This window comes from Flavonifractor sp. An10 (genome assembly GCF_002161215.1).
Lineage (GTDB): Bacteria > Bacillota > Clostridia > Oscillospirales > Oscillospiraceae > Flavonifractor > Flavonifractor avistercoris.
The window spans coordinates 167,063-278,918 of sequence record NZ_NFMB01000005.1; the positions used below are offsets into that span (position 1 = coordinate 167,063).

Below are 111,856 nucleotides of genomic sequence, written 5' to 3' on the forward strand. Positions count from 1 at the left end.
GATGGAGGCGCAGTTGGGCCGCGGGGTGGTGTTCTGCCCCAGGATGACCTCCATGCGCACAATATGGGGGGCCATCTCCTCCGGCACCGGGAAGGGGCCGGGGTTGGTATAGGTGCCCGAGTAGGGCAGCACCCCCGCCAGCTTGTAGCCCAGGGCCATCACCGGGTTTTTCAGGACAATGGGCACCAGCTGGAGCAGCCGGTTGCGGGTGAAGCGGACATTGCCCGCCAGCTCGGCCTGCATCTGCTGCCGGTTGATGCGCAGGCGCAGGTAGTGGTGCACCTGGGAGAGCACCTCCTCAAAGGTGTAGCTGCCCAGGGACGGGTCGATGGCGGGCCGGGCGGTGAGGATGAAGTTGCGCAGGCTCTCGGTGGGGAACCAGGGCCGCAGGTTGATGGGGATGGCCAGGGCCACCGGCCGCTCCCGCCGGGGGGCCTCCCGGTGCTGTTTGTCCAGCAGCACCTTGAGCAGCACCGCCGTCAGGTACTCGGTGATAGACACGCCGTACCCCTTGGCCTTCTCCCTGAGGGCGGACACGGAGCAGAAGCCCATGGTGACGTTGAGGGTATAGAAGGGCTCCGCCGTGCCGTTGTTCTGGTAGGCCTTCTCCCCCCGCTTTTCCCGCCGGGGGCGGACGGTGGCATAGCGGCCGTAGGCGTCCTCCCGCTCCTCCTTCCGGGGCGGCTCCTCCACGTCCAGGATGCCGTGGGTGTTGGGGATGTCATGCCCCAGCTCCCGCAGGTACACCGCCAGCAGGGTCTTGAAGAACACCAGGGCGCCGCCGCCGTCGCTGACGGCGTGGAATACCTCCAGGGAGATGCGCCGGTCGTAGACGTAGAACCGCACCAGCCAGCCGTTGTCCTCCCGGAAGCGCACCGGCTGGCAGGGGTTGGAGATGTCCTCCTTCACGAAGGGGCCGGGGGCCGGGTTCGGCTCAAAGTAATACCAGAAGGCCCCCTTCCGGATGCGCACGCCGAAGGAGGGGAAGCGGGGCATGGTCTTGTCCACCGCCCGCTGGAGGGCCGCCCGATCCACCTTCTCCGCCATCACCGCCGAAAACCGGTAGATGGCGGAGTACTTCTCCTTCTGCAGGGCGGAATAGAGCACCGCCGCGTTGTCCAGGGGATACCACTCCCCCGCCGCCTTGGCCATCTGCTGCCCCCCTCTCTGCAATCTGGTTTTCATAATTATATCACACTCTCTCGGTCGCCACAAGGGGAAACGCCCCGGAGGGGCGTGGGGACGGAAAAGTATGCTGTGGGCCGTTTGTGTTATAAAATTCTATATAAGTGCCAACTCTTCCATGAACTGGCGCTCGGAGTAATATTAGGCCCGATAAATCTCCTCACGTTCCATGGAAGCAAAAAAGGATTCTTCCACAGCATTGTCGTGAGGACGGGCGGACTTTGAAAAAGATTGGACAACTTTATCAATATTATTGAAGACCCAGATGGGGATAAGAAAGTCCTCTTTTCTCCGGCGTCTTTTTGTAGTTCGAAAACCCCCGGCTATGCCGGGAGGTCTATTATGCCTGCGACAAAAAAGACGGCATTCACCCGCTCCCATGCTCCTCCTTTCCAACCGCGACTCGCTGCGCTGGGCTCGCGATTGGTGAGCCGCCCTGTGGGCGACCTTCTCCGTTATTAAGAGAATATAGATTTTAACCATCCCTTGGATCCGTTGCAAAATGTGGTTTTCCGGGCCCAAGCAGAAAATTGACGCATGAAAAAGTTGCTAAGAACTGTCAAACTAGCGGTTTCTTAGTAACTTTTCCTTTGGCCTGTGTTTTTGCAATTCCATGCTCAGGGCGGCAGAGTCGTCCTTCCGCCAAGGTTTTGGCCTTTGGCCGAAACGCTTGTACTGTGCAAAGGTGCCGCCGGCCAGAAGGCCGGATTCGCCTGCCTGAAAATATCTAGACTGATCTGGCCTTTCACAAGCCGGCGGAAATCGGATGATCTCCGCCGGTTTCGTTACTTTTTATGGAAGTCAAAACCTCCGGCTAAGCCGGAGGCTTGAGTAGGCCCTATAAGGGCCTGATACGGACGAAGCCCCTTAAGGGGCCCCGAAAGGTTTGCCGACTGCATTTCTTTCTCGGGCTACCCCTTAAGGGGTTCCTTTTATGCCTTCCTGTTCTCGCGACCCGTAAACGGGTCAACAAACTCTTTCAGGCCTATCTGGTCTGCTATTTGATCCGATGCCAGTTGGTTTCGGATATACTCTGCTATTTGCTTTTTATTCCGTCCCACTGTATCCACATAATATCCTCTGGCCCAAAAGTGCCGATTTCCATACTTATACTTCAAATTTGCATGCCGATCAAATATCATCAGACTACTTTTCCCTTTCAAATACCCCATAATCTGTGATACGCTGTACTTGGGTGGGATACTTATCAACATATGTATATGGTCTGGGCACGCTCTGGCTTCTATAATCTCTATGCCCTTTTGCTGACACAGTTTTCTTAATATTACTCCTATATCTTGTTTTATCTGACTATATATCTCCATCCTTCGATATTTGGGTGCAAATACGATGTGATATTGACACCTCCAACTTGTATGCTCTAAACTACTTATGTCTTTGTCTTTCACGATGAAGACCTCCCTGTTATCGTAGTTGTGTGGTCGGCAAACCACTTCTACCTTATCAGGGAGTTTTTTCTTTTTCTACTTTTCTCCTCGCTATAAGCTATTTTTTACCCCCGGCATAGCCGGGGGTTGCCTTTGGCGCCACCAACCGGAAAGTGACGGAGAGGATATTCATCCTCTCCGTCACTTTCTGCTGCTCTGTGTTACAGCACCTGCGCCATGAAATTCCCCATCTTTTCGGCGGCCTTCTCCTGCATCCGCCGGTTGGTGTGGGTGTAGGTGCGCAGGGTGAACCCGGCATCGTAGTGTCCCAGCATGGCGGACACCGTTTTTACATCCACACCGCTCTGGAGCGCCACCGTGGCAAAAGTGTGGCGCAGATCGTGAAATCTGACATACTCCAGCCCGGCATCCTTCAAGATCTTCTTGTGGAGGTTCACGATGGAGTCAGGGTGGTACATACCACCGGTCTTGGGAGATGGAAACAGATAGGGGCTCTCCGGGTGCCACTGGTGCTCCTGCACCAGCAGCTCCACCGCCTCCCGTGGGATGGAGATCTCCCGGACGGAGTTGGAGGTCTTGGGCTGGCAGATGGCCAGCTCTCCCTGGGGATTCCGCCCCACCTGCTTGCTCACCGAGATGGTTCCGTGCTCCACGTCCAGGTCGGTCCAGAGGAGAGCGGCCAGCTCGCCCTTCCGGATGCCGCTGACCAGCTCCAGGTAGAACAGGGCCAGCACGCCCCGGCGCTCCGCCGCCTCCAGATAGGCCCTCATATCCTCCGGTTTCAGGATTCTCATCTCCTGCCGCTGGAGCTTGGGTACAATGCAGTCCTCAGCCGGGTTGTGGAGGAGCAGTCTCTCCTTCACCGCCCGGTCCAGGGCACTGTGGAGCATGGTGTGGACGCCCCGGATGGTGGAACTGCTCAGGCCAGGGTGTTTGGTCTTCTGCGCGGCTCTGCGGCGGCCGTTCTGCTGCAGCTCCCGGTAAAGGTTCTGAATCTGCCGGGTGGTCAGCTGGTTGAGCTTGACCTCCCCGATGTAGGGGATCGTGTGCAGCTCAATACCCCGCCGGTAATACTCCGCCGTAGAAAATCGCAGGTTGGGTTTAGCGTAGACCTCAAACCACAGCCTCAGCCACTCCGCCACCGTGTATTTCCCTGCCCTGGTTATGTCCAGACTGCTGGCTTCCTCTATGCCGGAGGAAAGAGGTTTCTCTTTGTTTTGCGGCGCAAATTTTACGTTCTTAGTCCGCAACGTCGGTCAAAAGGCCGAAACCGGCTGGGAACACTGGATTTCCCAAAACCACCGACCACCTGAAACCGCCGACCGAGGTGAAAGGGTGCACCTTCTTTTATCCTAGTACGAAAATCGAACGCCTCCAAAGGGCCCGAAACGGGGCCCCCGGAGGCGTTCTTCCTTGTTGTGGAGAGATGTGAAATTTTATAGCTATCTCCTGGTTCAACGTCCCTTTTTCCGCATGCGGCGCAGCACGCAGAAGATAACAGCCAACAGCAGCAGGCAGCCTATTCCGACGATAATCCAGACAAAGAGACTGCCGGGCTGCTCGGTCACGCAGAAGGTGATCTCCCCGGTCTGACTGGTGAGCAGCAGATATTGCCCGTCAATCTCAAAATCCGCCTGAGACCAGCCGTTCTCGTCCTTTACCCACAGCGCCCAGCGCTTGCCGGAGTCCGGCAGGCGGTAGTGGACTGTGTAGGACACCTGCTCCAGATCCGGGTCGTCCACTGTGACGGTATAGGCGGTGCCGGTGTGGGGCTGGCCCCGGTCATCGCTCCAGGTCACGTCCTCCGTGGTGTGGGCGACCTCCGCCCGGCTGCTGAAGCTGCCGTCCACCAGGATTTCTGGAAGTTCTCCTCCATCGGTCAGGGCCGAGGAATATGGCGTGTACTCCGCCTCCAGGGTCTGGCTGGCGGTCAGATGGGTATAGTCCAGCTCCGGCCAGGACGCGGAATATCCTTTTTTCGCGGGGATCTCCGGCAGGGATTCGATCCCCTCCCCGTACTGGAAGGGAACCACGGCCACGGTGACGCCGTCGGCCACAAAGGTCAGCTCCAGCCGGGAAAACAGCTCGGGCACCCCCTCCGTGCTGCACAGTGCATCGAAATTCACCGGCTCCGCCTTCCCGGCGTAGCTGATGCCGTCCAGCGCGCCCAGGCTCTCGCTGGTAAAGGTATTGCCGGAGATGGCGCCGCCGCTGTCCACGTCTCCCGCCACGGCGCCCAGATAGGCGGAGCCCTCGTCGACGGTCACCAGGGTGTGGCAGTTTACCAGGGTGGCCCCCAGCCCGGCCACGCCGCCCACATAGTCTCCGCCGGACAGGCGGCACTTGCTCCAGCTGTCCCGGATGCTGCCCCAGGAGGCCCCGGCGATGCCGCCTACATAGTCGCCGTCACTGCTGGAGACAGCGCCGTAATTCTCGCAGTTTCCGACCCGTCCCAGATCCATCAGGCCCACAATGCCGCCGGCATAGTCCTGCTTGCCGGTGATCTCTCCCGTATTGATGCAGGAGGCGACCACGGCCTTGGTCTGATACCGGAAGTCCAGAGAGCGGTCGCCCTCCTGGATCAGGTCGTCCTCCGGATCAAAGTCGTACTCGATAGCCATGGAGCCCACGATCCCGGCCACATTGATATCCCCCTCCACAGTCCCGTCGTTCCGGGCGTCGGACAGATACCCCGTATCTGTGGTCTCAGGCGCTTCGTCTGACACATCCTCAAACCGATCCTCAACCTCCTCGCCGGAACCGGCCAGAATATCCCGGAGCAGATCGGTGATCACGCCGAACTGTTCATTGATGGCGTCCAGATCGTCCAGCAGGATGTCCGTGCTGTTGGACACGGAATCCCGCAGGACGTCCCCGTCCTCCAGCAGGCCTGAGAAGATGTCTCCCAGGGCATCCCCCTGCTCCTGGATCTCGCTGCTGATGGGGTGAATGGTGATGGTGGGCATCTCGGACAGCTGGTACAGTACATCACAGAGATCCTCGCTGAGCTCTGAGGCCAGGGCGGCCAGCTCCTCCATGGTATCTCCGGCGTTCCGCAATTCGTCCATGGCGTCTCCGGCCTGCTCCAGCAGCTCCCACAGCAGGCGGACGGCGTCCTCTCCGCTGTCCACACTGCGCGTCAATGCCCGCAGCGCGGAGGCCAGACTATCCCCGGCGGCCCGGGCCTCCCGGTGGGCGGCCTCCAGCTCCTCAGTATCCACAGAGGGCAATACCAGCTTCGCCGCGGCCGCCCCGATCTCCCGGGCGGCCGTCTTTGCCTGTTCCAGGCTGGCATAGATGGCAGTCAGCTCGGCCCGGAGCGCCTCGGCGGCATGCTGAGCCGCCTCTGTTCCGGCCAGTGCCGCGAGGGCGCCCTCCACCTCCGCGGCGGCCTGCTCTGCGGCGGCAATGGCATTATTCAGCTCATCCAGCGCTGTTTGCAGATTCTCCCCGGCTTCAGTGTCTCCCAAATGTTTTAGGATGTCGTCCACTTCCGCCTGCGCGGCCGCAAGCTGCTGGGACGCCGTCCGTAAGCTCTCATAGGCGGTGGTCAAATCCGGCTCCCCGCCAGGGCCGGCATCCGCCAGCGCCTTGGCCAGCTCCGCGCCGGCCTCCCCAAATGCCTGACCGGCGGCCAGAAGGTTCCCGGCGGCGGCTTGCAGGCGCGCCAGTGTGTCCAGATCGGCCGTTCCGGGGCGGATCACCTGGGCAAGCGCGGCGCTGACCTCCTGCAGGTAGCCGGGAAGCGCCCCACAGGCGGCCTGAAATGCCTCCAGCTTTTCCAGGAACGCATCCCACTCCGGCGTCCCCCGAAGCTCGCCATCCGCCTCCTGAACGATTTGCCGCATCCGCCCAAGGCAGCCGGCAATATCTGAGAGGGCTGCGGACACTTCGGTAACTGCCGCCTGAATTTCCGACAGGGCGGTCTCCGTGTCCGGCTTTCCCAGTACATTGCGCAGATGGGCCAGGGCCGTTTTGAGGTGCTCCACGGCGTCCCGGCCGCGCCGGGCGGCGGAGCCCAGCTCTCCCATGGCATCCTCCATCTGCTCTGCCGCATCGGGTGCCAGGTCGCCGGCCTCCCGGGCCTCGTCCAACACATCATTCATCTGGCCGGCCAGCTCCTCCATCAGATCCATCGCGTCTGCGGCGTCGTTCAGGATGGGAGTCAGCTCGTCCATGAGCCAGGAGATCCGGGCGGACGCATCGTTGATCGCGTCGATGTTTTCATTGGCCCAGTCTGTGGCGGAGTCCATCAGATTACTCATGGCCTCCTGGGCCTCCCCAGCTCGGTCGGAAATGGCCTGCATCCGCTCCGAGAGTTCATCGGAGGTGCCGCGTACATCATCGCTGGTCTGGTCGATCAGGCCCCGCAGCACATCCAATTCGTCCAGCAGGTCGCCCACCTGCCCCTCGTTGTAGAGGAGCCGCACCTCCGGCACCAGCTGCCCGGCGATACCGCCCACATCCTTCCGGCCCAGAATCGTCCCGGAATTGGTGCAGCCGTTCAGATAGCCGGACTGCCGCCCCACGATGCCGCCGATGTTATACCCCACATGGGCGTACCCCACCGCCCCGGTGTTGACGCAGCCCTGCAGGATGCCGGAGGAAAACCCGGTGATGCCGCCGATGTCCGTACACACGGGCACATTCTCCGCGGCGTTGAGCTGCTCCTGATTCCAATTGTCCAGGTTCAGCTCCGCGTCCACCTCCGTGGTGTTGATGCTGCCGCTGTTCTCACACTGGATGATGGAGCCATAGTTCTGTCCGGCGATGCCGCCCACATAGTGCTCCCCGGTGACAGAGCCGGAGAAGGTGCAGTTGATAATCTGCCCCTGGGCCTCGTTGATACCCGCGATCCCGCCGATGCTGTCCGCCCCGCTGACCGACCCGGAAAACGAGCAGTTTGTGATGGTGCCCTGGTTCTCTCCTACCAGACCGCCCAGGGTGTTCTTGCGGTCAGTGGGGGCAATGGTGCCCGAGACGTGGAGGTCCCGCACGGCGCCGGTGGGCTGTATGTATCGGAACAGGCCCCGCACATTGCCGCTGCCGGTGAGAGACAGCCCGGAGATGGTGTGGCCCTGCCCCTCAAAGGTCCCGCCGAAGGTGGGGATTGGGGTGAAGTCCGCGCCGGTCAGGTCGATGTCCGCCTCCAGATAAACGGTCTTTCCCCGGGACCAGCTGTCCAGGGTGCAGTTTTGGGAAAGCTCCGCCAGATCCTCCGCCGTGCGCAGATGGATGGCAGCGGGGTCCTCCGCCGCCAGGGCGGCGGGGGCTATGAGGGAAAGGAGCAGAACCGCCGCTAAAAGGAGGCTCAGGAGCTTACTGATTTTCCGTTTCATCTGCGTTTGGAACCTCCTTGGTCTGATAGCTTCCGGTCTCCAGCATGCCGGAGACGTCGCCGTAGATCACGCCCTGGATGTGGGCGTCCACCACGCCGGACACCCGGCCCCGCACCCGGCCGTTCACATAGACGGTGCCGCTGGCGCTGCGGCTGACCTCCGGAACCTTGATATTGAACCGGGTCTTTTCCACGATCCTGTCTCCCAGATACAGGATCTGGGGCAGGATGAACATGACCAGGAACATGGAGATGAGCGTCCCCCGGCACAGGCACTCGCCGATGCCCACGATGGCGGGCTCTGTGGTGATCCGGGCGATGAGGAACCCGGCGGCGGACAGAATGCTCCCCGAGGTAAGCACCGTGGGGAAGGACAGGTTCAGCGCCTGGACGATGGCCTCCCGCCGGGGCATGGTTTCCTTCAGTTCGTTGTACCAGGAGGAGATGACGATGGCATAGTCGATGTTGGCCCCCATCTGGATGGAGGTCACCACCAGATAGCTCATAAAGAAAATGGGCTGCTGGGTCACGCCGGGGAAGGAGAAATTGATCCAGATACTGCCCTGGATCACCAGGATCAGCAGGATGGGCAGGCCCACGGACTGGAAGGTGAAGAGCAGCACGATGATGACAAAGACCACCGACAGTACGCTGATCATCACATTGTCTCTGGCAAAGGAAGTGGACAGATCATAGTCGCTGGTGGAGTCCCCCACCAGATAGACATGGTCGGCGTCATAGTATCGCTCCGCCTCCTGGTGGATGGTCTGGAGGAAGGCGAAGGTCTCCGCTCCCTCCTCCGGCAGGTCCAGGCTGACCAGCATCCGGGTGTAGTGCTCCCCCAGCAGCTGCGCCCGGGCGTCGGACAGCTGCGCATAGAGGTCGTCCAGATCTGCCTGCTGCTCCTCGTCCAGGCTCACATACCCCTCCTCTACCTTGTCGTAGGCAAAGAAGAACATGTCCATCAGCGGCACCGCATAGTCGTCCACGCCGCCCACGATCCGGCCGTATTCCTCATTTTCCGCCCCATAGGCGGCATAAACAAGGCACACCAGCTCGTAGTCCATGTCCGTCATCTCGGCAAACTGCCGGGGCTTGAGCGCATCCGTGAGCATATAGCCGTCCATGACCTCCACGTTGGACAATCCCATGGCGTAGTCCACCTGGTCGTAGGTCTCCAGCCGGTCCAGCAGGGCCTTCTCGCTGGCATAGTCCCCTTTCGGCACGATCAGCGCCATGACGTTCTGGGTGCCGAAGGTCTCGTTGACCTTCTCCTCGGCGATCTGTGTCTCGTTCTGCCGGGCGGTCTCGATCTGGCTGTAGCCGTAGACATAGGGACATTGGCTGGACAGCAGAAAGCCTGCCACAATGGCCACCGCGAACAGGGGCACCCCAACATAGCGCAGTTTCAGGGCAAACCTGCCCCAGCGGTCGATCTTGGGGATAAAGCTGCGGTGCTGGGTCCTGGCCATGGCCTTGGAGAAGAGCATGAGCAGGCCCGGCATCAGGGTAAAGACCGAGAGCATGCTGAGCAGAATGGCCTTGATGAGTATGATACCCATGTCAAAGCCGATGCGGAACTGCATGAACATCATGGCCGCCAGGCCCGAGATGGTGGTGAGGCTGCTGGCGGAGATGGAGGGGATGGCGGCGCTCACCGCCGCGATGCAGGCCTCCCGGTCACCGGCGTGCTCCCGCTCCTCCAGGAAGCGGTGGAGCATGATGATGGCGTAGTCGATGGCCAGGGCCAGCTGCAGCACCACCGTCACCGAGTTGGACACGAAGGAGATCTCCCCGAAGATAAAATTGGTGCCCAGGTTCAGCACCGCCGCCGCGATAAAGGTGAGCAGCAGCACCGGGATCTCCGCGTAGGAACGGGAGGTGAGCAGCAGCACCAGCACGATGATCACCGCCGCCACCGCCAGAATGACGCCCATCTCGCTGGCCAGGGAGTCCGCCTGGGAGCTGCCCACGGTGCTGTCGATGTAGTAGTCATAGGGCTCCAGCAGCTCCCGGATGGCAGACAGAGCATCCAGGCTGATCTCGTCGGTCTCCTCCCCGTCAAAGGTCACGGAGATCAGGGCGTCCGCCCCCTTGAAGTACTCTGCGATGTCCTCCGGCGTCTCCGGCTCGCTGTCCTCCGTGTCCGCTCCAACGGCACTGCTCCCAAAGGCGGCGGAGGTGACGCCCTCGATCTGCTCCATCTGCTCCGCCAGCTCCTCCGCCAGGCCGTAGGTCACATGGGAGACCATGACCCTGGCGGTGCCGAAGGTGGTAAACTCCTCCTCCATGAGGGTCAGCCCCTGGCGGGTCTCCGTGGTATCCGGCAGGTACTCCGTGATGTCGTTGCACACGCTGACCCAGTTCCGGGAGAACAGGCAGAAGACCAAGGCGCAGGCATAGAGGAAAAAGATCAGGTTCCGCTTGTCCACGATGACCGTGGCCAGCTTTTCAAAAAAGGATGGCTTTTCCGCTTCTCTGCTCACAGGCTCGACTCCTCCTGGGGTTCCCGGCGGATCAGCGTGCCATCCCACTGCATCCGGGCGGATTTTGAGGTGGATGTGCCCCGCAGCCTCCCCGCGTACAGGCTCAGCACGGTTTCACAGGGGATGGTGCTTACCACCGTCTGGATGGGATGGAAGAGGTGCAGCGTCCCGTCCGCCGCCTGCACGCCCTGCACCGTGTTGACATAGCCCACCAGATCCAGCGAGCCGGTGATGTAGCTTCCCTGATAGCTGAGGGCCAGAACGCCCTCCCGTGGGCCCATCTGGCTCTGTATGGTGACTCGATACCGCTCCGTCATGGTTCCGCGCTCCTTTCCGTTTGCTTTTTCCAGCATAGAAAATCCACCGGGGGAAAACAAGATGCAGATCGGGGCCGCATGTCAGATTTCTGACACCTGACCCTGATCTGCATCTATGCCGCTTTGCGGAAGCTGTGCTAAAATAGAGGAAACGTCTGAACGGAAGGGCGTGTGAAACTCGGAATGAAGAAACGGACGTACGAGGCCAGTGAGGCGGCCAAGCGGGAGATCTGCGCGGCATTGAAAGCGTTGATGGCGCAAAAGCCTCTGAACAAGATCACCGTCGCGGAGATCATGCAGTCCTGCGGCATGGCCCGGCAGCATTTTTACTATCACTTTGAGGACATCTACGATGCCGTGCGCTGGATGTTCGACCAGGAGGCCGTGGCGCTGCTGCGGGAGCACGAGGGGGTCATGCTGTGGCAGGACGGCCTGCTCCAGCTGTTCCAGTACCTCCAGGAGAACTGGTCGGTCTGCCTGTGCGCCCTGCACTCCCTGAGCCGGGAGCATCTGAAGAGCTTTTTTCAGACGGATATTCACGCCATCATCCAGAGCACAATCCGGAGGATCGTCATGGAACTGGACTGCCAGGCATCCGACCATGAGGTGGAGCTTCTGACGCGGTTTTATGTAGGGGCGCTGGTAAGCATGATCGAGGATTGGCTGCTGGGCGACATCCGGGAAACCCCTGAAGAACTGCTTCAATTTGTCGATCAGCTCCTGAAGGATCATGTCCGCGGCGCGGCCCTGCGGATGGCGGAAACGCGCCCGGCCGCGGAGCAGACTTGTAAGGAGGAGTCGTAACATGAAGATGCCGATTATCGCTCTGGGCCGCCAGTTTGGAAGCGGCGGCCGGGAGATTGGGAAACAGCTGGCAGAGAGACTGAACGTCAGGTGCTATGACCGGGAACTGATTACACTGGCGGCCCAGAAGGCGGAAGTGCGGGAGGAACTGTTCGCGGGCAAGGAAGAAAAGGCCCCGAATCCCTGGCTGTTTACCGGCGTCTATGAGGGCGGACACCAGGTGCGGAAGGGGCAGCCGGCGGAGGACATCCTGTTTGAGATGCAGAGCCAGGTGATTCTGGAACTGGCTCAGATGGGGCCCTGCATTATTGTGGGACGGTGTGCTGATGCCGTCCTCCGCGCCGCCGGCATCCCGGTAATCAGCCTGTTCATCTGCGCACCCTTTGAGGATCGAGTCAGGCGCCGGATGGAGATCGAGAGCATCGGGCAGAAAGAAGCGGAGGATACCGTCCGGAAACTGGATAAGCGGCGCAAGAAATACTATGACACCTATACCGGCCGAAATTGGGGCGCGCCGGAGAACTACGATTTCTGCATCAACAGCTCTGTGAGGGGAATGGAGGGAACGGCGGAACAGATTGTTGCCTGGGCCGGGGGCGCCTGGTGACACGGCTGGTCTCGCCTCTTTTTAATTTTATATGAGGACTCCGGAAGCCGATAAGGTAGAATAAGCTTCGCAAATTGAAATAATCATTGGAAAGCGGTAGTTGTAAATCCTGGTATGACAGGAAACACCTACTATCGCTTTGAGAAGACTGGTTCGACTGCCACAGACGTACGTGTGCAGTATGACAACGGCACGGGTCCCGTCATGGAGGACTACTTTGAGCCCAAACTGGTTGGCGATGTTTACAAAAACTATATCGTTTCCATCTATGGCGGCGAGAACGGTACAGATGGCATCATAGCCGGTGTGGATGAGAAGCATTACCAGATTCTTACCGGTGAGGGTGTGCTGACCGTCCGCGCGGTGGAGAACGACCAGGCCACCGCTGTCAAGCCGGAGCAGGATTCCCCCACTACTGCGGCTGAGGGTTCCGCCGTGGCGGTTGCCCCCGCCGATACCGTGTACACCCTGAATGATACCGGTGTTGTGCTCCCGTCGGGTCACAGCGTATCTCTGCTGTTTGATGAGATCATTACCTCTGATGGCATTGACCGTATGACTCCGTTGGAGGAAAAAGTCGACGAATTCCTGAACGGTGCGGATGAGATCCGCCGGTACGAGATCAAGTATCTGGATCTGGTGGACGCCAACAACGGCAACGCCTGGGTCAAGTCCAGCAAGGGTGTGGATATCTACTGGGGGTATCCGGAGGGCACGGACTCCAGCACCCAGTTCACCCTGCTGCACTTCTCCGGCCTGCACCGGGACGGCGCACAGTCCGGCTTTGACGTGGACGACATTGATGCCGTCACGCCGGAAAAGGTTGACATTATTGTAAAAATAGAGGCCGGGAGCCCCTGGGGCGTGGCATAACGGGCCGCTCAGATCTCCGGCGCGGACGACAGGCGGGCCGCCCGCTTTGCGCGGCTGCGGTCATAGGCTTTGCCGCTGGGCCGCACCCGGGTCACCGGCGAGAGGCCGTGCCAGCCGCCCCGCCGGGCGGCATGGTATGCCCGCTGGGCCCGCTTGCTCTGCTTGTTCAGCGGTACAGGCTGCTTCATGGGTTTTCATCCTCCTGAAATATAACAGTTTCCTTACATCTTCCCGGATGCTCTTGCCTTTTTCCCCGGCATCCGGTATCCTGAGAGTCCCGATCGTCAGCACGGGAGAATGGAGGCGGTTTTCATGCGGCAAAAGACTTTCCCGGTGATCGACCCTGCGGCCACCGGGGCGAACATCGTCCGCCTGCGCAGGGCGCAGGGCCTGTCCGTCCGGGATCTCCAGGCATACTTCGGCTTTGAGGAGCCCCAGGCCATCTACAAGTGGCAGAAGGGGAAGAGCCTTCCCTCCGTCGACAATCTGTACGCGCTGGGCGCCCTACTGGAGGTGCCCATGGAGGAGATCCTGGTCTCCACGGATTCAAAATGGAATGAACTGGTTTGTGAGCAGCAGGCAGATGCCTGCTGCTCCGGACTGTCTATAAGCCCTCCAGCCAAAGGATTCGGAGGGAAGGATAGTGTGAAAGGGAACCGTCAGGGTTCCCTTTCACGTTGGATCAAACAACTTTTTGAAACTTTTTTGAAGTTTCAAAAAGTTCTGCAGCGTGTCGAAAAGACTTTTTCGACACGCTGCAGCAGCAGGCAGATGCCTGCTGCTCTCCGCATTTTTGGGGGGTGATCTGTCCAGCGGCCGCGGATACGGCAGGAGCTTGCGGCTCCCGCAGGCCATTTTCCGCTCCGCGCCCCGGCCATCCCCCGGGGGGAGTGCCGGGGCCGCGTTGCGTCATTTGCCCCGAAGGGCTGCGTTTGTCATCGGCCCATCCTTCCCGGATGGGCCGGGGATGGAGATGTGAGTGCGGCAGGGCGGGGGGTGGAGCAGTGTCACAGCGCAGGGTGCCGCCGCGCGGGGCGCTGAGGAAGCCGGTGAGGGCCTTCTCCGGTGTCAGAGACCGGAACTGCTGTATAAGCGCGGAATCTGCGCAGTCGTCAAATGTGCAGCGCTATGGTTCGTCTGCACCTGAACCGGCCTGGGCGGAGCCGCGCCCCTGCCGCATCCGCGGCCGCTGGAGCCGGGGGCTAAGGGCGGTCAGTCCGCCTCCCCGGTAAAGGCGCCGAAGGCCTCCGCAAAGGTGTCGTTTACGTCGAAGGGGGCGGCGTAGTCCACCTGGGTGGTGACCAGGGCGGCATCCAGCGCGGAGGACACGGCGTCGGCCTTCCGGCTCAGCTCCGCGCACATCTTCCGGATCCGGTTCCGGTCGAAGTTGATGGTGGTGACCCGCTTCACATCGCAGCGGTAGGACACCTGGTTGCCCTCGTTGTTGAAGCAGTAGCCGGTGCCGCCGTTGGGAATCACCACCTCCGAGCTGCGCAGCCCCGCCATCCGGCGCAGCAGGCGGGCGGCATCCTGCCGCCTGGCGTTCAGGCTCACCTCGCCGTCCAGCCCCGCCGGCAGATCCAGCCCCGCCTTGGCCCGGCAGACGGCCGCAGTCAGCCGCTCCCGCTCCCGCAGCAGGTAGAGCAGGAATTCCGCCACAGAGGTGATCTGCCCGCTGTACTCGGTGCTGGGCGCCTCCTCGGTGGTCTCGTCCTCGAACTGCTTCATGACCTTTTTCCGCAGATAGGTGGTCTGCACCCGGGTGATGTTGGCCTCATCGCCCAGGATGGACTGGGCCTCCTCCATCAGGGACTGCAGCTTGTTCTGGAACCGGAACGCCTCTTTCAGATTCATCTCGTGCCCTCCTTGTCTGTCCTGCTGCATGGATTATACGGCAGACAGGGGGGCGGTGTCATTAAACTGCTGGTTGAAAACGGGAGCGTCCCGGGCTGTCCTCACGGCCGGGGGCCGCGGCAGGGCTACCGCCCAGGCGGCGCCTCCTACGGCTCCAGCTCGGGCGGATCATGGGGGAAGGGGTTGCGGGCCAGGAGCTCCAGCAGCCTCCGCTGCAGCTCCCGCTCTCCCAGCCGCCCGCAGGCGTTGAGGAGTTCCTCCTGCGGACGGCCCACATAGGCGCTCTGGAACAGCTGCCGGGCCAGGCGGCCGTTTTCCTTCACCTCCCTGACCAGCAGGGGAAGCATCTCCTCGCTGACCAGCAGGTCGCTCATGTCCCACCCCAGCAGCTGGTATGCGGCCTCCGGCTCCTGGAGGTGCCCCTCCGCGGTGCTGAGGAGCAGCTCCACCATCCGGAGGGCGGTCTCGGGATCCTGCCGGCCGGTCTCCACCAAAAGATCCATGGTGTCCATCTCCGCCAGCTCCTCTGCACTCCAGCGGCCGGCGGCCTGGGGAAAGGCGGCGATGAGCAGATCCCGGCAGGCCCACTCGTTCTGCTCCAGATCCCACCGGCGGATCATATCCTCCAGCTCGGCGCGGGAGAAGCGGGGCGCCTCCGCCGCCTCCGGCTCGGCGCAGGCAGGGGAGGGGGGCGCCTCCTCCTCTGTCACAGTGACCGTGATCCGCACAGAAGGGGCGCAGGCCTGCGCCAGCTTCGCCCTCTCCGACGGCTGGAGGGAGGTAATGCTGCCGAAATCGCCACAATAGCCGCACTCCCACCGGCTGCCCCGGAGCATGACGGGCGCGCCGCAGTGGGGGCATCGGATGCTCGCCATATAGACACCTCTTTCTCTTTGCCTTCTGCTCCCCGCGCTTTCTGCCCGCCGGGGAGGAACTGTGATGCGAGTGATAGATATGCCCCGCTGGATCTATGCGGGAAGACAGATCCCCGCAGTGAGCTCTGTTCCGGTTCCGTCCGGCTCCATGGCCCAGAGAATCCCGTCCCGGTCTGTATAGAGCAGGCAGTCCCAGCCGTACATCCATTCCACGGAGGAGACATTTTCCGCGAGCCTGCGGAGCTCATAGCCGCCCGCCCCGTCCGGGGGCTCCGCCACCTCCCACAGGGTGCCGTCATTCTGCAGCAGGAACCGCCGTTGCATTATTATAATGCCAGGCGGCATGGATGGCAAGGGCGGCAAGCGGCAGAGACCGTAAACCATTTTGTTCATACCGGCTAACCAATCGGAACTTCCGCCGGCGGCGCCCCGGGGCTACAATGATCGTGAAAGAAGGTGCCGCAAATGTTTTCCACGCAGCCGCTGCTCGCGCTTTTTCTGACCCTTGCCATGGAACTGGGCCTCACCGCCTGCGGCGCGGAGGCCGCAGTACAGCCCTCCCCGGAGACGCCCGAGCCGCCGGCCCAGGTGCAGGAGACGCCGGAGCCCGCGCCTGACCCGGCCACGGAATCCCCGGAGCCCGGGCTGGAGGTCACCGAGGGGACGGAGACCTACCGGGGCTTCCGGATGGACAATGTGCTCCACGCCCCGGAGGGGGACATCCACTATCACATCTATATCCCGGACAGCTACGACGGCAGCGAGGCCTACGCCCTGTTCCTCACCCTCCCCGGCTATGAAGGGCTGTACTTCCAGGGCGTGGGGGAGAACCTGTATAGCGAGCGCTTCGCCTTCGAGGCGCTGAATTACAACGACCGCATGATTGTGGCCGCCCCGCAGCTGGGCGACTGGGGGGATACCTCGGCAGAGCAGGCCATCGCCCTGACGGAGTATCTGCTGGGCCGCTACAACATCGACCGGGAGCGGGTGTATGCCGAGGGCTACTCCGGCGGCGGGGAGACCATGTCCCGCGTCATGGGGATGCGGCCCGAGCTGTTTACCGCCTATCTCCAGTGCTCCTCCCAGTGGGACGGGGCCTATGAGCCGGTGACGGAGGCCAGGGTGCCCGTGTACCTCGTCGTCGGGGAGAGCGATGAATATTACGGCTCTGAACCGAGCCGGAGGGCATACAACCGGCTCCGCGAGCTCTATGCGGAGGCGGGCCTGACCGAGGAGGAGATCGGCCGGCTGGTGGTGCTGGACATCAAGGATGCGGACTACTTCCGGGAGGGCGGCGCCCCCAACCAGCACGGCGGCGGCAATCTGTTTGCGCAGGATCCGGAGATCATGGGGTGGCTGTTCGGACAGTGACGCCCCATGCACCGGCAGAACCCGGCGGCGCCCTGGCCCGGGCAGGCGATTGCAAAAGGCGGCCGGATGTGGTAGAGTATCCAAAAAAGACAGGGAGGCGGCACAATGGAGTATCGTCAGCTGGGCCGCACCGGCCTGCTGGTCAGCGAGATCGGCATGGGGTGCGAGGGGTTTGTAGGCAAGAGCGATGAGCAGGTCAGGGAAATGGTGGATGCCATGGAGGCGGGCGGAGTCAACTGCATCGACCTCTACACCCCCAACCCGGAGTTCCGCTCCAGCCTGGGCCGCGCACTGCGGGGCCGGCGGGAGAAATTCATCCTCCAGGCCCACCTGTGCACCATCTGGAAGGACGGGCAGTACAAGCGCACCAGGGATCTGGACGAGGTGAAGGCGGGCTTTGCGGATCAGCTCCGGCGGCTGGAGACGGATCACGCGGAGATCGGCATGATCCACTATGTGGACTCCCTGGCCGACTGGGAGACGGTGCGCACCGGCGGCGTGCTGGACTACGCTGGGGAGTTGAAGGCCCGGGGCGTCATCCGGGCCGTCGGCCTGTCCAGCCACAACCCGGAGGTGGCCCTGGCGGCGGTGAACAGCGGCGCCGTCGAGGTGCTGATGTTCTCCATCAACCCCTGCTATGACCTCCAGCCCGCGGGGGAGGATGTGGAACAGCTCTGGAACGAGAAGAACTACGAGCAGCCCCTGGTGAACATGGATCCCCAGCGGCAGGAGCTGTATGAGACCTGCCAGCGGCTGGGTGTGGGCATCACGGTGATGAAGGCCTTCGGCGGCGGGGATCTGCTCAATGCCGAGCTGTCCCCGGCCGGGAGGGCCCTGACCCTCTGCCAGTGCCTCCACTACGCCCTGACCCGGCCCGGCGTGGCCTCCGTCATGTCCGGCGCCCGGAACCTGGAGGAGCTGAAAACCAGCATCGCCTATGAGGATGCGCCTGAGGCCGAGCGGGACTATGCCGCCGCCCTTGCGGCCCTGCCCAGGATCAGCTGGGTGGGGCACTGCATGTACTGCGGCCACTGCGCCCCCTGCCCGGTGGGCATCGACGTGGCCGGCGTCACCAAGTTCCTGAACCTGGCCCGGGCCCAGGGGGAGGTGCCGGAGACCGTGCGGGAGCACTACGCTGTCCTGCCCCACCACGGCGGGGAGTGTATCTCCTGCGGGACCTGCGAGAGGCGCTGCCCCTTCGGCGTCCCGGTGCTGGAGAATATGCGCCGGGCGGCGGAGCTGTTTGGAATGTGAGACGGGGTGCGCGGACAGGCGGATGGGCCTGTCCGCGCATTTTTTCTTGCTATTTCCGCCGGAAACCAGTAAAATAGTGCTCAAACAGGGCCCAGCGGCACAGGCGGAAAGGCGGCGGCGCATATGATGTACAACCCCCAGCTGGAGACCTTCCTCCGGGTGGCGGACGCGGGGAGCTTCAACAAGGCGGCGGAGGAGCTGTTCATCACGCCGCCGGCAGTGATCAAGCAGATCACCTCCCTGGAGTCCAGCCTGGACTTGAAGCTGTTTATCCGCAGCCCCCGGGGGCTGAAGCTCACCGAGGCGGGAAAGTCCCTCTACCGGGACGCCCAGTATGTGGTGCAGTACTGCAAGGACTCCGTGGTGCGGGCCAAGAACGCCGCCGAGGAGGGGGACAAGGTCATCCGCATCGGGGTCTCCCCCATGACGCCGGGGCAGTTCCTGCTGGATCTCTGGCCGGCCATCAAAACCCACTGCCCCAATATCAAATTCAAGATGGTTCCCTACGAGAACACCCCGGAGAACTCGGTGGAGATCCTGCGCAACCTGGGACAGAACATCGACATCGTGGCCGGCCTCTTCGACCAGAACTTCCTGGAAAACCGGCAGTGCGACGCCCTGGAGCTGTCCCGGGAGCCCATCCGCTGCGCGGTGTCCATCTACCACCCCCTGGCGGCCAGGGATCGTCTGACGGCGGAGGATCTGCACGGGGAGAACTTCCTGCTCATCCGCCGGGGCTGGAACCGCTATCTGGATCAGATGCGGGACGAGCTGTGGCGGGATCACCCCCAAATCCACATTGTGGACTTTGAGATGTTCAACATCAATGTGTTCAACCAGTGCGAGAACTCCGAGGACATCCTCATGACCATCGACAACTGGCGGCAGGTTCACCCCCTGCTCAAGACCATCCCGGTGGACTGGAGCTACACCATCCCCTACGGGCTGCTCCACTCCCCCCGCCCCACGCCGACGGTGCGGCGGTTTCTCAAGGCGGTTCGGACGGTGTATCAGTTATAACGCAAACGTACATACTGCATAACTTTTCGAGACTTCTGCGGAAGTCTCGATTTTTTTATAATGGGAGCACAACAGGAAGCGTCCCCCGCGGGGACGGGATCAGAGGTGTGCCATGAACAACTTTCTCTTTGAAAACGGAACCAGGGTGCTCTTTGGCGGCGGATGCGTGCAGGAATATCTGGGCAGCTTCGTGAAGGGATACGGCCCCAGCGTGCTGCTGCTCACGGAGGAAGGAGATCGCCGCTCCGGCGCGGCGGATGAGGTGCGGGATATCCTGCGCCGGAGCGGGAAAACGATGGCGGAGTGCTCCGCCGGCCCCTTCTGCCCCCGGTATGAACAGGTGCAGCGGGCGGCCCGCCTGTGCCGGGAGCGCCGTGTGGATCTGATTTTGGGGGTGGGGGGCTCCGCCGTGCTGGACGGCTGCAAGGCCGCCTCCCTGGCGGCGGTGTGCCGGGGAGATCTGTGGGAGAACTTCGGAGAATCCCAGGGCGTGGTGGATGTGCCGCCCCTGCCGACAGGCTTTGTGGCGTCCCATCTGGAGACCGGGGCCGTCAGCGGGGCCGCGGGCCTGCTCCACGGACGCCGGTGCGTCTGGCGGGACTATCCCCCCTGTGACCCCAAATTCGCCCTGCTGGATCCGGCCCGCACCCGCGAGCTGTCCCGCCGGGAGCTCATACTCCAGGGCTTTTCCGCCCTGGCCGGGGCGCTGGAGGAATACCTGACCCTGGCGGACGGCATGAGCGTCTCCCGGGAGATGCTGGAGGCCCTGATGGAGGGGATGGCCCGGGAGCTGCGCATCTGCCGGCAGGCCCCGGGGGACGAGAACGCCCGGAGCAACCTGATGTGGCGGTGCGCCCTGTGGGGGAACCGGTTCTTCCAGCTGGGACGGCGGTTCTCCTTCCCGGCGCTGCCGGTGCGGGAGGCGGCCGTACTGGCCGCGTCGGACTGGGAGGAGTACGCCGGCGTGCTGGCCGTCCTCCTGCTGGCCCTCTGCCGCCGGGAGGCGGAGGGGCATCCTGCGGCCCTGGCGGCCCTCTTGGCGGAGCTGTCCCTGCCCGCAGAGCCGGAGCAGCTGGGCGCGGCTGTCCGGAGGCGGCTGGAAAAGGTACCGTCCACCAAAAACCTTTTGGTACACACTGCGTAACGAATCGGAACTTCCGCAGAGGGGGAAACGCCCCTATAATACAGGACGAAGGCAGCCAAGCAGGAGGATTTTCAGCATGAACACACGTACATTGGGCGCAGATCTGACGGTCTCCGCCGTGGGCCTGGGGTGCATGGGCTTCAGCCACGCCTACGGGGCGCCCACGGAGAAAAAGGAGGCGATCCGTTCCATCCGGGCCGCCTATGACCTGGGCTACACTATGTTCGACACCGCCGAGACCTACGGCACCGCCGCCGATCCCCACCACAATGAGAAGCTGGTGGGGGAGGCCCTGAGAGATGTGCGGGACCGGGTGCAGATCGTCACCAAGTTCGGCATCCGCTTCGACGAGACCAGCGCGGCGGTGAACAAGCCGCTGATCCCCGACGCCCGTCCGGAGACCATCCGCGCCTCGGTGGAGGGCTCCCTCCGGCGCCTCCAGACCGACCACATCGACCTGTACTTCCAGCACCGCATGGATCCCAGGGTGGAACCCGAGACGGTGGCCCGGGTGATGGCCGATCTGATCCGGGAGGGCAAAATCACCCACTGGGGCATCTCCGAGACAACCGAGGACTACCTGCGCCGGGCCCACGCGGTGTGCCCGGTGACGGCGGTGCAGAACCGCTACTCCATGATGGCCCGGCAGCACGAGGCCCTGTTCCCGGTGCTGGAGGAGCTGAAGGTGGGCTTTGTGGCCTTCTCCCCCATGGCCAACGGCCTGCTGACCGGGGCCTACGGGAAGGACTCCAAATTCGACCCCAGGCTGGACTACCGCAGCGCCATGCCCCAGTTCACCCCGGAGGCGGCGGAGCAGAACCGGGCGCTGCTGGAGCTGCTGCGGGATCTGGCGGAGCGGAAGCGCGCCACCCCCGCCCAGATCTCCCTGGCCTGGATGCTGTGCAAAAAGCCGTACATCGTCCCCATCCCCGGCAGCCGGAAGGTGGAGCGGATGTGGGAAAACGCCGGGGCGGCGGAGGTTGTGCTCTCCCCCGCCGAGGTGGAGGCCCTGGACAAAGCCCTGGACACCATCCCCATGTCCGCCGTGTTCGGCGGCACCGCCGTCAAAAGCAGATAACGACCGGTTCCCATATGACTCAGAAAGGATGAACGACCATGAAACAGACCCGCAAATGGCTGGCTCTGGCCCTGGCCGGGGCCTTAACCCTCTCACTGCTGGCCGGATGCGCCGGGAATCAAGCGCCCGGCGCATCCAGCGCCAGCCCAGCTCCCGAGGAGACGCCGGAGGCCGCCTCCGACGCCCTGGTCATCGCCGAGCAGGGCATCTTCTCCGCCGGCGGCTCGGTGATTCAGTCCGACGGCACCTTCGATGTGGCCAACTATTACACCTCCCGGGAGGGCTCCACTTCCCACGTGGATCACGCCAACGTGCTCTACCAGATCCCCGAGGACAACACGGAGCTGCCCATGGTGTTTCTCCACGGCTACGGCCAGTCCCGCATGGGCTGGATGACCACCCCCGACGGCCGGGAGGGCTGGAGCGATATGTTCCTGCGCATGGGCCACAGCGTGTGGCTCATCGACCAGCCCCGCCGGGGCGAGGCGGGCCAGACCTCGGTGGCGGGCACCATAACCACCACCCCCTCCGACCAGACCTGGTACACCCAGTTCCGCATCGGCACCTACCTGAACGACGAGTTCACCTACAACGAGGGCTCCCAGTTCCCACAGGGGGAGGACGTGCTGGATCAGTTCTTCCGCCAGATGACCCCGGACACCGGCATGGACAACGCGAATAACGACCAGAACATCGACAACGCCGTGGTGGCCCAGGCGGTGGCGGCCGCCATCGACGAGATCTATGATCGCACCGGCCGGGACTCCATCCTGGTGGCCCACTCCCAGGGCGGCCTGCCCGGCTGGGAGGTGCCCCGGTACACCGACCACGCGGCCGCCATCGTGGCCATCGAGCCCGGCGGGGCACCCCAGGTGGACAGCGACGCCTATAACGCCATGGTGGAGCAGGAGATCCCCGTCACCTTCTACTACGGCGACTACATCGGTGAGGAGTTCACCGACGTGCCCGCCGCCGCCATGTGGGCCATGATGGCCGCCAGCGCGGACACCTTTACCGAGGCATACAACGCCGCCGGCGGCAGCAGCACCGTGGTTCACCTGCCCGACGAGGGCATCACCGGCAACTCCCACTTCATGTTCCAGGAGCTGAACAACGATGTGATCGCCGACCACATCGAGGCCTGGATTCAGGAGAACGCGACCGAGTAACAGAAGTAAGGCGGTGAGGGCAATGAGCGAAACATTCCAGAACCTCTTTCCCCAGGGCGGCCCCAACACCGTGGCGGGCCAGTATTTCAGCGGAGCCAGCTACCTCTATCCTCTGAGCAATGAAGGCGGCGTCTCCGTTTCCAACGTGACCTTCGAGCCGGGCTGCCGGAACAACTGGCACATCCACCATAAGGGCGGGCAGATCCTCCTGTGTACCGCTGGCCGGGGATACTATCAGGAGTGGGGCAAAGAGCCCCGGGAGCCGCGCCCCGGCGATGTGGTGAGCATCCCGCCGGAGGTCAAGCACTGGCACGGGGCGGCCCCGGACAGCTGGTTCGCCCATGTGGCTATCTCCATTCCCGGCTCCAAAGCGGAATGGCTGGAGGCGGTGGATGAGGCGGACTATCAAAAATTGAAGTAACGAGAAGCGGAGGGCATTCTTATGGATTATGTGACCTTAAACAACGGGGTGAAAATGCCTCAGCTGGGCTTCGGAACCTATCAGATCAAGGATCCGGCGGAGTGTGAGCGGGCGGTGCGGGACACCATCGGCGTGGGCTATCGCCTCATCGACACCGCCGCCTCCTACGGAAACGAGGAGGCCGTGGGCAAGGCAGTGCGGGAGTGCGGCGTGGCCCGGGAAGAGCTGTTCATCACCACCAAGCTGTGGATCTCCGATGCAAGCTATGAGGGGGCCAGGGCGGCCTTCCAGAAATCGCTGGATCGCCTTGGCCTGGACTACCTGGACCTGTACCTGATCCACCAGCCCCTGAACGACTACTATGGCGCCTGGCGGGCCATGACCGAGCTGTACAAGGAGGGCCGCGTCCGGGCCATCGGGGTGTGCAGCTTCTACCCCGACCGGCTGGCGGATCTGATCGCCTTCAATGAAATGCCCCCCGCCGTCAACCAGGTGGAGTGCAACGTGTTCTTCCAGCAGCACAAGGCCCAGGACTACATGCAGTCCAAGGGCGTGCAGATGGAGAGCTGGGCCCCCTTTGCCGAGGGACACAACGACCTGTTCCACAACGAGACCCTGACGGCCATCGGGGCCAAGTACCACAAGAGCGTGGCCCAAGTGGTGCTGCGCTGGCAGCTCCAGCGGGGCATCGTGTGCATCCCCAAGAGCACCAAGCGCGAGCGGATGGCCCAAAACTTCGATGTGTTCGACTTTACCCTATCCCAGGAGGACATGGCCGCCATCGCCGCCCTGGACACCGGCGTCAGCTCCTTCTTCGATCACCGGGACCCCGCCGTGGTGGAGATGCTGGCGGGCCTGGTGCGGAAAGTCTGAAGATCAAAATTAGGAGGAAAAAATCATGCGGAATTTGAAACGAATGGGTGCCACCCTTCTGGCCCTGGCCCTGGTACTCGGCATGAACCTGACCGCCTTTGCCGCTGTGGAGGACACCGGCTTTTCCGATGTGTCCGCGGACGCCTGGTATGCGGATGCGGTGGCCTATGTCCGGGACAACGGCCTGATGAGCGGCACCTCCGCCGCCGCCTTTGACCCGGACGGCACCATGACCCGCGCCATGCTGGCGCAGACCCTGTACCGGGCGGCGGGCAGCCCCGCCGTCTCCGGCAGTGACAGCTTTACCGACACGGCGGAGGGCGCCTGGTACGCCGATGCCGTCCTCTGGGCCTCCCGGCAGGGCGTGATCAGCGGCTACGGCAGCGGCCTGTTTGGAACCGACGACCCGGTGACCCGGGAGCAGATCGCCGCCATCCTGTGGCGGTACGCCGGCAGCCCCGCGGCGGAGGCCGGTACGGATTTCGCCGACGAGGCGGATATCTCCGCCTATGCGGCCCAGGCCGTGGACTGGGCCCGGGCCAGCGGCGTTGTGAACGGCGCGGACGGCAACCGCTTCCTGCCCCGGGCCAGCGCCACCCGTGCCCAGGTAGCTGTTATCCTGCGGAACTATCTGACCGCGTCCGCGCCCGCGGAGCCGGAGCAGCCGGGCGAGAGCCCCCGTGTCCTGGTGGCCCACTTCTCCGCCACCGGCAACACAGCGCGCGTGGCCAATGCCATCGCGGAGACCACCGGCGGCGATCTGTTCGAGCTCACGCCGGCAGAGCCCTACACCGACGAGGATCTGAACTGGACGGACGAGAACAGCCGGGTGGTCTACGAGTACGAAAACCCGGATGCCCGGAACACAGAACTGGTTACCTATACCCCGGAGAATTGGGACGAGTATGATGTGGTATTCCTCGGCTACCCTATCTGGTGGTATGACGCCGCCTGGCCGGTGGAGGGCTTTGTGACGGAAAACGACTTCACCGGCAAGACGGTGATCCCCTTCTGCACATCCTCCAGTTCCGGCATCGGGGAGAGCGGGCAGCGCCTGGCCGGCCTGGCCGGCACCGGCGACTGGCTGGAGGGACAGCGGTTCCGCTCCGGCGCATCGGATGCCGACGTGCAGGCGTGGACAGACAGCCTGGGGCTGTAAAGGAAAGCGGCTGGTAGGAAAGCGCGGCTGGTCAGCGGCAGGCCCGGGAGGGGCGCCTGCACCGCCCTGCGTGAGGGGGGCTCGGCCCGCTGGCTGGGCCTTCCCACCCGGGAGCCGTTTCAATATACCAGCTTTATTCGATGAAAGAAGTGATTTATGTGGAAAATTTTGTGTACGAGTATCCAACCAAGGTCTGCTTCGGCAGGGGAGCGGCCCGGCAGCATCTCACCGGGCTCCTGGCTGCCTGCGGCCCCAATGTGCTGCTGGCCTACGGCGGCGGCTCCATCAAGAAAAACGGCGTCTATGAGGAGATTACCGGCATCCTGAAAGAGGCGGGCAAGAGCATCACCGAGTTTACCGGGATCATGTCCAATCCCACCTGGGCCAAGGTGAAGGAGGGGGCCGGGCTGGCCCGGGAGAACAAGGTGGATCTGGTGCTGGCGGTGGGCGGCGGCTCGGTGATCGACTGCTGTAAGATTGTCTGCGCCCAGGCCGTCACGGACGAGGAGCTGTGGGAGCTGGAGATGGTGCAGCACAAGGCGCCCTCCGCGGCGCCCATCCCCCTGGGGGCGGTGGTCACCGCCTCCGGTACGGGCGCGGAGATGAACGGCGGGGCCGTCATCACCAACGAGGAAACCAAAATCAAGGGCGGCATGTTCGCTGCCGCGCCCCGCTTCGCCATCCTGGATCCGGCGTACACCATGAGCCTGCCCCGGATGCAGGTGCTCTCCGGCGCCTTTGACACCCTGAGCCACGCCATGGAGACCTACTTCGGCCGCTCCGACCGGGACAATGTGTCCGACGAGGTGGCCCTGGCCGTCATGCACAGCACGGTGGTCAATATGCGCGCCCTGCTGAAAGACCTCAACGACTACACTGCCCGCAGCAACCTGATGTGGGCATCCGCCATGGCGGAGAACGGCATCCTGAAGGTGGGCCGGGTCACCGACTTTGAGTGCCACCAGATGGAGCACCAGCTGGGGGCCTACACCGACTGCAACCACGGCCAGGGGCTTGCGGTGCTCCACCCGGCCTACTACCGGCACATTGTGAAGGACGCCCCGGAAAAGTTTGCCCGGCTGGGGAAGGCTGTTTTCGGCGTGGAGGGTGCAGAGGCGGCGGTGGACGCTCTGGCCGCCTTTATCCAGGAATGCGGCCTGCCGGTCAGGCTGAGCCAGCTGAAAAGCAGGGTGGAGATCACCCCGGAGCTGCTGCGGCAGGTGGCGGACAGCATCAATCTTCTGCCAAACGGCCCCCGCCAGCTCACCCGCGGCGAGGTCTACATCATCCTGATGGAGTGCATGTAAGCCCCCGTTGGGTCAATCCTTGATGAGCGGCGGGAGAAGAATTAAGCGCCTCATTTTGACAGATCATTGCCTCTGAAACAGGAAACAGCCTGCGGCCGCCTTGAAATCGGCCATACGAGGATCGAGAAAGCCAGATGGACTGTGCCGCAGCCTCCGGCTAAGCCGGAGGCTTGAGTAGGCCCTATAAGGGCCTGATACGGACGAAGCCCCTTAAGGAGCCCGAAAGGTTTGCCGACTGCATTTCTTTCTCGGGCTACCCCTTAAGGGGTTCCTTTTATGCCTTCCTGTTCTTGCGACCCGTAAACGGATCAACAAACTCTTTCAGGCCTATCTGGTCTGCTATTTGATCCGATGCCAGTTGGTTTCGGATATACTCTGCTATTTGCTTTTTATTCCGTCCCACTGTATCCGCATAATATCCTCTGGCCCCAAAGTGCCGATTTCCATACCTACACTTCAAATTTGCATGCCGATCAAATATCATCAGACTACTTTTCCCTTTCAAACACCTCATAATCTGTGATATGCTGTACATGGGCGGGATACTTATCAGCATGTGTATATGGTCTGGGTTTGCTCTGGATGCTATAGCCTCTATACCCTTTTTCCGACACAGTTTTCTCAATATCATTCCTATATCCTGTTTTATCTGGACATATATCTCCATCCTTCGATATTTGGGTGCAAATACGATGTGATATCAACATCTCCAACTCGTATGCTCAAACAATTTACCTCCGATAAAATAAGCAGCAATATTCCAACCGGAAATATTGCTGCTTGCTTTATTTTCTTTAAATCGTCATATCAAGGTTCAAAAATGGTGTAGCAAACGCTTTTCTGCTTCGTGAAGCCATTAATTTTACTGGCTTTTCCGGGACTTTTCAAGATACTGCCGTGGCACGCAAAAAGGATCTTCTTCATGCTCCAGGCACTCCACATATACTGTATTTTTTCAGTATAGCAGGAATCAAGCTGCTCATCGAGGGTGGATTGCAACCATACCCCAGCCTGGGTGTGACACGTTCCTGATTGAAAAGGTCAGGCGCAAGTCCAATGAAGCGGAATTGAAAGGAGTCCCTGAAAACAACAACTTGCAGAACTGATAACCCGACAGGTGGAATGAAGGGGTAACGCCTGGAATCTGCACGATCTGCTCCCACAGGAGAATATGTTTGGTATCAATAGCTTTGTTGTCATGGTAGTGGCCGAACCGCCAGTAGTGGTATTGTGCCCGGTCTTTGACCTCCTGGAGAAAGTCCGTCAGGCGATCCGCCGCGTAGTGCCGAGAGAACTGGAGGGCAATGCTGGTGGGTGCGCAGTGGGTGAGGATATAGTCCACCGCCCAGCCGTGAGGGTCCAGGTTTTTACGCGCCTCCGCATACTCCCCGGCTGAGGGCAGTTCCTCCCTCCACCAGGACAGGCGGTCAATGCGGAACCGGGCCCGTTCCTTTCGCTGCAGCATCCAATATTTCCGTTTAAAGTTGGGGTCGTCCAGGCTGAGGATCCCGTTCTCGATATCATGGGTGCTTGCCCCGCCTATGGTAAAGAAGGTGAGCCCGGCCAGTTCATAGACCTGCCTCCGCATCAGGTGGAGCACGTAGGGGCGGATGGTCTGCACCCTGCCTCCGTGCCAGAGCTCCACCGGGGATCGGGCCAATGCGTCATAGTTTTCATGGTTACCCGATACGAAGGCCACGGTGAAAGGCAGGCTCTCCAGCCAGTTCAGAGCCTCATCATCCTGGCTGTCCCCGAACCACACGCCACCAAAGTCCCCCCCAATAATCACCACGTCTTCCTTGGTGAGCTCCCGGCCCTCCGGGAAGTATTCCGGGCGGAACCGCTTCGTGTAGTCCTCTGAGGGATTAGCAGACGCCTCGGCCAGCAGGCTGTTGAACCGGCCGCTCAGTTCCTCCAGAGCATGGTCGATATCCGTCAGGCTCATGCTCTCCCCCGGCACTGGGGCCAGCTCTCGCTCCATGGCAGTGGTGAGCTGCCGGGCCAGAGTGTCACGATCCAGCATGACGGCGTTGACGGCATCTAGGACGGCCTGCCGGAGAGGTTCCTCATCCAGGTTGGGAGACTGGGTATAGAACTTCTTTCCATTGTCCCGTGCCCAGGTGACGAACTGGGCCCACAGCAGTGTCTCTGTCCCGGCCAGCACCGTGCCGTTGAACTCTGCCAGCACCCGGTAACCGTCCGCCAGGCCTTCCGCCTTCAGCGGCGGGGCCGCCTCCAGAAGCGTCATGTAGTCCATCACCGTCCCCGCCGCCTCCGCGACTTGGGCCAGGGCGGCCTTTGCCCTGTCAGTGTCCACCCAGGTGGGATCATACCGGACGGCGCCGCGCTCCGTGACCCGGCACAGGATGCGGCCGTTCCACTCCACCGGCAGCAGGCCATCCTCCTCCATCGGCCAGGGCAGCAGCTCCCGCCGCAGGGCATAGGACAGTTTCTCAAAATAGGCTTCTTTGGTCATGCTCGTTTCCTCCTCCGGGCTTAACGCCCTTTTTCATGTGCAGGGGACAGGAAAATCACTGCATGGACAGCCCCTGATCCTGCCTTCTGTCCGCTCTGCCGATGCCCATATACTCGTCATAGCGCCGCAGGTATTCCTGATAGTTCTCCCCGCCGATTCCCTTCAGGAACTCCTCCTTGAACCGCCAGAGGGGATACTGGCAGAAGCCGCTGTGCCGGCTGAATCCTGTGTCTTCTGCAATGCCCTGCCGGAGCATCTGGTCGGCAAAATAGCAGTTGTTGGTGTCGATATATGCCCCGTTTTTCAGGCTGAGGAAATCCCCGAAGGACACCGTGAGCACGGCATATTCTTCTGCCTCATCCGGTGTGCTGCCCACCTCATTCAGCACGATGGCCAGGCCGGGCAGCAGACAGCTTGTCCGGTGCCCGGCCTGATCCACAAAGGCATGCACCTGATCCCGGCTCTGGAACAGCTCATTCAGCTTGATCTGCCTGACCAGCTCCCTGCCGGGCAGGGTGCGGCTTCTGGCACAGATGCGTGGGAACAGGGTGGCAGTCAGCCTGCACCGCTGTGTCTCCTGGTCTGGATAAGGCCCTCCCGAATTGACGCTGTCAATGACATTCCAAAACATATTCCTGTTCAATTTCAATCCCTCCCCAAAGTGCTTCTTTAATCACTGTTTTTGTGGCCCTCGCCCGGACTCCCATCCTGCCGCATTTCCGGCAGGATGTATACTCAGCAAAGCGGGCGAAAGACCGTGTGCCCTTTTGGGCAGTACCTGTAATGCCGTTGTACCCTGCCATGCTTCTCAGGGGGCAAACTGAAAACGCCCTATTTGAATTTACCGGGCAGCAAAAAAGCGCCGGCCTGGTGGTTGACGAAACCAACAAACTGACGCGTTGCTTTTTGTGTATCTTTTTTTCAAATTTCTGTGCCCCGGCTGTGTTCAAATAGTGCGCTAATCTCTGCCGGAGCTCGGAAACTGGGGAAATCCAGGTGCAAACCCTTCCAATGCCCCGAAATACCGCGAAAATATCTTTTTCAGAACTCAGATTTCAGGAAAATAAAAAGGATGACCACACCTTCGGTGTGGTCATCCTTTGGAGGCGACACCCAGACTCGAACTGGGGGTGGAGCTTTTGCAGAGCTCTGCCTTACCACTTGGCTATGTCGCCCTATGGATAACAGGAGCAAGGCGCTTGCTCCTGTTATCATTTGTATGGAGCAGGTGACGAGGCTCGAACTCGCTACCTCCACCTTGGCAAGGTGGCGCTCTACCAGATGAGCTACACCTGCATGCCCGGAACCATTCTATGCGGCCCCTCATGCATTTAGAAGATCCCCCCGGTGGATACCCTGCGGTATCCACCGGAGAGTGGTGCCTCCGGCCGGAATCGAACCAGCGACACGGGGATTTTCAGTCCCCTGCTCTACCAACTGAGCTACAGAGGCAAATGGCGACGCGGAAGGGACTTGAACCCTCGACCTCCGGCGTGACAGGCCGGCGTTCTAACCAACTGAACTACCGCGCCAGACGGTAGGGGGTACGGGAGCTCCCAGAGGGAGTGGTGGGAACAACAGGGCTCGAACCTGTGACATCATGCTTGTAAGGCATGCGCTCTCCCAGCTGAGCTATGCTCCCCTGTCCTCGCCGCACGCCCGAATTTTGCTCACTCGGTCACGCGGCGAAGGTTATTATACTAAATCAGCCTACCGTTGTCAACCATTTCACGCAAATTTTTTTGTTTTTTCTGCCGCTGTCCCTACAGGGAGGCCAGCAGGCCCTCCAGCTCCTCTTTGGTATAATGGTAGACCTTGTCGCAGAACTGGCAGGTGAGCTCCGCCCGGCCCTGCTCGCGGATCAGGGCCTCCAGCTCCTCCCGGCCCATGCTGATGAGAGCCCGGGTCACCCGATCCCGGCTGCAGTAGCAGCGGTACTCCACCGGCTCAGCGGAGAGCTCCTCCAGCTCGAACTCAGAGAGCACCTGCTCCACCAGGCCCCGGGCGTCCAGGCCGCCCCGCAGGGCCTCGGTCACCGGGCCCACCCGGGCAATCCCCCGCTCGATGGCGGAGATGGCGGCGTCGTCCGCGCCGGGCAGCAGCTGGATCAGGTAGCCGCCGGCACACAGCACGCTCTGATCCACATCCACCAGCACCCCCAGGGCGCAGGCGGTGGGGATCTGCTCGCTCTCGGCAAAGTAGGAGGTGATGTCCTCGGCGATCTCGCCGGACACCATGGGCACGGTGCCCACATAGGGCTCCTTCAGGTTCAAGTCCTTGATCACGGTGAGGGAGCCGTCCCGGCCCACGGCGGAGCCCACGTCCAGCTTGGCGGGCCCCTTCAGGGGGAGATCCACCGCCGGGTTGACCACATAGCCCCGGGCGTTGCCGGCGCTGTCGGCCACGGCGGTAATGCCGCCCAGGGGGCCGTCCCCCTTGATGCGCAGGGTCACGGAGCCGTCCTCTTCCTTGAGCTGGTTGCCCATCATGGAGGCCGCCATCAGGGTGCGCCCCAGGGCCGCCGTGGCCACGGGCAGCGTCCTGTGGATCTGCCGGGCGCGCTCCACCATGTCCCTGGCGGTGATAACCGACGCCTTCACAGGCGCGTTTTTGGCCAGTACGCGAATGATCTGATCTGCCATGCTTGTCAAAATTCCTTTCGTGCGGCAAAGAAAATCCGCCCTTCCCCCGGCTTGGGGGCGCGGAATTTCAGCTCGCCATATTGTCTGATGTGGGAGAAGCCCGCCTGCCGCAGCAGCTCCTCCAGCTCCGCAGGCTCGTAGGCGTACTCCTCGTGGAGCTCCTCCCCCCGGCTCCACAGCCCGGAGGGCTCCAGCCGGAATACGTCCATGCCGTAGGTGCAGATGCGCCGCCGGGGGGAGAACTCCGCCCGCCACACGCAGTAGGCGTCCTCGCTCTCGTCCAGGAACACCTGCCCGTCCAGGCCCCGCAGCTTCTCCGGGGTGTTGATGTCAAAGAGGAAAAGCCCGCCGGGCATGAGGAAGGTGTGAACCCGCTGAAAGGCCCGCTCCAGGGTCTTGGGCCGGGTGACGTAGTTGACGCTGTCCAGACAGCAGACGCAGGCGTCGATGGTGCCGTAGAGATCCAGCTTCTCCATGGACTGGTGGAGGAAGATGGGCGCAATCTCCCCCGCGCCCCGGCACTTCTCCGCCGCCACGGCCAGCATCTCCTCCGACCGGTCGGCCCCGATCATCTCATAGCCCCGCTCCGCCAGCTCCTTCGTCAGGCTGCCGGTGCCGCAGGCCAGATCCAGCACGGTATGGATGGGCAGAGCGCTGCGGGCGAAGTGCTTCTCCAGATAGTCCGCCCAGCGGCGGTAGGGCACGTCGGCGGTGAACTCGTCGTAGCACCCGGCCAGAAACTCATACGCCATCTTCGCCCAGCTTCTCCTTGATCCGGGGGAGTACCGCCTGATACCCGTCCGCCCCGTACTGGAGGGAGCGGTTCACCCGGCTGATGGTGGCGCTGGAGGCGCCGGTGCGCTCCAGGATGTCGTTGTAGATCATGCCCTCCGACAGGAGCATGGCCACCTCAAACCGCTGCTCCATGGCCCGCAGCTCCCCCACGGTACACAGGTCGGAGAAAAACTTCTTGCACTCATCCAGGTCCTTCAGGGATAGAATCGCCTCGTAGAGCAGCTCCCCATGGACCTGCTTGTCGTGTTTTGCCGTCATAATACAAAAATGACCTCCTCAAGCAACGATGCACGTTCTGCGGAAACCATCCCTATTTTACCAAAGTGAAGTGTGGAAGTAAACTCTTTTTTCACCAATTTTGCCAGCAGGCATAGAATGGGGCGCAAGTTTCTGAAAAAGGAGGCGTCCGCCATGTCCTGTCCGCTCTGCAAGCCCGCCCCCGCCGCCCACCTCTGGCGGGAGCGGGAGAAGGTGCTGGCCTGGGAGGGGGAGCCGGTGCTCGTCTATACCGTCCGGGCCCTGGCGCTGCCGTCTGCCCCGGCGCGGGTGGAGCGCTGCTACCGCCGCGTGGAGGCGGTGTGGGCCGCCCGGTGGGAAAAGGGCCTATACCCCCGGGCCTGCGCCGCCCTCCGGGCGGCCCGGGCGGCGTCCCGCCCCTTCCGCCCCTGGGAGGCCAGCCTGTCCGCCTCGGTCACCCTGGACACCCCGGAGCGGCTCAGCCTGTACTGGGAGGCCGCCGAGCGGCTGGACGGCCCCCACGCCGTCACCCTGCGCCGGGGGGACGCCTGGGCTCTGCCCCGGGGGATGCCCCTCACCCTGGCCGAGCTGTTCCCGGCGGGGTTTCGGTGGAGGCGCTGGGTGCTGGAGGAGGCCGCCCGGCAGCTGCGGGCCCGGCAGGCATCCGGGGAGTCCCGCTTCTGGCCGGACTGGGAGCGCCGCCTGGCCCGCAGCTTCGATCCGGAGTGGTTTTTCCTCACGGAGGAGGGGCCGTCGGTGTTCTTCCCCCTGTACGCCCTGGGGCCCTATGTGGAGGGCATCCCCACCTTTCCGCTCCGCCTCCCCGCGCAAGAGGAAGCGCCGGTTCCCGCCCAATTTTAGGGCTTGTTTGAAACATGTCAACATGCCCAATCGGCGGGCCTTTTGCCCCCTGGACGGCGCAATTTTTCCTTGAAATCCGTCAGGATTCCTGCGAAAAAATTGCTTGCCAGCGGCCCAAAATCCCTCGCCGCTGGACACATCGCCAATTTTCAAACAAGCCCTAGCAATTTTTTTACAGATTTTTTCTTGTCACTCCCGCAGAAAACGCGCTATAATAATGCCTGCTGAATCAACCGCAATGCGGTTGATTCGCGCGGCGCGCTGCCGCGCAATTTCATCAAGACGGCTTTTTGAGCCGTCTTGATGAAATTCAGTCATTGTTACAATACGGATATCCCTTGATGTGGCGCACCACATCAAGGGATGGTGCAAGGTTTCTGCGCGGTTTCGCGCAGAAACCTTGCACCTGGACAAAGCCATTTGGCCTTGAAAATCCTGACTGTCAAGGCTTGCGGTTTTGTCCAGTACGTATTATAATAAAAACCGCCATGGGGATAGGATTCCCATGGGCGTTGCGCGCGGGAAAAGGCCAATGCGCGAATCCCCGCGGCAGGAGGAACGAATTATGGTCAAAGCAATCGTTGGCGCAAACTGGGGCGACGAGGGCAAGGGGAAGATCACCGATCTCCTGGCCGAGGCGTCCGATGTGGTCATCCGCTTTCAGGGCGGGGCCAACGCCGGGCACACCATCATCTGTGACTACGGCAAGTTTGCGCTCCACCAACTGCCCTCCGGGGTCTTCTACCCCCACGTCACCAACGTCATCGGCAACGGCGTGGCCCTGGACGTGAAAAAGTTCCTGGCCGAGCTCAGGCACCTGGCCGACGGCGGCGTGCCCGCCCCCCGCGTGATCGTGGATCAGCGCACCCAGCTGCTCATGAGCTACCACGTGCTGCTGGACACCTATGAGGAGGAGCGGCTGGCCGGCGCGGCCTTCGGCTCCACCCACTCCGGCATCGCCCCCTTCTACTCCGACAAGTACGCCAAGATCGGCATCCAGGTGGCCGATCTGTGGAACGAGGAGCGGCTAAAGGGCCAGCTGGAGCACATCTGCACCCTGAAAAACGTGCTCATGGAGCACCTGTATCACAAGCCCCTGCTGGATCCCAAGGCCCTGTTTGACGAGCTGATGGGCTACCGGGCGGCCCTGGAGCCCTATGTGGGCGACGCGGTCACCTTCGTGCACCAGGCCCTGAAGGACGGCAAACAGGTGCTGCTGGAGGGCCAGCTGGGCTCCATGAAGGATCCCAACCTGGGCATCTGCCCCATGACTACCTCCTCCCACACCCTGGCCGGCTTCGGCACCGTGGGCGGCGGCGTGCCCCCCACGGCCATCCAGGACATCGTCACCGTCACCAAGGCCTACTCCTCCGCCGTGGGGGCCGGGGCCTTTGTCAGTGAGCTCTTCGGCGACGAGGCCGAGGAGCTGCGGAAGCGGGGCGGCGACGCCGGCGAGTACGGCGCCACCACCGGCCGGCCCCGCCGTGTGGGCTGGTTCGACGCGGTTGCCACCAAGTACGGCTGCATGGTGCAGGGCACCACCCAGGTGGCCCTCACCGCCATCGACTGCCTGGGCTATCTGGACGAGATCAAGGTGTGCACCGGCTATGAGATCGACGGCAGGATCACCCGCGACTTCCCCGTGCCCGCCCAGCTGGACCGGGCCAGGCCGGTGTATGAGACCCTGCCCGGCTGGAAGTGCGACATCCGGGGCATCACCGAGTACGGCAAGCTGCCCCAGGCGGCCCGGGACTATGTGGACTTCATTGAGCAGCACATCGAGGCCCCCATCACCATCGTCTCCACCGGGCCCAAGCGCCACGAGATCTGCTACCGGAAGTAACCCCGGCCGGCAGATCTCCTCTGTCAAAAATTTGGAGGGGCGCTCCGCCTTGCGCGGAGCGCCCCTCCTATCATCTCCCCAACCATATAGAGAGGGTGGTTGGCCGTTTGTCAGCCCCGGAGCATCTCCCTCAGCGCCCGCCAGGGGCTGCCCTTCCAGTATTCCCGCATGGTGTGGACGGACAGGGGGTTGGTGCGCATCAGCGTATAGCCGGTGGTGTACAGGTTCTTCTTGTTCTCTTTCATGGCGACGCTCCTTTCTGTCAAAGCCTCTTGCCTTCCTTGCATCTTTAGTATACAATACTCTTATCCATGACACAAGCGAATCTTTTTCATGTTGAATATACCAAAAAGGAATGGTATCTGTGAATCAGAGCAAGTATCTGGTGTTCCTGAAAACAGTGGAGCTGGGCAGCATCACCCGGGCGGCGGAGGCCCTGGGCTACACCCAGTCGGCGGTGAGCCGGGTGGTGGCCGAGCTGGAGCGGGAGTGGGGGCTGGAGCTGCTCACCCGGGGCCGCACCGGGGTGGAGCCCACCTCCCACGGGGAGGTCATGCTGCCCTATATGCGGGCGGTGTGCAACGCGGAGAAGGAGCTGGAGGAGCAGGTGGCGGAGCTCCACGGCCTGGCCCGGGGCACCCTGCGGGTGGGCACCTTCGCCAGCGTGTCCATCCACTGGCTGCCCGCCATCATGAAGGAGTTTCTCACCCTCTATCCCGGCATCCGCTTTGAGCTGCTGAGCAAGTGGGAGTTTGCCGAGGTGGAGGATCTTCTCCGCCGGGGGCAGGCGGACTGCGGCTTTCTGGGCCTGCCCGTGGGGCCGGGGCTGGACACCTATCCCCTGTGCCGGGATCAGCTCATGGCGGTGCTGCCGCCGGATCACCCCCTGGCCGGCGCCCCGTTTTACCCCATGTCCCGGCTGGCGGAGGATCCCTATATCGACACGCCGGAGGAGCGGGATCTGGAGATCCGGCTGATCTTTCAGGAGGAGGGCATCCGCCCCAACCTGCGCTATACGGTCAACGACGATTTCGCCACCCTGGCCATGGTGGAGCAGGGCCTGGGTGTAAGCATCCGGCCGGAGCTGGTGCTGCGCAACACCGGCCGCCGCTTCGCCGCCATCCCCCTGGAGCGGCCCCGCTACCGGGACATCGTCCTGGCGGTGCGCAGCGGACGGCCCCCCTCCCCCCTCACCACCCGGTTCCTGGAGTGCGCCCGGGCGTGGGTGGCCAAGTCGGGCCTGTGAGAAAATCGGAAGTTTTTGTGTACAATCCGCCGGTTTTATAGTATAATATTGTCCGCCAAATCGGCCGCGGCGCGGCCGCCCCGCGCGGCGGACAGCGCCGCGCCCATCTGAATCATAATAGGAGTGTTGTCACATGAGCCGCATGGTCGGCACCGTATCCATGGGAATCCGTGCTCCCATCATCCGCAGCGGCGACGATCTGGTGGAGATCGTCACCAATTCTGTCCTGGAGGCCGCCAGGGAGGGCGCCCTCACCGTCCGCGACCGGGACGTGATCTGCATGACCGAGGCCATCGTGGCCCGGGCCCAGGGCAACTACGCCTCGGTGGACGACATCGCCGCCGACGTGCGCGCCAAGCTGGGCGGGGAGACCGTGGGCGTCATCTTCCCCATCCTCAGCCGCAACCGCTTCGCCATCTGCCTGCGGGGCATCGCCAAGGGCGCCAAGAAGATCGTCCTCATGCTGTCCTACCCCTCCGACGAGGTGGGCAACCACCTCATCGACGTGGACGCGATGGATGAGAAGGGGGTGGATCCCTACAAGGATGTGCTCACCCTGGAGCAGTACCGGGCGCTGTTCGGCTACACCACCCACCCCTTCACCGGCGTGGACTATGTGGACTACTATTCCAACCTGATCCGGGAGTGCGGCGCCGAGGTGGAGGTCATCTTCGCCAACGACCCCCGGGCCATCCTGCCCTACACCAAGACCGTCCTGGCCTGCGACATCCACACCCGCGCCCGTACCAAGCGGCGCCTGCTCGCCGCCGGCGCGGAGAAGGTGTTCTGCCTGGACGAGATCCTCAACGCCCCGGTGGGCGGCAGCGGCTACAACGCCAAGTACGGCCTGCTGGGCTCCAACAAGTCCACCGAGGACAAGGTGAAGCTCTTCCCCCGGGAGGAGTGCCAGCAGCTGGTGGAGGACGTGCAGGCCCGCATCCTGAAGGAGACCGGCAGGCACGTGGAGGTCATGGTCTACGGCGACGGCGCCTTCAAGGATCCCGTGGGCAAGATCTGGGAGCTGGCCGACCCGGTGGTCTCCCCCGCCTACACCGCCGGCCTGGAGGGCACCCCCAACGAGCTCAAGCTGAAGTATCTGGCGGACAACGACTTTGCCGACCTGTCCGGCGAGGCCCTGCGGGACGCCATCAAGGGCGAGATCAAGAAGAAGGACGGCTCCCTGGTGGGCAAGATGGCCGCCCAGGGCACCACCCCCCGCCGCCTCACCGATCTGATCGGCTCCCTGTGCGACCTCACCTCCGGCTCCGGCGACAAGGGCACCCCCATCGTCTATATCCAGGGCTATTTCGACAACTACACTACCGAGTAACCACAACACAAAGCCGGCCGCCCCGTCAAACGGGGCGGCCGATTTTTATTCCGCATATTCGGTGACATCCCGGAACTCCGGGGCGGTCTCCAGCGGGAGCTGGAGCACCCGGCTGCGCTTCAGCAGCCGGGGCAGCTCCACAAACCGGGGGCAGGTGCTGCGGTAGGTGAGCCAGTAGAACCGGCTGGACTCGGCGCACTGGACGGAGGAGTACACCGTGTAGTCGAAGGGGCTCACGTCCCGGTCATAGTCGGTGTCCTCCCCCGGGTCGGTCAGCTCCACCGCCCCCAGAGGGAAGGCGGCGCTGTGGAGCAGGCGGAACAGCAGGGCGACCCCCTCCGCCTCGTCCCTCCCCTTCCCGGCGCACTGCCGCAGAAAGGCCAGGCGGACAAAGCGGGCGGGGGACGACCAGCCGCCGGGCAGACCGGCGGCCCCGGTGCCGGAGAAGCAGGGCTCCAGCCGCTCCCCGCCCCAGTCCCGGGCGCCGTAGTCCAGGGGGCGCAGGTGGGCGTAGTTGAGCAGGTTGGCCCGGTGCCAGGGGTAGGGCGGGCTGTTGGTCATCACCCCCACCGTGTTCCGGTAGAGGTGCAGGCCGTCCACGTCCGGCTCCACCACCAGGCTGTCCCCCGTCCGGTCGGAGAACATCCAGTGGAGGGGCGGCACGGCGCCCAGCAGAGGCTCCCCCACCAGGGAGACCTCCTCCGTCAGCAGGCGGGCCGCCTCCTCCACCGTGGCGCAGCAGGCCAGGCAGAGGGTCACCAGGAAGGGGGGCTGGAGGGGCAGCCTCCCGCCCGCAGGCCTGTCCGGATAGCGGGCATAGCCCCGGTAGTAGAGCTGCGCCCCCATGAGCCCCCTCTCGTTGAGGCCCTCGTAGAGCACCGGCGTGGCGCCCAGCACCGTGGTGCCCATGCCCACCGCCCCGTAGTCCGCCCGGCGGCGGGCGGCGGGATCCCGGCTGTCGTCCAGGCCGGTGCCACGGGTGCAGAGCTCCGTGCCCGGCGGGAAGCAGGTGACTTTGCTGTCCGCCGCCACCCGGTTGTAGTCAAAGTTCCGCCCAAACAGGTGCCTGCCGTCCGCCGTCTCCCAGGCGATGGCGCTGCACCCGGCGGAACATGCCCCCGGCAGTCTGTGTTTTTGCTCCATCCGGCATCCCTCCCAAACTCGGCATATCCACAGTGTGCGCCGGAGCGGGGGCGGTTATACCCCCTGTTTCCGGGATGGCAGGGCCAGCAGGAGCAGCCCCAGCGCCAGGGTGAGCCCCTGGGCCAGCCACGCGGAGGCGGGCATGGAAAAGGCGGGATCCAGGGCGTCCAGGGTCAGGGGATAGCCGGCAAAGAAGCTGCCGTCCCACAGGCCCAGGGCCTGGGGCAGGGGCAGGGCGGAGAGCACAAAGGGGAAGGCCATCCACACATAGAGCAGCCAGGGCCGCACCTCCCCCAGCCGCCAGCCGCTGCCCAGGGCGAACACCAGGGGCGGCGCCAGGGTCACCAGGGTTGGCAGAACCAGAGTGTCCCAGCCGTACCAGCCGAAGAGACGGGCATAGCATACCGCCGCCAGGGCCAGCGCCGCCAGGCAGAGCAGGGCTGTCCCCACCAGGGCGGCGGCGCACCGGGTCAGGGCGTACCGCCGGGGGTCGGCGGGGGTGGCGGCGGTGAGCACCGCCGCCCGCCGCTCCCGGGCCGAGGTGAAGAAGGTGAGGAAGAACAGGGCCCCCACCCACAGGAGGGGCAGCAGCCGGCCCAGATACACCCCAAAGCTCCAGGGGGAGAAGGGGGCGGTGTGGGCCACGCCGGGGAGCACCGCCAGGTAGAACACCTGCCCGGCGTAGAACAGCAGCACCGCCAGCAGGCCGATGAAAAACTTGTTGCAGAGCAGCCGCCTGCACTCACAGGAAAAAATCTTAGTCAAGGCTCAAGTCCTCCTCCGTCAGCCCGCAGGCATCCAAAAACTCCTGGTAGGTCAGATAGGGGTACATGGGATCCAGCTCCCGGGTGAACAGGCCCTTCAAAATCTCGTCCATGGCCTCCTCGCCCCCCACCAGCTCCTGGGCTTTCAGGATTTTCAGGGGCATCTCGCTGTACTGCCGCATGCCGGACAGGGCGTTGGAGATGGCCAGCCGCTCCGCCTCCGGCAGGGCGTCCAGGTACTCCGGGCAGCGGACGTAGAAGTTGAGGTAGTAGTCGTCCACCGCCGCCCGCCACTGGTCGACATAGTTTTCCACGGCGTAGTCCTCGCCGTAGAGCTCCTTGGCGATGCGGTAGGTGGTGTACACCGTCAGGCCCTCCGCCGACCAGGGGCTGGAGGGGTCGGCGGTATCGAACATGTTGCCCAGGCCCCACCACTGGTGCACCAGCTCGTGGATGAACACCTCGCCGGCGGCGGCGCCCTTGGCCCCGTCGGCCAGGTTGGCGATGGTGAAGCCCGCCTCGTCCAGCAGGCTGGCGCCGTCCGCGGCGTAGCCGCCGCCGGCCACCCGGCTCTGGATCAGCTTGAGGCTCTCCCCCGCGCCGAAGGACAGGGGGCCGTAGTGCTGGGTGCAGTAGTCCACCACCGCCTGCACCGCGTCCGCCGCCCCCACGGCCTCCATGACGGCCTGGTGCTTGCGGCCGTAGTAGAACTGGATGTGGATGCCGCCGGCCTCCATGTCCTCCCGGACGTAGTCGCCGGCGTAGAGGATGCCGCCGGTGCCGTTGTCCTCATAGCGCCAGGTTCGGGTGCCGTTGTCATGCTCCGCGATGATCTCCGCCTCGCTGGAGCCGAAGGGGATCACCGTCATGGCCTCCGGCAGGGTGATCTCGATGGCGGCGGGGTAGCCGTCCTCCCCGGGCAGCACGTTCATCAGCCGGGGGGACAGGGCGGAATTCTCCAGGCAGAGGTACTCGGCGCTGAGCTCCTTGCCCCCCTGCATGGTGGGGATGCTCTCCTGGGGATAGCCCCGGTAGGCCATGGTCAGCTCCACCTCCCCGTCGGCTGGGATGGTCACCTCCAGCAGGGCCTCGTTGTACTCCTGGTAGGCGCTCACCGTGAAGGGCACGTCCACGCCGTTGGCCCGCACGTCGGAGACGGTGTAGCCCGGGTTGACGCCGAAGGCCACCTTCTGCTCCTGTCCGGAGGTGTTTTCAAACCGGAAGGAGGCCCGGCCGGACACCGTGCCGGCCTTGGTGTCCGGAAACACCTGGGCGGTGCGGCTGACAAAGGTGACCCCCTCCAGATAGGGGATCTCAAAGAAGGACATCACCGTCAGATCCGGGTTGCTGCGGTCGATGAAGGGCTGGGCGGCATAGCTCCAGCCGCAGCACAGCAGCAGGGCCAGGGCCAGCAGGGGCCGGTACACCCGCCGGGCGGAGCGGGCCAGGGAGCCCAGCGGCCCCTTGCCGTATCGCCGGATGCACAGCCAGGACAGGGCCCACACCCCCGCCAGGCCCAGCAGCCAGGTGAGGCGCATGTAGGCGGCGGAGCGGAGGACGCGGAAGTTGGAGAAGTCGTCGGACAGGGCCCACACGCAGGGGTTGAGCCAGCACAGCTGCCACTCCCCCCGCCACACGGTGAGGCTCAGGGCCGCCAGGACGGCCACAAGCACCAGGGACAGGTCAAAGCGGCGGGTGAACTGCCACGCCGCCCCGGCCAGCAGGATGCACAGGGGGAGGGCCAGGCCCATGAGGATGCCGTAGGCCAGCAGGTAGTCCAGCCCGTCAAAGACGGCGCCCACGGTGTACGCCGTCCAGGGCAGCCAGGCCAGGGTTGTGAGCACCAGGGCCAGGGCCGCCGTCACCAACAGGGCGGCCAGCCGGGCCAGGGCGGCGGTCAGGGGGGACACCGCCGCGTCGGTGAGCACCTCCACCCGGCTTTTCGAGGCCCGGGCGCTGTCCCACAGGGTGAGCAGGGCGAAGAGCAGGCCGCCCAGCACCCCGGCGGCCAGGGCCGGGTCGGCCACACAGCGGGAGAGCATGGTTTCGGAGGCGGTGAAGCGGAGCACCGTCAGCCCCGCCGCGGGAGAGAGGGCGGTGAGGGCCAGCACCAGCCAGGTGAGCCGCCCCCGCAGCAGCCGCCCCAGCTCCCGCGCGGTCAGAGTCAGGACGTTCATGCCTCGCCCTCCCCGGAGATCAGATAGAGGTAGGCGTCCTCCAGGGTGGGCTCCGCCGGCTGGACGTAGGGCGGCAGCGCCTCCGCCACCGCCCGGCAGGCCACCCCCCGGGCGGTGTTCACCCGGGCCGTGATGTGCAGGCCCTCCTCCCGCTCGCCGCCGGTCTCGTCAAAGGTGCCCACGTGGCCCTCCGCCGCCCGGATCAGCTCCTCCGGCGGGCCGTCGAAGCGGAGCTTCCCCCGGTGGAGCACCAGCAGGCGGGAGCACACCGACTGCACGTCCTCGATGATGTGGGTGGACAGGAGCACCAGCCGCCTCTGGGCCAGCCGGGAGAACAGGTTGCGGAAGTGGATCCGCTCCTCCGGATCCAGGCCCACCGTGGGCTCGTCGAAGATCAGCAGCTCCGGCTCCCCCAGCAGGGCCTGGGCGATGCCCACCCGCTGGCGCTGGCCGCCGGAGAGGGTGCGGATTTTGGCCCTTGCCTTTTCCTCCAGGTGCACCTCCTCAATGGCGCTTTGGATGGCGGCTCTGCTGTCCTGCAGGCCCTTCAGGGCCGCCATGTAGTCCAGAAACTCCGTCACCGTCAGCTCGTCGTACAGGCCGAAGTCCTGGGGCAGGTAGCCCAGGCGGGCCTTGAGGGCCCGCTCCCGGCGGAGCAGGGGCTCCCCGTCCACCCGGACGGCGCCCCCGGTGGGCAGCAGACCCGCCACCAGCAGCTTCATCAGGGTGGACTTGCCCGCCCCGTTGGGGCCCAGCAGGCCCACCAGGCTGGGACTGTCCAGCTCCAGGTTCACGCCCTGGAGGGCCCTCTTGCCGCTGGGGTAGGTCATGGTCAGCTCTTGCAGAGAAATTTGCATGTTCCGGCATCCTTTCTTCTTGGGATCTGGGAACAGGATACCGGGCCTGTGTGGAGATACCGGGGAGGAATTTTGTGTTTTGTGTGGAGAATATGCCGGTTGGAAAAGCTGCGGCAGGCCCGTTGGGCCCGCCGCAGCCTGCTGAAAAAGTTCAGTAAAAGCTGAGCTATTTCTTAAGTATGAGGTAAAATGGGGAGGAGGGAGGGATGAAAGATGCTGGAACGAGGGAAAATGGATCGGGACGTGATCGAGATCGTGGGGATAGACAGCTTAGTCCCGCAGGATCATCTGCTGAGAAAGATCGATCAAGCGGTGGATTTCAGCCGGCTGTATGAAATGGTGGAGCCGCTGTATTGTGAGGAAATGGCAGGCCGAGCGCAGACCCCGTGGTGCTGTTCAAGATGGTGCTGATCCAGCATCTGTACGGGCTGGCGTCCCTGCGGCGGACGGCGGAGGAGGTCTCCCTCAATACTGTATATCGCTGGTTTCTGAGGCTTGGCCCAGGTTACCAACTGGGTGAAGCTTAAATTTGCTGCCATGAACCTCAAAAAACCGGCCAATTGGCTGTGGAGGGAGAAGCTTTTCCCATTCATTGTATCCTGCTCTGCACACCTTGCGCCAGAAACCCGGCCTACGCATAAACTGTAGACCGGGTTCCTCGACAGGCTGGGATGACCACACCTTCGGTGTGGTCATCCTTTTTTATTTCCCTTGCATTGGAAGCTGTCCGGTATAAAAACGGCGGAGGCCAGAGGCCTCCGCCGTGCTGCTGTTCTATTTTCCCGGGGGATATCGTTTTTCTCCGTCCAGGATCCATACAGTATCCAGGCGGGCGCGGATTTCCGGCCGCTCCACCCGGTCGTCCCAGTCCTCCGGGGCCACCTCCTCCAGAGAGATGGTGATGTCCTCTGGGGCGCAGCCCCAGACCTCCATCAGGGCCTGGTTCAGCCGCTCCACCGCGGCCCGCCTGGCCGCCTCATCCCTGGGATAGCACTTGATGGACAGGTAGGGCACGGCCTTACACCCCGGCTATTGCCTGGGCGGCGGCCTTGATGATCGTCACGCAGGCATCGATGCCGATGGTGCTGTTGACGCACAGATCGTACTCCCGGCTCTGTCCCCACCGGCCGTTGGCGAAATAGTTGTAGTAGGAGGCGCGGGCCTTGTCCTGGCGGATCACAAAGCTCTCCAGGTTGGCCTGCTCCACGCCGTACTCCACCCGGGCACGGCGCACCCGCTCGTCCAGGGGGGCGTGGACAAACACGCTCAGCAGGCAGGGATCGTCCCGCAGAATGTAGTCGGCGCACCGTCCCACAATGACGCAGGACTCCTTGGCCGCCGCCTCCTTGATCACTTTGGCCTGGGCGACAAACACCTGATCAGGCACTGAGGGAGTCTGTACCGCGGTATAGAGGTCGTACAGGAAGCTGTTGGTAGGGCGCTGATGCTCCGTATCCCGGATAAAATTCTCCGAGAAGCCGGTCTTTTTGGCCACCGCCGCGATGAGCTCCTTGTCGTAGAAGGTGATGCCCAGCTCCTCCGACAGCTTCTTGGCGATGAGCCGCCCGCCGGAACCATATTCCCGGCCGATGGTGATGACAACGTGCTTCATAAGGACACCTCCTATCCTACTTCTATTATAATACAAACCGGCCGGTTCGTCAAAGCGGATTTTACCAGGAGTACTGCCCGCCCTCGGCGGAATATCGGTAGGGCAGCACGGTGGAGATGGAGATGCCGTCAATGTCGCCCCGCTCCCACATCTGCACCAGATCCGGCGCCTCGGCGTACACCAGCACGCCGCATACCTGGACGCCGTGCTCCTCCACGTAGTCCAGCACGGCGGAGAAATTCTGCCCCCAGGCCAGGGCGTTCTCCGCCTGGGGCCGGCCGGCGATGAAGGACAGCATGCTCAGGAAGTGCTGCGCATAGGCGGCCCCGCTGTAGTACTTCCCCTCCGCCCGCATCTGGTACCAGTTGAACATGGGGTAGTCCTCCCAGCTGGGGGCGATGCTGTTGAAGGGCGCGCCGGACATGGTGAAGCCCACCAGGCCGGGCAGCAGCTCCTCGCCGCTGCGCACGCCCGCCCACAGGAAGGTAAAGCCCTCCTTCCAGGCGTACCGCTCCTCCAGGGCGAAGAGCTCCTGGGTGCTCAGATCCTCCGGGAAGTGGAGCCAGGCGGCCACGTAGGAGGTGGGGGGCAGCTCCGCCAGATAGTCCGCCGCGGCCTGCCCGTTGCTGCTGTCCGCTAGGTTCCCCCAGTCTGCGATGCTCTCCATGGTGGCCAGGGCAAAGTTGCTGCCGAAGGTGCGCACCCAGCCCCCGGTCTGGGAAGCGTCCAGGGTTCCGCTGATCTGATCCGTCTCCCCGGTGAGCCAGTCCCGCAGCTCGTAGGTGAGGATGTAGCGGCCAAAGCCCTCCGGCCGGGCGGTGACGCTGTTCACGGTGTTCCCCGGGGCGGTCAGGCTGTACAGGGCGGTGAGATCCAGGGCGATGGCCTCGCACTCGGTGTCCGGCTCCCCCTCGATGCTCGTCCCGAACCCCTTCTCGTTGGGCTGATAGTACAGCGACGCCACCAGGGGGCTGGCCACAAAGCGCACCCCCAGCAGCACAGCCAGCACGATGCAGGCCGCCCACGCCGCCGTCCGCCGCAGGCGGCGGTTCATCTTCTTCTGAATGTGCCGCACCTCCCCGGCGGGGGCCTGGGTCTCCGCCGTCCCCAGCTCGTCCTCCACCTGCTCCGCCAGGTAGTCGGCGATGGCCTCGCTCTTCTCCAGCTCCGCCTCCACCAGGGCCCGCTCTTCCTCGCTGGCCTGCCCGGCCCGATATTTCTCCAGCAGCTCCCGGAATGTCATAGCTGTCCCTCCAATCTGGTCTTCAGTTTCTTCCGCGCCCGGCACAGCAGGGTGCGGGCCGCCCCGGGGGAGATGCCCATGGCCGCCCCCACCTCTTTCAGGGAGAGCTCACCATAATAATAGAGGGTGATCACCTCCCGATCCGCCGGGGAAAGGGCCTGCACCGCCTGATACACCGTGCGGCGGGTCTCCTGGCGGATGAGCTCCTCCAGGATGTCCCCCTCCGCCGGCAGCCGCTCGGGATCGGGGGGCTCCGGGGCCAGGTACTTCCCCCGGCGGAGCTCGTCCAGCCACAGGTTGCGGCACACCTTGAACAGCCAGCCCCGCCACTGCACCCCCTCCCCCTCCAGGGAGAGGAGGGCCCGGCAGAAGGCCTCCGCCGTCAGATCCTGGGCCCGGGCCCGGTTCTGGCAGAGGGAGTAGGCGTAGAGATACAACTCCCCGGCATAGCGCCGGTACAGCTCCTCCAGCGATCTGGGCTCCATACTCCTCCCCCCTTCACCCCTACAACGTCCCGGCGGCCAAAAGGTTACACCTCCGCCGCAAAATGAATGACATCTTTCTTTTTTTGCAAATCAACCGATAGACGCGCCGGTTTTTCCTTCATTTTTGCAATTACGAATTTTTTACTTGCATTTTGTGGGCAAACTGGTTATAATAGACTTCACTATGGCAGAGTGGATCGCAAAGCTGCCTCCACAAAAACATTCTCCGGCCCGCAGATCCACGCGGGCCGCCAAGCAAAGGGGTTTGGCAACATGGCATTTACGTTTACCAATTCGTACCTCCAGGGCGTGTATGAGGAGGTCTGCCGGAAGAACTCCCACGAGCCTGAGTTCCTCCAGGCCGTGGGCGAGGTGCTGGAGTCCCTCCAGCCTGTGGCCGAGCAGCGGCCCGACATCGTCCGTTCCGGCGTCATTGACCGGATTGTGGAGCCGGAGCGCAGCCTGCTGTTCCGCATCTCCTGGGTGGACGACCAGGGCAAGGTGCAGGTCAACCGGGGCTACCGGGTGCAGTTCTCCACCGCCATCGGCCCCTCCAAGGGCGGTCTGCGGTTCCACCCCTCCGTCAACCTGTCCATCATCAAGTTCCTGGGCTTTGAGCAGATCTTCAAGAACTCCCTCACCGGCCTGCCCATGGGCGGCGGCAAGGGCGGCTCCGACTTCGATCCCAAGGGCAAGAGCAGCAATGAGGTCATGCGCTTCTGCCAGTCCTTCATGACCGAGCTGCAGCGCCACATTGGCCCCGACACCGACGTGCCCGCCGGCGACATCGGCGTGGGCGCCCGGGAGATCGGCTACCTGTTCGGCCAGTACAAGCGCATCCGCAACGAGTTCAACGGCGTGCTCACCGGCAAGGGCCTGAGCTACGGCGGCTCCCTGGTGCGCACCGAGGCCACCGGCTACGGCCTGTGCTACTTTGCCGACGAGATGATGAAGGCCGCCGGCAAGTCCTTCCAGGGCCAGAGCGTGGTGATCTCCGGCTCCGGCAACGTGGCCATCTATGCCAACCAGAAGGCCACCCAGCTGGGCGGCAAGGTCATCGCCATGAGCGACTCCAACGGTTACATTGTAGACGAGAACGGCATCGATTACAAGATCATCCAGGAGATCAAGGAGGTCAAGCGCGCGCGCATCAAGACCTACCTGGACTACGTGCCCACCGCCAAGTACGTGGAGGGCTGCCAGGGCATCTGGAGCGTCCCCTGCGGCATCGCCCTGCCCTGCGCCACCCAGAACGAGCTGCCCCTGGAGGGGGCCAAGGCCCTGGTGGAGCACGGCTGCTTCGCCGTGGCCGAGGGCGCCAACATGCCCTCCACCCCCGAGGCTGTGGCCTATTTCCAGGAGCACGGCGTCCTCTTCGCCCCCGCCAAGGCGTCCAACGCCGGCGGCGTGGCCACCTCCGGCCTGGAGATGAGCCAGAACTCCATGCGCCTGAGCTGGTCTTTCGAGGAGGTTGACCAGAAGCTCCACGGCATCATGACCAGCATCTACCACAACGCCGCCAAGGCCGCCGAGGAGTACGGCATGCCCGGCAACCTGGTGGCGGGCGCCAACATCGCCGGCTTCCTCAAGGTGGCCGACGCCATGATCTGGCAGGGCGTCTCCTATTAAGGGACACAGATAGCAATATACCAGACTTCCAGGGGGACGCGGCAGAGCCGCGTCCCCTTTTTGCGTCGGCCACCGGGGCCCCATCCCAGATGGGGCGGCGCGCAAGCGCCGTGCGAGCGTTTTCGCCGGAGGCGAAAACCTCGGCGCAGGGCGGATTCATTCCGCCCGAGCATGTCAAATTCAGCAGGGTTCCCAAAATGCGGGGCGTTTTGGGACGGCCGACGCCATGATCTGGCAGGGCGTCAGCTACTAAGAACACTTGCAAAACACGCACCAGCTTTCCAGGGGGACGCGGCAAGGCCGCGTCCCCTTTTTGCGCCGGCCACCGGGGCCCCGCCTTTCCGGCCTGTTTCTCTACCAAACAGAGGATTTTTCCGTTTCAGGCTGTTCTCCTTCCCGATCTTCTGCTATAATGGACGCACTGTCTATCTCTGTCTGCAATCCGCCGTGCCGGGCGCGGCGTTATCCTGATTTACGCTCACTCGACTGAAACGGAGGCCGCACCCATGTTGCAAATTCAGAACATGCCCCTGCCCGTGGAGGGCTTCCCCGCCCAGCTGGAAAAGCGGGCGGCCAAGCTGCTGGGCATCCGCCCGGAGCAGCTCCAGTCCCTGGAGCTGGTGCGGCTGTCCATCGACGCCCGGAAGAAGAGCGACGTCCACTACGTCTGCACCGTCCGGGCCGTGGTGGAGGGAGAGGAAAAGCTGCTGGCCCGCTGCCGGGATAGGCGGGTGAGCCCCTGCCTGCCGCCCCGGCCCTATGTGTTCCCGGCGGTGGGGCGGCGCTCCACCCTGCCGCCGGTGGTGGCGGGGATGGGCCCGGCGGGGTTGTTCGCCGCCCTGTTCCTGGCCCGGAACGGCCTGCCCCCCATCGTGCTGGAGCGGGGCCGCCCGGTGGAGGAGCGCACGAAGGACGTGGAACAATTCTGGGCCACCGGCGTGCTGGATCCCTCCTCCAACGTACAGTTCGGAGAGGGGGGCGCGGGCACCTTCTCCGACGGCAAGCTGACCACCGGCACCCACGACCCCCGCATTTCCACCGTGTTCCGCACCCTGGTGGAGGCGGGGGCCCCGGCGGACATCCTCTACCAGCACAAGCCCCACATCGGCACCGACGTGCTGCGGGAGGTGGTGCGCCGCCTGCGGGAGGAACTGCTCTCCCTGGGCTGCGACGTGCGCTTCGGCCATAAGCTGGCGGGGCTGGACATCCGCAGCGGGGCGCTGGCCGGGCTGACCGTGGAGGGCCCCGGCGGGGCCTACCCCCTGCCCTGCGACGCGCTGGTGCTCTCTCCCGGCCACTCCGCCCGGGACACCTTTCGGATGCTGCTGGACGCCGGGGTGCCCATGGCTCCCAAGCCCTTCGCCATCGGGGTGCGCATTGAGCACAGTCAGTCCGCCGTGTCGGAGGCCCAGTTCGGCCCGGCGTGGGAACGCCTTCCGGCGGCGGACTACAAGCTGGCCTGTCACCTGCCCGGCGGCCGCAGCGCCTTCACCTTCTGCGTGTGCCCCGGCGGGCAGGTGGTGGCCGCCGCCTCGGAGGAGGGCCGGCTAGTGACCAACGGCATGAGCCTGCGTGCCCGGGACGGAGCCAATATCAACGGCGGCTTTCTGGTGGGGGTGGAGCCCGCCGACTTCGGCTCCGCGCACCCCCTGGCCGGGGTGGAGTTCCAGCGCCGGTGGGAGGAGGCCGCCTTCGCCCTGGGGGGCGGCGGCTTCCGGGCCCCGGCCCAGACTGTGGGCGACTTCCTGGCGGGGCGGCCCTCCAAGTCCCTGGGGGATGTGGCGCCCACCTACCGGCCCGGCGTCACCCCTGCATCCCTGGATCTCTGCCTGCCGGACTATGTGACCGACACCCTGCGGGGCGCCCTGCCCCTCTTTGACAGGAAGCTCCGTGGGTTCGCCCACCCCGGCGCCCTTCTCACCGGCGTGGAGACCCGCTCCTCCTCTCCGGTACGCATCCTCCGGGGGGAGGACTGCCAGTCCCCCGTCCGCGGCCTCTACCCCTGCGGCGAGGGGGCCGGATATGCCGGAGGTATTACTTCAGCCGCCGTGGACGGTATTCGTGTGGCCGAGGCCGTGGCGGGCGGATAGCCCCCTCGCCGGGGCCCCGCAACGCGGGGCGGCGCTTTGCGCCGTACAAGCGTTTTCGCCTCTGGCGAAAACCTTGGCGCAGGGCGGATTCACTCCGCCCGAGCATGTCAAATCTTCCCCAGGGCACCCATTCGGCCCCTGGCCGAATGGGATCTGGGGGCCGGTTATGCCGGAGGTATTACTTCAGCGGCGGTAGACGGCATCCGGGTCGCCGAGGCCGTGGCGGCCAGATAACCCCCTCGCCGGGGCCCCGCAACGCGGGGCGGCGCTTTGCGCCGTACAAGCGTTTTCGCCTCTGGCGAAAACCTTGGCGCAGGGCGGATTCACTCCGCCCGAGCATGTCAAATCTTCCCCAGGGCACCCATTCGGCCCCTGGCCGAATGGGATCTGGGGGCCGGTTATGCCGGAGGTATTACTTCAGCGGCGGTAGACGGCATCCGGGTGGCCGAAGCCGTGGCGGGCGGATAACCCCCTCGCCGGGGCCCCGCAGGGCGGGGCGGCGCTTTGCGCCGTACAAGCGTTTTCGCCTCTGGCGAAAACCTTGATGCCTGGGACAATTCACTTGCCCCAGGCAGTTGAAATCCCCTTGGGGGCCCCACAGAGCACCCCAAGGTGCTCTGTGGGGGGCGGCATCCGGGTGGCCGAGGCCGTGGCGGGCGGATAACCCCCCTTATTTTCCTGGGAATCTGTATAAAAAGCCCCATTTCAGCACAAATTAAGGCTGAAATGGGGCTTTTCCTCTGTTCGTCCGCGTTTTGTTGTGATACTGTGGACTTCCAGATTTGTCGAAAGAGAGGGAAAACAGTATGGCAAGGAAAAAAATTGAAACCAACATCTCCTATGACGACACGCGGCGCAAGTATTACGTGTTCATGGATTATGGGGTGGACGAGACGGGAAAGCGGGTGAAGAAGTACAAGACCTATCCCTCCCTCCTGCTGGCCCGCCGTGCCCTGCGGGACTTCCAGACCGAGCAGGACACCTACCAGACCGTGGCGCCCCGCTCCATGACCCTGAACCAGTGGCTGGACTACTGGATGGAGGAGGTGATCCAGCCCAACCGGGCGGTGACCACCATCTACGGCTACCGGAAGATCATCGAGAATCACCTGTCCGAGGCCCTGGGGGACATCCCCATCCAGAAGCTGACCCCCCAGCATCTCCAGCAGTACTACACCATGCTCATGCGGGACAAGGGCCTGACGGCCAACACGGTGCGGCGCCACCACGACCTGCTCTCCTGCGCCCTCCACGTGGCGGTGCGGCAGGACATCCTCCTCCGCTGCCCCACGGAGCGGGTGGAGCCCCCCCGGGTCATCCCCAAGGAGGCCCGGTTCTACAGCCCGGCGGAGCTCAAGCGGCTCTTCGGCCTGGTGGAGGGCCACTGGCTGGAGCTGATCGTCAAGCTGGCGGGCAGCCTGGGCCTGCGGCGGGAGGAGATCTGCGGCCTGCGGTGGAGCAGCGTGGATCTGGAGCTGCGCAAGCTCCACATCAAGGAGGCCCGCACCGCCGCCGGGGCGGAGATCGTCCAGAAGGAGACCAAGAACCGCTCCTCCAACCGCATCCTCCACCTGAGCGACGAGTTGTGCCGCCTGCTCCGCCGGGAGCGGGCCCGGCAGGCCGAGCGCAAGCTGGCCCTAGGAGACGCCTGGCCGGACACCGGCATGGTGGCGGTGGACGCCAAGGGCTTTCCCTACTCCCCCAACGCGGTGTCCCTGGCCTTCACCCGGTTCATCCGGGCCAACCACCTGCCCAAGATCACCCTCCACGGCCTGCGGCACACCTTCGCCACCGTGGCCTCCGCCCAGGGCGCGCCCCTGTTCGACATCGGCAAGGCCCTGGGCCACTCCACCCCCGCCACCACCGGCAAGATCTACACCCACCTGCTGGATCAGAACCACACCGCCACCCTGGATCGGGTGGCCAACGCCCTGAAGTAGCCGGCAGTCAGAAGAAGGACAGCTGCCGGTCGGCGTAGCCGCGCTGGCAGGCGGCGGTGATGTCCTTCATGCGGCAGAGCAGGCCCAGCTCCCCGCACCGGCGGGAGAATTGCTCCCACAGCTCCCCGGCCCGGGGGCTGGGGCACTCATAGCGGGGGCCGTACTGCCGCTGATACCGCTCCGGCAGGCCGGGGAAGTGCCGCTCCAGCGCCCGGTAGTAGTATGCCCGCTGGCTGTCCCGCAGGGTCATGCCGAAGGCCGGGTACACAAACCGGGCCCCCGCCTCCGCCGCGGCCTCCGCCACCGCCAGCACGTTTTCCGCGCTGTCCTCCAGGAAGGGGAGCACCGGCATGAGCAGGAGCCCCGCGAAGATGCCCGCCCGGGACAGCTCCTTCACCGCCGCCAGCCGGCGGGCGGGAGAGGGGGCGTTTGGCTCCACCTTGGCGGCCAGAGCCTCGTCCGTGGTGGTGACCGTGATTTTGCACAGCACCGGCACATGGGCCTTCATGCACCGGAGCACGTCCATGTCCCGGGTAATGAGGTCGCTCTTGGTGGCGATGGCCGCCCCGAAGCCGTAGGCGTCTAGCAGCTCCAGGGCGTGGCGAGTGAGCTGGAGCTCCTTCTCGAAGGGGTTGTACGGGTCGCTCATGGAGCCCAGCCCCACAAAGCCGGGGCGCACCTTCCGCGCCAGCTCGTCCCGCAGCAGGGGCAGGGCGTTCTCCTTGGCCCGCACCCGGCCGAAGTCCTCAATGCGGTAGCAGTCGCTGCGGCTGTCACAGTAGATACAGCCGTGGGGGCAGCCCCGGTACAGGTTCACCGTGTGGTCGGTGCCGAACCAGGCCGTGCTCTTGTTTCGGATCAGGATCTGCTTGGCCGGAATATAGTCCATAACCCCTCCAAAAACCAGATACGGCCCTCCCGCCCGCTTCCGGGTTGGGAGGGCCGTGTGTTGTTGTTTACGGGGACGCGCGGCGGGGGCAAGCCCCCGCCCTACGCCTTCTTCTGGAACGCGAAGAACCGCTGGCCGAAGTAGTTGAGAATGGTATACAGGGCCATGCCGCCCAGCTTAGTGAGCCGCTCCTGCCACAGGGGAGAGATGGCCGTGCGGCCCAGCACCCACTCCGCAATGGGCTGGGCCAGGGCGTAGGCCACCACGTAGCACACCGCCACATTGACGGCAAATTTCACTGCCGAGCGGAGGAAGGTCTCCTCACTCCGGAAGGTGAAGTGCCGGTTGAGGAAAAAGCTCATCACCGCGCCGGCCACATAGGCGATGGCGGTGGAGGGCCAGTAGCCCAGCCCCTCCAGCAGGAACATGAGCACCATGGACAGCAGGGTGTTGCCCACCCCCACCAGCAGGAACTTGGGGATGCTCTTGTCAATCAGCTTGGCCATCGTCCGTGTCCTCCAGTACCTCCCGGATCAGGAAGCGGGGCCGCCCCTTGGTCTCCAGGTAGATCTTGCCGATATACTCGCCGATCACGCCCAGGGACAGGAGGATCAGCCCGCCGATGGCCCACACCGAGCAGATCACGCTGGCCCAGCCAATGATGGTGTCCCCGGTGGCCCAGCGGACGACGGAGTAGATCAGCATCAGGATGCTCACCAGGAAGATCAGGAAGCCCAGCATGGTGATGTACCGGATGGGCTTGGTGGACAGGGAGGTGATGCCCTCCATGGCGAAGGAGAGCATCTTTTTCAGGGGGTACTTGCTCTCGCCGGCAAACCGCTCCCCCCGCTCATAGGCCACCGCGCCGGTGGTGTAGCCGATCATGGGCACGATGCCCCGGAGGAACAGGTTGACCTCCTTGAACTGGGACAGGCCCTCCAGGGCCCGCTTGGACATGAGGCGGTAGTCGGCGTGGTTGAACACCGTCTCCGCCCCCATGAAGTTCATCAGGCGGTAAAAGGCCTCGGCGGTGAAGCGCTTGAAGAAGGTGTCCTTCTGCCGGGAGGAGCGCACGCCGTAGACGATGTCGCAGCCGTCGTAGTACTGCTCCACCATGGCGTCCACCGCGTCGATGTCGTCCTGGAGATCGGCGTCCATGGAGATGGCCATGTCGCACCGCTCTTTGGCGGTCATCAGGCCCGCCAGCAGGGCGTTCTGGTGGCCCCGGTTGCGGCTCAGATTCACGCCGCTGAACAGGGGGCACTCCCCATGGAGCTTTTCGATGATGCTCCAGGTGCTGTCCCTGGAGCCGTCGTTGACAAAGAGCACCCGGCTCTTCTTCGAGATCTTTTCCGATGCAGTCAGGGATTCCAGCTTGGCCCGCAGACGCCTGGCGGTCTCGGGCAGCACCGCCTCCTCATTGTAGCAGGGGACGACAATGTAGAGAATGTCTGCCATCTGTTTCAACTTCCTTGCCTTTGATTTGCTGGGTTTATCATACCCGCTTTGTCAGCAAAAAGCTACCCGGTTTCCTCATCCTCTTTTCCAAACAGGGAGATGTCCAGGATCTCGCAGATCTTCATCAGGGTGGGCAGTGTGGGATTCCGTACGCCGGTCTCAATCTGGTTCATATAGGGCTGGGAGATCCCCACCAGCTTGGCCAGCTGATTCTGGCTGATGCCCTTTTCCTGCCGTTTCTGACGGATCAAAGCCTTGTAGTCTCTCAAACGTCCCACCTCCTTTTTATTATATAGCGTACAGCAATACGTGTAAATTATTGCTTTCTGCAATATACCCGTTGACAGCACTTATTGCAATGTGCTATAACTGGTTTGAGGTGAATCATATGAACAACTCCTTTGACCTTTTGATCCAGACAGAGGATCGGCTTCTGGACGAAAAAATATCCCGCTGGGCCCCCTACGAGGAGGCCCAGCGGGATATGGACGGCAAGTGGGAGCGGCTCTGCGCGGCGCATCCGGGAGAGAACCGGGAGGCCCTGGCCCTGCTGGACGCCTGTGATGAGCTCGTCCGGCAGAAGGGGGACGCGGCCTTCCTCCTGGGCCTCCAGTTGGGGATGGAGCTGGGACGGCTGGAGCACCTCTGGGGCGGGGAGGATTAGGGCGGGGGCGGGCGCTTACTCGCTCAGTTTGTGCCGCAGGTGCTCCATGGCCTTCCGCTCGATGCGGGACACCTGCACCTGGGAGACTCCCAGCACCCTGGCCGCCCGATCCTGGGTGAGCCCTTTGTAGTAGCGCAGGAGGATCACCTGCCGCTCCCGGTCGGGCAGGGAGGCGATGGCGGCGCGGAGGGCCTCCCGCTCCACGACGGCCTCCTCCATGCCCCCGTCGCCCAGCACGCTCTCCAGGGTGAAGCCGTCGCCGGTCTCCATCTGGAGGGAGGCCACGGGCAGGCTGGCCTCCTCGGCGGCGGCGATCTCCTCCACCGACAGGCCGGTCTCCGCCGCCAGCTCGCTGAGGGCGGGCTCCCGCCCCAGCCGGGCGGAGAGCCTGTCCCGGGCCTGCCGGATGGTTCCCGCCCGCTCCTTGAGGCCCCGGCTCACCTTCACCGCCCCGTCGTCCCGGAGGAAGCGGCGGATCTCCCCGGCGATCTTGGGCACGGCATAGGTGGAGAACTGGCACCCGAAGGCGGGGTCGAAGCCCCGCACCGCTTTCAGGAACCCCAGGCACCCCAGCTGGTACAGATCCTCCGGCTCCGCCCCCCGGCCGTAGTAGCGGCGCACAATGCTCCAGATCAGCCCCGCGTTCTCCTCGATGAGCCGGGTGCAGGCCTCGTTGTCCCCCCTTCTGGCCTCCTCCAGCAGGCCGGGGGTGTCCGCCACGCTCACACGGCCGCCCCCATCCGTCGGGAGAGCTTCCGGCGGAGGGTGACCACCGTGCCCTTCCCCGGCCGGGAGCGCACCTTCACCGCGTCCATGAAGCTCTCCATGATGGTGAAGCCCATGCCGCTGCGCTCGGCGCTGCCGGTGGTGAACATGGGCCGGCGGGCCTCCTCCACGTCGGCGATGCCCACGCCCCAGTCCTTCACCTGGATCTCCAGGCTGTTGTCCTCAAACAGGCGCAGGCGCAGGGACACCCGCCCCAGCCGGTCGGGGTAGGCGTGGACGATGCAGTTGGTCACCGCCTCGCTCACCGCGGTCTTGATGTCGTTGATCTCCTCCAGGGTGGGATCCAGCTGGGCGGCAAAGCAGGCCGCCGCGGTGCGGGCAAAGCCCTCGTTGGATGAGCGGCTGAGAAAGCTCACCGCCGCCTCGTTGATCGGTTTCATTATGTAATTCCTCCCCTATTCCTGTCATGCAAACTTCATGAGCTTGTCCAGCCCCGCCGTCTTCAGCACCTTGGCCGCCTGGGCGGGCACGTTGACCACCTGCACGCTGCCCCCCAGCTCCCCCACCCGGCGCCAGGCCCGCAGCAGTACGGCGATGCCCGAGCTGTCCATAAATGTCACGCCCTCAAGATCGATGGTCAGCTCCCGGGGGAGCTCCAGGTCGATCTGGCGGTTCAACTCCTCCATGATGGCGCGGGCGCCGTGGTGATCCACCTCGCCGCTGAGGGCGGCGCGGAGCACCCGCCCCTCGCCGGTGCACGTCACTGCCATGGCTTGTCCCTCCTCGTAGACGAAAAAATCGCAGTATACCAGAATTTGGTATACTGCGATGGTAGCATATTTCCTTTGCGGATGCCGTCGAGTGCTATCGAACGGCGGAAAAGGTGGTGAAGATCCACTGGTCGCCCACCTGCTCATAGAGGAAGTCGTGCTCCTCCGTGCCGGTCACGGCATAGTCCTGCTCCGGATCCAGCACCTCCACCGTCACCCGGACGGTGTACCGGGCGGGCGCCTCGTCCCGGAGCACCTGGACGGTCTCCTCCCCTTTGGTTATGTCGGCGCCCCGTCCCCCGTCAATCGTATAGAGGACGCCGTCCAGCTCCACATACTGGGTGCCGTCGATGGGCAGCAGCTGATCCACCAGCGTGTCGGAGAACAGGGTTTTCAGGTAGCCCCGCAGCTCCGCCAGGTTGGAGAAGCGCGGGTCGTCCACCCGGCAGTAGGTGAGCTCCCCCACCGTGCGCTGCTCCGTCCGATCCAGCTCCGGCGGGGCCAGGACGAACCAGCCGTAGGCCTCCTCCGCCATCTGATAGGCGGCCAGGATCTCCTCGTCCGTGGGGCCCTCCGCAAGCTCCGGCGCGGCCGTCGGCGTGGGGGTGGGCATGGGCACCGGCTCCACCAGCACCGGCTCACTCTCCGCCGGCGCGGGGGAGGCGCTCTCCGCCGGCGCGGCCGACGGGGTGACCGTCTGAACCGGCGTGTCCTGAACCTGGGGCGTCTCCGGGCGCTCCGGCTCCGCCGTGTCCGCCGGCTCGGTCATCTCCCGGCTGGAGCAGCTGGTCAGCACCAGCAGAACCGCCAGCAGCGGCAGCAGTCTTTTCATCGGGCCCGGCCCCCTTTCCTCAGGTATCCGTTTTTCTTCTATTTTATCCGCTTCCGGCCCATTCTACAACTACAGATGCGTTACAAAATCCAACAAAAAAGAAGCGGAAGCGCCGCCTGCCTTTGTGGATGGCGGCGCTTCCGCGGGGGGAACTGCCGGTTATGCCAGGGCCGCGGCGGACTCCTCCAGCTTGGCGATCAGGGCGCGGAGCTTCTCCGCCCGCTCCTTCTCGGCCTCCACCACCTGGGCAGGGGCCTTGTTCACAAAGCCGGGATTCTGGAGCTTGGTCTCCAGCTTGTCCAGCTCCTTGCGGTTCTTGTCCAGCTCCTTCTGGATGCGGGCCTTCTCCTTCTCCAGATCCACCAGCTCCGCCAGGGGCATGAAGATCCGGGCGGCGTGGGTGGTGACGGTGACCATGCCCTGGGCGGTCATGGCCTCGTCGCTGCCCGCGTCGGCCACCCCCACCACGGTCACGTCGCTGGCGTAGGCCAGGCGCTTGAGGAAGGGGATGCCCTGGGTGAACACGTCCCGCTCCAGGGTGGAGACGGTGAGCTGGGCCTTCCTGGACGGGGGCACGTTCATCTCCGCCCTTCTGGCCCGCACGCCCCGGATGGCGTCCATGATCAGCTCCATGGCCTTCTCCTCCTGGGGGAAGTCCAGCCCGGCCCGGTGCTCCGGCCACTGCTGGAGCATCAGGTAGTCGCCCTGGTGGGGCAGGGCCTGCCAGATCTCCTCGGTGATAAAGGGCATGAAGGGGTGGAGCAGCTTGAGGGTCTCGGTGAGCACGTAGCACAGCACCTGCTGGGCGCGGATCTTGCTGTCCTCGTCCTCCCCCTGGAGGCGGGTCTTGGTCAGCTCGATATACCAGTCGCAGTAATCGTCCCAGATAAAGTCGTACACCTTCTGGGCGGCCACGCCCAGCTCGTAGCGATCCATGTTCTCCGTGACCTGGGGGATGACGGAGTTGAGCTTGGACAGGATCCACTTGTCCTCCAGCTCCAGCTTCTCCGGCAGCTCACACCGGTCGATGGTCAGGTTCATCATCAGGAAGCGGGAGGCGTTCCAGATCTTGTTGGCGAAGTTGCGCATGGCCTCGCACCGCTCGGTGTAGAAGCGCATGTCGTTTCCGGGGGAGTTGCCGGTGACCAGGTTGAAGCGCAGGGCATCGCAGCCGTACTGGTCGATCATGTCCAGGGGGTCGATGCCGTTGCCCAGGGACTTGGACATCTTGCGGCCCTTGTCGTCCCGCACCAGGCCGTGGATGAACACGGTGTGGAAGGGGGGCTTGCCGGTGTGCTCACAGCCGGAGAAGATCATCCGGGCCACCCAGAAGAAGATGATGTCGTAGCCGGTGACCAGCACGTCGGTGGGGTAGAAATACTTGAGATCCTCGGTCTCCTCCGGCCAGCCCAGGGTGGAGAAGGGCCACAGGGCGGAGGAGAACCAGGTATCCAGCACGTCCTCCTCCTGGACGATGTTATGGGAGTGGCAGTGCTCGCACTCGGTGGGGTCGGTCTCGCTGACGGTGAGGCCCCCGCAGTCCTGGCAAGTCCAGGCGGGGATCTGGTGGCCCCACCAAAGCTGCCGGGAGATGCACCAGTCGTGGACGTTCTCCATCCAGTTGGTGTAGATCTTGGCGAAGCGGTCGGGGACGAACTTGACCTCCCCGTCGTTGACCACCCGCAGGGCCTCGCGGGCCAAAGGCTCCATCTTCACGAACCACTGGGCGGAGATCAGGGGCTCCACATCGTTGTGGCAGCGGTAGCAGGTGCCCACATTGTGCTGGTGATCCTCCACCTTCACCAGATAGCCCTGTTCCTCCAGATCGGCCACAATGGCCTTGCGGGCCTCATAGCGATCCATGCCGGAGTAGCGGCCGTAGCCCTCCACCACCTTTCCGTTGTCGTCCAGGACGCGGATGGTGTCCAGGTGCTGCCGCAGGCCCACCTCGAAGTCGTTGGGGTCGTGGGCGGGGGTCATCTTCACGCAGCCGGTGCCGAACTCCATGTCCACGTACTCGTCGGCCACGATGGGCATCTCACGGCCCACCAGGGGCAGGATGCACTTCTTGCCCACGATGTCCTTGTACCGCTCGTCATTGGGGTTGACGGCCACGCCGGTGTCGCCCAGCATGGTCTCCGGCCGGGTGGTGGCCACCACCACGTAGCGGCCCTCCTCCCCCTGGATGGGGTAGCGGATGTGCCACAGGTGGCCGGGCTTGTCCTGGTACTCCACCTCCGCGTCGGACAGGGCGGTGACGCAGTGGGGGCACCAGTTGATGATGCGGGAGCCCTTGTAAATGAGGCCCTTGTTGTACAGGGACACGAACACGTGGCGGACGGCCTTGGAAAGGCCCTCGTCCATGGTGAACCGGGCCCGGCTCCAGTCGCAGGAGGCGCCCAGCTTCTTCTGCTGCTCCACAATGCGGTTGCCGTACTGCCGCTTCCAGTCCCACACCCGCTCCAGGAACTTCTCCCGGCCCAGGTCGTAGCGGGACAGGCCCTCCTTCTTGCGCAGCTCCTCCTCCACCTTGATCTGGGTGGCGATGCCGGCGTGGTCGGTGCCGGGCACCCACAGGGCGGCGTAGCCCTGCATCCGCTTGAAGCGGATCAGGATGTCCTGGAGGGTGGAGTCCATGGCGTGGCCCATGTGGAGCTGGCCGGTGACGTTGGGGGGCGGCATGACGATGGTGAAGGGCTTCTTGTCCGGGTCGCGGTGGCCCTCGAAGCAGCCGTGCTCCTCCCACATCTGGTAGATGCGGCCCTCCACCTCCTTGGGTTCATAGACCTTGGGCAGTTCTTTTTTCATCTGGTTCTGACACTCCTTTTCGGGGCAAAAAAATCGCCCCGAGCGTTTTGCTCAGGGCGAATCTCATTTCCATGAAAATCCGCGGTACCACCTGAATTCCCCCGTGTATCCACAGGGGCACTCTTGTCTCGCTAACGGGAGAACCCGCCGGGCCCTACTTGCCGTTCAGGCCCGGAGCTCCGGGATCACCTTCCGCGCCGCTCTGAAACGCCTTCCACCGACCGGCGTCTCTCTGTGTCAGAAGGGGCGCGTACTCCTTCCCATCGTCGCTGTATATCGCACCTAGTATATGCAAAATCGGGAAAAATGTCAAGAGGGCAGTCGGGCGGTCCCTTCTTAAAGTCTACACAATATGCCCTCCCGATCCGGCCCCGGCGCGCGCCCGCCGCCGCTCCTCCAGCCGCCCGGAGAGCCGGCGGTACCAGCCCGCCTGAAACAGGAAGCGGACACAGCGCCCGACAGCTGGGTTTCCCAGAGCCAGCAGAATCAGCCCCCACACCGCCAACACCTGCCACGTGCCGGAGAGCAGCCAAGGAAATTTGAGGCGGAGCAGCTGGATGAGAAAGCCGTGCAGCAGGTAGATGGACAGGCTGTTCTGCCCCAGGGTGGTGAGGAGCGGGAGCCGGCGTTTCATGCGGGGGGCCGCCACAACAAACAGGAGGAAGACCGCGCTGGCCGCGCAGCACATGATGAGCAGCCGCTGGGGCCGGGAAAACTCCACATGCACATAGGGATCCCCCAGCGCGTGCACAAAGGAGGTGTACAGCGTCTGGAGGAGCAGATAGGGCAGGGCCAGGCCGAAGATATAGTGGATGCGGTCGAACCGGGCGAACATCCCGCTCAGGAACAGGAACGCCGGCATGTGGAAGGAGTAGATCACCGCGTAGAGGAGCTCCCGGTGGGGAACCCCTCCGCCAGCTCCAGCAGGTGCCCCAGCACCACCAGCGCGATCAGCAGAAAGCGGAGCGTATCATATTGATATTCCCGCGGCCCCGCGTACGTTTCCATCTTTTGCACCCTCTCATCAGAAAGCCGCCGGATCCGGCCGGATCCGGCGGCTTTTTATTCGTTCTCCGATTCCGTCAGCTCCGCGCCGCCCCACTCCGCAGCGGTGAAGCTGGGGCGTGCCGGGGCGGCGGCCAGCAGGGCCGCCAGGGTCAGGGAAAGCCGCTTTCTCACAGCGGATTCCTCCCCTGGTTCCGATGCCCTTTGGACGAAACCGGCGGGAAAAGGTTCCCTCAAATAGTGGTGATGTCGATGGGGCGCAGGTCGGAGGCCCGGCCCTGGGCCCGGACAGTGAGCATGGCCCGGGCGGTGTCGATGGCGGTGACGCAGGCCACGGAGTGCTCCACGGTGGAGCGGCGGATCTTGAAGCCGTCGGTATCGTGGCGGCGGCCCCGGGTGGGGGTGTTGATCACCAGATCCACCGTGCCGGAGGCGATCATGTCCAGAATGTTGGGGTGGGCCTCGGAGACGCGGGCCACCCAGCGGGCAGGGATACCCGCCTCGTTGAGCACCTTGCAGGTGCCGCTGGTGGCCAGGATCTCGATGCCCATGTCGTAGAAGCCCCGGGCAATGCCCACGATCTCCTCCTTGTCCTCGTCCTTGACGGTGATGATCATCCGGCCGCCCTTCTTGGGGGCCTTCAGGTTGGCGCCCTTGAAGGCCTTCAGCAGGGCCTGGGGGAAGGACTCGGCCAGGCCCAGGCACTCGCCGGTGGACTTCATCTCCGGGCCCAGGCCGGTGTCCACGTCGGTGAGCTTCTCGAAGGAGAACACCGGCATCTTCACCGCGTAGTAGCTGGCCTCCGGATAGATGCCCGTGCCGTAGCCCAGATCCTTTAATTTCTGGCCCAGCATCACCTTGGTGGCCAGGTCGATGATGGGCACGCCGGTGACCTTGGAGATATAGGGAATGGTGCGGGAGGAGCGGGGGTTGACCTCGATGACGTACACCGTGTCGTCGTAGATGACAAACTGGATGTTCACCAGGCCGATCACCCCCAGGGCCTTGGAGAGCTGGTAGGTATACTTGAGGATGGTCTGCTTGTGCTTGTCCTCGATGTGGATGGGGGGATAGACCGAGATACTGTCGCCGGAGTGGACGCCCGCCCGCTCAATGTGCTCCATGATGCCGGGGATCAGGAGATCCTCGCCGTCAAAGACGCCGTCCACCTCCACCTCGCGGCCCATGAGGTACTTGTCCACCAGGATGGGGTGCTCCTGCTCCACCTGGTTGATGATGCGCATGAACTCGATGATGTTCCGGTCGTTGTAGGCGATCTCCATGCCCTGGCCGCCCAGCACGTAGGAGGGGCGCACCAGCACGGGGTAGCCCACCTCGTGGGCGGCGCTGAGGGCCTGCTCGGTGGTGAACACCGTGCGGCCGGCGGCCCGGGGGATGCCGCACTGGTTCAGAATCTCGTCGAACCGCTCCCGATCCTCGGCGGCGTCCACGCCGTCGGCGGGGGTGCCCAGGATGGGCACGCCCATGTCGGTGAGGGCCTGGGCCAGCTTGATGGCGGTCTGGCCGCCGAACTGCACCACCGCGCCCCAGGGCTTCTCCAGCTCCACCACGGCCTCCACATCCTCGGCGGTCAGGGGCTCGAAGTACAGCTTGTCGGCCACGTCGAAGTCGGTGGACACGGTCTCCGGGTTGTTGTTGATGATGATGGTCTCATAGCCCAGGCGCTTGAAGGCCCAGACGGAGTGGACGGAGCAGTAGTCAAACTCGATGCCCTGGCCGATGCGGATGGGGCCGGAGCCCAGCACCAGCACCTTCTTTTTCTCCTCTCCCCCCTCCGTCCGGTGGGCCTGGGCGGGGGCGGCGGAGAGCCAGGGCGCCTCGGGCACGTGGGGGGCCAGCTCCCCTACGGCGGGAAGCTGCAGCTCCTCGTAGGCTTCGTTCTCCGTGTCGTAGGTGGAGTAGTAGTAGGGGGTCTGGGCCTCGAACTCGGCGGCGCAGGTGTCCACCATCTTGAAGGCCGGGCGGATGCCGAAGCCCTCCCGCAGGGCCTTGATCTCGGTGCGCTCCTTCCCGGACAGGGCGGCGATCCAGGCGTCGGAGAAGCCCATCTCCTTGGCCTGGCGCAGGGTGTCGGCGTCCAAGTGGCCGTGATCCAGGCGATCCTCCATGTCCACGATGTTCTTGAAGCGATCCAGGAACCACAGGTCATACTTGGTGATCTTGTTGATCTTCTCCGGGGAGAAGCCCCGGCGCAGGGCCTCGGCCACCACGAAGAGCCGCTGGTCGTCGATGTTCACCAGGCGATCCTCGATCTCCTCGGTGTAGAGCTGATCCAGCCCGGGCAGGCGGAGGGATTTGACGGGCAGCTCCAGGGAGCGGATGGCCTTCATCAGCGCCCCCTCGAAGGAGTTGCCGATGGCCATGACCTCGCCGGTGGCCTTCATCTGGGTGCCCAGGGTGCGGCTGGCGGTGGTGAACTTGTCGAAGGGCAGGCGGGGGATTTTCAGCACGCAGTAGTCCAGGGTGGGCTCGAAGCAGGCGGTGGTCTTGCCGGTCACCGCGTTGGGGATCTCGTCCAGGGTGTAGCCCAGGGCCACCTTGGCGGCCACCTTGGCGATGGGGTAGCCCGTGGCCTTGGAGGCCAGGGCGGAGGAGCGGGACACACGGGGATTGACCTCGATCACCGCGTACTCGAAGGAGTCGGGGTTGAGGGCCAGCTGCACGTTGCAGCCGCCCTCGATCTCCAGGGCGGAGATGATGTTCAGGGAGGCGGAGCGGAGCATCTGGTACTCCCGGTTGGCCAGGGTCTGGGTGGGGGCCACCACGATGGAGTCGCCTGTGTGGACGCCCACGGGGTCGATGTTCTCCATGGAGCAGATCTGGATCACGTTGCCGGCGGAGTCCCGCATAACCTCGAACTCGATCTCCTTCCAGCCGGAGATGCACCGCTCGATGAGCACCTGTCCCACCCGGCTCAGGTGGATGCCCCGGTCGGCGATCTCCCGCAGAGACCACTCGTCATAGGCGATGCCGCCGCCGGTGCCGCCCAGGGTGTAGGCCGGGCGGACGATGACGGGGTAGCCGATGGAGGCGGCGAAGGCCACCGCGTCCTCCACGCTCTCCACCACGTCGGAGGTGACGCAGGGCTGGCCAATGGCCTCCATGGCGTCCTTGAAGCCCTGGCGATCCTCCGCCTTGCGGATGGACTCGGGGCTGGTGCCCAGCAGGCGGACGCCGTACTGGTCCAGAATCCCCTGCTCATACAGGTTCATGGCCAGGTTCAGGCCGGTCTGGCCGCCCAGGGTGGGCAGGATGGAGTCGGGCCGCTCCTTGGCGATCACCTGCTCCACGCTGGCCAGGTTCAGCGGCTCGATATACACATGGTCGGCGATGTCCTTGTCGGTCATGATGGTGGCGGGGTTGGAGTTGACCAGCACCACCTCCACGCCCTCCTCCTTCAGGGCGCGGCAGGCCTGGGTGCCGGCGTAGTCGAACTCGGCGGCCTGGCCGATGACGATGGGGCCGGAGCCCAGCACCAGCACCTTCTTGATATTCGGATTCTTAGGCATGGGCGCGCCCTCCCTTCATGTTGTCCACAAAGCGGTCGAACAGGTACTCGGTGTCCATGGGGCCGGGGGATGCCTCCGGGTGGAACTGGACGGTGAAGCAGTTGGGCCGCCTGTACTTCAGGCCCTCCACGCTGCCCTCGTTCACGTTGACGTGGGACACCTCCGCCACCGCCGGATCCACGCTCTCGGCGGTGACCACGTAGCCGTGGTTTTGGCTGGTGATGTAGGCCCGGCCGTGCTCCAGATCCTTCACCGGGTGGTTGCCCCCCCGGTGGCCGAAGCGCATCTTGCGGGTCTCCGCCCCGGTGGCCAGGGCCAGCAGCTGGTGCCCCAGGCAGACGGCGAAGAGGGGCAGGTCGGAGTCGTAGAGTTTCCGAACCTCTTTGATGATCTCCGTGTTGTCCGCCGGGTCGCCGGGGCCGTTGGAGAGCATCACCCCGTCAAAGCCGCCGGAGAGGATTGTGTCCGCCGGGGTGTGGGCGGGGAACACGGTGACCTCACACCCCCGGTTCTGGAGGCAGCGGATCATGTTCTCCTTCACGCCGTAGTCCATCAGGGCCACCCGCAGCTGCTGTTCCCCCGCGGCGGGGTACACCTGGGCCTCCTTCCGGGTCACCTTCTCCACAGTGCCCTCCACCCGGTAGGCGTGGATGCGCTGGAGCGCCTCCTGGACAGAAAAATGCTCCGCACAGGTGATCATGCCATTCATGGTCCCCTGACTGCGGAGTATTCTGGTTAAAGCACGGGTGTCAACGCCCTCGATGCCGGTGATATGGAATTCCTTCAAATAGTCGTCCAGGGTGCCCTCGCAGCGGAAATTGCTCCCCCGGCGGGCCAGGTGCCGGACGATAAACGCCTCCGCCCAGGGACGGGAGGACTCGTTGTCCTCATGGTTCACGCCATAGTTGCCGATGAGGGGATAGCTCATCACAATGCCCTGCCCGGCATAGGACGGGTCGGTGAGGATCTCCTGGTAGCCGGTCATGGAGGTGTTGAACACCATCTCACACACCCGCTCCTCGGTGGAACCGATGCTCCGGCCGGTGAAGAGCATCCCGTTTTCCAGGATCAAGGTCGCCTTCATCTTTCGCATCACGCCTTTCCCAAATTATCCTTTTGAGTATACCCGAAAAAAAGGTCTCTGGCAACTGTCTTTTTCGCCTTTTTGAAAAACCGGGATTTTGGACAAAAAGCAGGGCGTTTCCGCCGGTATTTCCGCCTGGCGCGCCCCAAAAATTCAAAAAATTTTTCTTTCCAGATCATTTTTATTTAGTCTTTCTCTCCCGATCGCCCCATTGCGTCGGCGGGGAAAATGGGGTATGCTTTTCCCAGGAGGTGGAACCCATGGCAAACGAGGAGAAGAAGGATTTCAACGCCATGCTGCACCGGAACAACGGGATGCCCAGAATCCAGACCGTCACCGATGAGGCGACGATCCGCACCTATGGGGGGAGCCGGATGCTCCTGGCGCCCCCGCTGGCCTATGACGCCCTCATGCGCCGCGTCCCCGCAGGGAAACTGACCACCACGGGGGAGCTGCGGGCCTGCCTGGCCCGGGAGAACGGCGCCGACTTCACCGACCCCATGACGGCGGGGATCTTTGTCTCCATCGCCGCCTGGGCCAGCCATCAGCGTTCCGAGGACAAGATCCCCTACTGGCGCACCCTGAAGGCGGGCGGGGAGCTCAACCCCAAATACCCCGGCGGCGTGGAGGCCCAGCGGGCCAGGCTGGAGGCCGAGGGCCACACCGTGGTGCAGCGTGGGCGGAAAAACCTGCGCTATTACGTTCAGGACTATGAGAAGGCCCTCTATCCCCTGTAACAGAGGAGAAAGCCGGACGGAGATCGGGAATCCCTGATCTCTGCCCGGCTTTTTTAGGCAGTCCCCTCCGGCAGGATGTCCACCACCACCAGCTCCGGCCGGTTGAAGAGCCGGGGGATGCGGGTGCTCTCCCGGGCCAGCCCCCGGCTGACAATCATCGTGGTGTCCCCGTCCAGCGCATAGCGCCCGCCGGCATACCGGGGGAACAGGCCCTGGTTGGGGGCGATCAGGCCGTTGATCAGCCCCGGCAGCCGCCACTGGCCCCCGTGGGCGTGGCCCGCCAGCACCAGATCGAAGCCCCGGCCGGCATAGTCCTCCACCCGCTCGGGCCGGTGGGTCAGCAGGATAGAGAAGGCCTCCCCGTCCTGGGCGGCGGTCACCGCCTCCAGCTGCTCCCGCCAGGCTTCCTCTCCCACGTTGGGATCGTCGATGCCGCCGATGCGGAGGGTCTGCCCCGCCGCGGTGACGGCGGCGCTCTCCCCCTCCAGCACCACGGCCCCACGGGCGCGGAGCAGTTCCCTGACCTCCTCCACCCGCCCCGTCCAGAACTCGTGGTTGCCGGTGACGTAGTACACCGGCCACACCTCCGCCAAGGCCTCCACCGTGGTCAGGGCCCGCTCCTCGGGCATCCGGGGATCGTCGTCCACGATGTCGCCGCACAGCAGCACCAGATCCGGGGACTGCACCGCCACCGCGTCCAGCAGGTTTTTCTGCCCCTCCCCGTAGGCGCAGGCGTGGAGATCCGTGAGCACCGCCAGCCGCACCGGCGTGCTCACCTGCTCGCTCTCTACGACATAAGTACGCACCACCAGCCGGGCGTCCAGCCCGGCCAGCAGGGTCACCCCGGCGGCGGCCGCCAGGCCCAGGGCCAGGGTTCGCTTGGTTTTCTTGGTCATGGTTTTCTCCTTCTGCATTGGTTATCGATAGAACAGGCTCAGTGCCCCGACGGGCAGGTACATACACAACAGGGAGAGCCGCTGCCACAGGCCCTCCCGCGCCACCGCCGTCCCCTGAAAGGCCGGTTTGTCCGCCAGGATGAACAGGGTGAAAAAGCCCGCCGTCAGCACGAAGCACAGCAGGCACGCCGCCCCCGGCACCCCGCGTCCGGCCCGGAGCAGGAGCAGCCCCGCCAGCAGCGGGGCAAAGGTAAGCGCCAGAAAGCCGATGGCGGAGCCGAAGCCGTGAATCCCGGCCGACAGGGTGGTCAGTTCCTTGGTCTCCCCCACCGGGAAGCAGCCGGACAGGATGCAGCCGCCCACGGCATAGACCGCAAGCACCGCCGTCAGCCCCCAGGCCAGGCCGCCGGACACCTCCGTCAGCATGGGACGGAGCCGGAGGGCCCCCGCCAGCACCACCACCCCCAGCACGATCAGCCAGAGGTTATAGACCAGATGGAGGGGCGCCCTCTCACTGCCCAGCACGCTCATGACCTGCATGGTATGGCGGTAGCCCGGGCAGGCCGGGGCCAGCAGAAAGGGCAGGAGAAGATCCAGGGCCAGAAACAGGGGCAGGGCCGTGAGCAGAATGCTATGCCTCATGGCCGTCCCCTCCCCGGAGCCGGCCCAGCCCCTTGAGGATCTTCACGGCCACCTCCTCCATCACGTCGGCCTTGACCACGGCGATGCCCTGCTCCTCGTCCCCCAGCACCAGCAGGGTGTCCCCAGGGCGGATGTCAAAGAGCTCCCGGGCCTCCTTGGGGATGACGATCTGGCCCCGCTCCCCTACCTTTACCGTGCCGAAGATGTGCTTTCCCTTGGGCATGGACATAGTTCCCGCCTCCAAATCATATTTTTCATATTTACACAAAAAGTATATACGTCAGAACGTCTCCTGTCAAGTCCGGGCGCATAATCCGCCCAGCCGCGGCCATACTGAGAGGAGAAACCATCCGGGAGGCCGCGTACATGGTCATCGCCTTTCTGCGCACCATCATTCTCTACATCTTCATCATCGCGGGCATCCGCCTCATGGGCAAGCGGCAGGTGGGGGAGCTGGAGCCCTCCGAGCTGGTGCTGGCCCTGCTGATCGCCGATCTGGCCGCCGTGCCCATGCAGGACTTCGGCATCCCCCTGCTCACCGGCATCGTGCCCATCTTCACCCTTTTGTGCCTCACCATGGCCCTGTCGGTGCTCACCATGAGGAGCGTACGGTTCCGGGCCCTGATGTGCGGCAAGCCCAGCATCATTGTGGAGAACGGCAAGCTCCACCAGCTTGAGATGCAGAAGAACCGCTTCACCGTGGACGAGCTGATGGAGGAGCTGCGGATGCAGGGGATCACCGACCTCACCACCGTGAAGTACGCCATTCTGGAGACCAACGGGCAGATCTCCGTCCTCACTCGGGCGGAGGAGCGGCCGGTGACCGCCAGGCAGATGGAGCTCCACCCCAAAGACGGGGGCCTGCCGGTGGTGATCATCAACGACGGCCGGGTGCTCACCCGCAATCTGCACAGCCGCGGGCTGGACGACACCTGGCTGGACAGGCAGCTCAGGGCCCACCACGTGCGCCGCAGCTCCGACGTGTTCCTGCTGACGGTGGACGAGCAGAACCAGGTCTATCTGGCGGAGAAGGAGGGGAAGCGGTGAAGCGGCTGTGGATCGCGGGCATTTTGCTGTGCGCCCTGCTGGGGGCCACCCTGGCCAACGCCTGGTATCTGGGGCATCTGACCGGGGAGCTCACCGCCGCGCTGGAGGAGTCGGAGGCCCTGGCGGAGGCGGGGGACTGGGCGGGGGCCCAGGCCGCCACGGAGGCGGCCTTCCGGCGGTGGAACAACCACGAGACCTACCTGCACATCCTCCTGCGCCACGCGGACACCGACCTGATCTACGCCGGGTTCCAGGAGGCACTGGAGTACCTGGACTGCCGGGAGGGGGGAGAGTACTCCGCCGCCAACGCCCGGCTGCTGCTGCGGCTGGAGCTGCTCAGCGGGGCGGAGCGGCTCACCCTGAAAAACGTGCTGTAGCGGTGGTTGACGGGAGGGGCAAAACCCGATAGAATGGTGGGTGAAAGGAAGGTCGATACCCATGAGCACACCCACCGTATTCCTCTATAACCTGGACAACCCCCGGGGGGCCAAAATTCGCAGGCTGTGCCTGCCCCTGGGCCTGCGCACCGCCCTGGTGCCCAGGGAGTCCTACGGCCTGCCCCTGGGGGAGCTGGCCGCCGGAAAGCAGCCCGAGGCCCCCTATGGCGGAGAGGGCTTTGACGACGAGATGATGGTGCTCTCCGACTGCCCCGGCCGCCTGCTGGATCTGCTGCTCCAGTCCTTCCGGCGGAACAAGGTGGCCCCGGTGCACCTGAAGGCGGTGCTCACCTCCACCAACCGGGAATGGGACTCCGTGGCCCTCCACGCCGAGCTGTGCCGGGAGCGGGAGGCCATCCGGGCCGGTCAGGCCGCCGCCCACCCCCAGAAGCCGCTGTGAAGCTGCTCATCTCCCCCGCCAAGAAGATGCGGGCGGATACGGACTTCCTGGCCCCCAAGTCCGTCCCTGCCCTGCTGGAGCACGCCCGGGTGCTGGCGGACTGGCTGAGAGGGCTGGACTACCCAGCCCTGAAAAAGCTGCTCTCCTGCAGCGACACCATCGCGGAGCTGAACTTCCGCCGGTATCAGGAAATGGACTTTGGCCGGGCCAATACCCCCGCCCTGCTGGCCTATGACGGCATCCAGTACCAGTATATGGCCCCCCAGCTCTTCACCGAGGCACAGTTTGCCTACGTGGAGACCCATCTGCGCATCCTCTCCGGCCTGTACGGGGTGCTGCGGCCCTTTGACGGGGTGACCCCCTACCGGCTGGAGATGGGGGCCAGGCTGAAAACCCCCTTCTGCAAAAGCCTCTACGACTTCTGGGGGGACGGCCTTTACCGCGCCCTGACGGCGGACGGCACGGACACCCTGGTCAACCTGGCCTCGGAGGAGTACGCCAGGGCGGTGCGGCCCTGGGTCTCCCCGCCCGTGCGGTGGATTCACGTGGTGTTCGGGGAGCTGGACGGGGATAGGCTGGTGGAGAAGGGGGTCTACGTGAAGATGGCCCGGGGGGAGATGGTGCGCTTCCTGGCCGAGGGGGGCGCGGAGACGCCGGAGGCCATGAAGGACTTCGACCGCATGGGCTACTCCTATGCCCCGGAGCGCTCCGACGACACCACTTATGTTTTTCTGCGGGAGAACCGCCCGGGGAGGTAGCCATGGAACGTCTGCTCTGCCTGCTGGCGGGCTATGTCTGCGGCGGGTTTCTCACCGCCGAGCTGGTGGCCCGGCACTGCACCGGAAAGAGCGCCGCATACCTGGGCACCGGCAACCCCGGCATGGCAAATCTGGCCCATGAGCTGGGAAAGGGCTGGGGCGCGGTGGTGCTGGCCGGGGACATCGCCAAGACCGCCCTGGCCTGGCTGCTGTGCCGGGCGCTGTTCCCGGGGCTGGGGGCGCTGGTCGGGCTGTGGAGCGGCCTGGGGGCGGTGCTGGGCCACAACTTCCCCGCCTGGCGGCGCTTCCGGGGCGGCAAGGGGGTGGCCGTCACCTGCGCCGCCCTGATCCTCTCCTCCCCCCTGTGGGGCACCCTGGCCTGCCTGATCGGGCTGGCGGTCACCCTGCTGTCGGGGTGGCTGCCCCTGGGGGCGGTGGTGATCCCCGCCCTGTTCGTCCCCCCGGCCTTCGCCTTTGACGGGCGGGAGGCCGGCCTGCTGGCCCTGATCCTGGCCCTGGTGATGCTCTCCCGCCACATCCGGGGCCTGGGCCGCATCCTCCGGGGGGAGGAGGCGCGGAAATTCCGGCGGCACTGATCAAATCAGGTACCTTTTCCCCTGTGTTTCATCCAAGAGGATTGCAAATAGGAATGAGAAAAGGAGGCTCATGAGATGAAAAGACTGCTCACCCTGTCCCTGGCGGCCCTGCTGGCCGTCGCCCTGGCCGGCTGCGGCTCCAAAGGCGCCAAGCCGGTGATCTACCTCTACCCGGAGGAGGAGACGGAGGTGACCGTCACCCTGGAGCTGGACGGGACGTTCACCTCCACCTACCCGGACTACGGGGAGGGCTGGACGGTGACCGCCGCCCCCGACGGCACCCTCACCGACCCGAACTCCGGCCGTACTTACTACTGCCTGTTCTGGGAGGGCATCATCGACCGGCAGTTCGACCTGTCCGCCGGCTTCTGTGTGGCGGGGGAGGACACCGCCGCCTTCCTGGAGGACGCCCTGGCCCGGCTGGGCCTGACCGAGCGGGAGGCCAACGAGTTCATCATCTACTGGCTGCCGAGGATGGAGGGCAACCCCTACAACCTGATCTCCTTCCAGACCGACGCCTACACCGACGCCGCGGAACTGACCATCGACCCGTCCCCCGACACCCTGATCCGGGTGTTCATGACGTGGAAGGGCCTGGAGCAGCCGGTGGAGATACCGGCCCAGGAGCTGACCGCCCCGGCGCGCACCGGCTTCACCGCCGTGGAATGGGGCGGCGCGGAGCTGGGCAAATAAGTGAATTGACCCAGAGAAGCCGCCGGGGCCATTTGCCCCGGCGGCCTGTCAGACTGTCGAAAAACCTCCCAAAGAGAAGGCCTCGCAGAGTTCCGTCATCCGCACTGCGCCCGCAGGCGCGTTTCGAGGCCAACCGCCGCTTGCGGCGGCTCTTAGGCCGAGATGATGACGGAACAAAATCAATATCCGTCATTTCCGGCGACATGCGCGTCGGAAATGACACTTCTCATGGCGGAAGGGGTGACAATTTCACAAGAAATCGAGTCCCTTCCGCCATGCAGCCTTTCTCGAAAAAGTGGCTTCGTCCACTTTTTCGACACTCCAAGGCCGCCGGGGCCATTTGCCCCGGCGGCATCTTTGTGCTATCATATACCTATCACTTCAAGGACAAGAGGGATTCCGCCATGCACAACGAACTGACCAAGAAGGACATTCAGATGATGAGGGAGGAGCTGGACTACCGCCGGATTCAGCTCCGGCCCCAGCTGCTGGAGGCGGTGAAGGAGGCCCGGGCCTTCGGGGATCTCAGCGAGAATTTCGAGTACAAGGCCGCCAAGCAGGAGAAGAACCGCAACGAGAGCCGCATCCGCTTCCTGGAAAACATGATCAAGACCGCCGTGGTGCTCCCCGAGCCGGAGGAGAGCGACGGGGTGGCCCTCTACGACAAGGTCACCGTCTTTCTGGAGGACGAGGGGGACACGGAGGTCTACCAAGTGGTCACCACCATGCGGCAGGACGCCCTCCACGGCCTGATCAGCAAGGAATCCCCCCTGGGGAAGGCCCTGCTGGGCCGCAGGGTGGGGGAGAAATTCCACATCCAGGTCAACGACAAGTACGGCTACGACGCGGTGGTGAAGGCCATCGAGAAGGGGGCCGACGACGGCTCCGTGCCGCTGAACCAGTTCTGAGCGGCCTTCCTTCATACCCAAAACGGCGGCGCCCGATGCTCGGGCGCCGCCGTCTCTGTCCGGCTTTGTGCCTGCCCGGAAGTCCACGAGGTCTGTCCCGGGATCTCCCTGGTTCAGGATGCGTGCTTCTCAATCACCTGGCGAACCAATTCATCCACTTCCTCGCGGCTGAACTCGTTGAGCTGGCCGCCGCCGGCCAGCTGCAGGGCCTCGTTCAGGATATCCATCCAGTTGAGCTTGGACGCGCCCCATGCGTAGTCAATGTTGTCCTCCGCCCTGTGGATGAGGTCGTACTCCGTCTCGCCGGTGGTCAGGTTAAAGAGGAACACATAGCTGTCAGTCACCATGCCCCCCAGGGAGTTCATGGCCTTCACCATGATGCTCACCGCGTAATACTCATCGGTATCGCTGAAAACAGCGTCTGACAGGCCGGTACGGTCATAGTAGCCATGGCAGATCCGCAGCACCTCCATGCTGGAGGGCACCTTCAGCCGGGTATAAATATAATCCAGGCCGATCTGGGCCAGCCCCATGGCATCCACCTCTGTGGGGGCCGCCTCCTGATAGGCGGGCCTGCCCTCGGCGGGCAGGAACAGACGGTAGAGGCGGAACATGGTCATGATGCTCTGCTCTCTGCTGTAAGAGTCCTGGGGCTTGAACTGGTTGCTGCCCACCCCGTTCATGATACCGCTGTTCTCCATCTTGGCCACGGCGTCGGCCGCCCAGGCGGAGACGCTGGAGGCATCGGCAAAGCCGCTGGTACCGTTCCCCTGCAGGATGCGCAGGGAGGCCCGGTAAGTCCGCTCCAGCATGGTGGCCGCCTGCTCCCGGGTGAGCTCTCCGTCCGGGTTGAAGGCGCCGTTGCCCACACCCTGGACGATCCCCAGCCAGGCCGCCTTCCGCACGTTCAGATCATCAGTGTCGGTAAACGGCTCCTCCGCGGGGAGCTCCTCGCCTGCGTACTTCTCGATCAGGGTCACTACCAGGGCGCAGAAGTCGGCCCGGGTGGTGGTATCGGTGTAGCGGGACTGGAGGGACTGGGGCACAATGCCCGCGTCGATGGCCAGGCCCACCTGATCCCTGGCCCAGGAAGAGGGCTGCTCCCCGGTGAAGGTATGGGCAGTGGTCTCCGCCGCCACCGGGCACTTGAAGTGAACCACATATACCACGCCGCTTTCATTCTTCACCGCCTGGGCCTTTTTCCAGGAGGGGATGACAAAGTGGTCGTCCCCCTTGGAGTATACCGCCTCTTCCAGGCCGTACTCGTCGGTATACACCCGCTTGGCATAGCCGCAGGTGGAAAAATAATAGCGGAAGGGCATGGTCAGGTAATCAAAGAGCAGCTCCTTGTCGTTCTCATAGTCTTCCACCAGATTAAGGCCCGCCTCAAAGTGCTGCGTGAGCATCCAATAGTAGTCTGCGTAAACCTCTGTGGCACCCCTGGGGATGTCCACGCCGGCATCGTAGGGATCCTTCAGGGTGCCGTGCATGAAAACTTCCTTGTAGAACGCGGGATAGAGCATATACTCCCATCCGCTGTCCTGGAAATATTTCCGGCCTTCGTCGCTGACTCGGAGGTTCCAGTTCTCCATGTCCTGATAGATGGGCCAGGTCTTGGCCTCCCCGGTATCCTCGGCGAACTTCTCCGTCATCTTGGAGTAGTCCACTTCCCCCTCCGCCGCCAGAGCCGCGCCAGGCAGCAGGCCCGTGCACAGGAGCAGCGCCAGAGACAGGGACAGCACCCTTGCCAGGAACTTCTTCCTTTTCACAAAGCATACCTTCCTTTCATTACAGTTAATGCTATCCTCTGTATACCAGATTTTATAATCCATTACAATAAGCCGGCTGCATAGCATTTACATAAAACAGAGAGGCGCCCCGCAAAAGGGCGCCTCTCTGTTTGGATCGGGTATTTATTCGTACAGGGGGTACTTGGCCGTCAGCCGGGCCACCTCCGCCCGAATCTCGTCGGCCTTGGTCTCGAAGCCGGTGGCGGTCTGCCACATGAGGCGGGCGATCACCGCCATGTCCTCCTCCTTGAAGCCCCGGCTGGTGGCGGCGGGGGTGCCCACCCGGATGCCGCTGGTGACGAAGGGCTTCTCCGGGTCGTTGGGGATGGCGTTCTTGTTGACGGTGATGTTCACCTCGTCCAGCCGCTTCTCCATCTCCTTGCCGGTGAGGTGGGCGGGGCGGAGATCCACCAGCATCAGGTGGTTGTCCGTGCCGCCGCTCACCAGGTCGAAGCCCTCGGCCATGAGGGCCCGGGCCAGGGCGGCGGCGTTCTTGACGATCTGCTGCTGATAGGTCTTGAACTCCGGCTTCATGGCCTCCCCCAGGGCCACGGCCTTGGCGGCGATGATGTGCTCCAGAGGGCCGCCCTGGCTGCCGGGGAAGATGGCGGAGTCGATCTTCTTGGCCAGCTCCTCCTTGCAGAGGATCATGCCGCCCCGGGGGCCCCGGAGGGTCTTGTGGGTGGTGGTGGTCACCACGTCGGCGTAGGGCACCGGGGAGGGGTGGAGCCCGGCGGCCACCAGGCCGGCGATGTGGGCCATGTCCACAAACAGGTAGGCCCCCACCTCGTGGGCGATGTCGGCAAAGGTCTTGAAGTCGATGGTGCGGGGGTAGGCGGAGGCGCCGGCCAGGATCATGCGGGGCCTGTGCTGTTTGGCCAGATCCCGCACCTGGTCGTAGTCGATATACCCCTGGTCGTTGACACCGTAGGCCACGATGTTGTAGTTCTTGCCGGAGAAGTTCACCGGGGAGCCGTGGGTCAGGTGGCCGCCGTTGGCCAGATCCATGCCCAGCACCGTGTCCCCGTGGTCACACAGGGCGGCGTACACCGCGTAGTTGGCGTTGGCGCCGCTGTGGGGCTGCACGTTGGCATGCTCCGCCCCGAAGAGCGCGCAGGCCCGCTGCCGGGCGATGTCCTCCACCACGTCCACGCACTGGCAGCCGCCGTAGTACCGCTTGCCGGGGTAGCCCTCGGCGTACTTGTTGGTGAGCACGGTGGCCGCCGCGGCCAGCACCGCCTCGCTGACAAAGTTCTCCGACGCGATGAGCTCGATGTTGCGCCGCTGCCGGTCGTACTCTGCCTGGACGGCGGCGCCCACCTCCGGATCCTGCCCGGAGAGGAACTCCATAATCTCCTTGACCAAATCTGCCTCCACCTTTCTCTCATGGTTCTCGGGTTTTTAGCCTGTTTCGTTCATTATACAGAATCTGCCTCTGAATTACAATCTCCCGTTCTGAAAAAAGGCTCTCGTTTTTTGCCGCAATCTGTGCTATATTGTCTAAGAGGTGATTCGATGAAAAGCCACGAGGATGTCGTCGCCATCGTGGAGGAGCTGAAAAGGCTCTACCCCGACGGCCTCTGCTCCCTGCAATATCCCAAGCCCTATGAGCTGCTCTTCTCCGTCCGCCTGGCCGCCCAGTGCACCGACGAGCGGGTCAACATGGTCACGCCCGCCCTCTTTGCCCGCTTCCCCACCCTGGAGTCCCTGGCGGAGGCCGACGTGACCGAGGTGGAGGAGTATATCCGCTCCACCGGCTTCTTCCGGGCCAAGGCCCGGGACATCGTGGCCGCCGCCCGCATGCTGGTGGACGAGTACGGCGGCAAAGTCCCCGACACCATGGAGGAGCTGCTCAGGCTCCCCGGCGTGGGGCGCAAGACCGCCAACCTGATTCTGGGCGACGTGTACCACACCCCCGGCGTGGTGGTGGCGGACACCCACTGCATCCGCATCACCGGCCGGCTGGGCCTCACCGACGGCACCAAGGATCCCGGCAAGGTGGAGGAGCAGCTGCGCCCCATCCTGCCGCCGGAGGAGTCCAACGACTTCTGCCACCGGATGGTTCTCCACGGCCGGGCGGTTTGCATGGCCCGCAAGCCGGACTGCCCCAGCTGCACCCTGCGGCCCTGGTGCGACTTCTTTGTCCGCTCGCAGGGCTGACCGCCGCCGGAGAGAGATGGGAGAATGAGAGAGATGCGGGAATCTCCACAGCTGGGCAGCCTCAGGCTGCTGGTGCGTTTTATCATCCTGTCCGCCCTTCTGTCCGCCGGAGCCGCCGCCCTCTGCGTCCTGACCGCGGCGCTGGCGGGCCGGCTCAGCCCGGGGCCCGCCGTCTGGGCCGCCGCCCTGGCCGTCCCGGCGGCCTTCGGCGCGGTGACGGCCCTGCTGGCGGGGCGGTATTTCAACCGCCGGTTCCGCCGGCTCCGGGACAGCTTCCAGACCATCATCGACGGGGATCTGTCCGTCCGGCTGCCCGTTGAGGGGAGCGGCGCCTTTTCCGCGGCCTATGCCGACTTCAACCGCATGGCGGAGGAGCTTCAGAACGTCCGCGCCCGGCGGGATGAGTATGTCAACACCTTCACCCACGAGTTCAAGACCCCTCTGACCGCCATCCGCGGCTTTGCCGAGCTGCTCCAGGAGCCCGGCTTTACCGAGGCGGAGCAGAAGAAGTACCTCCAGATCATCGCCAGCGAATCCACCCAGCTGGCGGAGCTTGCCAACGACGCCCTGCTGCTCACCAAGCTGGAGACCGGGAACCTGCCTGTGTCCCGGACGACCTTCTGGCTGGACGAGCAGGTCAGCCACTGCCTCCTGCTGCTGGAGGGCAGCGCCAGAGAGAAGGCGCAGACCCTCACCGCGGACATCGCGCCGGTGGAGTTCACGGGCAGCGTGGAGCTGCTCCCCCACGTGTGGAACAACCTGGTGGGCAACGCCATCAAATACACCCCCAACGGCGGACACATCCGGGTTTCGCTGCAGCGGCAGGGGGACACGGCGGTGTTTACCGTTGCCGACGACGGCATCGGCATGTCCGACGAGGTGCGCAGCCACATCTTCGACCGCTATTACCAGGCCGATCCGTCCCACACCCGCCGGGGCATCGGCCTGGGCCTGCCCATCGTCCACAGCATCGTCTCCCTGTGCGGCGGCCGCATCCAGGTGGAGAGCACCCCCGGAGCGGGGAGCACCTTCCGCGTCCTCCTGCCCGGCGCCGGGACAACGGAGGCCGCCAGGGCATAACCCCGGCGGCCTTCACGGAAAATTGGGGCTTGACAGCGCCGGAAAAGCATGGTAAGGTTAGAGCATCGGTTAGCAATTGCTAACCGATGCTCTAACCTTAATAGTTAGCTTATACTAACCATCGAACGGAGATGAAGCCATGACCCTCGAACAGGCCCTGATTGAGCACTGCTCCCCCACGCTGGTGGGCCTCAAGCCCGCCAGCCTGTTCCGCTTTCAGCCCGCAGACACCCGGGAGTTTGTCCGCGCCTTTCTCGCCCTCCGCTCCCAACTGGAGGGCGCCGGCCTGCGGCTGGTGATCCTCAGGGGCTGCCGCCGGACGGGCGCCTACCTGCTCTACCTGTACCGGGAGCGGGCGCTGACGGAGCTGCTGGAGGGCCGGGCCCACCAGGCGTTCCTGCGCTCCATGGGCTACGCTCCCTGGACGGGCCTGCGGGACTGCCTGCGGCAGCTGGCCTCCCGCCTCTGTCTCCAGGCGGAGTTCCCCCACGAGATCGGCGTCTTCCTGGGCTATCCCCTGGACGACGTGAAGGGCTTCATCCGCCACAAGGGGCGGAACTACACCTACTGCGGCTGCTGGAAGTGCTACAGCGATCCCCAGGCGGCCAGGCGGCGGTTTGAGGGCTTCCGCCGCTGCACCGAGACCTTCCGCCGCCGGTACGCGGCGGGCACCCCGATCATTCAGCTCGTGGTAGCTGCTTGATACAAGATTTTATGCCAACATCACAGTTCAGAAAGGATGACACACAATGGGCAAGATTGCAATTGTCTACTGGAGCGGCACCGGCAACACCGAGGCCATGGCAAACCTGGTGGCGGAGGGGGCCGGCGGCAGCGCCGACCTGTTCACCCCCGACCAGTTCTCCCCCGACCAGGCGGCGGGCTACGCCGCCCTGGCCTTCGGCTGCCCCTCCATGGGGGCCGAGCAGCTGGAGGAGGCGGAATTTGAACCCATGTTCGAGTCCGTCAAGCCCAGCCTGGGCGGCAAGACCATCGGCCTGTTCGGCTCCTACGGCTGGGGCGACGGCGAGTGGATGCGCACCTGGGCGGCCGACTGCGAGGATGCGGGCTGCAGCCTGGTGGGCGAGCCGGTGATCGCCTGCGGCGCTCCGGAGGGGGACGCCGCCGACGCCTGCCGGGAGCTGGGGAAGGCCCTGGCCGCGGTATAACAGGCAGAACGAACGGGACGCGCTGCACCTGTGCAGCGCGTCCCGCAGGCTGCCGAGAAACCTCCGTGAGGAGAAGCCTCGCAGAGTTCCTGCGGCCACAGCCGCAGGAATACAATTAAAATCCGTCATTTCCGGGGACATGCGCCTCGGAAATGACACTTCTCATGGTGGAAGGGGTGACTTTTTCGCAAGAAAACGAGCCCCTTCCGCCATGCGATCTTTCTCGAAAAAGCGGCTTTGCCGCTTTTTCGACACGCTGGGACGCGCTGCACAGATGCAGCGCGTCCCGTTTTTGTCTATTGCCGTCCCAGGGGCCGGTACACCGTGGCGTACATGGTGAGGATGCAGGCCAGGCCGCCCAGCACATTGGAGATGGGCTCGGCCAGGAACACCCCGTTCACCCCTATGCCCAGGGCGGGCAGCAGCAGGGTCAGGGGGGCCACGATGAAGGCCTTGCGCAGCAGGGAGAAGAACACGGCGTTTTTGGAGCGCCCCAGCCCCACAAACACCGACTGGCCGATGAACTGGAAGGACATGCAGAAGAAGGCGGCGAAGTAGATGCGGAAGGCGGGAATGCCGGCGGCGATCAGATCCGCCTCGCTGTTGAAGATACGGATGAGCAGCTCCGGCACCGCCATCACCAGGGCCCAGGCGGCCAGGGAGTAGCCCACGGTGAGCACGGTGGTGAACCGGATGCCCTCCCGCACCCGGCCGTACTCCCCCGCGCCGTAGTTGTAGCCCAGCACCGGCTGGCAGCCGTTGGTGATGCCCTGCACCGGCATGGAGACCACCTCCCGGACGGAGTTGATCACCGTCATCACACCCACGTACAGGTCGCCGCCGTATACCTGGAGGGAGGCGTTGCACAGCACCTGCACCAGGCTGTTGGTCATGGACATGGCAAAGCCGGAGGCCCCCAGGGCCAGAATCCGCCGCACCCGGGCCCACCGCAGGCGCAGGGCGGCCGGCCGCAGCCGGAGGATCACCCGCCGGCCGGTGAGGAAGCACAGCACCCACACGGCGGAGCAGGCCTGGGAGATCACCGTGGCCAGGGCGGCCCCCCGCACCCCCATGCCCAGCAGGAAGATGAAGATGGGATCCAGCACAATGTTCACCACCGCCCCCAGGGCCACCGTCAGCATGCCCATGCCGCTGAACCCCTGGGAGTTGATGAAGGGGTTCATGCCCAGGCCGATCATGACAAAGACCGTTCCCAGCACATAGATGGTCAGATAGTCGTTGGCGTAGGGGAAGGTCACGTCGCTGGCCCCGAACAGGTAGAGGATGGGCCGCCGGAACGCCAGGCACAGCACCGTCAGGCCCGCGCCGAAGAGGAGCAGCAGGGCAAAGGAGTTGCCCATGATGCGCTCGGCCTCCCCGTTCTCCCCCCTCCCCCGGTGGATGGAGCACAGGGGCGCGCCCCCCATGCCGCACAGGTTGGCAAAGGCCATGAGGATGGAGATGATGGGCAGGCACAGGCCCAGCCCCGTCAGGGCCAGGTGGCCGGGCAGGCGGCCCAGATACATCCGATCCACCACGTTATACAGGATGTTGATGAGCTGGGCCACCGTCATGGGCAGGGCCATGTGGACGATGTTGCGGGCCATCCCACCTCTGGAGAAGTCATTCTGTCCCGGATTTGCCGTAATTGCTCCCCCTCTCCGCTTTCTGCACACACTTTTTCGTATTGTACGCCATTTTCCCCCGCTTTGCAAGGCCGGAGCGGGGTGTACAGACAGGGGTTGACATGTCGGGGGAGCTATGGTACTATTTCGGATAGTCCGTTTTAGTAAAATATGATTTCAGATAATTGAGGTGATCCCTATGTGTGACAGCCGGGAGAAGAATACCGGCCTGGACGCCCTGAATGAGGCGTTTATGGAGCTGGATCGGGCCTATGTCCAGCTGGCCAGGGCCTGCGGCCTGTCAGAGGCGGAGTTCTGGTGCCTGGTGGCTGTCCGCCACGGGGCGGAGACCCAGCGGGAGATCTGCGAGCAGTTCAGCCTCAGCCCCCAGACGGTCAACTCCGCCTTCAAGCTGCTTATCCGGAAGGAGCTGATCCGGCTGGAGCCCTACGCCCACAACCAGCGCAGCAAGCGGGCCGCGCTGACGGAGCGGGGCCGGGCCTTTGTGTCGGAGCGCGTGGCCCCGCTGGAGGCTCTGGAGGCCGAGGCCTGGGATTCCCTGTCCCGGGAGGAGCAGGCGGTGCTGATCCGGCTCCTGCGCCGCTTCAGCTCGTCCATGGCAGAGCGGCTGACGGTTCCGCCGAAGCCACGCCCGCCGGCGGAGCCGTGAGTCCGGCCGCAGGGGCAGGGCCCCCGGCGGCTGTCTGAAACCTTTTTGTTGAGAGGAGCATTCCCCCATGAAACTGATCCTGCGCTTCCTCAGGCCCCACTGGAAGCTGACCCTGCTCACCGTGGTGCTGCTGGTGGTGGAGATCACCGGCGGCCTGTTTATCCCCACCCTGGTGGCGGAGATGCTCAACCTGGGCACCTCCGGCGCCACCTTTGAGGCGGTATGGCACACCGGGGTGAAGATGGCGGTGGTATCCCTGGCCGCGGGTGGGTGCGCCGTCCTGGGAGGCTACGCCTGCGCCACCCTCTCCGCCCAGGTGGGCAAGGAAATGCGCCAGGCCATCTACGCCAAATCCCTGGCCCTGTCCATCTATGACTTCCGCCAGTTCGGCACCGCCTCCATCACCACCCGCACCATCTCCGACATCACCACCATCCAGTTTGCCCTCACCAGCACCCTGCAGATGATCGTCCCCGTGCCCATCATCTGCGCCATCGCCCTGGGGCTCACCTTTGGGCTGGACGTCCAGATGGGACTGATCCTGCTGGCTGTGGTGGTGCTGATCCTGCTCATCGCCTTTTTCATCATCCGGGGGGCCGCTCCCCTGTTCCGCCGTCTGCAGAAGCTGCTGGATCGGATGAGCACCATCCTGCTGGAGAATCTCACCGGCGTGCGGGTGGTGCGTGCCTTCAACAATGAGGCGCGGGAGGAGAGCCGCCTTATCACCGCCTTTGCCAACTACGCGGCCACCTCCATCAAGGCCAACCGCCGCTTTGCCAATCTGGACGGCCTGGCCTTCTTCTGTATCAACTTCTTTGTGGTGATTGTCTACTGGGTCAGCGGTGGGCGCATTGCCGCCGGAAAATTCCAGATCGGCGACATCACCGCCGTCATCGAGTACTCCATCCTGGTCATGTTCTTCCTGATGATGGCCCAGCTGGTGATCCTGATCCTCCCCCGGGCCCTGGAGTGCTGCGAGCGTGTCCGGCTGGTGCTGGATCACAGCCCGGAGATCACCGATCTTACCGACCAGGCCCCGGCGGAGTCCCACCCCGCCGAGGTGCTCTCCTTCCGCGACGTGTCCTTCCGTTTCCAGGATGCGGAGGAGGATACCCTAAGCCACCTGGACTTCGTCTGCCGCCGGGGGGAGACCACCGCCATCATCGGCGGCACCGGCAGCGGCAAGTCCACCGTGGCCTCCCTGATCCTCCGGTTCCACGATGTCACCGACGGCTCCATCCAGCTCAACGGCACCGACATCCGTGACATGCCCCAGGAGTACCTGCGCTCTCACCTGGCCTATGTCCAGCAGAAGGCGTGGCTCTTCTCCGGCACCATCGCGGAGAATCTGCGCTACAGCCGCCCCGACGCCACGGAGGAGGAGCTGATGCACGCCGCCGACGTGGCCCAGGCCGGGGACTTCATCCGCTCCCTGCCCGACGGGCTCAACTCCTTTGTGGCCCAGGGGGGCACCAACTTCTCCGGCGGCCAGAAGCAGCGGCTGTCTATCGCCCGGGCTCTGGTGAAGCGCCCGGAGCTGTATATCTTTGACGACAGCTTCTCCGCCCTGGACTTCAAGACCGACGCCGCCCTGCGGCGCGCCCTGGCGGCCGAGACACAGGATGCGGCGGTGGTGATTGTGGCCCAGCGGGTCAGCTCCATCCGCCACGCCCACCAGATCGTGGTGCTCCACGAGGGTAAGATGGCGGGCATCGGCACCCATGAGGAGCTGATGGAGACCTGCCAGGTCTACCGCGAGATCTACGAATCCCAGACAAAGGAGGCCCGGGAAGCATGAGCGCCCAAGTTCAAAAGAGGCCGGGCACCGTGGTACGCCTGTTTGCCAATCTGAAAGGGCAGCGGCTCCGCCTGGGGGTGGTGGCCGTATCCATCGTCATCTATGTGGCCCTGTCCATCTGGAACCCCATGTACAGCGCCATTGTCATAGACCACCTGTGGGCGACCATCCAGGCCTGCTGGCGGGAGGGGGCGGCCTTCACCTTCGCCGGCGGCCTGGGCCGGGAAATGGCCCAGCTCACCGTCCAGTACCTGTTCACCTGGCTGTTCTACTATCTCCAGTCCTATCTGATGGCCAGCGTGGCCGAGAGCCTGGTGCTCTCCCTGCGCAGCCAGGTGGCGCAAAAGCTCAACCGCCTGCCCCTGCGCTTCTTCGACCAGAACAAGGCCGGCGAGATCCTCAGCCGGGTCACCAGCGATCTGGACAAGATCTCCGAGGTGCTCCAGACCGGCCTGCTCAAGCTGATTGTGGCCGTGGGCACCATCATCGGCTCCCTGATCGTCATGTTCTGCTACAGCCTGACCCTCACCGGCATTTTCCTGGTGTTCATGGTCATCGGCATCGGCATCACCAACGTGGTGGCCCGCAGGAACCTGGCCTGCGCCGCCCAGCGGCAGGAGACCATCGCCGTCCTCACCGGCGTGGTGGAGGAGTACTACCACGGCCGGGATGTGATCAAGGCCTACAACCACGAGGCCGACAGCATCCGGAAGGTGTCCGAGGCCGCCGAGGCCAACCGGGCCGCCAACCAGAAGGCCGACTTCCTGATGTTCTGCGTCAACCCCCTCATCCGTATGCTCAACCGGCTGGGCCAGGTGGTGATCGCCGTGATCTCCGGCTGGGCCATGCTCAACGGCACCATGACCGTGGGCGTGGTGCAGGCCTTTTTCCAGTATATCAACCAGACCGCCGAGCCCCTCACCGAGGCGTCCTATATGATCAACTCCCTTCAGTCCGCCTTTGCCTCCGCCAAGCGCACCTTCGAGCTGCTGGATGAGGAGGAGGAGATCCCCGACCCCGCCTCCCCCGCCGTGGTGGAGAACGCCGTGGGCCGCGTGGCCTTCGAGCACGTCAGCTTCGGCTACGAGCCCGACCGCCTGCTGATGCACGACATCAGCTTTGAGGCAAAGCCCGGCCAGAAGATCGCCGTGGTGGGGGCCACCGGCGCGGGCAAGACCACCCTGATCAACCTGCTCATGCGGTTCTATGAGGTCAATGGCGGCCGGATCACCCTGGACGGGGTGCCCACCGCCGCCATGAGCCGCGCCGGCCTGCGGCACAACTTCGGCATGGTGCTCCAGGACACCTGGCTCTTCGGCGGCACCGTGGCGGAGAATATCGCCTACGGCCGCCCCGACGCCACCCGGGAGGAGATTGTGGCCGCCGCCAGGGCCGCCAAGGTGGACTACTTCATCCGCACCATGCCCCAGGGCTACGACACGGTGCTGGACAACGATGCCGCCAACCTCTCCGCCGGGCAGCGGCAGCTGCTCACCATCGCCCGGGTGTTCCTGTGCGACCCGCCCATCATCATCCTGGACGAGGCCACCTCCAGCGTGGACACCCGCACCGAGGTGGAGATCGGCAAGGCCATGAAAAAGCTGATGGACGGACGCACCAGCTTCGTCATCGCCCACCGCCTGTCCACCATCCGGGACGCGGATTTGATCCTCTACATGGAGCACGGCAACATCATCGAGCAGGGCGACCACCAGACCCTGCTGGCCAAGGGCGGAGCCTACGCCGCCCTCTACTACAGCCAGTTTGAATAGGCGGCCGGCAAAAAATGCCCGGACGGGAAATCCGTCCGGGCATTTTGACGCTCAGGTGGCAATGGGATAGGCACCGGTGAAGCAGCCGTCGCAGAAGCCGCAGGCGGCGTCGGGGGCGATCTGGTGCAGGGCCTCCAGACTGAGGAAGCCCAGGCTGTCCGCGCCGATCAGCGCCCGGATCTCCTCCACCGAGTAGCGGCAGGCGATCAGGCTGTCCTTGTCTGGGATGTCGGTGCCGAAGTAGCAGGGAGCGATGAAGGGGGGCGCGGAGGAGCGCATGTGCACCTCCCTGGCCCCGGCCTCCCGCAGGAGGGTGACAATCTGCCGGGAGGTGGTGCCCCGGACGATGGAGTCGTCGATCATCACCACCCGTTTGCCCTCCACGCAGCTCTTCAGGGGGCCCAGCTTGATGCGCACCGCCTGCTCCCGGCTCTGCTGGCCGGGGGTGATGAAGGTGCGGCCGATGTAGCGGTTCTTCACCAGGCCCACGCCGTAGGGGATGCCGGACTCCTGGGCGTAGCCCATGGCGGCGTCCAGGCCGGAGTCGGGCACGCCGATCACCACGTCGGCCTCCACCGGGTGCTCTTTCGCCAGGAAGCGGCCCGCGTTGCGCCGGGCCTCGTGAACCGACTGGCCGCAGAGCACCGAGTCGGGCCGGGCGAAGTAGATGTACTCGAAGATGCACAGGTGGCTGGAGGCCGCCGCGCAGTTCTCCCTGATGGAGCGCACCTCCCCGTTGTGAACCACCACGATCTCGCCGGGCTCCAGCTCCCGCTCGAAGGCTGCCCCCACCGCGTTGAGGGCGCAGGTCTCGGAGGCGAACACCACCGCGTCCCCCCGGCGGCCCATGCACAGGGGCCGGAAGCCCCAGGGATCCCGGGCGGCGATGAGCTTCTGGGGGGACATGACGATGAGGGAGTAGGCCCCCCGCAGGCCCTTCAGTGCCTGGCACACCGCCTCCTCCGCCGAGCCGCAGCGCAGCCGCTCCTGGGCGATGGCGTAGGCGATCAGCTCCGAGTCGGTGGTGGTCTGGAAGATGGCTCCCCGGTACTCAAAGGCGGTGCGCAGCTCCGCCGTGTTCACCAGGTTGCCGTTGTGGGCCACCGCCAGGGTGCCCTTGACGTACTTCAGGGTCAGGGGCTGGGCGTTCTCCCGGCGGACGCCGCCGGTGGTGGAGTAGCGCACGTGGCCCACCGCCAGGGTGCCCCCCAGCTCGTCCAGCTTCTGGGCGTCGAACACCTCCCCCACCAGGCCCAGATCCTTGTGGAAGCGCAGCTCCAGCCCCTGCATGGTGGCGATGCCGCAGGCCTCCTGGCCCCGGTGCTGGAGGGCGTAGAGTCCGTAATAGGTGGTGCGGGCGCAGCCGCCGGCCGGGTCATAGACGCCGAACACGCCGCATTCTTCGTGGATTGCCATGGAAATTCACCGCTTTGCTCTAGGATTTGGAATAAAAAAAGTGTATCACGTCTCCTTTCGCCGCACAATTGTGAAATTTACAGGCATTTTCTCCATTTTTATCCAAAATTCCGGCTATTTTACCCCCCAGGCCACCAGGGCGGTGGGGCCAGCCCGGCGGCACTCCGCCCCGTGGAAGGCGGTGGACAGCAGCTCCGCCAGCTCCCGGGCGCTGTAGATGCGCACATCCCCCTCCCGGGACAGGGGGAGCAGCAGGTTGGTCACCGCCCGCACCCCCGCCGGGGCGGTACACTCCCCCAGCAGCAGGATCCCGCCGGGCTGGAGCACCCGGGCGAACTGGGCCAGCACGACCCTGGGATTGGGGTAGTGGTGGAAGGAGTCGCAGCAGAGCACCACGTCAAAGGCCCCGTCGGCGAAGGGCAGGCGCTCCGCGTCCCCCTGCACCAGCTCCACCCCCTCCCCCAGCTTGTGCCGGGCCACGGAGAGCATCTCCGCCGACAGATCCAGCCCGGTGCGGGTCGTCTCCGGGAACCGCTCCCCCACCATCCGCAGCAGCTCCCCGGTGCCGCAGCCCACGTCCAGCACCCGGCGGCGGGGGAGCTGGGCCAGCTGGGAGAGCAGGATGGGGTACAGGCCCCGGGCGTGGCTGCCGAAGCTGGCGGTGTCGTAGGTGGGGGCCTGCCGGTCAAAGGCCCGGCGGGAGTTCTCCTTGTAATCTTGCATGGTTGTCCATCCCTTCGTTGAATTTCAGTCATTGAATATAGTTCACTCGCATGAGGTGAGAGGGCCCCGGCGGGTCTCCCCGGCCGGGGCGGATGGGGGGATTCAGTTCTCCGGCGCCAGAATCCGGTCGGCGCAGCGGCGGAGCAGCGCCACCCGGGTCTCCAGGGGCGTGCCGCTCTCCCCCAGCAGGCCGATCTGCCCGTGGAGCAGGTAGCTGGCCGTCAGCTCCGGGTGCTCCAGGCGCAGCTCCCCCCGGGCGCAGGCGTCGGAGAGCTCCTCCGCCACGTGGGGCACCAGGTACTCGCAGATGCGCAGGTTGAGCTCCGTGTGGAAGGACTGGCTGCCCGGCCGGTGGTAGAAGGCCCGGTGGCGGGCGGTGTCCTCCATCCGGAGGATCAGCTCCGCCATGGCGTCCAGCCGCTGGCGGATGGTGCGGCTCCGGTCGTGGATGATGGGCAGGCCGGCGGCACAGCACTCCTTCACGTACTGCTCCATGGCCTCCTGAAACAGCACCCGTTTGGAGTCAAAGTAGCGGTAGCACAGGCCCTGCACCACCCCCATGCGCCTGGCGATGTCCGCCATGGAGGTGTCCTCGTACCCCTTTTCCGCGAACAGCTCCATGGCCGTGTCCAGAATCTCCTGCCGCCGCACCTCCGGCGGCTTGGATATACGCGCCATTGTTCTCACCTCGGCCCCAGTTTACCATGTCAGTGAAAATAAGTCAATGACTTTTATTCACTCATGACACAAAAAGCCGCCCGCACGGAACCCGTGCGGGCGGCTCAACAGATATTTTACTGCTTCTCAGAGGCGCAGGCGGTGCAGCCGCCGCAGCCGGGGTGGGACTGGCTCCACAGCTTCTCGGCGGTGGGCGTCCAGTTGTCGGCGTAGGGGTGGGTCTTGGCGGTCAGGTGCTCCACCGTCTCGGGGGACTGGGGATCGGTGGAGTGGGCGCCGGTCTCGTTGACCATCTTCTCGATGAACTCCGGGTTCTCCAGCATGGGGCAGGGACGGAGCATGTTCTCGTTGAAGGGCTGGTTGTCATGGTAGGCCATGAACATGGGGGACTGGAGGCACTCCAGCAGGGTCTTCTCCCGGATGTTGGAGTCGGAGTAGTGGATGAACACGCAGGGATCCACGTCGCCGTTGGCGTTGATGTGCAGGTAGCGGCGGCCGCCGGCGATGCACCCGCCCACGTACTCGGCGTCGTTCTGGAAGTCCATGGCGAAGATGCCCTTGGTCTCCCGCATGGCGCGGATGCGGTGGTAGATCTCCTCCCGCTGCTCGGGGTTGGGCATCAGCTCGGGGGCGGCGTCGTTGCCCACGGGCATGTAGTGGAAGAACCAGATGAAGTAGGCGCCCAGATCGATGATCTTGTCGTAGAACTCCTCGCTGGTGATGTCCTTGTAGTTGACGCTGGTGTAGCAGGCGGAGATGCCGAAGGGCAGGTGGTGGCTCTTCAGCAGGGCCATGGCGTCGGTGACCTTCTTGTACACGCCCTGGCCGCGGCGGGAGTCGTTGGCCTCCTCAAAGCCCTCCAGGGAGATGGCGGGGACAAAGTTGCCCACCCGCAGCATGTCCTGGCAGAACTCCTCGTCGATCAGGGTGGCGTTGGTGAAGGACAGGAAGGCTGCGTCGTTGTGCTTCTCGCACAGGGCGATCAGATCCTTCTTGCGTACCAGGGGCTCGCCGCCGGTATAGATATAGAGGTAGATGCCCAGCTTCTTGCCCTGGGTGATGATGGAGTCGATCTCGTCAAAGGTCAGGTTCAGCTTGTTGCCGTACTCGGCGGCCCAGCAGCCGGTGCAGTGCAGGTTGCAGGCGGAGGTGGGATCCAGCAGAATGGCCCAGGGGATGTTGCAGCCGTACTTCTTGCGCATCTCCTCCTGCTTGGGCCAGCCCACCAGGTTGGCGTTCACAAAGAAGTTGTTGAACAGGGTCTTGAGCACGTTGGGATCCGTCTGAGTCCAGACCTTCTCAATCAGCTGATGCCAGCAGGAGTTTTCGTCGTTGATCACGTTGTCGAAGGCCTGGCGCTGGGTGGCCAGCGTCTCAGGGCCGGCAAACTTGTTCACCAGCTCCATCACCTTGGCCATGTTGTTCATGGGATCCTTATCCAGGTAGTCGAACACCTTGGCCAGACCGTAGCGCTTCAGGCTGTCAGGAATCTTCATCTTGTCTTTCCCCTTTCGCGGCATTGCAATACCTTTCATTGTGGCTATGATACCGCGCATCCTTCGGAAGTGAAATAGACAAAATCCGCTTCCTGTCAAAACTTCAGACAAAAACGGCAGTTTGCTTAAAATCAGGCTTGTTTGCAGCTTGTCCGTTTGTTTATTTTTTATATTATCTTATCTTATATTAAAAACTATTTCATGCTCCACTAAGTCACAGGCTAATTCTCAAAGGTCAGAGTCAGGCCGTCATAGAACTCACTGTACAGGATGTTGTACTGTTCCCGCACTGCCAGGGCCGCCTGCTGAAGGGCGGGCAGCGGGGCCTGATAGCCATAGCTGTACACATAGCACCCAGGCCGCCAGCCCAGCAGGGTGCCCCGGCCGGTGACGGCCTCCAGGGGTTCGTCCAAGAAGCTCACCTGGGCGATGCCGCCCGTCTCCGGCCCCAGGGCCGCGCAGTAGAAGAGGACGCTGCCGTCCTCCTGCTCCTGATAAGCCCCGTACTCCGCCCAGCTCTCCGGCAGGGTCAGGGAGAAGCCGTAGGTTTCATTGACATAAACCTCGGAGGGGCCCGCCGTCTGCCCGGCGGCTTCCCGGAGATCCAGGGTTCGGCTGTAGCCCAGAAGTGCATTGCCCCATTCATCCACCGTCCCCTCCGGCGCCGGGAGATATATGTCCATAAACAGCCCGGTGAGCGCCCTCAACTGCTCCGGTGTGAAATCCAGGGTATAGGTCTCTCCCCCCTGCCAGTCGGTGTCCTCCAGATAGGAAACCATCTCCGAGCTGCTTTCGAAGCCGAAGATGTTGATCGTCCACTCCCCCGCCGAATACCCGTCCGGCAATGTAAAGGTCAATACCCCGTTTTCATAGGCTATGCTTCTCTCCACGGCATCCAGCGCCTCCTGGCCGGTCATCAGGCCGTTGGCCGCCCGCCAGAGGGCCAGCAGGTCGATGGTGCGGCCCAGCCGCGCGGCGGTATAAGTGCCCGTGCCGTAGGCCTGGGGCGGGTACGCCTCCAGGGTCAGCGCGGTGACTGTCTGCCACACCTCTGTTGTCATCCCTACCGCGTAGCCCTGCCCCGCCTTCCACGCCTCGTTCTCAAAGTAATGCAGGCTGACCACGCCTTCCTCCGTCTCCGACAAGCCGCTGACAGTGATCTCCCACAGATCCTCCGGGCCGCAGTGCTCCGGGACGGTGAAGGAGATGCGGTCGCCCTCCACCGCGATGCTGTCCTCCAGGGCGTCCAGGGCCTCCTCGGGGGTGAGCTTTGCCTGCTCGCAGGCCACCAGGGAGGTGACCAGCAGGGCGCAGGCCAGGGCAAGGCACACCAGGGCGGCGCTGTTGCGCTTTTTCCGGAACAGGTTGCCCAGACGGGCTTTCAGCTGCCCCTTGCCGCCGCCGAGCCGGGTGGACAGGGGCACCCGCCCCCCGGCGGCGGTGCGCAGGAGCACCGAGCCGTACCGGCGGCGGAAGGCCTCGTCCCGCCCCCGCACCACCGCGTCGTCGCAGCACAGCTCCAGGCTGCGGCCCGCCTCCCGGCCCATCCACCACACCAGGGGGTTGAACCAGTGGACGGTGCGGGCCAGGAGCAGAAGGGCCTGATAGGCCACGTCGTGCCGTTTCAGGTGGGTGAGCTCGTGGCGGAGCACCACCTCCAGCTCCTCCGCCGGCAGCGTCCCCTCCGGCAGCAGGAGCACCGGCCGCACCAGCCCCAGCACCATGGGGGAGGCCGCGTCCGCCGTGCGGAGCAGGGGAGGCGTCCGCCCCACCCCCAGCTCGGCGGCCAGGGCCGCCAGGAGGGCGGTCTCCTCCTCTGAGCCGGGCTCCGCGTCCCGGAGCAGCCTCCGCCGGGCCAGGGCGTAGCCCGCCCCCTGATACACCAGCAGGGCCGCCATGCCGCCCAGCCACAGCCAGGCCCCCAGCTGCGTCCAGGAGAGGGTGCGCACCGCCTCCGGCGCAGCGGGCGCGGGTTCCGCGGCCCCGGCGAATTGGGGAACATCGGACACCGCCGCCTCCGCCCGGGGCCGCACCGCGGCGGGCACGGTCACCGCCTGGGAGGGGGGCAGCTCCACCGTCACCGCCGGCTCCGGCAGAACGAGCTGGAGCGGCAGCACCAGCCGGACGGCCAGCAGCAGCCACAGCACATAGAAGGTGCGCCCGGCGTAGCGGTGGTGGAGCCGGGGGGCCAGCGCCAGCAGGGGCAGCAGCACCAGGGAGACCGTCAGCGACAGGGTAAGCACCCGCAGGAACAGGTTTTCCATACTACCCCTCCTTTTTCAGGGTGTCCAGATAGTCCTCCAGCTCCTTCACGTCCTCCGGCGACAGGGCGCCCCCGTCGTAGAGGGCGGCGGCAAACCGCTTCAGCGACCCGGCGTACAGCTTGTCCAGCACCGTCCGGCTCTCCTGCTTCTCATAGTCCGCCCGGGAGATCAGCGGGAAGTAGCGGTTGGTTCTCCCCTCCTTCCGGCAGGCCAGAACCCCCTTGTCCTCCATCCGCTTGAGATAGCTGTGCAGGGCGCTGGCCGTCAGGGGGCGGGCCAGACCCTCCAGGATCCCCGGGGCCGTGGCCCCCTCCTTTCCGGCCTCCCACACCGCCAGCATGATGTCCAGCTCCGACTCGGGCAGCCGTCCGTCCCGCTTCATGGCCGTCCCCTCCTTTTTCTGCATTTGCAAATTTTCCTGTCTGTATTCTACATTTGCAGAAGATAGTTGTCAAGCATTTATCTGCTTTTGCAGAAAATCCGGGCTGAAAAAAGGGCGCACCTCCGGTGCGCCCCTGCTATACCTCCAGGATGACGGTCTCCAGCCCCTGCTTCATGGCGTAGGACAGGGTGTACATGGTGCCCCCCAGCATCCCGTCATACACCGCAATGAGCATGGATGAGTGGTCTACCAGATACCGGTTGCGCCGGAGCATGCAGCCCTTGTCGTAGTGGTGCTGCAGCATGGTCTCTCCGTCGCACCGCTCCACCAGGGAAAACCAGCGCTCCCGCTCCCGCTCGCTCCAGCGGGCGGCCTGCTCCTCACAGGGGATCACCGCCTCCAGCGTCACGCCGCTCCGCCGCTCCCGCAGCTCCAGCACCGCGTCGCAGAAGTAGAAGTCCGCCCCCCGGGCCATGCCGCACAGAAAGTGCCTCATCCCCTTGTCGTAGGCGTCCTCCACCGCCGCCGCCAGCCGCTCCTTCAGCACCAGGCAGCGGGGGTCGCTCTCATCCCCACGCCAGGGCAGCTTCTCCGGCCGGTGGCCGGTAAAGCTGCATGTCGTCTCTCGGTTCATACCGCTCCCCCGTCTCTGATTTTCTCTCATTGTAGTATATCCCGAAAGGCAAGTCAATGGCCGTCGAACATTTGTTTGTAAAAATTGTGCTTGCAATTTGGGGCAGAGTGTGTATAATGGTGTTGGAACAACTGAATGAGATGTCTTCAGGGCAGGGTGAAAATCCCGATCGGCGGTACAGTCCGCGAGCCGGCAACGGCAGATCCGGTGCAACTCCGGAACCGACAGTGACGCGCACAGACACGGGCGCGAAGTCTGGATGAAAGAAGATGTGTTGAAATTGGGCACGCTCCTTTTGATTTTGACACCTGGAAGGCATGGGTCTTTCAGGTGTTACCAGATCAAAAAGGAGTGTTTTGTTATGTCTGAAAAGTCGGCACGCATCAAAAAGCTGGCTGTGATGGCCATGCTGGTGGCCCTGTCTATCGTCCTGGTCTCCCTGGTTCACTTCCCGATCTTCGCCCCAGTGTACTTCCTGGAATATGACCCCGCCGACATTCCCATCCTGATCGGAACCTTTGCCTACGGCCCCGTGGCCGGTGTTATCCTCACCGTCGTGGCCAGTCTGATCCAGGGCCTCACTGTCAGCGCCCAGAGCGGTGTCATGGGGATCGCCATGCACATCTTCGCCACCACCACGCTGGTTCTGGTTGCCGGCATCATCTACAGGATTTTCCACACCCGCTGGGGCGCGGTGCTGGCCCTGGTAGCCGGCACGCTGGCTATGACCGTTGCCATGATGGCCTTCAACCACTTCCTGACCCCCTACTTCATTACCCCTGATATCAGCGATGCCGCCGCAGTGGCAGCCAATCGGGCCTATGTGGACACCCTGCTGGTGCCTTTCATTGCCCCCTTCAACCTGATCAAGGCCGGTGTCAACTCCGTGATCACCTTTGGCGTCTACAAGGTGGTCTCCAAATACATCGTCCACGGTGAGGGCCGTGTCCGGGGCGGTGAAAAGGCCGCCGGAGAAATCTGAGCAAAGCGCGAAAAGGCAGAGCGCCTCCCCGGCAGGGGAGGCGCTCTTTTTTACTGTTTTTACTGGGCTCCGGCCTGATTCACGCCGTTGGCCTGATCCGCCGCTTCCAGGTATTCCCGGGCCGGGTGGCCCTCCATCCGGCCCGGGCGGCTCATGAGGCGCAACTGACTTTCGGCGGAGGCGCCGTCCACAAAATAGTTGGAGGCGGTACCCCGGGCGCCCTCCCCGGCCATCAGGATTCCTGCGAAAAAATTGCTTGCCAGCGGCCCGAAATCCCTCGCCGCTGGGTACATCGCCAATTTTCAAACAAGCCCGAAACAACACGTTATTACGCCTTCCATGTCAAGATGGGGAATCCGTATGACAACACCTTGGCAGAAAATTTCTTCTCCATCCTCAATACAGAGTGCACTTATCGATACAAGCCTGCCGCTGTTTCCCAGGCTGATGAGATGATTGACCGACCGATGCATTCACTTTTACAACCATGAGCGCATCCTGCTAAAGACCGGAGAGGCGCCGCTGCCGCGGCGCCTCTCCTCTTTCCTACCTCAGGAGTCTTTGGCACTGCCCGTTTTACTGGATCTATTCATCAGCGGGACAGGGGGCGCTTTGCAGGTTCACTGCCTTCTAAACCGTTTCAGGAGGGCCTCCTCCCAGCGGTCGCCGTACTTCATGCCCACCAGGAATAGGGCCAGGCCCGCCAGGCCCAGCAGTACCATGGCCCAGATGGGGATGTTCAGCACCGAGCCCCCCAGGGCGCAGGAGACCAGCAGGCCCCAGGGCCGGGTGAACAGGACGATCACCACAAACCGGCGCAGGGGGATGTCGGTGAGCCCGGCCAGGATGCAGATAACATCATCGGGGAAAAAGGGGAAGAGGAACACCAGGATCAAAAAGATGTCCCGCTTGCGCTGGATCAGCTCCAGGTACTTGTCCGCCACCTTCCGGTTCACCAGCCGCTCCACGAAGGGCTGCCCGATCACACGGGCCAGCCAGAACACCAGCACCGAGCCGGCCACCACTGCCAGCCAGGTCAGCAGGAAGGCCTCCCACATGCCGAAGAGCACCGCCCCGGCCAGGGCGGTCACATTGCTGGGGATGGGGGCGGCCACCACGGAGAGGAACTGGATGAAAAAGTAGAACAGCTGGGAGAAGGGGGCAAATCGGCCGATATAGGCCCGCATCTCCTCCAGGGAGCCCAGGGAGGAGAAAAAGCCGGTCTGCCACAGCAGGAGCACGCCCCCGCCCAGCAGCACCACGGCCAGCAGCAGGGCCGGCAGCCATTTCCGTTGTTTCATATCTCTATGTCGCCTCACGCATCAGACTGCCTATAGGCTACCATGTTTTGCCCCGGAGTGCCAGAGAGAATTTCTTAAATTTCCCTTATAAAAAACAAAAATCCACACCCTTCGGTGTGGCTTCTGTCATCCGGCTCCTTACCGCTCGCTGCAGATCACCCGCTCGTCGTCGCCAAAGATCAGCTCGTCCACATCCTGAATGTCGATGCCGTAGATCTTCACCATAATTCCCACCTCCTTTCTATGTGATAGGTTCAGTATACGCCTCTCCTCCGGTGAATGCAAGTGGTATTATGTAAAGTTTACATAAAGTTCATCTTTACAAAAAGAGCCGCCGGGCCATAAGCCCGGCGGCTGAGCCAGTCGGAAAACCTCCCGCGAAGGAGGGCCTCGCAGAGTTCCTGCGGCCGCAGCCGCAGGAATCAAATCAAAATCCGTCATTTCCGGCGACATGTGCGTCGGAAATGACACTTCTCATGGCGGAAGGGGCGACAATTTCGCAAGAAATCGAGTCCCTTCCGCCATGCAATCTTTCTCGAAAAAGTGGCTTCGCCACTTTTTCGACAGCCGGGCCGCCGGGGCGGATGCCCCGGCGGCTCAGCTGTTACAGGCGGCGCTTGCGCAACAGGAAGGTGACGGCAAACCAGACCGCCAGATAGAGGGTGATGGAGGCCCCGGCGGAGGAGCCCAGGTAGTAGGAGGTCATGAGGCCCGCCAGCCCGGCGATCAGGGCCGCCAGGACGGAGGACAGGTGATACTGCCGCATGTTCTTTGCTACGTTGCGCCCGGCGGCGGCCGGCAGCACCAGCAGGGAGTTGATCACCAGCAGGCCCACCCAGGTCATGGACACGGTGACCACCACGGCGATGGCGATGGAGAACACCGCCTCCTGCCAGAACACCCGTACCCCCCGGCTGTCGGCCAGGGCGGGGTGGATGGCGGAGAGCATGAGCCGGTTGAAGGACGCCAGCCACAGCACCACTACCACCGCCAGGATCACCGCCAGCAGGGCGATTTTGGAGGGCTCCACGCTGAGGATGTCGCCGATGAGCAGACTGTTGTACTGGGTGAAGCTGCCGCCGCCGAAGGTGGCGATGAAGATGCCCAGGGCCACGGCGGTGGAGGAGAACACGCCGATCGCCGTGTCGCTGGCCATGTTGGACTTGCGGCGCACGTAGGTGAACAGCAGGGCGAAGGCCGCCGCCAGCAGCACCGCCATCCACAGAGGGTCGGCCAGGCCGCACAGGGTGCCGATGGCGATGCCGGTGAAGGCGGAGTGGCCCAGGGCGTCGGAGAAGAAGGACATGCGGCTGGTGACCACCATGGTGGACAGCAGGCCGAACAGGGGGGAGATCACCAGCACCGCCAGCAGGGCGTTGCGCATGAAGCCCCACTGGAAGGGCTGGAGCAGCTCTGTCAGGAAATCCATCAGCCTCTCCCCCCCTTCCCCAGGTTCAGATGGAATACCTCCTGGAACTCGGGCGAGGAGAGCACCTCGTCCGGCGTGCCCACCTTGAGCACCTCGCTCTTGAGGAGGATCACCTTGTCGGCGAACTGGCCCAGGGTGGCGAAGTCGTGGGTGGACAGGAGGATGGACAGGTCGTATTTGGTGCGGATCTCGTCCAGCATGTCCATCATCTGCTTCTCCCCGTCGATGTCTACGCCGGAGAGGGGCTCGTCCAGCACCAGGATGTGGGGCAGGGGCTCCAGCGCCAGGGCCAGCAGCACCCGCTGCAGCTCCCCGCCGGACAGGGCCCCCATCCGCCGATCCAGCAGTCCCTCCCCGTGAACCCGGCTCAGGCACTCCGCCACCCTGGCCCGCAGGCGCCTGGGGGAGGGCAGGAACACCGGGTATTTGGAGATGGCGGCGGAGAAGAAGTCGAACACGCTCACCGGATCTCCCCGGTCAAAGACCGGGGACTGGGGCACGTAGCCGATCAGGGGCCGGGTCTTGTCCCCCCCGGCCCGCTGGAACTCGATGGTGCCGGTGTGGGGGATCTGTCCCAGGATGGTGCGGAACAGGGAGCTCTTCCCCGCCCCGTTGGGGCCGATGAGGGCCACGATCTCCCCGCAGTGGAGGTGGAAGGAGACGTTGCGCAGCACCTCCTCGTGGCCGAAGTTCACCCCCAGGTCGGCCACCCTCAGGCAGCAGGTTCCGGCGCAGCCGGGGCCGGTGGTTCCGTGTCTGTGTACGCTCATCCCAACGCCTCCACGATGGTGTCAATGTTCCCCTGCATGGCGTCGATGTAGGGCTGGATGCCCGTGCCGCCGCCGCTCATGATCATGTCCAGCTGCTCCACCGCCACGCCGGTCTCCCGGGCGATGGCGTTGGCCGTGGCGTCGGAGCCGTTGACCTCGGTGAAGATGGCGGGGATGCCATATTCCCCGATCAGCCCAGCGATCTCCTGGATCTCGGCGGCGGAGGCCTCCGCCCCCTCCTCCTCCTCGATGGCCTTGAGGAGGGTGAGATCAAAGGCCCGGGAGAAGTACTGGAAGCCGTCGTGGAAGGTGATCAGCTCCGCCCCGGCCAGGGGGGCGAGCTGCTCCGCCCACCGCTGCCGGGCCTGCTCCAGCACGTCCTTGGCCACCAGCTGGTTGGTGTGGAACTCCCCGTGAGAGGCCCAGTCGTCCCCGTAGAGCGCCTCCCCCAGCCCCTGGGCGATGACTGCCATCATGTCCTGAGCACAGGCGGGATCCATCCAGATGTGGGGGTCGTACTCGGTGTCGTGGTCGTGGCCCTCGTGGCCCATGGCGGGCAGCAGCTCCAGCCCAGCCGAGCAGTCGATCACCGCCCCGTCGGAGGCGGCCAGTGCGTCGTCCATAAAGTCCTCCAGCCCCGCGCCGTTCCTGACGATCACGTCGGCCCCCTCGATGGCCTTCATGTCGGTGACGGTGAGGGTGTAGTCGTGGAGGCAGGACACCGGCTGGTTCACCAGCAGGCTCACCTCCACGTTCTCCACCCCCTCGGTCACCGCCGTGGTGAACAGGTACACCGGGTAGGTGGTGGCCAGGACGTGGAGGGTGCCGTCGTCCTCCGTCTCGGTGGCGGCGGGCGCGCCGCAGGCCGTCAGCAGAAGGCCCAGCATACAGGCCGCCGCAAGCAATTTCTTCATACAGTTCCCCTATCTAAACAGAAATACGATATGCCGGGCAAACCCTACCCGGCATATCGTATTATATCGCATTTTGGGTGCTCTGTAAAACACTTCTTCTCAGCGGGAGAGAAATTCCACCGCCCAGTGGAGGGGGAGATAGCCCAGGGCGTAGCTGGCGATGTTGGCACAGGCGGCGTAGGCCGCCCGGCGGAGCCTGCTGTGCTCCTTCAGCAGGAACACGTAGGCGGCCAGCTCCACCAGCAGGATGGGCACCTCCGCCACGATCAGCACCAGGTAGTACAGGGGGTGGGAGCCCGCCGCCATGGCCCCGGAGCCGATCCACAGGTGGAGCCCTGCCTGGGTGGCCAAGTTGACGATGAGAAATACCAGCCAGTCCCGCTTGGCCCGGAAGCCGAACAGCCACAGCAGAATGCCCTCTATGATCAGGGTGGGCACCAGGGTGGACAAAAACTGGAGGCCGTAAAACCCCGCCGGGGAGGTGGCGGAGGTGATGGTGTTGGTCTCCCAGTCATAGGTCAGGTGGGTGTAGAACACCGTGCGGGTGAAGGGCTCCGCCGTGGCCTGGGCCCCGCCCGGGCCGGACACGGCGATGCGGAAGGTTCGGGGCAGGCCGTGGTAGCTGAAGCGGTGGATACCGTCCGCCTCCGCCGTCAGCTCACCAAACAGGGGCGCCCGGGTTCCCGTCACCAGGGCGGGATACCAGCCCTCGTCCTCCCAGCTTTTCAGACCGGCGATCAGTTCGGGGTCGTAGTCCGCCACCTCGATGTTGTCGTGATCCGGCTCTGGGTCTGTGATGAGCAGATCCAGATAGTACTCCCCCGCCGGGGCGTTGACCACCGTAATGGTGACGGCGGGCTTGGGCCCGGTATCGGCGGAGGCGGTGCCCGGCAGCACCGCCAGACAGAGCAGAATACACGCGATGGCTGCAAAGAGACGGCGTTTCATTCCAAAATCCTCCTTCTCTCCGGCGCATCCTGTAGGGCGCGGCATCCCTGACGCGCCGTTCGTTTGCCGGGGTGTCCCCCCCTCGCGGGGCGGGCCTGCCCGGCGGGCGCCCCATTGGGCGCGTGCGGCGGGGGTGAGCGGCTCGCCTGACGCATGCCCCCGGAACCGGGTGATACCCTGGGAAATGGCGGGTCGGCCAGGTGTCCGACCCCTACGAACGGCCACAGCGGCCGCCCCGGTATTTCGGCGGCATGGCACCGACGGCGGCCCGGCGGGCCAGGCTGGTACAACGCAACAGCTATCAGGGCTTGCGGGGTAATCCCGATGCGTGCCGCCCGAGGCGCGGCAGCGCCTGTAGCGTCAGTGCCAATAGAGCGGGCGGCAATGCCGACCCGGTTTTTGCAAGCCCCGTACAGCCCACCGCCGCCATGAGCCCCCGTACTGGGGGGTCCAGGGTGGGCGAAGCCCCCCGGCCCTTCTTTCCCCCCATTTCTTTGGGAAGAAATGGGGGCGCCCGCCGCGCAGGCGCGCCCCCGGGGGGCCCAGCGTGAGAACAGGGAACCCCTCATCCGTCATTTGCTCCGCAAATGCCACCTTTCCCCCACAGGGGGGAAGGCCATAGACGGGCGGGCGACCACAGGTCGCCCCTACAAACGGCGCGCCGGGTCGTCGCGCCCCACGCAGGGGCGCGCATTGCGCGCCCGCTCTGAGCGGCGGCCCCGTTCTGAAGCCGGAGGCCGGTGCCCCCTTTGGGTGGGCGCACACACAGTTGCGCCCCTATGCGCCCCCCTGGGGGTGGAGCAGGCGCCTGTAGTAGCCGTCCACCTGGTAGAGCACGGCGGCGGGGTTGTGGCCGGTGACCCGGTCTTTTGCCACCAGGGTGGTGACCAGGGCGTCGGAGTACTTGCAGAACATGCTGTCGTGGCCCACGCACAGGCCCACCACGATGTTGAGCTCGGTGCCCAGCCGGTTCAGGTGCTGGGCCTGGAGGATGGGGTTGCACATATTGATGCCCACGGCCCTGCAGTCGGCGTCGATGCCCACCAGGGTCTTGTCCGCCATGCCCGCCTTGCAGGCGATGGAGCACACCTCAAAGCCGTTGGCCCGGAGGATGCGGGCCAGGGTGCGGCTCTCCTTCAGCAGGCCGGCGCAGGTGGCGATGCCGATTTTGTGAAAGCCCATGCGTCGGGCGAAATCCATGGTCTCCTCCACCCGGGTGAGGCGGCAGTATCCCTCGTACTCCACCCGGGCGGCGGCCTTCAGCACCTTCTGGTTCTCCGGCAGGTTGCCGGCGGCCAGGGCCTCCTCCAGCTCACCCTCCGCCAGGCGGGCGGTGGTGCAGAAGGCGGGGTAATTACCCGTGCTGTTGATGCAGCCGGCGCTGCCGCAGTCAGCGCAGGAGAGGCTGCACTCCTCCACGGCCCGGCCCCTCTCAGTCGGCATAATAGTTGATCAGGCAGCCGGCCAGGACGATGTCCCGCTCCTCCCGGGTCATGCCGGGCAGCTTGAGGGTGACCGGCTTCTCGGCACCGTTCTGGATGAGGGTGGCGGAGATCTCCTCCGCGCCGGCGTCCACGGCAGCGCGGATGCCGGGCAGGTAGAGCCTGTCGCCGGGCTGGATGTTCCAGTCCTTCACGTCCTCGGCGATAAAGGGCAGCATACCCCAGTTGACCACGTTGGAGCGGTAGCGCTTGGTGGCGTACTCGGCACACAGGTTTGCCACGCCGCCCAGCACCCGCTGGCAGGAGGCGGCCTGCTCCCGGGCGGAGCCGTCGCCGGGCTTGAGGGCCATGATCATGCTGCCCAGGCCGGTGCTGGCCGGGTCGTGGCCCATCAGGGCCTCCTGTACCTGGGGATCGCCGGGGTTGGTGCGGCGCAGGCGCTCCACCGCCAGCACCTCCTTGGCCCGGGGCACGTACTGGGGATCCTTGCGGCTCAGGGCAAAGTCGGAGAGCTTGATGGGGTTGGAGCGGTAGGAGGAGGTCTCGCCGGAGGGGATGAGCTCGTCGGTGGTGGTCACCGGGTCATAGATGGCGGAGCACACGGTGAGCAGCAGGTTCTCCGGCAGGGCCACCTGCTCCGGCCAGTCGGCGATGTTGGGGCCGAAGACCAGCTCCTGGCTGGGATCCGCCTTGCCCACGCCGTAGTACACCCGGGCCTGGTAGGGGGTGGGGTCGTAGGCGAAGGGCTCCACGGCGGGATCCACGGGGGGCTCAGGCAGCTCGTCCGCGCCGGTGAGCACGCCGCCGTTGAGGGCGGTGGCGGCGATGCTCCGGGCGTCCATCAGGGCCACGTAGGACACCTGGCCGTCGGAGGGCTTGGATCCCTCCCGGTTGGGGAAGTTGCGGGTGGAGTGGCGGATGGAGAAGCCGCCGTTGGCGGGCACGTCGCCGGCGCCGAAGCAGGGGCCGCAGAAGCAGGAGCGGATGGACGCGCCGGCGGCCATGAGGGAGGCGATATAGCCTCTCCGGGTCAGCTCCAGGTTGACGGGCTGGCTGGTGGGGTAGACGGACAGCCAGAACTCGCCGGAGCCGATGGGGCGGCCGTCCAGGATCTGGGCCGCCCGGACGATGTTCTGGTAGGTGCCGCCGGAGCAGCCGGCGATGACGCCCTGATCCACCATGAACTTGCCTTCCACAATCTTCTCCCGCAGGGAGACGGGCTGGTTCTTCAGCTTGAGCTGGCGCATGGTGTCCTCGTCCACCTGGTGGAGCAGGTCGTCCATGTTCTCCTTGAACTCTTGGATGGTGTAGGCATTGGAGGGGTGGAAGGGCAGGGCGATCATGGGCCGGACGGCGGACAGATCCACCTCGATCACGCCGTCGTAGTAAGCTCCGTCGGCGGGGGCCTGGGGCTTGAACTCCTCCCCCCGGCCCAGCACGGCCAGGTGATCCTTCAGGGTGTCGTCCGCCGGCCAGACGGAGGACAGGCAGGTGGTCTCGGTGGTCATCACGTCGATGCCGGAGCGGTAATCCATGGACAGGTTGGCCACGCCGGGGCCGAAGAACTCCATGACGGCGTTCTTCACGGTGCCGTCCTTAAAGGTGGAGCGGATGAGCTCCAGGGCCACGTCCTGGGGGCCCAGGCCGGGGATGGGCGCGCCAGTGAGGTAGATGGCGATCACCCTGGGATAGGCGATGTTGTAGGTTTTCTTGAGCAGCTGGCGGGCCAGCTCGGGGCCGCCCTCGCCGATGGCCATGGTGCCGTAGGCGCCGTAGCGGGTGTGGGAGTCGGAGCCCAGGATCATCTTTCCCGGGGCGGCGTACCGCTCCCGCATGTAGGAGTGGATCACACTCTGGTGGGCGGGGACGAACTCGCCGCCGTACTTCTTGGCCGCCGACAGGCCGAAGACGTGGTCGTCCTCGTTGATGGTGCCGCCCACGGCGCACAGGGAGTTGTGGCAGTTGGTGAGCACATAGGGCAGGGGGAACTCCGTCATGCCGGAGGCCCGGGCGGTCTGGATGATGCCCACGTAGGTGATGTCGTGGGAGGCCATGGCGTCAAACCGGATGGCCAGATTGTCCATGTCCTCCCCGGTGTTGTGGGCCTTGAGGATGGCGTAGGCCATGGTGCCTTTCTTGGCCTCCTCGGGCGCAGGCAGGCCCGCCGCCGGGCCGTCCCGGGCCGGGATGAAGGAACCGTTCTTGTAGTACATACCCTGATTGTGAATGGTCAGCATGGGGATCCCCTCCGTTGTCATTGGTTTTCACTATTCTAACAAGTTTTCGCGCCGGGCGCAAGGGATTTCCGGTCAGGCCGGGCCGCTCCCCTCCGCCGCCAGGTTTTCAGCGCCGTCCGCAGCCGCTCCAGATCCGGGTCGCACAGCACGGGCAGCCGCTCGGCCAGCACCTCCGGCGGAAAGTCCCACCAGCGGACGGCCTCCAGCAGGGCGATGAGCTCGTCGTCAAAGCGCTTCTTCCGGGGCCGGGCGGGGTTGCCGCCCACCACGGTGTAGGGCTCCACGTCGCGGGTCACCACCGAGCAGGCGGCCACGATGGCCCCGTCGCCGATGCGGACGCCGGGCATGATCACGCACTCCCGGCCCAGTCACACATCATTGCCCACCACCGTGTCCCCCTTCCGGGGCAGCTGGGACAGGTGGCCGGGCACCCGCTCGGCCCACACCCCGCCGAACACGGCGAAGGGATAGGTGCTGGCGCTGCTGATGCGGTGGTTGGCCGCCCCCATGATGAAGGTGGCCCCGCTGGCGATGGAGCAGAATCTGCCGATGATCAGCCTGTCCCCGAACTCCGGGTAGTTGAAGAGCACGTTGTGCTTCTCAAAGCCGGCGGGGTCGCTCTCATGGTCGTAGTAGGTGTAGTCGCCCACCTGGATGTTGGGGGCGGTGATCACGTTTTTCAGGAAGCAGGACGTGCCGTACCGGTTGGGGAACACCACGTCCGGGCTGGGAATACCGTTCATATGGACACACCTCTTTTCTGCGTCAGTGTACCACGGCGGCGGGCCTGTGGCAAGGCGGAATTGCCCCTTGACAGGCAACCGTATTACTGCTATCATACAGTTGGAAACCGTATTATGGTTGTAGTACAGTTTGGAAAGGGGGTGGTCACCCTGGTCACCTTTGAAGGACTCCGGCTGGAGGAGGGCATGCCCATTTACCTCCAGATCATCCGCTACCTGGAGCGGGGCATCGCCGCCGGGACGGTGCGGGACGGGGACGAGCTGCCCTCCCGCCGGGTGCTCTCCGCCCGGCTGGGGGTCAACCCCAACACCATCCAGAAGGCCTTCCGGGCCCTGGAGGAGGCCGGGGTGATCACCTCCCGGGCGGGGGCCAAGAGCGAGGTCTCCCTCACCCCGGAGCGGGCGGCGGCCATCCGCCGCCGCCTGCTGGAGGAGGAGGCCGCAGCCCTGGTGGGCGCCCTGAGGCAGATGGGCCTGGACAGGGAGCAGGCCGCGGCGCTGGTGCTTCAACTATGGGACAAACAGGAGGAATCGCCATGAGACGCTATTGCTCGGTGCTGGACCTGGCGGCCCGGTGCACCTTCTGGAAGGTGCTGGCCGCCACCCTGGTCTCCTGCGGGGCGGAGGCCGCCCTGTTTCTCATCACCCTGCACGGCTGGGATCCTGAGCTGGAGACCTACGGGGGCACGGTGGCGGCCAACAACCCCATGGGCCTGGAGGGGCTGATCTCCCACAGCCACATCGCCCTCTGCTTCGGCCTGGGGCTGGCGGCGGTGTGTGGGGCGCTGGCCCTCCTGGGGTGGGAGGGCTCCGGCTGCCGGACGGGGTACACCCTCCGCCGCCTGCGGGTGGGGGAGCGGGCCCTGTCCCTGCTGTGGGGCGGGTACGGAGCCCTGTGCCTGCTGTTCTACTGGGCGGCCCACCTGGGCACGGTGCTGGCCCTGTGCGCCGCCGCCATGCCCCACCTGTCGGAGCGGGCCGCCTCCCCCCTGGCCCTGTTCCTGGCCTGCTGGCGCTCCCCCTATCTCCACGCCCTGCTCCCCCTGGAGGACGTGTGGCTGTGGGGGCGCAACCTGCTGCTCTGCGCCGCCCTGGGGCTGGGCACGGCCGCCTTCTCCCACGAGCGGCGGCACGGCCACCGGGCCTGGGGCTGGATCCCCCTGGCTCTGGGCGCCGCCCTCCTCTTCCCCCTGCCCATGGGGGCCTTCCCCTTCCAGGGGCTGGATCCCGCCTTCCTGCCCTACCTGGAGACCGAGGTGGAGGTATATACCGGCAGCGGCTCCCCTGTGCCCGGCCTGATGGCCTTTCTCCTGACGGGGGGCAGCGCGGCGGTGCTGATCAACGCCGCCCTCATGATCTGCGGGAGGGAACCATTCTATGAAAACTGAGTTCTGGTATCCCCCGGGCTTCCCCCGGGCGGAGGAGCGCTTCCTCCAGCGGTGTGCCCTGGCTCTGGCGTCCCTGGCGGGCTTTATCATCTTCCTGTGCCAGTTCTCCACCATCCTGCGCGACCTCCAGACCGCCCTCCGCACCGGCGCCGAGGGGCTGACCATGCCGCCCCTCCCCGCCCTGACGGCGGGCTGCTGGATCGGCTTTCTGGTGCTGGCCCTGGGGCAGGGGGTGCTGGCGGCGGCCCACTACCTGTGGCACTACCAGGGCGGGCGGAGCATCTACCGGATGCGCACGCTCCCCCAGCGCTTTGAGCTGGCCCGCCGCTGCCTGGCCGCCCCCGCCGCCGCCCTGGGATGGTGTGTCCTGGCCGCCGTCGCGGTGGCCGTCCTGTGCGCCCTGTACTACCGCGTGTTCACCCCGGCGGGCCTGCTGCCCGCCCACTGGCTGCTGGGAGGTGCCTTATGCTGAACTGGAACAACGTGTACAAGTCCTACTGGGGGGCCAACCGGGCCCTGGACAGCGTGAGCCTGTCCGTGGGGCCGGGGGAGATCGTGGGCCTGTTCGGGGCCAACGGGGCGGGCAAGACCACCCTGCTCAAGTGCGCCCTGGGCCTGCTGCGATACACCGGCTCCGTCACCCTGGACGGGGAGCCCATCACCCACAGGAACATCGCCCGCCTCTCCTTCGCCACCTGCGAGCACTCCTTCTTCCCCGCCCTCACCCCGGCGGCTCACCGGGAGTTTTACAAGGAGCACTTCCCCACGTTCCGGGAAAAGCGGTTTGACGCCCTGATGGACTTCTTCGCCCTGCCCCTCCACCGCCGGGCCCGGGGATTTTCCACCGGGCAGAAGAACCAGCTGGAGGTGACCCTGGCCCTGAGCCAGGGGGCGGACTACATCCTCATGGACGAGCCCTTCGCCGGCAACGATGTGTTCAACCGGGAGGACTTCTACAGGCTGCTGCTGGGCCTGCTGGAGCCGGAGGAGACCATCATTTTGTCCACCCACCTGCTGGAGGAGGTGCAGCACTTCATCAGCCGGGCGGTGCTGCTGGACAGGGGTACCATCGCCGGGGACGTGACCACCGGCGAGCTGGAGGAGCGGGGCGAGAGCCTGATGGACTTTGTAAAGTCGTCCCTGCACTACCGGGGAGACCGGGTGCTGAAAACCCTGGAGGGGCTGGACGACGGGGAGGAGGAATAGCCATGCGCCGCGCACTTGCCGCGTTTCTGGTGTTCGCCGCCCTGTCGGCGGGGCTGCTCCTGGGGGCCTCCGCCGTCCTGTCCCCCCAGGGGGATCAGATAGAGGTGGCGTGCCGCACCCTGGCCGGGGAGCCGTCGTCGGCGGCCGGCCTCACCCTCACCGCCGAGCGCACCTGCGGCGACCACCTGTTCTGGATCGCCACCCTCCCCGCCGACGCGCCGGAGCAGGCCCGTATCCTCTTCGACTACGCCGGGGCGTCCCAGCACCTGAATGTCCCCTGGTGGCAGGACGCCCAGCCCCTGGAGGTGGAGCTGAGCACCTTTGACGAGGTGCGGGAGGGGCGTGAGGGGCCGCTGGGCCAGCTGTGGGAGGCCCTGTCCGCCCAGACCGCGCCCCAGCCGGGGGATCAGGACTCCGGCAGCTGGTATGAGCCCCTGGCGGGGGAGGGAACCTCCCTGCACCGGGAGATCACCCTGTCGGACTACATGGATGAACTCCCCCTGTCCGTGGACTACTGGCCTGCCACGGAGGCGGGCGCCGGGGGGCTCACCGCCCGCTTTCAGGACTACTTCCCCATCCCCGTGCCCGAGGGCATGACGGTGGAGGTACAGCTGAATGTGGACGCGGAGGGGAACCTGGACAGCTGCCGCCTGTACCGCAGCGAGGATCTGGCCCTCACCTCCGCCTGCGCGCAGGACGACCACGGCGTGCTCTTCACCCTCTGCGCCAGCGGGGCGCTGGCCGGTGCCCTGGACGACAGCGGCATCCCCGGCGGCTGGGGCCTGTACTGGCTGGACGGGGCGGGCCGGACGCTGGAGACCCGCTGGTCTCTGCCCGACGGCGAGCGGCCCGCCGGCTTCCTGGCCGACGGGGACACCCTCTTCTTCCTCTCCCGGGACGGGGAGACCGCCTGGCTCTACCTGCTGGACGGGGACAGCTTCGAGCTCCGCCAGAGGCTGGAGCTGTTCCCCCTGGACAGCGCGGCGGACAACCCGGTCTGGCACCTGGACGGGGAGGCGGGCTTCGCCGCGGTGCTCTCCCCCGGCGGCGGGCTGGCCGTCCTGGCCCGGGACGACGCCGGGAGCTGGGGCCTGGCCTTCACGGCGGATGCCTCCGCCCTGGAGGAGCTGAACTGCAGCCCCCCGTACCAGGAGCTGCGGTGGGGCGCCAGCGGCCTGGACTGGGCCTTCGACGGGGAGCGGCTGGCCGTCACCGGCCCCTACTACGGGGGCGGAGCCTACGACTGGTACACGGCGGTCTTTGCCCATGGGGAGCTGGCCTGGCTGGGGGCGTACAGTACACCCCTGGGCCGGAGTTCCTGCGAGGAGCTCACCTACTGGGGAACGTATCTGGACACCACCTGTTCCACCCCCTACATCGACGCCCCCTACTGCCGGGCGGCGTGGACGGGGTAGGGCTTCCCTTTTCCCTCCTTTTGTGATAGACTGATAAACATTCTGAAACCAAAGAGAGGAGGGGCCTGCTTTGGAACCCCTGGAGGCCCTGCTGGAAGTCCTTACCCCCCTGACCCGTCTGGGCCGCCCCGCCCTGGCCGCCGTGGACGGCCGCTGCGGCAGCGGCAAGAGCACCCTGTCCGAGCTGGCGGCCCGGCGGCTGCACTGTCCCCTGTTCCACATGGACGACTTCTTCCTGCCCCCGGAGCTGCGCACGCCGCAGCGGTACGCCCAGCCCGGAGGCAACGTCCACTATGAGCGGGTGGAGGCCGAGCTGCTCCGCCCCATCCGGGAGACGGGGGCGGCCCGTTTCCGCCCCTTCGACTGCCATTCCCTGGGCTACGGGGCCCCGGTGGAGGTGTCCGTCCCCGGCCTTGCCATCGTGGAGGGCAGCTATTCCCTCCACCCCGCCCTGCGGAAGTACTACGACGTGACGGTGTTCCTCACCTGCGAGGCGGAGGAGCAGCGCCGCCGCCTGCTCAACAGGGAGGGGCCGGAGGGCCTGAGCCGCTTCCTGGAGAAGTGGATCCCCCTGGAGGAGCACTACTTCCAGGGGGTTGGCCTGCCTGCCGCCGGGGATCTGGTGCTGGACACCACCCCGCATGGCGGATAACAGAAGCTGCGCATGCCAAAAGGGACGCCGGCCAGTGGCCGGCGTCCCTCAAACTGTCGACAAACCTCCCGCGAAGGAGCGCCTCGCAGAGTTCCTGCGGCCGCAGCCGCAGGAATAAAATCAAAATCTGTCATTTCCGGGGACATGCGCCTCGGAAATGACACTTCTCATGGCGGAAGGGGTGACTTTTTCGCAAGAAAACGAACCCCTTCCGCCATGCAGCCTTTCTCGAAAAAGTGGCTTTGCCACTTTTTCGACAGTCTTCAGAACAGGCTCATCTGTACCCCCTGGGGCCGGGGGGCGGCGGGATGGGCCTCCTCCTTTTGCAGGGGCAGGCCCTCCAGGAACCGGGAGGGGGTTCCGCCGGTGGTGAGCACCAGCTCGTCCCTGGCCCTCGTCATGCCCACGTAGAGCAGGCGGCGCTCCTCGGCGAGATCGGCCTTTATGCCGGGCCGCTCCAGGGGGATGCGCCCCTCCCCCACGCCGCACAGGAACACCACCGGCCATTCCAGGCCCTTGGCGGCGTGGAGGGTGGAGAGGGTCACCGCCCCGGCGGCGTAGCTCACCCCCGCCCGGCGGAGGATGTCCCCCTCCTGCCCGATGGTGAGATTGCGGAGGAAGGCGGCGGTATTGTCGAAGAACACCGCCATGTTGCGCAGCCGCTCCACCCCGTCGGAGGGGGTGTGATGGGCCGTCCAGGTCTCCAGCAGGGCCGCCGGGGGCGTGTCCTCCTCTTTCCGGGCCTCCAGCCAGGCCAGGGCCGCCTGCACCTCCCCGTCCAGCAAAAAGTCCTCCCGGCCCGCCACCACGCAGGGGATGCCGTACCGGGCCAGGCACTCCTCCAGCAGGGCCAGCTGCCGCCGGGTGCGGCAGAGCACCGCGATGTCGCCGAAGCTCCTCTCACCCCGGGCCGCCCCCAGCTCCTGGGCCTCCACCATGCCCATGCCGCCCACCATCCGGGCGATCTCCCTGGCCACGAAGATGGCCTCTGCCTTGTCGCCGGGGGCGGTGACCAGCCGCACCGCCGGGCCCTGGGGCCGGACAGCCTCCAGGGGGCGGGCTCTCCCGTCCACGGCCTCTAACACCGGCAGGGCGGCGGCCAGGATCTCCGGCGTGGAGCGGTAGTTCTGCTTTAATGCAACGGTGTGGGCCCCCTCCAGGGCGGCAAAGCAGGCGGGATCCGCCCCCCGGAAGCCGTAGATGGACTGATCCGGGTCGCCGATGGCAAAGAGGGTGCCCCCCTCCCGCCGCCAGGCCAGCAGCAGCGCCAGCTGGAGGCGGTCTACATCCTGGAACTCGTCCACCAGCAGGTGGGTGAACCGTTTGTCCGTCCGCCCCGCCCGCCACTGCTCCAGGGCCTCCCGGAGCAGGTCGTCAAAGTCCAGCTTTCCCTCCAGCTTCTCCTGGTAGCAGGCAAAGGCCGGATCCTCCTGTGTGTCCATGCCGGTTTTCCACCGGGAAATGGCCCGCAGGAGGGCGGCAGGGCTCCCCTTCCGGCCCAGCGCCTCCAGGGCGGCGGAGGCCGCCGCCCGCTGCTGGTAGGGGGCGGCCAGGGGCACGTCCCCCAGCAGCTCCAGGCAGACGGCGTGGAAGGTGCCGATGGTCATGGCGCGGGCCGCCCGCTTCCCCAGGCGTTTTTCCAGCCGCGCCCGCAGCTCCTCCGCCGCCCGGTTGGTGAAGGTGATGGCGGTGAGCTCTGCCGGCTTGGCCTTCCGCTCCTCCACCAGCCAGGCCGCCCGCTCCACCAGGGTGTGGGTCTTGCCCGTGCCCGGCCCGGCGACCACCGCCACGGTGGGCCCGGCGGCGGTGACGGCGGCCCGCTGTTCCCCGTTCAGCTCCCCGGCGGGGGCGGCGGACTTGGCCCGGCTCCCCCTGGAGGATTTTGCCACCCCGCCCCCGGCGGATCTCGCCTGCCGGGGGGCCTCCGCCCCGAAGAGGCTCACCTGGCCCCGCATGGTCTCCCGCTCGGCGGGGGAGAGCAGCTGGATCACCCCGTAGGCCCCGTCGTATCCCGGCTTCCGGGCCACCTGGCCGGAGCGTAGGCGGCGGATGCCCTCGGCCACCAGGGGCCCGGCGGCGCGTTGGATGTCCTCCAGGGGCACCTCCCGGAGGATGGTAAACTCCGGGCCCAGCCCCTCCAGCATGGCCTCGTATTTGGCCCCCACCTTCTTCCCGGCGGCGGAGCCCCCCTCGGAGGCGGCGATCACCTCCGGCAGGGGCACCAGGCTCTCAAAGGGCCTGGCGTTCTCCGGCACATAGCCCTCCGGCCGGTCGGAGAGCTGCTCCACCCGGTGGAGCACGCCGGTGGTGAGCCGCTTTCCGCACACGGGGCACACTCCCCCGGCCGCCTCCGCCTCCACTGGGGAGAGGCACACGGAGCAGTTCCGATGGCCGTCGAAGTGGTACTTGCCCTCCTCGGGGAAGAACTCGATGGTGCCGTGGAAGCCCTCCCCGGTCTGGATGGCGCGGGAGAGCTCCGGGTAGGACAGGCCGGTGTCCAGCAGATTGGCCTCCCGCCCCAGCTTGGAGGGGGAGTGGGCGTCGGAGTTGGACACCAGGGTATACCCGTCCAGGGCAGAGCAGCGGTGGTTCATGGGCGGGTCGGAGGACAGCCCGGTCTCCAGGGCGCGGATGTGGCCGGTGAGATCCCCGAAGCACTCCTCTATGGTGTCGAAGCCGGAGAAGGCCCCGAACAGGGAGAAGTGGGGCGTCCAGATGTGGGCGGGGATGAACACCGCCTCGGGGCAGGACTCCAGGGTGATCTCCAGCAGATCCCGGCAGTCCAGGCCCAGGATGGGCCGGCCGTCGGAGTGGAGGTTGCCGATGGCCTCCAGCCGGCGGGACAGGGTCTCCGCCGCCTCCAGGTGGGGCAGGAGGATCAGGGAGTGTACCTTGCGCACCTTGCCGTCCTTCTTGTAAATGGTGCTGATCTCCCCGGTGATCACAAACCGGGGGCCATCGGTGGCCCCCTTCAGGGTGTAGAACCCCTCCTCCGCCGGGGAGAGCTTCTCCCTCAGCTCCGCCCGCCAGGCCGGGTGGGTGAAGTCGCCGGTGCCCACCAGGCCGATGCCCTTCCTCCGGGCCCAGGCGTCCAGCTGCTCCGGCTCCAACTCCTTGCTGGTGGCCCGGGAGTATTTGGAGTGGATGTGCAGATCCGCGATGTACACGGCACATTCCCCCTTTTTCGCGTTTTTTCCCATTGTACGCTTTTTGGGCCGTGGACGCAAGGCGGGGGATGTGCTACACTGGGGGAAAGGAGGATTGGTCATGACGCTGCTGAAACGATTTCAGGCCCTGGGGCTGGACTGCTCCCCCGTCGGCCTGTGCCCCGGCCCCGCCCAGGGCGGCTATTTCTGCACCCCCAGGGGCATGACGGTGCTGGGCTGGGAGGGGTGCGGCGGCATCCACTTCGGCCGCATCCGCGGCTACGGGGACATGGTGTTCGGCGTCAACCCCATACCCGCCGGGGACCGGTACGTCCGCCCCCTGGCCCACAGCTTCCGGGACTTCCTGCGGCTGCTTCTGGCCTGCGGCTCCACCACCGCGCTGGAGCAGATGGGGGACTGGACGCGGGAGCAGTACGACGCCTGGCTCCGCGCCCCGGAGAACGCCGTCACGGCGGAGGGGCGGGCGGTGCTGAGCCGGATCGCCGCCGCCTTCCGCCTCACCCCCATGGAGGATCCCTTCGGATCTGTGAAGGAGATCCAGGCATCCTTTGACGGCGGCAAGCTGCGCTACACCGACGAATACTACGACACGCTGGGGCTGGAGCGCCCCAGCAGGGGGAACCCGGGGCCTCCGGCCCGCCGGGAGTGCCCTGCGGATATAGTTGATTCCACGGAGGAGGAGTGAGGCTCATGGATACCATGAACGCCCTGGTGTGGAAGGGAAATGGGGTGCTGTCCCTGGAGCGGCGGCCCGTCCCGGAGCTGAAAGACCCCCGGGACGCCATTGTGCGGGTGACCCGCTCCACCATCT

The 111,856-nt window shown here is 64.7% G+C and carries 107 protein-coding genes, 5 tRNA genes, 2 pseudogenes, 1 riboswitch and 1 other annotated feature (2 of these 116 cut by a window edge); of the genes and pseudogenes, 48 read left to right on the top strand and 66 right to left on the bottom strand.

The features are described from left to right. From B5E42_RS10505 to B5E42_RS10530, 6 genes are all read right to left on the bottom strand, one after another. Positions 1–1,185: the 5' portion of a hypothetical protein gene (locus B5E42_RS10505; RefSeq protein WP_242967099.1), read on the bottom strand. Its footprint begins 126 nt before the window's first position; the window shows 1,185 of its 1,311 coding nt (coding positions 1–1,185); it begins with the start codon at positions 1,183–1,185; its stop codon lies off the left edge, out of view. A 932-nt stretch (positions 1,186–2,117) separates the two neighbouring features. Then, on the bottom strand, positions 2,118–2,594 hold the full coding sequence (tnpA, locus tag B5E42_RS10510; RefSeq protein WP_204244376.1) for an IS200/IS605 family transposase: 477 nt from the start codon (positions 2,592–2,594) through the stop codon (positions 2,118–2,120). A 200-nt stretch (positions 2,595–2,794) separates the two neighbouring features. Further along, positions 2,795–3,736, bottom strand: coding sequence for a site-specific integrase (locus tag B5E42_RS10515; RefSeq protein ID WP_242967100.1), 942 nt, complete (start codon positions 3,734–3,736; stop codon positions 2,795–2,797). A 312-nt stretch (positions 3,737–4,048) separates the two neighbouring features. Further along, entirely contained in the window at positions 4,049–7,933 is a 3,885-nt protein-coding gene (locus B5E42_RS10520) for a GLUG motif-containing protein (protein WP_087239402.1), read from the bottom strand. Further along, complete coding sequence (locus B5E42_RS10525) at positions 7,914–10,418, bottom strand: MMPL family transporter (protein WP_087239404.1); 2,505 nt, start codon at positions 10,416–10,418, stop codon at positions 7,914–7,916. Before B5E42_RS10525 ends, B5E42_RS10520 begins: the two co-directional genes overlap by 20 nt. Further along, entirely contained in the window at positions 10,415–10,771 is a 357-nt protein-coding gene (locus tag B5E42_RS10530; protein ID WP_087239405.1) for a hypothetical protein, read from the bottom strand. Before B5E42_RS10530 ends, B5E42_RS10525 begins: the two co-directional genes overlap by 4 nt. A gap of 147 nt (positions 10,772–10,918) precedes the next feature. Here B5E42_RS10530 and B5E42_RS10535 point away from each other — a divergent pair, with 147 nt between their 5' ends. The 3 genes from B5E42_RS10535 (at position 10,919) to B5E42_RS10545 (ending at position 13,019) form a co-directional block, all read left to right on the top strand. Then, positions 10,919–11,539 carry a TetR/AcrR family transcriptional regulator gene (locus B5E42_RS10535; protein ID WP_087239407.1) on the top strand — a complete coding sequence of 207 codons (621 nt, stop codon included), beginning with the start codon at positions 10,919–10,921 and terminating at the stop codon, positions 11,537–11,539. 1 nt (position 11,540) lies between these two features. Beyond that, complete coding sequence (locus B5E42_RS10540) at positions 11,541–12,146, top strand: cytidylate kinase-like family protein (protein WP_242967101.1); 606 nt, start codon at positions 11,541–11,543, stop codon at positions 12,144–12,146. A 114-nt stretch (positions 12,147–12,260) separates the two neighbouring features. Beyond that, positions 12,261–13,019: a hypothetical protein gene (locus tag B5E42_RS10545; protein WP_141242518.1), complete on the top strand. Its 759-nt coding sequence runs from the start codon at positions 12,261–12,263 to the stop codon at positions 13,017–13,019. Positions 13,020–13,027: 8 nt separating this feature from the next. On the opposite strand, the gene B5E42_RS10550 is transcribed toward B5E42_RS10545, so the two are convergent. Further along, positions 13,028–13,207, bottom strand: coding sequence for a hypothetical protein (locus B5E42_RS10550; RefSeq protein WP_087239411.1), 180 nt, complete (start codon positions 13,205–13,207; stop codon positions 13,028–13,030). A 124-nt stretch (positions 13,208–13,331) separates the two neighbouring features. Here B5E42_RS10550 and B5E42_RS20045 point away from each other — a divergent pair, with 124 nt between their 5' ends. Continuing rightward, positions 13,332–13,823 carry a helix-turn-helix transcriptional regulator gene (locus tag B5E42_RS20045; protein ID WP_204244404.1) on the top strand — a complete coding sequence of 164 codons (492 nt, stop codon included), beginning with the start codon at positions 13,332–13,334 and terminating at the stop codon, positions 13,821–13,823. A gap of 408 nt (positions 13,824–14,231) precedes the next feature. Here the strand turns inward: B5E42_RS20045 and B5E42_RS10560 are convergent, their stop codons facing one another. The 3 genes from B5E42_RS10560 to B5E42_RS10570 form a co-directional block, all read right to left on the bottom strand. Continuing rightward, entirely contained in the window at positions 14,232–14,873 is a 642-nt protein-coding gene (locus B5E42_RS10560) for a hypothetical protein (protein WP_087239413.1), read from the bottom strand. 146 nt (positions 14,874–15,019) lie between these two features. Then, entirely contained in the window at positions 15,020–15,748 is a 729-nt protein-coding gene (locus tag B5E42_RS10565) for a hypothetical protein (RefSeq protein ID WP_087239415.1), read from the bottom strand. A gap of 93 nt (positions 15,749–15,841) precedes the next feature. Then, a complete protein-coding gene (locus B5E42_RS10570) occupies positions 15,842–16,072 on the bottom strand; it encodes a hypothetical protein (protein WP_087239417.1) in 231 nt (76 codons plus the stop codon). Positions 16,073–16,213: 141 nt separating this feature from the next. On the opposite strand from B5E42_RS10570, the gene B5E42_RS10575 reads away from it, so the two are divergent. From B5E42_RS10575 to B5E42_RS10620, 10 genes are all read left to right on the top strand, one after another. Beyond that, on the top strand, positions 16,214–17,119 hold the full coding sequence (locus B5E42_RS10575; protein WP_242967102.1) for a prolyl oligopeptidase family serine peptidase: 906 nt from the start codon (positions 16,214–16,216) through the stop codon (positions 17,117–17,119). 105 nt (positions 17,120–17,224) lie between these two features. Beyond that, the gene (locus B5E42_RS10580) at positions 17,225–18,373 is read left to right on the top strand and encodes an aldo/keto reductase (protein WP_087239419.1); all 1,149 of its coding nucleotides are present in this window, start codon (positions 17,225–17,227) and stop codon (positions 18,371–18,373) included. 123 nt (positions 18,374–18,496) lie between these two features. After that, the gene (locus B5E42_RS10585; RefSeq protein WP_343214188.1) at positions 18,497–19,393 is read left to right on the top strand and encodes a LysR family transcriptional regulator; all 897 of its coding nucleotides are present in this window, start codon (positions 18,497–18,499) and stop codon (positions 19,391–19,393) included. A gap of 112 nt (positions 19,394–19,505) precedes the next feature. Beyond that, complete coding sequence (locus tag B5E42_RS10590) at positions 19,506–20,537, top strand: iron-containing alcohol dehydrogenase (RefSeq protein ID WP_087239421.1); 1,032 nt, start codon at positions 19,506–19,508, stop codon at positions 20,535–20,537. A 76-nt stretch (positions 20,538–20,613) separates the two neighbouring features. Then, entirely contained in the window at positions 20,614–21,615 is a 1,002-nt protein-coding gene (locus B5E42_RS10595) for an aldo/keto reductase (protein WP_087239423.1), read from the top strand. Between the two features lie 38 nt (positions 21,616–21,653). Further along, positions 21,654–22,784: an alpha/beta fold hydrolase gene (locus B5E42_RS10600; RefSeq protein WP_087239425.1), complete on the top strand. Its 1,131-nt coding sequence runs from the start codon at positions 21,654–21,656 to the stop codon at positions 22,782–22,784. A 22-nt stretch (positions 22,785–22,806) separates the two neighbouring features. Further along, positions 22,807–23,205: a cupin domain-containing protein gene (locus B5E42_RS10605; RefSeq protein WP_087239428.1), complete on the top strand. Its 399-nt coding sequence runs from the start codon at positions 22,807–22,809 to the stop codon at positions 23,203–23,205. A 21-nt stretch (positions 23,206–23,226) separates the two neighbouring features. Next, on the top strand, positions 23,227–24,078 hold the full coding sequence (locus tag B5E42_RS10610; RefSeq protein WP_087239430.1) for an aldo/keto reductase: 852 nt from the start codon (positions 23,227–23,229) through the stop codon (positions 24,076–24,078). 25 nt (positions 24,079–24,103) lie between these two features. Further along, the gene (locus B5E42_RS10615) at positions 24,104–25,237 is read left to right on the top strand and encodes a flavodoxin (RefSeq protein WP_087239432.1); all 1,134 of its coding nucleotides are present in this window, start codon (positions 24,104–24,106) and stop codon (positions 25,235–25,237) included. 158 nt (positions 25,238–25,395) lie between these two features. Then, the gene (locus B5E42_RS10620) at positions 25,396–26,544 is read left to right on the top strand and encodes an iron-containing alcohol dehydrogenase (RefSeq protein ID WP_087239682.1); all 1,149 of its coding nucleotides are present in this window, start codon (positions 25,396–25,398) and stop codon (positions 26,542–26,544) included. A 274-nt stretch (positions 26,545–26,818) separates the two neighbouring features. Here the strand turns inward: B5E42_RS10620 and tnpA (B5E42_RS10625) are convergent, their stop codons facing one another. The 11 genes and pseudogenes from tnpA (B5E42_RS10625) to B5E42_RS10680 form a co-directional block, all read right to left on the bottom strand. Beyond that, positions 26,819–27,238: an IS200/IS605 family transposase gene (gene tnpA, locus B5E42_RS10625; protein ID WP_242967109.1), complete on the bottom strand. Its 420-nt coding sequence runs from the start codon at positions 27,236–27,238 to the stop codon at positions 26,819–26,821. 447 nt (positions 27,239–27,685) lie between these two features. Then, a pseudogene (locus B5E42_RS10630) lies at positions 27,686–28,429 on the bottom strand (metallophosphoesterase); the annotation flags it as partial. A 646-nt stretch (positions 28,430–29,075) separates the two neighbouring features. After that, the gene (locus B5E42_RS10640; protein WP_087239434.1) at positions 29,076–29,663 is read right to left on the bottom strand and encodes a DUF4313 domain-containing protein; all 588 of its coding nucleotides are present in this window, start codon (positions 29,661–29,663) and stop codon (positions 29,076–29,078) included. Between the two features lie 458 nt (positions 29,664–30,121). Further along, positions 30,122–30,195, bottom strand: a tRNA-Cys gene (locus tag B5E42_RS10645). Between the two features lie 45 nt (positions 30,196–30,240). Next, positions 30,241–30,316, bottom strand: a tRNA-Gly gene (locus B5E42_RS10650). Positions 30,317–30,396: 80 nt separating this feature from the next. Next, positions 30,397–30,472: transfer RNA gene (locus tag B5E42_RS10655), tRNA-Phe, on the bottom strand. Between the two features lie 3 nt (positions 30,473–30,475). After that, a tRNA-Asp gene (locus B5E42_RS10660) sits at positions 30,476–30,552 on the bottom strand. 34 nt (positions 30,553–30,586) lie between these two features. Further along, a tRNA-Val gene (locus B5E42_RS10665) sits at positions 30,587–30,662 on the bottom strand. A gap of 121 nt (positions 30,663–30,783) precedes the next feature. Then, positions 30,784–31,662 carry an Hsp33 family molecular chaperone HslO gene (gene hslO, locus B5E42_RS10670; RefSeq protein WP_087239436.1) on the bottom strand — a complete coding sequence of 293 codons (879 nt, stop codon included), beginning with the start codon at positions 31,660–31,662 and terminating at the stop codon, positions 30,784–30,786. A gap of 5 nt (positions 31,663–31,667) precedes the next feature. Beyond that, complete coding sequence (locus B5E42_RS10675; protein WP_087239438.1) at positions 31,668–32,414, bottom strand: class I SAM-dependent methyltransferase; 747 nt, start codon at positions 32,412–32,414, stop codon at positions 31,668–31,670. Beyond that, complete coding sequence (locus B5E42_RS10680; RefSeq protein WP_087239440.1) at positions 32,404–32,715, bottom strand: YerC/YecD family TrpR-related protein; 312 nt, start codon at positions 32,713–32,715, stop codon at positions 32,404–32,406. The genes B5E42_RS10675 and B5E42_RS10680 overlap by 11 nt, the downstream gene beginning before the upstream one ends. Positions 32,716–32,868: 153 nt before the next feature. Here B5E42_RS10680 and B5E42_RS10685 point away from each other — a divergent pair, with 153 nt between their 5' ends. Further along, positions 32,869–33,555, top strand: coding sequence for an RsiV family protein (locus tag B5E42_RS10685; RefSeq protein WP_087239686.1), 687 nt, complete (start codon positions 32,869–32,871; stop codon positions 33,553–33,555). 565 nt (positions 33,556–34,120) lie between these two features. Further along, a complete protein-coding gene (locus B5E42_RS10695; RefSeq protein WP_087239445.1) occupies positions 34,121–35,398 on the top strand; it encodes an adenylosuccinate synthase in 1,278 nt (425 codons plus the stop codon). A 110-nt stretch (positions 35,399–35,508) separates the two neighbouring features. Here B5E42_RS10695 and B5E42_RS19865 read toward each other — a convergent pair whose 3' ends face one another. Beyond that, a complete protein-coding gene (locus B5E42_RS19865; protein WP_255397012.1) occupies positions 35,509–35,643 on the bottom strand; it encodes a hypothetical protein in 135 nt (44 codons plus the stop codon). Between the two features lie 110 nt (positions 35,644–35,753). Here B5E42_RS19865 and B5E42_RS10700 point away from each other — a divergent pair, with 110 nt between their 5' ends. Further along, on the top strand, positions 35,754–36,644 hold the full coding sequence (locus B5E42_RS10700) for a LysR family transcriptional regulator (protein WP_087239447.1): 891 nt from the start codon (positions 35,754–35,756) through the stop codon (positions 36,642–36,644). Positions 36,645–36,777: 133 nt separating this feature from the next. Next, complete coding sequence (locus B5E42_RS10705; RefSeq protein WP_087239449.1) at positions 36,778–37,974, top strand: coenzyme F420-0:L-glutamate ligase; 1,197 nt, start codon at positions 36,778–36,780, stop codon at positions 37,972–37,974. 45 nt (positions 37,975–38,019) lie between these two features. Here B5E42_RS10705 and B5E42_RS10710 read toward each other — a convergent pair whose 3' ends face one another. From B5E42_RS10710 to B5E42_RS10725, 4 genes are read right to left on the bottom strand one after another with little or no spacing between them, the layout of a single operon-like run. Further along, on the bottom strand, positions 38,020–39,117 hold the full coding sequence (locus B5E42_RS10710; RefSeq protein ID WP_087239451.1) for a linear amide C-N hydrolase: 1,098 nt from the start codon (positions 39,115–39,117) through the stop codon (positions 38,020–38,022). 54 nt (positions 39,118–39,171) lie between these two features. Then, positions 39,172–39,882 carry a hypothetical protein gene (locus tag B5E42_RS10715; protein WP_087239453.1) on the bottom strand — a complete coding sequence of 237 codons (711 nt, stop codon included), beginning with the start codon at positions 39,880–39,882 and terminating at the stop codon, positions 39,172–39,174. Further along, positions 39,875–42,058 (bottom strand): hypothetical protein, encoded by a 2,184-nt coding sequence (locus B5E42_RS10720; protein WP_087239456.1) that lies wholly within the window; start codon positions 42,056–42,058, stop codon positions 39,875–39,877. Before B5E42_RS10720 ends, B5E42_RS10715 begins: the two co-directional genes overlap by 8 nt. After that, complete coding sequence (locus B5E42_RS10725) at positions 42,055–42,915, bottom strand: ATP-binding cassette domain-containing protein (protein ID WP_087239458.1); 861 nt, start codon at positions 42,913–42,915, stop codon at positions 42,055–42,057. The genes B5E42_RS10720 and B5E42_RS10725 overlap by 4 nt, the downstream gene beginning before the upstream one ends. Positions 42,916–43,128: 213 nt before the next feature. On the opposite strand from B5E42_RS10725, the gene B5E42_RS10730 reads away from it, so the two are divergent. Together B5E42_RS10730 and B5E42_RS18905 are read left to right on the top strand one after the other, a co-directional pair. Beyond that, positions 43,129–43,326 (top strand): hypothetical protein, encoded by a 198-nt coding sequence (locus tag B5E42_RS10730; protein ID WP_141242521.1) that lies wholly within the window; start codon positions 43,129–43,131, stop codon positions 43,324–43,326. After that, a complete protein-coding gene (locus B5E42_RS18905) occupies positions 43,317–43,442 on the top strand; it encodes a transposase (RefSeq protein ID WP_141242522.1) in 126 nt (41 codons plus the stop codon). Before B5E42_RS10730 ends, B5E42_RS18905 begins: the two co-directional genes overlap by 10 nt. 247 nt (positions 43,443–43,689) lie before the next feature. Here B5E42_RS18905 and B5E42_RS10735 read toward each other — a convergent pair whose 3' ends face one another. The 4 genes from B5E42_RS10735 to B5E42_RS10750 all read right to left on the bottom strand — a co-directional run bounded on the left by B5E42_RS10735 (position 43,690) and on the right by B5E42_RS10750 (position 46,255). Next, complete coding sequence (locus B5E42_RS10735; protein ID WP_087239460.1) at positions 43,690–43,929, bottom strand: tautomerase family protein; 240 nt, start codon at positions 43,927–43,929, stop codon at positions 43,690–43,692. 4 nt (positions 43,930–43,933) lie between these two features. Beyond that, a complete protein-coding gene (locus B5E42_RS10740) occupies positions 43,934–44,527 on the bottom strand; it encodes a cytidylate kinase-like family protein (protein ID WP_087239462.1) in 594 nt (197 codons plus the stop codon). Between the two features lie 61 nt (positions 44,528–44,588). Continuing rightward, positions 44,589–45,770: an anti sigma factor C-terminal domain-containing protein gene (locus tag B5E42_RS10745; protein WP_087239464.1), complete on the bottom strand. Its 1,182-nt coding sequence runs from the start codon at positions 45,768–45,770 to the stop codon at positions 44,589–44,591. Beyond that, positions 45,767–46,255 (bottom strand): sigma-70 family RNA polymerase sigma factor, encoded by a 489-nt coding sequence (locus B5E42_RS10750; RefSeq protein ID WP_087239466.1) that lies wholly within the window; start codon positions 46,253–46,255, stop codon positions 45,767–45,769. Before B5E42_RS10750 ends, B5E42_RS10745 begins: the two co-directional genes overlap by 4 nt. 273 nt (positions 46,256–46,528) lie before the next feature. Here B5E42_RS10750 and gdhA point away from each other — a divergent pair, with 273 nt between their 5' ends. The 3 genes from gdhA to B5E42_RS10765 all read left to right on the top strand — a co-directional run bounded on the left by gdhA (position 46,529) and on the right by B5E42_RS10765 (position 51,914). Continuing rightward, positions 46,529–47,884 carry an NADP-specific glutamate dehydrogenase gene (gene gdhA, locus B5E42_RS10755; RefSeq protein WP_087239468.1) on the top strand — a complete coding sequence of 452 codons (1,356 nt, stop codon included), beginning with the start codon at positions 46,529–46,531 and terminating at the stop codon, positions 47,882–47,884. A 506-nt stretch (positions 47,885–48,390) separates the two neighbouring features. Then, on the top strand, positions 48,391–49,974 hold the full coding sequence (locus tag B5E42_RS10760; RefSeq protein ID WP_087239470.1) for an FAD-dependent protein: 1,584 nt from the start codon (positions 48,391–48,393) through the stop codon (positions 49,972–49,974). Between the two features lie 806 nt (positions 49,975–50,780). Continuing rightward, the gene (locus B5E42_RS10765; protein ID WP_087239472.1) at positions 50,781–51,914 is read left to right on the top strand and encodes a site-specific integrase; all 1,134 of its coding nucleotides are present in this window, start codon (positions 50,781–50,783) and stop codon (positions 51,912–51,914) included. Between the two features lie 7 nt (positions 51,915–51,921). Here the strand turns inward: B5E42_RS10765 and B5E42_RS10770 are convergent, their stop codons facing one another. The 4 genes from B5E42_RS10770 to B5E42_RS10785 all read right to left on the bottom strand — a co-directional run bounded on the left by B5E42_RS10770 (position 51,922) and on the right by B5E42_RS10785 (position 54,530). Continuing rightward, positions 51,922–52,803, bottom strand: coding sequence for a radical SAM protein (locus B5E42_RS10770; protein ID WP_087239474.1), 882 nt, complete (start codon positions 52,801–52,803; stop codon positions 51,922–51,924). A 101-nt stretch (positions 52,804–52,904) separates the two neighbouring features. Further along, positions 52,905–53,309 carry a GtrA family protein gene (locus tag B5E42_RS10775; RefSeq protein WP_087239476.1) on the bottom strand — a complete coding sequence of 135 codons (405 nt, stop codon included), beginning with the start codon at positions 53,307–53,309 and terminating at the stop codon, positions 52,905–52,907. Further along, the gene (locus B5E42_RS10780; RefSeq protein WP_087239478.1) at positions 53,293–54,261 is read right to left on the bottom strand and encodes a glycosyltransferase family 2 protein; all 969 of its coding nucleotides are present in this window, start codon (positions 54,259–54,261) and stop codon (positions 53,293–53,295) included. Before B5E42_RS10780 ends, B5E42_RS10775 begins: the two co-directional genes overlap by 17 nt. Positions 54,262–54,323: 62 nt before the next feature. Further along, entirely contained in the window at positions 54,324–54,530 is a 207-nt protein-coding gene (locus B5E42_RS10785) for a helix-turn-helix transcriptional regulator (protein ID WP_087239480.1), read from the bottom strand. Between the two features lie 119 nt (positions 54,531–54,649). Here B5E42_RS10785 and B5E42_RS10790 point away from each other — a divergent pair, with 119 nt between their 5' ends. Next, positions 54,650–54,925, top strand: coding sequence for a hypothetical protein (locus tag B5E42_RS10790; protein WP_087239482.1), 276 nt, complete (start codon positions 54,650–54,652; stop codon positions 54,923–54,925). 15 nt (positions 54,926–54,940) lie between these two features. On the opposite strand, the gene B5E42_RS10795 is transcribed toward B5E42_RS10790, so the two are convergent. The 9 genes from B5E42_RS10795 to B5E42_RS10830 form a co-directional block, all read right to left on the bottom strand. Further along, positions 54,941–55,651, bottom strand: coding sequence for a sigma-70 family RNA polymerase sigma factor (locus B5E42_RS10795; protein WP_087239484.1), 711 nt, complete (start codon positions 55,649–55,651; stop codon positions 54,941–54,943). Continuing rightward, a complete protein-coding gene (gene spoIIAB / locus B5E42_RS10800; RefSeq protein WP_087239486.1) occupies positions 55,648–56,091 on the bottom strand; it encodes an anti-sigma F factor in 444 nt (147 codons plus the stop codon). Before spoIIAB ends, B5E42_RS10795 begins: the two co-directional genes overlap by 4 nt. A 24-nt stretch (positions 56,092–56,115) precedes the next feature. Beyond that, a complete protein-coding gene (locus tag B5E42_RS10805; protein ID WP_087239489.1) occupies positions 56,116–56,421 on the bottom strand; it encodes an STAS domain-containing protein in 306 nt (101 codons plus the stop codon). 94 nt (positions 56,422–56,515) lie between these two features. After that, the gene (locus B5E42_RS10810) at positions 56,516–57,253 is read right to left on the bottom strand and encodes a hypothetical protein (RefSeq protein WP_087239491.1); all 738 of its coding nucleotides are present in this window, start codon (positions 57,251–57,253) and stop codon (positions 56,516–56,518) included. A 159-nt stretch (positions 57,254–57,412) separates the two neighbouring features. Continuing rightward, positions 57,413–60,061, bottom strand: coding sequence for a valine--tRNA ligase (locus B5E42_RS10815; RefSeq protein WP_087239493.1), 2,649 nt, complete (start codon positions 60,059–60,061; stop codon positions 57,413–57,415). A gap of 49 nt (positions 60,062–60,110) precedes the next feature. Continuing rightward, positions 60,111–60,337: a binding site (T-box leader), on the bottom strand. Positions 60,338–60,404: 67 nt separating this feature from the next. Continuing rightward, positions 60,405–60,941: an acyltransferase family protein gene (locus B5E42_RS10820; RefSeq protein ID WP_087239495.1), complete on the bottom strand. Its 537-nt coding sequence runs from the start codon at positions 60,939–60,941 to the stop codon at positions 60,405–60,407. Continuing rightward, positions 60,938–61,069 (bottom strand): hypothetical protein, encoded by a 132-nt coding sequence (locus B5E42_RS19870; RefSeq protein ID WP_255397013.1) that lies wholly within the window; start codon positions 61,067–61,069, stop codon positions 60,938–60,940. The genes B5E42_RS10820 and B5E42_RS19870 overlap by 4 nt, the downstream gene beginning before the upstream one ends. Positions 61,070–61,299: 230 nt before the next feature. After that, on the bottom strand, positions 61,300–64,596 hold the full coding sequence (carB, locus tag B5E42_RS10825) for a carbamoyl-phosphate synthase large subunit (protein ID WP_087239497.1): 3,297 nt from the start codon (positions 64,594–64,596) through the stop codon (positions 61,300–61,302). Continuing rightward, positions 64,589–65,680, bottom strand: coding sequence for a carbamoyl phosphate synthase small subunit (locus B5E42_RS10830; protein ID WP_204244405.1), 1,092 nt, complete (start codon positions 65,678–65,680; stop codon positions 64,589–64,591). The genes carB and B5E42_RS10830 overlap by 8 nt, the downstream gene beginning before the upstream one ends. A gap of 260 nt (positions 65,681–65,940) precedes the next feature. On the opposite strand from B5E42_RS10830, the gene B5E42_RS10835 reads away from it, so the two are divergent. Continuing rightward, complete coding sequence (locus B5E42_RS10835) at positions 65,941–66,417, top strand: MGMT family protein (RefSeq protein ID WP_087239501.1); 477 nt, start codon at positions 65,941–65,943, stop codon at positions 66,415–66,417. A 53-nt stretch (positions 66,418–66,470) separates the two neighbouring features. Here B5E42_RS10835 and B5E42_RS10840 read toward each other — a convergent pair whose 3' ends face one another. Genes B5E42_RS10840 through B5E42_RS10850 form a run of 3 tightly spaced genes read right to left on the bottom strand, consistent with a single transcriptional unit; the run spans position 66,471 to position 68,184 of the window. Next, positions 66,471–67,313: a metallophosphoesterase gene (locus B5E42_RS10840; protein WP_087239503.1), complete on the bottom strand. Its 843-nt coding sequence runs from the start codon at positions 67,311–67,313 to the stop codon at positions 66,471–66,473. A gap of 21 nt (positions 67,314–67,334) precedes the next feature. Next, positions 67,335–67,955, bottom strand: coding sequence for a DUF998 domain-containing protein (locus tag B5E42_RS10845; RefSeq protein WP_087239506.1), 621 nt, complete (start codon positions 67,953–67,955; stop codon positions 67,335–67,337). Then, positions 67,945–68,184 carry an AbrB/MazE/SpoVT family DNA-binding domain-containing protein gene (locus B5E42_RS10850; RefSeq protein ID WP_087239508.1) on the bottom strand — a complete coding sequence of 80 codons (240 nt, stop codon included), beginning with the start codon at positions 68,182–68,184 and terminating at the stop codon, positions 67,945–67,947. Before B5E42_RS10850 ends, B5E42_RS10845 begins: the two co-directional genes overlap by 11 nt. Positions 68,185–68,321: 137 nt before the next feature. Between B5E42_RS10850 and B5E42_RS10855 the strand changes: the two genes are divergently transcribed. The 7 genes from B5E42_RS10855 to B5E42_RS10885 all read left to right on the top strand — a co-directional run bounded on the left by B5E42_RS10855 (position 68,322) and on the right by B5E42_RS10885 (position 72,794). Then, complete coding sequence (locus B5E42_RS10855; RefSeq protein ID WP_087239510.1) at positions 68,322–69,002, top strand: DUF421 domain-containing protein; 681 nt, start codon at positions 68,322–68,324, stop codon at positions 69,000–69,002. After that, a complete protein-coding gene (locus tag B5E42_RS10860) occupies positions 68,999–69,379 on the top strand; it encodes a DUF4363 family protein (RefSeq protein WP_087239512.1) in 381 nt (126 codons plus the stop codon). Before B5E42_RS10855 ends, B5E42_RS10860 begins: the two co-directional genes overlap by 4 nt. A gap of 61 nt (positions 69,380–69,440) precedes the next feature. Next, positions 69,441–69,839 (top strand): DUF3783 domain-containing protein, encoded by a 399-nt coding sequence (locus tag B5E42_RS10865; RefSeq protein WP_242967103.1) that lies wholly within the window; start codon positions 69,441–69,443, stop codon positions 69,837–69,839. Further along, the gene (yaaA, locus tag B5E42_RS10870; protein ID WP_087239514.1) at positions 69,836–70,597 is read left to right on the top strand and encodes a peroxide stress protein YaaA; all 762 of its coding nucleotides are present in this window, start codon (positions 69,836–69,838) and stop codon (positions 70,595–70,597) included. Before B5E42_RS10865 ends, yaaA begins: the two co-directional genes overlap by 4 nt. A gap of 2 nt (positions 70,598–70,599) precedes the next feature. After that, entirely contained in the window at positions 70,600–71,193 is a 594-nt protein-coding gene (locus tag B5E42_RS10875; RefSeq protein ID WP_087239516.1) for a glycerol-3-phosphate acyltransferase, read from the top strand. 75 nt (positions 71,194–71,268) lie between these two features. Beyond that, positions 71,269–71,886, top strand: a complete 618-nt coding sequence (locus B5E42_RS10880) for a hypothetical protein (RefSeq protein WP_087239518.1) — start codon at positions 71,269–71,271, stop codon at positions 71,884–71,886. A gap of 404 nt (positions 71,887–72,290) precedes the next feature. After that, positions 72,291–72,794: a GreA/GreB family elongation factor gene (locus tag B5E42_RS10885; RefSeq protein ID WP_087239520.1), complete on the top strand. Its 504-nt coding sequence runs from the start codon at positions 72,291–72,293 to the stop codon at positions 72,792–72,794. Between the two features lie 113 nt (positions 72,795–72,907). Here the strand turns inward: B5E42_RS10885 and B5E42_RS10890 are convergent, their stop codons facing one another. After that, positions 72,908–74,563: an S-layer homology domain-containing protein gene (locus B5E42_RS10890; RefSeq protein WP_162613969.1), complete on the bottom strand. Its 1,656-nt coding sequence runs from the start codon at positions 74,561–74,563 to the stop codon at positions 72,908–72,910. A gap of 144 nt (positions 74,564–74,707) precedes the next feature. Further along, the gene (gene glyA, locus B5E42_RS10895; protein WP_087239524.1) at positions 74,708–75,949 is read right to left on the bottom strand and encodes a serine hydroxymethyltransferase; all 1,242 of its coding nucleotides are present in this window, start codon (positions 75,947–75,949) and stop codon (positions 74,708–74,710) included. Positions 75,950–76,099: 150 nt separating this feature from the next. On the opposite strand from glyA, the gene nth reads away from it, so the two are divergent. The 4 genes from nth to B5E42_RS10915 all read left to right on the top strand — a co-directional run bounded on the left by nth (position 76,100) and on the right by B5E42_RS10915 (position 78,993). Next, positions 76,100–76,744 carry an endonuclease III gene (nth, locus tag B5E42_RS10900; RefSeq protein WP_087239526.1) on the top strand — a complete coding sequence of 215 codons (645 nt, stop codon included), beginning with the start codon at positions 76,100–76,102 and terminating at the stop codon, positions 76,742–76,744. A 33-nt stretch (positions 76,745–76,777) separates the two neighbouring features. Then, on the top strand, positions 76,778–77,824 hold the full coding sequence (locus tag B5E42_RS10905) for a HAMP domain-containing sensor histidine kinase (RefSeq protein ID WP_162613970.1): 1,047 nt from the start codon (positions 76,778–76,780) through the stop codon (positions 77,822–77,824). A gap of 139 nt (positions 77,825–77,963) precedes the next feature. Then, complete coding sequence (locus tag B5E42_RS10910; RefSeq protein WP_087239529.1) at positions 77,964–78,527, top strand: DUF3793 family protein; 564 nt, start codon at positions 77,964–77,966, stop codon at positions 78,525–78,527. A gap of 46 nt (positions 78,528–78,573) precedes the next feature. Continuing rightward, positions 78,574–78,993, top strand: a complete 420-nt coding sequence (locus tag B5E42_RS10915) for a flavodoxin domain-containing protein (protein WP_087239531.1) — start codon at positions 78,574–78,576, stop codon at positions 78,991–78,993. Positions 78,994–79,289: 296 nt separating this feature from the next. On the opposite strand, the gene B5E42_RS10920 is transcribed toward B5E42_RS10915, so the two are convergent. Then, positions 79,290–80,600, bottom strand: a complete 1,311-nt coding sequence (locus B5E42_RS10920; protein ID WP_087239533.1) for an MATE family efflux transporter — start codon at positions 80,598–80,600, stop codon at positions 79,290–79,292. A gap of 217 nt (positions 80,601–80,817) precedes the next feature. On the opposite strand from B5E42_RS10920, the gene B5E42_RS10925 reads away from it, so the two are divergent. From B5E42_RS10925 to B5E42_RS10935, 3 genes are all read left to right on the top strand, one after another. Beyond that, the gene (locus tag B5E42_RS10925) at positions 80,818–81,288 is read left to right on the top strand and encodes a MarR family transcriptional regulator (protein WP_087239535.1); all 471 of its coding nucleotides are present in this window, start codon (positions 80,818–80,820) and stop codon (positions 81,286–81,288) included. 67 nt (positions 81,289–81,355) lie between these two features. Next, entirely contained in the window at positions 81,356–83,086 is a 1,731-nt protein-coding gene (locus B5E42_RS10930; RefSeq protein WP_087239537.1) for an ABC transporter ATP-binding protein, read from the top strand. Next, positions 83,083–84,858 carry an ABC transporter ATP-binding protein gene (locus B5E42_RS10935; protein ID WP_087239539.1) on the top strand — a complete coding sequence of 592 codons (1,776 nt, stop codon included), beginning with the start codon at positions 83,083–83,085 and terminating at the stop codon, positions 84,856–84,858. The genes B5E42_RS10930 and B5E42_RS10935 overlap by 4 nt, the downstream gene beginning before the upstream one ends. Before the next feature lie 51 nt (positions 84,859–84,909). Here B5E42_RS10935 and purF read toward each other — a convergent pair whose 3' ends face one another. From purF to B5E42_RS10970, 7 genes are all read right to left on the bottom strand, one after another. Next, entirely contained in the window at positions 84,910–86,274 is a 1,365-nt protein-coding gene (gene purF / locus B5E42_RS10940; RefSeq protein ID WP_087239541.1) for an amidophosphoribosyltransferase, read from the bottom strand. A gap of 114 nt (positions 86,275–86,388) precedes the next feature. After that, positions 86,389–86,997, bottom strand: coding sequence for a methyltransferase domain-containing protein (locus tag B5E42_RS10945; protein WP_087239543.1), 609 nt, complete (start codon positions 86,995–86,997; stop codon positions 86,389–86,391). A gap of 102 nt (positions 86,998–87,099) precedes the next feature. After that, a complete protein-coding gene (locus tag B5E42_RS10950) occupies positions 87,100–87,675 on the bottom strand; it encodes a TetR/AcrR family transcriptional regulator (protein ID WP_087239545.1) in 576 nt (191 codons plus the stop codon). A 116-nt stretch (positions 87,676–87,791) separates the two neighbouring features. Continuing rightward, positions 87,792–89,171, bottom strand: coding sequence for a radical SAM protein (locus tag B5E42_RS10955; RefSeq protein WP_087239547.1), 1,380 nt, complete (start codon positions 89,169–89,171; stop codon positions 87,792–87,794). A gap of 221 nt (positions 89,172–89,392) precedes the next feature. Beyond that, positions 89,393–91,435, bottom strand: a complete 2,043-nt coding sequence (locus tag B5E42_RS10960) for a M56 family metallopeptidase (RefSeq protein ID WP_087239549.1) — start codon at positions 91,433–91,435, stop codon at positions 89,393–89,395. Position 91,436: 1 nt separating this feature from the next. After that, positions 91,437–91,841 (bottom strand): BlaI/MecI/CopY family transcriptional regulator, encoded by a 405-nt coding sequence (locus tag B5E42_RS10965; protein WP_242967104.1) that lies wholly within the window; start codon positions 91,839–91,841, stop codon positions 91,437–91,439. 112 nt (positions 91,842–91,953) lie between these two features. Beyond that, entirely contained in the window at positions 91,954–92,451 is a 498-nt protein-coding gene (locus tag B5E42_RS10970; protein ID WP_087239551.1) for an SLOG family protein, read from the bottom strand. Positions 92,452–92,589: 138 nt separating this feature from the next. Continuing rightward, positions 92,590–92,726: riboswitch (FMN riboswitch) on the top strand. Between the two features lie 86 nt (positions 92,727–92,812). Between B5E42_RS10970 and B5E42_RS10975 the strand changes: the two genes are divergently transcribed. Then, positions 92,813–93,433, top strand: coding sequence for an ECF transporter S component (locus tag B5E42_RS10975; RefSeq protein WP_087239553.1), 621 nt, complete (start codon positions 92,813–92,815; stop codon positions 93,431–93,433). A gap of 59 nt (positions 93,434–93,492) precedes the next feature. On the opposite strand, the gene B5E42_RS19200 is transcribed toward B5E42_RS10975, so the two are convergent. The 9 genes and pseudogenes from B5E42_RS19200 to B5E42_RS19970 form a co-directional block, all read right to left on the bottom strand. After that, positions 93,493–93,666 (bottom strand): hypothetical protein, encoded by a 174-nt coding sequence (locus B5E42_RS19200; RefSeq protein WP_162613972.1) that lies wholly within the window; start codon positions 93,664–93,666, stop codon positions 93,493–93,495. Between the two features lie 387 nt (positions 93,667–94,053). Next, positions 94,054–94,734 (bottom strand): TVP38/TMEM64 family protein, encoded by a 681-nt coding sequence (locus tag B5E42_RS10985; RefSeq protein ID WP_087239555.1) that lies wholly within the window; start codon positions 94,732–94,734, stop codon positions 94,054–94,056. Positions 94,735–95,338: 604 nt separating this feature from the next. Further along, a complete protein-coding gene (locus B5E42_RS10990) occupies positions 95,339–96,163 on the bottom strand; it encodes a metal ABC transporter permease (RefSeq protein ID WP_087239557.1) in 825 nt (274 codons plus the stop codon). Then, positions 96,163–96,933 carry a metal ABC transporter ATP-binding protein gene (locus tag B5E42_RS10995; protein WP_087239559.1) on the bottom strand — a complete coding sequence of 257 codons (771 nt, stop codon included), beginning with the start codon at positions 96,931–96,933 and terminating at the stop codon, positions 96,163–96,165. The genes B5E42_RS10990 and B5E42_RS10995 overlap by 1 nt, the downstream gene beginning before the upstream one ends. After that, positions 96,930–97,847: a metal ABC transporter substrate-binding protein gene (locus B5E42_RS11000; protein ID WP_087239561.1), complete on the bottom strand. Its 918-nt coding sequence runs from the start codon at positions 97,845–97,847 to the stop codon at positions 96,930–96,932. Before B5E42_RS11000 ends, B5E42_RS10995 begins: the two co-directional genes overlap by 4 nt. Before the next feature lie 99 nt (positions 97,848–97,946). Continuing rightward, positions 97,947–98,795 (bottom strand): hypothetical protein, encoded by an 849-nt coding sequence (locus B5E42_RS11005; protein ID WP_087239563.1) that lies wholly within the window; start codon positions 98,793–98,795, stop codon positions 97,947–97,949. Positions 98,796–99,572: 777 nt separating this feature from the next. After that, on the bottom strand, positions 99,573–100,214 hold the full coding sequence (locus B5E42_RS11010; protein WP_343214189.1) for a DUF1847 domain-containing protein: 642 nt from the start codon (positions 100,212–100,214) through the stop codon (positions 99,573–99,575). A 13-nt stretch (positions 100,215–100,227) separates the two neighbouring features. Beyond that, entirely contained in the window at positions 100,228–102,474 is a 2,247-nt protein-coding gene (locus tag B5E42_RS11015) for a hydratase (RefSeq protein WP_087239567.1), read from the bottom strand. A 35-nt stretch (positions 102,475–102,509) separates the two neighbouring features. Beyond that, positions 102,510–103,217 (bottom strand): annotated as a pseudogene (locus B5E42_RS19970) (CatB-related O-acetyltransferase). A gap of 114 nt (positions 103,218–103,331) precedes the next feature. On the opposite strand from B5E42_RS19970, the gene B5E42_RS11025 reads away from it, so the two are divergent. The 6 genes from B5E42_RS11025 (at position 103,332) to B5E42_RS11050 (ending at position 107,878) form a co-directional block, all read left to right on the top strand. After that, positions 103,332–103,757: a GntR family transcriptional regulator gene (locus tag B5E42_RS11025; RefSeq protein WP_242967105.1), complete on the top strand. Its 426-nt coding sequence runs from the start codon at positions 103,332–103,334 to the stop codon at positions 103,755–103,757. Next, complete coding sequence (locus tag B5E42_RS11030) at positions 103,754–104,605, top strand: hypothetical protein (protein WP_087239569.1); 852 nt, start codon at positions 103,754–103,756, stop codon at positions 104,603–104,605. Before B5E42_RS11025 ends, B5E42_RS11030 begins: the two co-directional genes overlap by 4 nt. Beyond that, positions 104,595–105,077, top strand: a complete 483-nt coding sequence (locus B5E42_RS11035) for a hypothetical protein (protein WP_087239571.1) — start codon at positions 104,595–104,597, stop codon at positions 105,075–105,077. The genes B5E42_RS11030 and B5E42_RS11035 overlap by 11 nt, the downstream gene beginning before the upstream one ends. Continuing rightward, positions 105,071–105,811 (top strand): ABC transporter ATP-binding protein, encoded by a 741-nt coding sequence (locus B5E42_RS11040; protein WP_087239573.1) that lies wholly within the window; start codon positions 105,071–105,073, stop codon positions 105,809–105,811. The genes B5E42_RS11035 and B5E42_RS11040 overlap by 7 nt, the downstream gene beginning before the upstream one ends. Positions 105,812–105,813: 2 nt before the next feature. Further along, positions 105,814–107,226, top strand: a complete 1,413-nt coding sequence (locus B5E42_RS11045; RefSeq protein WP_087239575.1) for a hypothetical protein — start codon at positions 105,814–105,816, stop codon at positions 107,224–107,226. A 70-nt stretch (positions 107,227–107,296) separates the two neighbouring features. Next, the gene (locus tag B5E42_RS11050) at positions 107,297–107,878 is read left to right on the top strand and encodes a uridine kinase (RefSeq protein ID WP_087239577.1); all 582 of its coding nucleotides are present in this window, start codon (positions 107,297–107,299) and stop codon (positions 107,876–107,878) included. Between the two features lie 263 nt (positions 107,879–108,141). On the opposite strand, the gene B5E42_RS11055 is transcribed toward B5E42_RS11050, so the two are convergent. Next, the gene (locus B5E42_RS11055) at positions 108,142–111,045 is read right to left on the bottom strand and encodes a UvrD-helicase domain-containing protein (protein ID WP_087239579.1); all 2,904 of its coding nucleotides are present in this window, start codon (positions 111,043–111,045) and stop codon (positions 108,142–108,144) included. A 100-nt stretch (positions 111,046–111,145) separates the two neighbouring features. Here B5E42_RS11055 and B5E42_RS11060 point away from each other — a divergent pair, with 100 nt between their 5' ends. Together B5E42_RS11060 and B5E42_RS11065 are read left to right on the top strand one after the other, a co-directional pair. Then, on the top strand, positions 111,146–111,730 hold the full coding sequence (locus tag B5E42_RS11060; protein WP_242967106.1) for a hypothetical protein: 585 nt from the start codon (positions 111,146–111,148) through the stop codon (positions 111,728–111,730). A 5-nt stretch (positions 111,731–111,735) separates the two neighbouring features. Continuing rightward, positions 111,736–111,856 carry the 5' portion of an alcohol dehydrogenase gene (locus tag B5E42_RS11065; protein WP_087239581.1) on the top strand. 926 nt of this gene lie beyond the right edge of the window, so only the first 121 of its 1,047 coding nucleotides appear in the window; the start codon lies at positions 111,736–111,738; its stop codon lies beyond the right edge, outside the window.

Coding starts and splice junctions, on each gene's coding strand:
- B5E42_RS10520 (WP_087239402.1), bottom strand. CDS start 7,933: ATGAAACGGAAAATCAGTAAGCTCCTGAGCCTCCTTTTAGCGGCGGTT.
- B5E42_RS10530 (WP_087239405.1), bottom strand. CDS start 10,771: ATGCTGGAAAAAGCAAACGGAAAGGAGCGCGGAACCATGACGGAGCGG.
- B5E42_RS10535 (WP_087239407.1), top strand. CDS start 10,919: ATGAAGAAACGGACGTACGAGGCCAGTGAGGCGGCCAAGCGGGAGATC.
- B5E42_RS10540 (WP_242967101.1), top strand. CDS start 11,541: ATGAAGATGCCGATTATCGCTCTGGGCCGCCAGTTTGGAAGCGGCGGC.
- B5E42_RS10545 (WP_141242518.1), top strand. CDS start 12,261: ATGACAGGAAACACCTACTATCGCTTTGAGAAGACTGGTTCGACTGCC.
- B5E42_RS10550 (WP_087239411.1), bottom strand. CDS start 13,207: ATGAAGCAGCCTGTACCGCTGAACAAGCAGAGCAAGCGGGCCCAGCGG.
- B5E42_RS20045 (WP_204244404.1), top strand. CDS start 13,332: ATGCGGCAAAAGACTTTCCCGGTGATCGACCCTGCGGCCACCGGGGCG.
- B5E42_RS10560 (WP_087239413.1), bottom strand. CDS start 14,873: ATGAATCTGAAAGAGGCGTTCCGGTTCCAGAACAAGCTGCAGTCCCTG.
- B5E42_RS10565 (WP_087239415.1), bottom strand. CDS start 15,748: ATGGCGAGCATCCGATGCCCCCACTGCGGCGCGCCCGTCATGCTCCGG.
- B5E42_RS10570 (WP_087239417.1), bottom strand. CDS start 16,072: ATGCAACGGCGGTTCCTGCTGCAGAATGACGGCACCCTGTGGGAGGTG.
- B5E42_RS10575 (WP_242967102.1), top strand. CDS start 16,214: ATGTTTTCCACGCAGCCGCTGCTCGCGCTTTTTCTGACCCTTGCCATG.
- B5E42_RS10580 (WP_087239419.1), top strand. CDS start 17,225: ATGGAGTATCGTCAGCTGGGCCGCACCGGCCTGCTGGTCAGCGAGATC.
- B5E42_RS10585 (WP_343214188.1), top strand. CDS start 18,497: ATGATGTACAACCCCCAGCTGGAGACCTTCCTCCGGGTGGCGGACGCG.
- B5E42_RS10590 (WP_087239421.1), top strand. CDS start 19,506: ATGAACAACTTTCTCTTTGAAAACGGAACCAGGGTGCTCTTTGGCGGC.
- B5E42_RS10595 (WP_087239423.1), top strand. CDS start 20,614: ATGAACACACGTACATTGGGCGCAGATCTGACGGTCTCCGCCGTGGGC.
- B5E42_RS10600 (WP_087239425.1), top strand. CDS start 21,654: ATGAAACAGACCCGCAAATGGCTGGCTCTGGCCCTGGCCGGGGCCTTA.
- B5E42_RS10605 (WP_087239428.1), top strand. CDS start 22,807: ATGAGCGAAACATTCCAGAACCTCTTTCCCCAGGGCGGCCCCAACACC.
- B5E42_RS10610 (WP_087239430.1), top strand. CDS start 23,227: ATGGATTATGTGACCTTAAACAACGGGGTGAAAATGCCTCAGCTGGGC.
- B5E42_RS10615 (WP_087239432.1), top strand. CDS start 24,104: ATGCGGAATTTGAAACGAATGGGTGCCACCCTTCTGGCCCTGGCCCTG.
- hslO (WP_087239436.1), bottom strand. CDS start 31,662: ATGGCAGATCAGATCATTCGCGTACTGGCCAAAAACGCGCCTGTGAAG.
- B5E42_RS10675 (WP_087239438.1), bottom strand. CDS start 32,414: ATGGCGTATGAGTTTCTGGCCGGGTGCTACGACGAGTTCACCGCCGAC.
- B5E42_RS10680 (WP_087239440.1), bottom strand. CDS start 32,715: ATGACGGCAAAACACGACAAGCAGGTCCATGGGGAGCTGCTCTACGAG.
- B5E42_RS10685 (WP_087239686.1), top strand. CDS start 32,869: ATGTCCTGTCCGCTCTGCAAGCCCGCCCCCGCCGCCCACCTCTGGCGG.
- B5E42_RS10695 (WP_087239445.1), top strand. CDS start 34,121: ATGGTCAAAGCAATCGTTGGCGCAAACTGGGGCGACGAGGGCAAGGGG.
- B5E42_RS19865 (WP_255397012.1), bottom strand. CDS start 35,643: ATGAAAGAGAACAAGAAGAACCTGTACACCACCGGCTATACGCTGATG.
- B5E42_RS10700 (WP_087239447.1), top strand. CDS start 35,754: ATGGTATCTGTGAATCAGAGCAAGTATCTGGTGTTCCTGAAAACAGTG.
- B5E42_RS10705 (WP_087239449.1), top strand. CDS start 36,778: ATGAGCCGCATGGTCGGCACCGTATCCATGGGAATCCGTGCTCCCATC.
- B5E42_RS10710 (WP_087239451.1), bottom strand. CDS start 39,117: ATGGAGCAAAAACACAGACTGCCGGGGGCATGTTCCGCCGGGTGCAGC.
- B5E42_RS10720 (WP_087239456.1), bottom strand. CDS start 42,058: ATGAACGTCCTGACTCTGACCGCGCGGGAGCTGGGGCGGCTGCTGCGG.
- B5E42_RS10725 (WP_087239458.1), bottom strand. CDS start 42,915: ATGCAAATTTCTCTGCAAGAGCTGACCATGACCTACCCCAGCGGCAAG.
- B5E42_RS10730 (WP_141242521.1), top strand. CDS start 43,129: ATGCTGGAACGAGGGAAAATGGATCGGGACGTGATCGAGATCGTGGGG.
- B5E42_RS18905 (WP_141242522.1), top strand. CDS start 43,317: ATGGTGCTGATCCAGCATCTGTACGGGCTGGCGTCCCTGCGGCGGACG.
- B5E42_RS10740 (WP_087239462.1), bottom strand. CDS start 44,527: ATGAAGCACGTTGTCATCACCATCGGCCGGGAATATGGTTCCGGCGGG.
- B5E42_RS10745 (WP_087239464.1), bottom strand. CDS start 45,770: ATGACATTCCGGGAGCTGCTGGAGAAATATCGGGCCGGGCAGGCCAGC.
- B5E42_RS10750 (WP_087239466.1), bottom strand. CDS start 46,255: ATGGAGCCCAGATCGCTGGAGGAGCTGTACCGGCGCTATGCCGGGGAG.
- gdhA (WP_087239468.1), top strand. CDS start 46,529: ATGGCATTTACGTTTACCAATTCGTACCTCCAGGGCGTGTATGAGGAG.
- B5E42_RS10760 (WP_087239470.1), top strand. CDS start 48,391: ATGTTGCAAATTCAGAACATGCCCCTGCCCGTGGAGGGCTTCCCCGCC.
- B5E42_RS10765 (WP_087239472.1), top strand. CDS start 50,781: ATGGCAAGGAAAAAAATTGAAACCAACATCTCCTATGACGACACGCGG.
- B5E42_RS10770 (WP_087239474.1), bottom strand. CDS start 52,803: ATGGACTATATTCCGGCCAAGCAGATCCTGATCCGAAACAAGAGCACG.
- B5E42_RS10775 (WP_087239476.1), bottom strand. CDS start 53,309: ATGGCCAAGCTGATTGACAAGAGCATCCCCAAGTTCCTGCTGGTGGGG.
- B5E42_RS10780 (WP_087239478.1), bottom strand. CDS start 54,261: ATGGCAGACATTCTCTACATTGTCGTCCCCTGCTACAATGAGGAGGCG.
- B5E42_RS10790 (WP_087239482.1), top strand. CDS start 54,650: ATGAACAACTCCTTTGACCTTTTGATCCAGACAGAGGATCGGCTTCTG.
- spoIIAB (WP_087239486.1), bottom strand. CDS start 56,091: ATGAAACCGATCAACGAGGCGGCGGTGAGCTTTCTCAGCCGCTCATCC.
- B5E42_RS10805 (WP_087239489.1), bottom strand. CDS start 56,421: ATGGCAGTGACGTGCACCGGCGAGGGGCGGGTGCTCCGCGCCGCCCTC.
- B5E42_RS10810 (WP_087239491.1), bottom strand. CDS start 57,253: ATGAAAAGACTGCTGCCGCTGCTGGCGGTTCTGCTGGTGCTGACCAGC.
- B5E42_RS10815 (WP_087239493.1), bottom strand. CDS start 60,061: ATGAAAAAAGAACTGCCCAAGGTCTATGAACCCAAGGAGGTGGAGGGC.
- B5E42_RS19870 (WP_255397013.1), bottom strand. CDS start 61,069: ATGGAAACGTACGCGGGGCCGCGGGAATATCAATATGATACGCTCCGC.
- carB (WP_087239497.1), bottom strand. CDS start 64,596: ATGCCTAAGAATCCGAATATCAAGAAGGTGCTGGTGCTGGGCTCCGGC.
- B5E42_RS10830 (WP_204244405.1), bottom strand. CDS start 65,680: ATGAAGGCGACCTTGATCCTGGAAAACGGGATGCTCTTCACCGGCCGG.
- B5E42_RS10835 (WP_087239501.1), top strand. CDS start 65,941: ATGGCAAACGAGGAGAAGAAGGATTTCAACGCCATGCTGCACCGGAAC.
- B5E42_RS10840 (WP_087239503.1), bottom strand. CDS start 67,313: ATGACCAAGAAAACCAAGCGAACCCTGGCCCTGGGCCTGGCGGCCGCC.
- B5E42_RS10845 (WP_087239506.1), bottom strand. CDS start 67,955: ATGAGGCATAGCATTCTGCTCACGGCCCTGCCCCTGTTTCTGGCCCTG.
- B5E42_RS10850 (WP_087239508.1), bottom strand. CDS start 68,184: ATGTCCATGCCCAAGGGAAAGCACATCTTCGGCACGGTAAAGGTAGGG.
- B5E42_RS10855 (WP_087239510.1), top strand. CDS start 68,322: ATGGTCATCGCCTTTCTGCGCACCATCATTCTCTACATCTTCATCATC.
- B5E42_RS10865 (WP_242967103.1), top strand. CDS start 69,441: ATGAGCACACCCACCGTATTCCTCTATAACCTGGACAACCCCCGGGGG.
- B5E42_RS10875 (WP_087239516.1), top strand. CDS start 70,600: ATGGAACGTCTGCTCTGCCTGCTGGCGGGCTATGTCTGCGGCGGGTTT.
- B5E42_RS10880 (WP_087239518.1), top strand. CDS start 71,269: ATGAAAAGACTGCTCACCCTGTCCCTGGCGGCCCTGCTGGCCGTCGCC.
- B5E42_RS10885 (WP_087239520.1), top strand. CDS start 72,291: ATGCACAACGAACTGACCAAGAAGGACATTCAGATGATGAGGGAGGAG.
- nth (WP_087239526.1), top strand. CDS start 76,100: ATGAAAAGCCACGAGGATGTCGTCGCCATCGTGGAGGAGCTGAAAAGG.
- B5E42_RS10905 (WP_162613970.1), top strand. CDS start 76,778: ATGCGGGAATCTCCACAGCTGGGCAGCCTCAGGCTGCTGGTGCGTTTT.
- B5E42_RS10910 (WP_087239529.1), top strand. CDS start 77,964: ATGACCCTCGAACAGGCCCTGATTGAGCACTGCTCCCCCACGCTGGTG.
- B5E42_RS10915 (WP_087239531.1), top strand. CDS start 78,574: ATGGGCAAGATTGCAATTGTCTACTGGAGCGGCACCGGCAACACCGAG.
- B5E42_RS10920 (WP_087239533.1), bottom strand. CDS start 80,600: ATGGCCCGCAACATCGTCCACATGGCCCTGCCCATGACGGTGGCCCAG.
- B5E42_RS10925 (WP_087239535.1), top strand. CDS start 80,818: ATGTGTGACAGCCGGGAGAAGAATACCGGCCTGGACGCCCTGAATGAG.
- B5E42_RS10930 (WP_087239537.1), top strand. CDS start 81,356: ATGAAACTGATCCTGCGCTTCCTCAGGCCCCACTGGAAGCTGACCCTG.
- B5E42_RS10935 (WP_087239539.1), top strand. CDS start 83,083: ATGAGCGCCCAAGTTCAAAAGAGGCCGGGCACCGTGGTACGCCTGTTT.
- purF (WP_087239541.1), bottom strand. CDS start 86,274: ATGGCAATCCACGAAGAATGCGGCGTGTTCGGCGTCTATGACCCGGCC.
- B5E42_RS10945 (WP_087239543.1), bottom strand. CDS start 86,997: ATGCAAGATTACAAGGAGAACTCCCGCCGGGCCTTTGACCGGCAGGCC.
- B5E42_RS10950 (WP_087239545.1), bottom strand. CDS start 87,675: ATGGCGCGTATATCCAAGCCGCCGGAGGTGCGGCGGCAGGAGATTCTG.
- B5E42_RS10955 (WP_087239547.1), bottom strand. CDS start 89,171: ATGAAGATTCCTGACAGCCTGAAGCGCTACGGTCTGGCCAAGGTGTTC.
- B5E42_RS10960 (WP_087239549.1), bottom strand. CDS start 91,435: ATGGAAAACCTGTTCCTGCGGGTGCTTACCCTGTCGCTGACGGTCTCC.
- B5E42_RS10965 (WP_242967104.1), bottom strand. CDS start 91,841: ATGCAGAAAAAGGAGGGGACGGCCATGAAGCGGGACGGACGGCTGCCC.
- B5E42_RS10970 (WP_087239551.1), bottom strand. CDS start 92,451: ATGAACCGAGAGACGACATGCAGCTTTACCGGCCACCGGCCGGAGAAG.
- B5E42_RS10975 (WP_087239553.1), top strand. CDS start 92,813: ATGTCTGAAAAGTCGGCACGCATCAAAAAGCTGGCTGTGATGGCCATG.
- B5E42_RS19200 (WP_162613972.1), bottom strand. CDS start 93,666: ATGGCCGGGGAGGGCGCCCGGGGTACCGCCTCCAACTATTTTGTGGAC.
- B5E42_RS10985 (WP_087239555.1), bottom strand. CDS start 94,734: ATGAAACAACGGAAATGGCTGCCGGCCCTGCTGCTGGCCGTGGTGCTG.
- B5E42_RS10990 (WP_087239557.1), bottom strand. CDS start 96,163: ATGGATTTCCTGACAGAGCTGCTCCAGCCCTTCCAGTGGGGCTTCATG.
- B5E42_RS10995 (WP_087239559.1), bottom strand. CDS start 96,933: ATGAGCGTACACAGACACGGAACCACCGGCCCCGGCTGCGCCGGAACC.
- B5E42_RS11000 (WP_087239561.1), bottom strand. CDS start 97,847: ATGAAGAAATTGCTTGCGGCGGCCTGTATGCTGGGCCTTCTGCTGACG.
- B5E42_RS11005 (WP_087239563.1), bottom strand. CDS start 98,795: ATGAAACGCCGTCTCTTTGCAGCCATCGCGTGTATTCTGCTCTGTCTG.
- B5E42_RS11015 (WP_087239567.1), bottom strand. CDS start 102,474: ATGCTGACCATTCACAATCAGGGTATGTACTACAAGAACGGTTCCTTC.
- B5E42_RS11025 (WP_242967105.1), top strand. CDS start 103,332: ATGGTTGTAGTACAGTTTGGAAAGGGGGTGGTCACCCTGGTCACCTTT.
- B5E42_RS11030 (WP_087239569.1), top strand. CDS start 103,754: ATGAGACGCTATTGCTCGGTGCTGGACCTGGCGGCCCGGTGCACCTTC.
- B5E42_RS11035 (WP_087239571.1), top strand. CDS start 104,595: ATGAAAACTGAGTTCTGGTATCCCCCGGGCTTCCCCCGGGCGGAGGAG.
- B5E42_RS11040 (WP_087239573.1), top strand. CDS start 105,071: ATGCTGAACTGGAACAACGTGTACAAGTCCTACTGGGGGGCCAACCGG.
- B5E42_RS11045 (WP_087239575.1), top strand. CDS start 105,814: ATGCGCCGCGCACTTGCCGCGTTTCTGGTGTTCGCCGCCCTGTCGGCG.
- B5E42_RS11060 (WP_242967106.1), top strand. CDS start 111,146: ATGACGCTGCTGAAACGATTTCAGGCCCTGGGGCTGGACTGCTCCCCC.